We start from the raw sequence: 115,343 nt of genomic DNA, 5'->3' as shown, positions 1-115,343 counted from the left end.
TTTTCAATTAAACTATCGGACATATGCTCTTGAAATAATTGCAAAGTATTAATATAGGTTTGAGCTGTTGCTTTGGAATGAGATTCCGCTGAAATTAAAAATCCGTAAAAAGCCCGAAGCTGTATCTTTGTCAGTTTATTTCCCTCCCTTACCTTAAAACATTTTGATTTCTGTAATATGCAGGAGTTTCCAAATCACTTTCCATAGGCGGAACAATAGAGCTAAAAGAAGGCTTTCTTTCTGCAACATAGATATCTTCATAATGTTTTTCGGAAGATGCCTCACTCCTATTTCTTAATCCAAGCCCGGAAAGAGTAGGAGGCGTTGTTTTATTAACCTTAGTCCACTCTCTTGAGGTCATAAAAGAATCATCTGTAAATACCAAGTTTTCTGCATTATCACGAACAGGCTTCCTGTTAGAGGCTGCATCATCAATAGGAAACTTATCGTTTGATCTAAAACCCGTAGCAATAAGTGTAACAACAACTTTGTTTTCTACGGAAGGATCGATGGTTGCACCGAAAAAAGTAGCCACATCAGGATCTGCTCCGGCATTAATGATATCCATAATCTCAGAAAGCTCATGCATGGTTAGTTTTTCGCTTCCGCAAATATTTACCAAAAGATTTTTAGCCCCTTCAACTCTAGCTTCTTCAAGTAAAGGATTGTTAAGTGCATTTGTTGCAGCATCCACGGCCCTATTTTGTCCTTCGCCTACACCTACACCCATATGAGCATTACCCTGTGCTTTCATTACGGCTTTAACATCGGCTAGATCGACATTAATTTCTCCATGTTGGTAAATTAAATCAGATATACCTTGAACAGCCTGACGCAAAACATCATCAGCCTTTTTAAAAGCTTCCACAACAGGCGTTGAAGGATCTACCATATTCAATAAGTGTTGATTCGGAATAGTAATTACTGTGTCTACGGATTCTCTTAATTTCTTTATTCCTTCTTCTGCAAGGCTCATTCTTTTACGGCCTTCAAATGCAAACGGCTTTGTAACTACGGCAACGGTTAAAATCCCCTGTTCCTTAGCAATTTCGGCAATAATCGGAGCTGAGCCGGTACCTGTGCCCCCGCCCATGCCTGCCGTTATAAAAAGCATATCTGCATCTTTTATTGCATTTGCAATTATTTCTCGATCTTCGATTGCAGCCTGCTCTCCTATTTCAGGGTCTCCTCCTGAACCCAAGCCCTTGGTAATCTTTGTTCCTATAGGTAATTTTAAAGGAGCATTTGAATGACGTAAAGCCTGTAAATCGGTATTTGCAACTATAAAGTCAACATACCTCATATTGCTGGACATCATCCTATTTACGGCATTTGAACCGCCTCCTCCGGCGCCTATAACTTTTATTATAGCCGGAGTACCTGCATCGACAACCTCGTTATTTACCTTGTCTTCCATTACTTCATATAACATACCAATAACCCTCCCGTATGCAATTTTAAAATAATTCTTTTATAAAATTTTTTATTTTTGAAACAACAAGCCCCGAATTTTCTTTTCTGGAACTTGAAACCTTACCTATTTTATTTTGATCATCCAATTTATGCAATATTAATCCCAACACCGTAGCGAACTCCGGGCTTCGATATCGCCCTACAACTCCTCCTATAGTTGAAGGAATTCCCAGTCTGGCAGATTGCATATCGAATATTTCATCAGCTAATTCCGTTGTACCGTTTAGCAAGGCTCCGCCTCCGCATATTATAACGGAACCGCCAAGGCGGGAACCTTGCGTAAGGTCATCCACCTTATTTTTTACCATTACAAAAATTTCAGCCATGCGGGCTTGCAATATTTCGCAAATCTCACTTCTATAAATTTCTTCAGGTCCTCTTCCTCCAAAAGCCGGAATTAAAACCTGCTCATCTCTTTCAACAAAAGGCATCCAGCAGCATCCGCTTGATATTTTTATTTTTTCCGCCGTATCAAACGGAATACTTTTTACTATTGCAAGATCATTGGTAACCTGTATTCCGCCTACAGGTAATGCGGCCGTAATTATAGGTCCTCCGTTTTGCATAACAACTATATCGGTAGTGCCCGCTCCGATATCTATTAAAATTGAACCAAGCTCTTGTTCATCATTTGTCATAACAGCTCTTACATCCGCCAAACCGTTATGCATTAAGCCGTCTATATTTAAATCGGCTCTTTGGACACAGTTGGGAATATTTTTCATAGAGGTTGCTACACCCGTTATTAAATGAACCTCGGCTTCAAGTCTTGTACCTATCATATTTAGCGGATCTTTGATTCCACGCTGCCTATCTACCGTATAAGACTGAGGCACAACATGAATTATTTCTCTATCTCCTGTAAACTCAACAGCCTGTGCAGAATTAATTACTGCATCTATATCGGAGCGGTCGATTTCCTTATTATTTTTACCCTTGTCTCTTATAGGAAAAACACCCTTAGAGTTGACTCCCTCTATATGAACTCCGCCCAAGCCGACAGTACAATGGGAAATATCTACACCGGACATAACCTCAGCCTCATCAACAGCCTTATTTATACCCTGAACGGTATTCTCAATATTAGTGACAATACCCCGATGTATGCCCGTCGATTCACTCATACCGATACCCGTTATCTGTAAATGCCCTTCGTCATTTTTTTCGGCAACAACAACTCGAATATTTTTACTTCCTATATCCAAACCTACGATTATATCATCACTCATCTTTAGCCTCTCTTTTTATATAAACGGCATTAGCACCACGTAGATCAATTCCAATAATATTTTTTTCTAAATTTATATCCTTAACTACATCCAGAATAAGGATCATATATTGTAAAGATTCTTCCGTCAAAAATTTATTGGTTATAACCGATAACCTGCTCTTTACAGGATAGAGAATCAAATCATAACCTCCGTATTTTTTAGGTTGAATTTTTATTTCCGATATTTCATTTAATAAAACGGGATGTTTTTTTTGTAAAATATCCAACTGAACAAAAAGCTGAGAAAGTTTTTCGTTAACCTGCATACCTTCACGAGGACTTTTAAATGTAAGCCCTGTAATAATAGGCAAATTTGATTTAATAATAGGAGAACCTATCCTAAAAACCACGCCGTAACCGTCAATTTCCATTGGAACGGTTCTTCCTTCAACTTCGGTAAAAGCCAAAGCAACAGCCTTTCTTTCAACTATTTTAATTGAAACCTTATCGGGAAATTTCTTTTCTACGGTAACGGATGCAATTCCGGGATATGATACAAGTTTTTTAGAAATCTCGGAAGAATCTATAGAAAGCCATTTAGTATTACTTTCGATTCCTGCGAGTTTTTTTACTTCTATCGAACTTAAATCGGAACAACCCGAAATACTTACTGCTGCTATAGAACTATACGGTAAAATTATTGCATAATAAATAATCTCTCCCAATAAGAGCAAGACAAAACTAATAATAAGAAATCTAACTACTGCCGATTTAAGCTTTGATGATTTATTATCATTAATAACTTTTTCTTTAACATATGCATCATTCAAATATTCATTTTTTTTCCAAGTATACAAAATATCAGCCATCTATTTCTCCTTTTTATTCACATATCCTGATGCATTTAAAATTAGACCGCATAAAGAAAACGTAACTACCAATGATGATCCTCCTGATGAAAAAAAAGGAAGAGGTATTCCTGTGGCCGGAATCATTTTTGAAACAACAGCACAATTTACCAGTGACTGAGATACAATACAACTGACAGCCCCAAAAGCAACATAAGCGCCGAATCTGCTCTTACAGCCAAAAGCTATCCTATATCCGAAAAATGCAAAAAAAGCAAGTAATGCAATATAAAACACAACACCTATAAATCCCATTTCCTCAGCCCATACAACAAATATAAAATCGGAATATATTTCAGGCACACTTGCTACTTTACGTAAACCGTTTCCTAATCCTTGTCCCCAAACTCCACCGCTTGTCAATGCATTAAGAGCAGCCTGTATTTGAAAACCTGAATCCAAGGGGCTCCTTGAAGGATCCAAAAAAGATAGAACTCTTTCCATTCTATATTCTTTTGTTATAATCATTAAAATAAAGATTGGTGCAAAACTTACAAATCCTTTAATAAACCATAATATCGGAACACCTGCTATAAAGAACATCAAACCGGCTATAAAAAAGATAAACATCGAAGAAGAAAAGTCATTTTCCAAATATACCAAAAAAGCAAACAAAGATATTATAACAAAAGGCGTAATAATCGAAACTAAAGGCTGATCATAATTACCGTTCTTCTTGTCGAAAAAATTAGCTAAAAATAAAATTAAAGAAAGTTTTAAAAGCTCCGAAGGCTGAAACATAAAACCTGCAATATTTATCCATCGGGAAGCTCCGTTTCTTTCTTCTCCGATTCCGGGAATAAACGGAAGCAGACAAAAAATAAAAGTCGCAAGCATAATAAAAGGCAGCATTTTTCTTATTGTAGAAAAATCTACAAAGAGAAAAAACGTCATTGCAATGATACCTGCAATAAAATGTTTTATTTGCTTACCGACAAAATAAAGGTGATTGTCAAAAAAACGTTGAGCGTAATGAATAGAACCGGAATACAGGGTCGCAAAGCCGACGCCGAAAAGGAGAAGAACCGACATTGCAAAAACAAAGTCATACTTTTCAGAGTGAATATTTTTCTTTGCAATAATATGTTTCACCATTTAAATCTCCCCTTCTTTTAAAACGGATTCCAATCTTTCAAGTTCCATTGATCTTGAACCTTTTAATAAAACAAAATCATCTTTAGACAAATTTTCTTTAAGCTGTTCTTTTAATGCATCGAATTGATTTGTTTTAAACTTATATATTTTCTTTGAAGAAGAAACGTTCAAACCTTCAAAAGCGGAACAAATATCATCTCCAAAAAAGTATAAATTATCGGCATTTGATTTTAATGCATCTTCAATTATTTTTTTATGCTCATAGTCGGATTCAGCCCCCAGCTCAAGCATAGATGCCAAAACATAATGTTTTGCACATTCGGTATTTATAGAATCACAAAACTCTATTGCACTTTTCATCGAGTCGGGATTTGCATTATAGCAATCCAAAAAATAGGTTACAAAGCCGTACAAAACCTGCGATCTACCAAACAGAGGCCGCACGGCTTCTAAACCCGATTTAATTTCCTTAGCCGAAAAACCTTTTTTTTCCGCCAAGGCTATACATAAAAGAGCATTTTTTACATTATATACTCCGGGTAATGGGAATAAAATTTCTTCTCCTTTATAAAAAATTTTAGAACCTAATACACCGGCATCTTCAACCTTTTGTACCAATGAAGAATCATTATCTGAAACCGTAAAAACAGAACCATGAGGAATATCTTTTAAGAAATCCGTAAATTCACATTCAGGAATAAAGCCTAAAGAATCATTTTTAAAAAATGAAAAAATTTCTTTTTTTTCCTCAGCTATTGCCTGCTTTGTGCCGAGAATACCGATATGGGCAGTTCCTATGTTTGTAATTATAGCGGCGTTTGGTAAAAGAACGCTTGCTATTTCGGCTATCTCCCCCTTACGGTTCATGCCAAGCTCAAATATTCCGGCTTCATGTTCGGGCCTTACTTCAAAAACGGAAAGAGGTAAACCCGTTTCGGAATTTAAATTACCCTTTGTCGATACGGTATTATATTTTTTAGAATATATCGAAGTCAAAATTTCTTTTGTAGTTGTTTTACCGCTCGATCCCGTAATACCTATCTTATAAAGATTGGGAAATTTCGACAAATAATATCTTGCAGCATCCTGCAAAGCCTTTAAATTATTTTTTACGGCAACACATGAAGCATCGTACTTTTTGCACAAGGACAACAATGTAGTTTCATTTTCATCAAGATGATCAAAGTCAACAACAAAAAATTTAGTTCCATTCTTTAAGGCAGGCTCTATATAAATATGTCCATCCTGCTTTTCACCGCGCAAAGGAATAAAAAGAGAATTATTTTTTACATTACGGCTGTCTATGGCGACTGACGAAAAAAACCTCGATGTATCGGATTTATAAACAAGCCTTCCATCGGTACTTGTAAGCAATTCATCAAGAGTCATAAGAGAATAGTCTAAATTGTTGCTTAACTTTTCTCTAACCATCCTTATTCTCCTTTGAAATTGAAACCCTCAAAATCTCGGCCGACAAAGCTTTTCTCATTTTTAATTCTTCAACGGCAATTCTTTCGATACGCTCGGGCTTCGATAAAATAGAAATACCGGAAATTTTCTTTTTATTTTCCTCAATAATTTTAGACTGTTCCTTATTATAATCAGCCAAATCTCTTTCAACACTTGTATAACGCGAAGACTGCAAAACCACCGCAAACAAAAAAAGAGGAATAAACAATGTGAAAAGCACTGCAAGTATTTTTTTCATTTTAACTCTCCCGATAATCAATTTTACGCACAACCCTAAGGCGTGCACTCCTCGACGGAGGATTAAGCCTTATTTCCTCATCCGAAGCCTTAACGGCTTTTTTTGTTAAAACCTCAGCCCTAGGCCTGCCCCCGCACTTACATATCGGCATATTTTCGGGACAGGTACAGCTTTTCCCTAATTCTTTAAAATAGAACTTTACAATTCTATCCTCAAGAGAATGAAAAGTAATAAGCCCAAGCCGTCCGTTAGGAGCCAAAACCGAAAAAGCCGCTTCCAAAAGACGGGGCAGTCTATCAAGCTCTCCGTTCACTGCAATTCTAAGAGCTTGGAAAGTTTTTGTTGCAGGATGAATTTTTCCATGCCTGTAATTTTGAGGGACAGCCTTGTAAATACAATCAGCCAATTCTTTTGCAGTACTAAAAGCGGCCGCGGCCCTTTGCTCAACTATACGGGACGCTATCTTTCTTGAGTAACGCTCCTCACCATAATTAAAAATTAAATCCGCCAAATCTTTTTCGTTATAAGAATTGACAATATCGGCAGCACTCAACCTAAGCTCAGGATTCAGTCTCATATCCAATGGTTCGTCAGAAGAAAAAGAAAATCCCCTACCCGATTTTACATAGTGAAACATGGATATTCCCAAATCCAAAAGAATTAAATTTGGAGGAGCAGAGTCTTTCGGGTAATTTTTAAAAAACTCATCGGACCAGCCTAAGTGAAACCGGATGCGTTCACCGAAGGGCTTTAACCTTTCTTTTGCCCGTTCTTGAATAGAAACATCGGCATCAACGCCTATCGCATTCAGTTGAGGATATCTTTTTAAAAAAGCTTCAGTATGTCCGCCTTCTCCCAATGTTCCGTCTACAAAAATATTATCGGAAGCATCGGGTTTTAAGAATTCGAGACATTCCTCAAGCAAGACCGATGTATGAACTGGCTGCATAAGACCTAAAAACCTATATCACCCAAAGCTTCGGCAGCTTCAGAAAAATCCGGCTCACTCTCCTTTAAATATTTTTCATATTGCTTTAGGTCCCACAATTCAAAGTGTTTACCGAGACCTAAAATAATGCAGTCTTTTTCGAGCCCTGCACACTCGCGGAGGCTCTGGGGAATAGATATACGGCCGTTTTTATCAACCTCAATTTCTTGTGCCGGAGCAATTAAGCGTCTCATAACCAACAAGGATTGAGCTTTAAATAGGGAAGTTTTCTTCATGATCTCATCAGAAAACTTTTTCCATTTATCCGCAGTAAAAATCCAAAGACAGTTACCTACACCTCTTGTAATAACCAAATTTGAGTCGGGTAATTCTGCACGAATCCTAGCCGGAAACATAATTCTTCCTTTTTCATCAAGAGTATTCTTATATTCTCCGGTCATTGCAAAATTACCCACTTTTTACTACTTTCTCCCACTTAAACCCATTTTATCATAAAAATTTAGAATGTCAAGCGGTTTATATCGGAAAAGTGCATTTTTTTTAGTATTTTTAGTATTTTTTTAAACTACTTGAAAAAAAACATACTTTCTTCTATTATTTATCAAGATTTTAAAGTTTTTATAGGAGAAGATTATGCAATATAAAAAATCGGATGTTTCCGACAATTATTTTGGAACCATCGTGCCTGACCCGTACAGATGGCTTGAAGACGATAATGCACCCGAAGTCATAGCTTGGGTTAAAGACGAGAATAAAAAAACCGAAGAATTTTTATCCAAAATCTCGTTCAGAGGAGAGCTAAAAAAACGGCTTGAAGAAATTTGGGATTATGAAAAACGCTCAGGTCTTTTTAAGGCAGGAAATTTCTATTATTTTTTTAGAACGGAAGGCTTACAAAATCAAAGCATTATGTACCGCCAAAGCGGAAACATAAAGGCAGAAAGCTCTCCTGAAGTCTTTTTTGATCCGAACAAGCTAAGCTCGGACGGAACTACGGCCTTAAAAAATCTTGCCTTTTCCAAGGATGGAAGATACATGGCCTACTCCGTATCGGGAAGCGGCTCCGACTGGGAAGAAATCTTTGTCTTTGATGCCGAAAAAAAAGCCGATACGGGAGAACACATCCACTGGGTAAAATTTTCAAATATTGCATGGTATAAGGACGGCTTTTTTTACAGCTCATACGATGCTCCCGATAAAGGAAAATCTTTAACCGAAAAAAATGAGTTTCAAAAGCTCAAGTATCATAAACTTGGAACAAAAGAAAGCGATGACCTTCTCATTTTTGAGGACAAGGATCATCCCCTGCGCTCTTTTTCCGCAAGTACAACTGAAGACGAGAAAACCCTTCTTCTTACAGCTTTTGAAGTCGGAAGCGAGGGCAATATGCTCTTTGTTGCGGATCTAAGCGAAGGCCTTCCTAAATGTTCAGGCTGCTTTAAACAATACAACACTCATTTTAATGACAGTGTCTGGCCCCTTGAAACGGAAAGCGGCTTTTTATATTTATTAACCAATAAACAAGCTCCATTTTACCGAGTTGTAAAGACCTCTTTACACAATATCAGTGAAGAGTCCATCGATGAAGTGATTCCCCAAAAAGACTGCCTTTTATCAAGCGCGGCCCTTTGCGGAGGAAAACTTCTTACGGTTTACTTGAGGGATGTTCAGGATGAGGCCTTTATCTGCGGCCTTGATGGAAAAAACGGCACAAAAATAAATCTGCCTGCAAATGGAAGTATTTCTTTTTCAGGAACACGAAAAAATGAAGACTCTTTATTTTTCAATTTTACCTCTTATACAACTCCCAACAAAATCATACGCTATGATATAAAAACAAACAGTTTAACAGACTTTTTTGTTCCTGCCATTCCAATCAACACTGAAGACTTTAAATGCGAACAGGTCTTTTTTAAGAGCAAGGACGGAACAAAGATTCCTATGCACATTGTTTCAAAAAAAGATATTAAACTCGACGGAAATAACCCGACGATTCTGTATGGGTACGGAGGCTTTGCTATTTCTCTTCCGCCCGCCTTCTCTGCAGCCAGAATGGCCTTTTTGGAAAAAGGAGGCATCTTTGCCTGCGTAAATTTACGCGGCGGCCTTGAATACGGAGAAGCATGGCACTCAGCCGGAAAAAAGATGAAAAAACAAAACGTCTTCGACGATTTTATTGCAGCCGGCGAATATTTGATAGAACACAAATATACTTCAACCAAAAAACTTGCAATTCAAGGAGGCTCAAACGGAGGCCTTTTAATAGGAGCCGTAACAAACCAACGCCCCGATCTTTTTGCCGTTGCAATCCCTCAGGTTGGAGTCTTGGACATGCTCCGCTACCAGCATTTTACCATAGGCTGGGCTTGGGTCGATGAATACGGAAGCAGCGAGGACAGTAAGGAGATGTTTGAATATCTTTATGCTTACTCTCCCCTCCATAACGTAAAAGCAGGCATCAATTATCCTTCCATTATGGTATGTACAGGCGACCATGACGACAGGGTTGTTCCTGCACACTCCTTTAAGTATGCCCAAGCTCTGCATGACACTTACAAGGGAGAAAACCCTATCCTCATCCGTATAACCGAAAAAGCGGGCCACGGAGCCGGCAAACCCACTGCAAAGATAATAGAAGAAACGGCGGATATCTACGCCTTTATCTTTAAGCAAACCGGTCATATAATCTAAACCGATCAAGAGAGCCTTAAAAAAAGTTTTTTTTAAGGCTCTCTAACTTTTTTCGGTTTTTTCAATTTCAGTTTTCCCAAACTTTTTTAACATGGGTTGAATTGCATAACTCAGCAAAAGAAGGGCGACGCCAAAAACCAAGGAAGTGATAACCTTCGATAAAATATTCAAAGTATTTAAGTCAAGAATAATCAGCTTTGCCGCAACAAAGATTATCAGCCCAAGCGAAATATAAACCATCCTAGCCCTTCCCTTCCGCAAATAATAAACAAAGGAAGCTATAGAATAAAAAGCCCAAAGAAGGGTTAAAATACCGCCGTTTTTTACTGGGAGATAAATATCCACAAAACTCAAAAAAACAAAGATAAGACTGATAACTGCAAAGTAAAGAATTTGAGGCAGTTTTAGTATCCTAAAAAAAGCAATCAATATAATGGCATTTAAAATATTTATTACAACCGAAAGAACATCGATATTCAAAATTTTAATGAGGATTGCATCACGGTGCGGCATATGGCTGTAAATAAACCCATAATAAAGAAATGCAACGGTAATCAAAAATATCCGGCCGACATTTAAACTTACCTTATCTTTATTAATCTTATTTTTATAAAATTTATCCAAGGCTAAAATAAAAAGACCCGAAAGTAAAATTCCGTATCTAAATTGATCTGCTGCAATAGAAAAATCGAAGAGCATAATTTTCAACATTAAAATAAAAAAGCAAAGTCTGTAAAAAAATCGGGCATTTTCAGTTTTTTCTTTTATTAGAGAAAGGCCGTAAACTGCAAAACTTAGAGCCGCTTCAATTCCAAGAAAAAGATATACATAAGAGCGGTTCCATTTAAAAAAACAATTTAAAGTGTCTGCAAGCGAAAATAAAAATAAAATAAAAATTCCCGCATCTACAGCCCGCTCATAGAACCATTCTTTTTTAAGTTTATGATGCATAAGGTTATAAACAACTATGAGGACGAGCACAAGGCCTTGAGCAAAAATTTCCGTCCTCTTTATATCGAGTTTATACAAACTTAAAATCAAAAATATAAAAATATAGGCTTGAAAAACAAACCCTTGATAAGCCTTTTTAAATTTTTCTTTTTGTACAAAAACCGATAAGCCCATCGGAACAAGATAAAAAGCTCCTTGAAGGAAAAAGAAGAGCGGCGTAAAACTTTCGAAATCCCGTCCAAGTGAAATTATCGCCATTATATAAGCTACGGCAAAAAGAAGGTGAAGCAAAACAAAAACTTTTAATTCTTCTTTTTTGCGGAAAAGCCAAAATCCTAAAAAGGCCATACTTAATATAAGGACGGGCTGAATATCGTATGTAAACCTGTCCACTACCGTTACATAAAGAGAAACCAATGCCCCCGCAAGGTAAATAAGACCCAAATTATCCATTCTTTTTTTTCGGAAAGCAAGATAGGCTAAAACTATGTAAAAAAATGAAAAAATAAGATAGGTACTGCTTTGAGGTGCAAATTTATAAACCGAAAGTTTATATGTTAAAAATAAGGAAAAGCCTAAATTTAAAACGGCAAAAGCAGGAGACAGAATTTTATCTCTTTTCTTTTCATCATCTTTTAAATAAAAATAAAGATCCGGAATGGTATGAACGGTCATCAATAAAAGAACAAGGCCGAAAAACAGAACCGCATCATCGACATTCAAAGCCGTGGTAAGTAAGAGACGGGTTAAAATTCCTAAAAATGCAATCAGCGAGATAAACTGCAAAAGTCTCCATCGCTTAAAAAAATAAACCGCCGATGAAAGGGCAGAAACGGCGAAAACATAGAGCCCAAAGCCTGTCAAACCTAAAAAACCTAGATCCACGGCAAAGGGGATTATAAGGGAACCAAGCAAGCCGATTATTGATATTGATGAAGATGTGGTCATAATTGAAAGGGTGTAAGAAAAAGCCGTAATCAAGCTTAAAAATATAAAGGCGGAAAAACCCCCTAAAATACCGTACCTTAAATAGGCTGCATAGGCAGTAATATAAAAAACGGCTATACCTCCCCCAAATAAAACCTGACTTAACACAAGCCTCGATTTTGCCGAGCTCCTAAATCCGAAAAAGCAAAGAGCAGCACCAATCAAACCGCCTATAATCAAGGCTACCTCTTGCGTTATATATCCCTTGTCATAGCTTAACTTAAAGATAAAGCCCACCCCTATCAAAAGAAGGATAATCCCCAGCTTGCTTATAATGGATTCTATTGAAAATAATTTCTTAAAATACGGAGAAAAAGCAGCATGTTTTTCTTTAATTCCTTCTTGCTTTAAATCCTCTTTTACCTCATCATTAACAGATTCCTTAACAAACGAATTATTTGTATTATCTTCATTTCTAGAACCTTCTCCGGCCTTAATCCATACTTGAGCCTCAGTTTCGGTATTTAAAGCTTCTGCCTCTTCAGTGACAGTGCTCGGAGTCTCAGTCTGAGAGAAAACACTAGAATTGACTTGAAATTTAAATTCCAAATCTGAAAGTTTACTTTTTAAACGAATAATTTCTTCTTCTTGCTTTTTTATTTTAAAAGCATTTTTGATAGGAAATATAAGAATATATAATATAAGAGCAATTACAATAACAAGAACTAATACCATAACCTAACTCCGGTCTTAAAAACATAAGAGTTAGATAATATCATTTTTTAAAAAATAAAGCAAGGAATCAACAACCCCGACACGAAGCATTGGGGTATGTTGTTCTCATAAGGTGGTTACAGTCGGCTTTAATACCCTTTGTTACGACGCAGAGCATCGGGGTATTAAAGCCTCCGCACGAATAAAAAAAGCCAGGCAGCATCCTACTTTCCCACTTGATCAGCAGTATCATCGGCGTAAGAGAGCTTGACTTCCGTGTTCGGGATGGGAACGGGTATTACCTCTCCACTATGGCCACCTGGCAATAATAAACAAATTAAGGACTTAAAACTTAAGATAAGTTTTAAGTGTACTAAAAAAGAGAACGAAGAAAAAAAGTTAATTTTTTTATTTACCAGAAAAAAGAAACAATAATATGGTCAAGCCTCACGACTTATTAGTATTGGTCGGCTGAACACATTACTGTGCTTAGACCTCCAACCTATCAACCTTGTAGTGTGCAAGGAGTCTTTAGGAGGGTTAAACCCTCAGGGATACGTAGTCTTGAGGCGGGCTTCCCACTTAGATGCCTTCAGCGGTTATCCCTTCCGAACTTAGCTACCCGGCAATTACCCTTGGCAGGATAACCGGTACACCAGAGGTTCGTCCATTTCGGTCCTCTCGTACTAAAAACAGCTCCTCTCACGTATCCAACGCCCATAGCAGATAGGGACCGAACTGTCTCGCGACGTTCTGAACCCAGCTCACGTACCGCTTTAATTGGCGAACAGCCAAACCCTTGGGACCTGCTTCAGCCCCAGGATGCGATGAGCCGACATCGAGGTGCCAAACATTCCCGTCGATGTGAACTCTTGGGGAATATCAGCCTGTTATCCCCGGAGTACCTTTTATCCGTTAAGTGACGGCGCTTCCACTCGCTACCGCCAGATCATTAAGACCTACTTTCGTATCTGCTTGAGCTGTCACTCTCGCAGTTAAGCCTCCTTGTGCCTTTACACTCGCTGCGCCGATTTCCAACCGGCGTGAGGAGACCTTCGCGCACCTCCGTTACTCTTTAGGAGGCGACCGCCCCAGTCAAACCGCCTGCCTATCACTGTCCCGCTTCCGGTTTCACGGACAGCGGTTAGAAACCTGATTTATCAAGGGTGGTATTTCACTTTTCGGCTCCACCCAACCTAACGGTCAAGCTTCATAGCCTCCCACCTATTCTACACATGATAAACCAAGTCCCAATAATAAGTTGCGGTGAAGGTTCACGGGGTCTTTCCGTCTAACTATGGGTAACCGGCTTCTTTACCGGTATATAAATTTCACCGAGTCTCGCGTTGAGACAGTGCCCAGAATCGTTACACCATTCGTGCGGGTCGGAACTTACCCGACAAGGAATTTCGCTACCTTAGGACCGTTATAGTTACGGCCGCCGTTTACCGGGGCTTCAATTCAAAGCTTCACATTGCTGTTAACCTCTCCTCTTAACCTTCCGGCACCGGGCAGGTGTCACCACCTATACGTCCCATTGCTGGTTCGCAGATGGCTGTGTTTTTGATAAACAGTCGCCTGGGCCTGCTTTCTGCCACCCCCTCATCTTTAAAAAAAAGGAGGTCACACTTTTTCCGAAGTTACGTGTGCATTTTGCCGAATTCCTTAACGCGAGTTCTCTCGAGCGCCTTAGATTTCTCATCCCATCTACCTGTGTCGGTTTACGGTACGGTCTTTTATAACCTAACCTTAGACAGTATTTCCCGGCACCTTGATTACGCCCGCTTCGTTCCACCGTAGTTTCACTCGCTGTCGCAGCTTACCTTGGACGACGGATTTACCTATCATCCTTTATAACGGCTCGCTTACTTTGACCGGCATCCGTTAGCCGGCCGGGTTTCACCTCATGCGTCCTGCCATCGAAATTATAAAAGGTATCGGAATATGAACCGATTTCCCATCGACTACGACCTTCGTCCTCGCCTTAGGGGCCGACTTACCCTGGGGAGATTACCTTTACCCAGGAAACCTTAGATTTTCGGCGGGGAGGGATCTCACCTCCCTTTTCGTTACTTATACCTGCATTCTCTCTTCCATCTCCTCCAGAATCCCTCGCGGGTATTCCTTCATCAGTTAATGGAATGCTCCCCTACCGCCTTATGCTCAAAAATGCATAAGACCCGTAGCTTCGGTATACTGCTTAGCCCCGTTACATTATCTGCGCATGGACACTCGACCAGTGAGCTGTTACGCACTCTTTAAAGGAATTGCTGCTTCTAAGCCAACCTCCTGGCTGTCTTTGTATCCACACTTCATTTCACACTCAAGCAGTATTTGGGGACCTTAGCTGACGGTCTGGGCTGTTTCCCTTTTGACTACGAACCTTAGCGCACGCAGTCTCACTCCCATACGTTGATTATCGGCATTCAGAGTTTAACTGGGTTTGGTAGGCTTTGACGCCCCCTAGTCCAACTAGTGCTTTACCTCCGATAATTTTGTATGAGGCTGTCCCTAAAGGCATTTCGGGGAGAACCAGCTATTTCCGGGTTTGATTAGCCTTTCACTCCTAGTCACAAGTCATCCATACCTTTTTTAACAGATTATAGTTCGGTCCTCCACAAGGTTTTACCCTTGCTTCAACCTGCTCATGACTAGATCACTCCGGCTTCGGGTCTACGACATGCAACTATTCGCCCTATTCAGACTCGGTTTCCCTTAGGCTCCGGAACTTCTATTCCTTAACCTCGCTGCATATCGTAACTCGCAGGCTCATTCTACAAAAGGCACGCTACCACCCTTAAAAGGGCTGTAACATCTTGTTGGTTTACGGTTTCAGGTTCTATTTCACTCCCCTTACTGGGGTTCTTTTCACCTTTCCCTCACGGTACTTGTTCACTATCGGTAGCTAAGTAGTATTTAGCCTTGGATCGTGGTCGACCCGGCTTCCGACAGGGTTTCTCGTGCCCCGCCGTACTCAGGTACTGCATCAACAAGTCCGATTTATTTCGCTTACGGGGGTTTCACCCTCTGCGCCAGGCTTTCCCAAAACCTTTCTGCTATAAATCGAATTTGTAACTTGTCGGTCCTACGCCGATGCAGCCCTTCAACTCCCTTTAAAGGGTTTAGGCTCCTCCAATTTCGCTCGCCGCTACTTTCGGAATCTCACTTGATTTCTTTTCCTTGAGTTACTTAGATGGTTCAGTTCACTCAGTATCGCTTTACCTCTCTATTTTATTCAAGAGCGTAATGTCAGTATCACTACTAACGGGTTACCCCATTCGGCTATTTCCGTATCACAGGATGTGTGCTCCTACACGGAACTTTTCGCAGCTTACCACGGCCTTCTTCGCCTCTTAGCTCCATAGGCATTCGCCATAAACCTATTCTTCGCTTGACCATATTATTGTCCCTTCTTTCTTTACACTTTTCGCTTAAAAAAGAAGTTTTGTATTTTTTTAGTTTTCTTTTACACTGTTATGTTTCAAACATTCCAGCGTCTTCATTCCCTTCCCTAGTTATGTCAAATATCTGTTCGCTCAGCTTTTTAAAAAAGCCAAGTTATTGAGCCGATTTTTCAATCGGTATGGGCCTGATTAGAGTTGAACTAATGACCCCTTCCTTATCAGAGAAGTGCTCTAACCGACTGAGCTACAGGCCCTATAAAAAAAGAGTTTCAGGAAAGAACAGAAGGAAGTATCGATTTGTCTTGTGTACTTCAAGACTAATACACATTGTATATTTTTTAGAAGGTTAAAACAACCTTCAAATTACCCTTTCTCTTAGAAAGGAGGTGATCCAGCCGCACCTTCCGGTACGGCTACCTTGTTACGACTTCACCCTCCTTACCAAACGTACCTTCGGCACCGTCCTCCCTTACGGGTTAGACTAGCGACTTCGGGTACCCTCGACTCGGATGGTGTGACGGGCGGTGTGTACAAGGCCCAGGAACGTATTCACCGCACCGTGCTGATGTGCGATTACTAGCGATTCCAACTTCATGAAGTCGAGTTTCAGACTTCAATCCGGACTACGATTGCTTTTTTGCGTTTTGCTTGACCTCGCGGTGTCGCTTCGATTTGTAGCAACCATTGTAGCACGTGTGTAGCCCTGGACGTAAGGGCCATGATGACTTGACGTCATCCCCACCTTCCTCCGATTTGTCATCGGCAGTTCCGCCAGAGTCCTCAGCTTTACCTGTTAGTAACTGGCAGTAGGGGTTGCGCTCGTTGCGGGACTTAACCCAACACCTCACGGCACGAGCTGACGACAGCCATGCAGCACCTGTCAAGAGCCGTATTGCTACGCTGCCATATCTCTATGTCATTGCTCTTGATGTCAAACCCAGGTAAGGTTTCTCGCGTATCATCGAATTAAACCACATGCTCCACCGCTTGTGTGGGCCCCCGTCAATTCCTTTGAGTTTCACCCTTGCGGGCATACTTCCCAGGCGGTACACTTAATGCGTTTGCGTCGGCACCGAAGCTCTTGCCCCGACACCTAGTGTACATCGTTTACTGTGCGGACTACCAGGGTATCTAATCCTGTTTGCTCCCCGCACCTTCGTATATCAGCGTCAATCATCGGCCAGAAACCCGCCTTCGCCACCGGTGTTCTTCCAAATATCTACAGATTCCACCCCTACACTTGGAATTCCGGTTTCCCCTCCGTGATTCAAGTCAAGCAGTACCCAATGCAGTTTACGAGTTGAGCTCGTAGATTTCACACCAGGCTTACCTAACCGCCTACATACCCTTTACGCCCAATAATTCCGAACAACGCTCGCCCCTTACGTGTTACCGCGGCTGCTGGCACGTAATTAGCCGGGGCTTATTCGCATGACTACCGTCATCAAAGAAGCATTCCCTCTTCTTCTTATTCTTCATCTGCAAAAGAATTTTACAACCTTTCGGCCTTCTTCATTCACACGGCGTCGCTCCGTCAGACTTTCGTCCATTGCGGAAGATTCTTAGCTGCTGCCTCCCGTAGGAGTTTGGGCCGTATCTCAGTCCCAATGTGTCCGTTCACCCTCTCAGGCCGGATACCCATCGTTGCCTTGGTGGGCCTTTACCTCACCAACCAGCTAATGGGACGCGGGCCCATCCTGAAGCGGAGCCGTAGCTCCTTTCCTCATTTACCTTTATGTAAATGAGCACATTCGGTATTATCTAATATTTCTACTAGCTATCCCCATCTTCAGGGCAGGTCACCCACGCGTTACTCACCAGTCCGCCACTCTAGGGGAGAGCAAGCTCTCCCTTACCGTTCGACTTGCATGCTTAAGACGCGCCGCCAGCGTTCGTTCTGAGCCAGGATCAAACTCTCCATCATTATTATTTCAAGCCGCCCTTAAAGAGCGGTTGATTTCTAATTTCAGTTTGTCCCTTACTTATTATTGTTAAGGAATTTGGTAAAGGCCAATCAGCTAACCCTTACCGGTTTTTGATACTTTCCTTACCAAAAGCTTTACGCTTTGGCTATTTTTGTTCTTTCCCTTCCCTCTTAATTTCAAATATCATCCGCTAAAAACTCGTAAAAGTTATGTAGCGAGCAAAAAGGAGTATACAGTATTTTCTCACTTTTTGTCAAGTACTTTTTAAAAGTTTTTTTTATTTTTTTAACCTTTTTGCAGCTTTTAAACTGCCAAACTTAAGAAGCCTTGCCTTCATTAAAACTGCAAGACTTTCAAAACTTTTCCAGTATTTTCTTTGCTTTTCTAAGCTCACCGTCTTAGCTGACGGTGAGAGCGAATATACCCCTTTCTCAAACTTTTGTCAAGTACTTTTGGTAAGATTCTTGCTAAAAAAATACTTTTTTAGATTTTTTTTAAGATTACTATTAAGATTACCATATAAAAAGGGCTTAACTCTATTTTTAGTACTCTCCGCTATTGAGCACAATAGTAAAAAGATGCTCTTTATCTTTATCCTTGTAAACAAAACTCATATTAAGCTTATCCTTTCTAAATTGTTCAATATTAGTCTGGGACTTAAATTCAGTGATAAGAGCTTCTCTGGTAGCAGCCTCAATTATATTCCACACCTCAGGCGTATTATTTTCCTTAACCATTTCGGTAAAAGAATAAACATATTGAAGGGTATGCGAGCTTTCAATATATTCAACTGCATCAAGCTGAATATTCTCATCTATCTTTGTCGGACACTGTTTGTTTAAAGCATCGGCTATAATTTTGTAGTTAGTTTTATATCCGCCTTTATCGCTATCTTTAGAACAAGCAAAACAAAATACAAAACAGATCATTATTGCCGTTAAAAAACTTAATTTTTTGATTATTTTCATCTTAATTTCCTATCTAAGTTTCCTAAATTTTAAGTTAATTGTTTTTTAACTAATATTCCGTATGCTTAAAATCAAATACAAAAAGATCTTTACCTTCCATATCTTTAAAAACATAAACAATCTTTACCTTGTCTTTTCTAAACATGTCCAGCGCAGCCTGACCTTTTAAGCCGGATAACATAGTATCCCTCATCATTCCGGCTGCAAGATCAGCAGTATTAGCGGGAAGATCGGATTTTTTTACGTTTATTATGCTGTAATTATAAATTAGAGCATTTTCTTTCACTTTGTATTGAACGGAATCAAGCCTTGTTATTTCATCAAGCATTACAGGACACTGTTTTGATGCGGCATCTGCTACCAGCTCATATTTACTTAAATCGCCATTTGCTTGTGCTGCACTGTTTTTTTTCTCATTTGTTTTACATGAAAAAACAAACAAAACAGAGATGGTTAAAACCAAAAGAATAATCTTTCTACATATTTTCATTTTTTTCTCCTATGAACGTCATTTTATCACAATTAAAAAAAATATATAAGAGCTTAAAATAAATTAGATTTAAACAAATTTCCGGAAACTACAACACTAAAACCGAACCTTGACGGCAATATATTACTATGATATAATCGATTGAAATTAAGAGTTCAGTATGGCTATATAAAAGCTGTGCTTTATAGGAGGATTTTATGATTATTGGTATTCCTAAGGAAATCATGCATGGAGAAGACCGTGTTGCCGCTACCCCGGAAACATGTGAGCTTTTGGTTAAGGACGGACACAAGGTTTTAGTGGAAAAAGGGGCCGGAGAAGGCGCCTATTTCCATGATCCGGAATATGAAAAGGCCGGAGCGGAAATAGTTTCCGATGTTAAAAAACTTTTTTCCGATTCGGAAATAATTTTAAAGGTAAAAGAACCCCTTTACAATGATGCAATGGGCTGCCACGAAATCGATATGATGCACAAAGGACAGTATCTTATCACTTTTATTCACCCTGCAGCTCCGGTTAACCACGAAATGGTTAAAAATATGGCAAAAAAAGGCGTTATTTCTTTAACCCTCGACGGAGTTCCTCGAATTTCAAGAGCACAAAACATGGATGCTCTTACTTCGATGAGTACCTGTGCAGGTTATAAAGGAATATTAATTGCTGCAAATCTCTTGCCGCGATTTATTCCTCAAATTTTCTGTGCTGTCGGTATGATTAAACCTATGAATGTTTTAGTAGTCGGAACAGGTGTAGGAGGATTACAGGCTCTCGCAACTGCCAAAAGACTTGGAGCAGTAACCTATGCAGCCGATATCCGGCCTGCAGCCCGTGAACAGGCTCAGTCCCTCGGTGCAAAGATTATCGACTTAGGCGTTCCCGAAAATGAAGCCATCGGAGAAGGAGGCTACGCCCTTCATCTTAAAAAAGAAACCCTCGAAAACGAAAGAAAGCTGCTTGCTCCTCATATTAAGGATATGGACATAATCTTCCTTTCGGCCCTTGTTCCGGGAAAACTCGCTCCGGTTATAATCACCGAAGAAATGGTAAAGACCATGAAACCCGGCTCGGTAATCGTTGATATTTCAATCGACCAAGGCGGAAACTGTGAGTTGACTCCTCCGGGCGAAGTTGTCAAAAAGCACAATGTTCACCTTGTAGGTATTAAAAACATCCCCGGACTTCTTCCCTCAAGCTCTACATGGATGTTTGCTCAAAATATTTGCAACCTCACCCGCTATCTTATCAAGGACGGAAAAATCGAGCTTGACCGAAACGATGACATTGTCAAAGGTATTCTTACTACTATTGACGGTGAAATCGTTCATAAGGGAGCCAGGGAGGCAATGGGAATATGAGTTTGGAATTGATACTGGTTCTTGTCTTTGTTGTAACGACCCTTATAGGCTACAAACTGATCAAGAACGTACCAAGCCTTTTACATACCCCCCTTATGTCGGGTATGAATGCCTTATCCGGCATTACCATTTTGGCTACAATGACCGCTACGGCAGCTGCAGTTACGACAGGCAGCAAGATTTTCGGCTGTATAGGCATCATTTGTGCAACAATAAACGTAGTTGCCGGCTTCGGTCTTACGGATAGAATGCTTAAAATGTTTAAAACGGGCAATGAATCTAAAGAGGATACAAAATGACGGATACGGTTTATTATATTATTTGCGGAGTACTCAGCATTGGGGTTCTTTTAGGAATCAATATGATGAGTAAGGTTAAATCGGCAGTTAAGGGAAACCGTTTAAGTGCCCTTTGTATGCTTGCAGCCGTATGCGTAACCCTGTATAAATATCAAATTTTTTCTGCAGGAATGATGTGGGCAGGGCTTGCAATAGGAGCGGCAATCGGTATTTACCTCACAATAAAGGTAGAAATGATTACCATGCCCCAAACGGTTGCCTTACTTAACGGTTTAGGCGGAGCAGCTTCGGCTGTTGCAGCCCTCTTAACTCTCGCAGCGGTTAATACTCAAGCAGGAATCTTTGCTATCGTTACGGGAGGAATAGCCTTAGCAGTAGGAGCTTTAACCTTTTCAGGCAGCTTAATAGCCGCAGGAAAGCTTCACAAGCTTCTTCCTCAAAAACCAACGGTTCTGCCTGCTCATCAGGCTTTGACCACTGTCAGCTTTTTAGGAATGATAGCCTTCATCGTTCTTCTTCCTATTAAGCCGGAACTAATGATAATCATTTCGGTTGCAGGGCTTGTAATAAGCCTTCTTTTCGGTATCTTCTTTGCTATACGCGTAGGCGGAGCGGATATGCCGATTACGATTTCTCTTTTAAACTCAACATCGGGTGTTGCGGCCTCAATTGCAGGTATGGCGATAGGAGATATTCTCTTGGTATCGGTCGGAGGCATAGTCGGAGCTTCAGGGCTCCTTCTTACCCAGATTATGTGCAGGGCAATGAATAGAAGCCTTGCTTCAATTCTTTTCAGCAAGGCGGCTTCTCCGGCTAAACCGGCAAAGCCGGCACAGCCGGCAAAACCTGCGGGCCCTTCAGCATCTTCATCAAAAGAAGCGTCAGGAGCAAAAGCTCAGCAAACGGGAGAAGCAAAACCTGCTCAACAAGAGCTTACGGCAACAGGACATGCCGATAAATCGCAGCTTCCCTCATGGTTTAGAGATGCTAAAGAGATAATCGTTATCCCCGGCTACGGCATGGCCCTTTCGCAGGCACAAGGCTTGGTAAAACAGCTTGCAGATAAACTTGAATCTATGGGAAAAAATGTGCGTTTTGCCATTCACCCCGTTGCAGGAAGAATGCCCGGCCACATGAATGTACTCTTGTGTGAAGTCGACATTCCCTATGACAAGCTCTACGAAATGGAAACGATAAACCCGGACTTTGATAAAACGGATTTAGCCATAATCATCGGGGCAAGCGATGTTGTAAACCCCGCTGCAAACACGGCAGAAGGTACACCCATCTACGGAATGCCGGTCTTGGCTGCAGAAAAAGCTAAAAAGCTCATCATCTGTAACTTCGACCTCCAGCCCGGATATGCGGGAGTTCCCAACCCCTTGTATGAACCTAATCCCAACACCATGATGCTTTTAGGCGATGCAAAGGAAAGCATAAACATCATGCTCGACTCTCTTAGAACGAAGGGAGGCACCGCAGGAAGCGCTTCAGGCGGAATATCCGCCAGCGCAGGAGCGGAAGCAAGCCAAAAACAAGCCGGAACGGAAGCTCAAATAGGCCCTTGGTTTAAGGAAGCAAAGGAAATAATCGTTATACCCGGCTACGGCATGGCTCTTTCACAAGCTCAAGGCTTGGTAAAACAGCTTGCAGATAAACTTGAAGCTATGGGAAAAAATGTGCGTTTTGCCATTCACCCCGTTGCAGGAAGAATGCCCGGCCACATGAACGTACTCTTGTGTGAAGTTGACATTCCCTATGATAAGCTCTATGAAATGGAAGCTATAAACCCCGACTTTGATAAGACGGATTTGGCTATAATCATAGGAGCAAGCGATGTTGTAAACCCCGCTGCAAACACGGCAGAAGGTACGCCCATCTACGGAATGCCGGTCTTAGCTGCAGAAAAAGCTAAAAAGCTCATTATCTGTAACTATGACCTCCAGCCCGGATATGCGGGAGTTCCCAACCCCTTGTATGAGCCTAATCCCAACACCATGATGCTTTTAGGCGATGCAAAGGATAGTTTAAACAAGATATTGGAAAATCTATAACTTTTAAGGGGCTTTTAAAAGCCCCTTTTTTTTGCAGCTTGACTATCTATTTCTTCCCATAAAACATTATTTTCATGCGGTACACAGTCTTGCACCCAATACCACCAAAAATAACCGCCTATAAAATTCTTTGTATATTTAGGCATACCGTAATAATGGCGTATCATGCTAAGTTTTGTTTTTTCGTCGGCGTTTTCATCAGTGCTTCCGCATTCCCCTATCCCCAGTTTTGAGTTTGGAAAGATACTTTCCAACACTGCAAAAATTTTCCACCAGTCAGGCTGAAAACCTTCATTATCGTCTTCGTAATAGCTTACCAAAAGATAATCTACATTATTTTTTATGCGGGGAGGAAGATAGGTTTTAAGCCAATCAATCATCTCAATTTTTTGCATTCCGGGAGCAAAAGCGTAAGCAGTTAAAACCGTAATTCCCCCCTTTGATTTGATAAAGTCATAGGCTGCCGCTACCTTATCCGCAATCAGTTTAGGATTTTTGCCGAGCCAATCCTCTCCGTTAATTTCGTTTCCGATCTCCCACATATCGGTGTATTTTCCAAGGACCTCATATGCCGTTTTAAAACGCTTTTTATACGAATAAACCGTTTTGTAATATTTCATGTCATAAGAATCCACGGGACAAGCCAATATGTAAGCAACCTTGCCGATTTCTTCAAAAATAGGAATATACATGGAAACGGGTTCATCCTTAGACATAACGATACGAACTGTGGGTTTTGTTTTCATGTTTTTTAGGGCATTTACCACAGCTTCAAGCTTAACGGTTTCATACCACGAGTCATCTATCGTAATACCTAAAATAAAGTCTTGGTCTTGAAACCGGACTCTTAAACCTTGTTGTTGAGAAAACAGCATACCTGCAAAAATACAGCTTAAAAAAAGCAGGCAAAGTTTTTTATATTTAAACTTCATATCTTTTACCATCCGACAGCGTATTGTAAATTCTTCCATAACAAACCTGCCTTACATTATATTACTTATTTCAAATTTTTTCACCTGCGTCGGCTTTTTTAAATTCTCTTAATCTTTTTTTTGGAATGCCGATAATCTATCACGAGGACTATTATGTTAAAAAAATACATAAGCTGTATATTATTTTTTATTTTTTTCGGGTTAGCTTTTGCGGATACGGCAGCCTTCGCTTGCTTTCAAAATAAAGATGCACACGAAAAATGCAGAAATATTACCGAAATTTTTGAAGACAACCTTTTTGACAAGTTTTTTGATGAGGGTTTTATTGCTACCAGTATTCCTATCAGCGAAGTAAAATCGGAAGGAGAAATTTCGCTTACATCAATAAAGGCTTTTTTTGAGGAAGGCCCGAATTACCTGATTATCTTTTATATGCAATATGGCACCGAACTCCTATTTAACAAAAAAAACCAATTAAAAGAAGCGGATTGGCAAAAAATGACTGTCCGTATGTTAGATTGTGCAAGTGAAAAAGAAATATATAAAAAAACTATAGATATAACTAAGGTAAAAGAAAAAGACGTACAAAAAAAGGCCGAAAAAATGGCTGATCAAATATCAAAAGAAATATTCGAGGCAATCAGCAGGAGATAAGGAGAGGGATTATGAACAAAAAAATTTTATTTTCATTTATATTTATTATATCGTTTTCATGCATATGGGCGGTTTGGGAAGGAAATGGAGGCATCGGGTCTTCTACAGATTTTCCGGCTGAAGGCTTATTTGTCAGAAGCGATATGTTTCCTAAACACACCCTTTTGGAAATAACAAACCTTGAAAAAAACATTAAGGCAAGGGCCATTGTTATAGGGCCGTCAGGAATTCCCGGTCTTCTTGCCAGTCTGTCACCCGAATTGGGAGAAAAGCTCGGAGTTCAGCGGGGAAAGGTTATCAGAATAAGAGTCCTTACGCCTAGTCCGGTAAATGAAGAAGGCGATGACGGTAAAAGTATTTCGGCCGCCGGCCCTGAATCTCAAGACTTAGATAACAACCCGGCCCTCTTTGTAGCATCTCATTCGGATTTACCGAATGCAAATGTTAAAAAAGAAGAAGCCGAACCCGTATCCGAAAATACAGGCTCAGATACAATTCTCTACGATGATCTTAAAAGTCCAGTCGAAGATACTCCCTCGGAAACGGTTGAAGATGTTCCTGTAGTAGAAGAAGTTCCTGATATAGATGCTATACTTGCTCCTGTAGTTGAAGAACCGGCCGAACCCATTGTAGAGGAAACAGTTCTACCTGAAGAAGTTGAACCCATAACCGAAACCTATATGGAGCCGGCAAATGAAAATCCTCCTATAACGGTAGATCCTATAAATGAACCTGCCGCAAAACCGGAAGCGGCCCCGGCTCCTGTAACCGAGGTATCGGAACCGCAAAAACCCGAACAAACTCAAGAGGAAGTGGAAGATGTTGAAGTTGTAGATCCCGTGGTAGAACCTGTTAATGAAACTCCGGCTGAAGAAAAAAAGGTTGACGTTATTGCTGAGATTAGTCCCAAAAACGAACCCATCACCGAGAAACCCGTTGATGATAAGAAGGAAGAAAACCCTACTCCGGTCGAAGATATTCCGGCAGAAGAAGAAACAGATTTATACGATGAAGCAGATTCGGATATATACAGTGTTACAAGTGAAGAAAAGGCCGAAGAAAGCTCTATAGCTATCCTCAATGAGCCCGCAACTGTTTCAAGCAAACTGGAAAAAGGCAAAACCTATGTTCAAGTTGTTGTTTACAACGATAAATATAACCGTGATGAGGTCTTAAAAAAATATGGGAAAAAATATCCTATGGTAGTGGAAGAAAGCTTTGTAAAAAACAACACAAGATATACCATATTTGTAGGCCCCTTAAAACCGCAAGAAACAGGAGCTGTCCTTGAGCGCTTTAAACAGCTGGGCTTTAAGGATGCCTTTCTCAAGAAAGGAAAATAAATTCCGGTAATTGTTAATACCCTGTCATTAGAGTGTGTAATTGGAATTAAACCGATTACACACTCTCAATTCCCCTACCCCCTTGCCGTTTTGCCGTTTTTTTTGTATCTTATACCCACGATAATTAGTAAATTAATATAGATTCTTAAGGAGAGCTAAAATGGCTAAACAATTATTGTTTAATGAAGAGGCTAGAAAAAGCCTGCTTGCCGGTGTTGAACAAATTTCAAATGCAGTAAAGGTTACACTCGGACCCAAGGGACGAAACGTTCTTATCGATAAAAGTTTCGGTGCCCCTACAGTTACAAAGGACGGCGTATCCGTAGCACGCGAAGTCGAACTTGAAAACAAATTTGAAAATATGGGTGCCCAGCTTTTAAAAGAAGTTGCAACAAAAACAAATGACGTTGCAGGTGACGGAACCACAACAGCTACCGTTCTTGCATACTCCATGGTAAAAGAAGGCTTAAAGGCCGTAGCTGCCGGAATGACTCCGCTTGAATTAAAACGCGGTATCGACAAGGCTGTAGCTATTGCCGTTGAAGATATTCAAAAAAATTCGAAAGAAATTAAGGGCTCGGAAGAAGTTGCCCACGTTGCCTCCGTTTCTGCAAACAATGATGCGGAAATCGGTAAAATCATCGCCGATGCTATCGCCAAGGTAGGAAAGGACGGCGTTATCGATGTAGGCGAAGCCCAGACAATGGAAACCGTTACAGACTATGTAGAAGGTATGCAGTTCGACAGAGGATATATTTCTTCTTACTTTGTAACCGACAGAGACAGAATGGAAACCGTTTTTGAAAATCCCTACATCCTCATCTATGATAAATCAATTTCAACAATGAAGGATCTTCTTCCCCTCTTGGAGCAGGTAGCCCAGTCAGGCCGCCCTCTTTTAATCATCGCAGAAGATGTTGAAGGAGAAGCCCTTGCAACATTGGTTGTAAACAGCCTCAGAGGTGCATTAAAGACCTGTGCAGTTAAGGCACCCGGTTTCGGCGACAGAAGAAAGGAAATGCTTGAAGACATTGCCGTTTTAACGGGCGGACAGGTCGTTTCAGAAGAATTAGGCTTTAAGCTTGAAGCAGCTCAAATTTCAATGTTGGGACAGGCAAAGAGCATAAAAATCGATAAAGACAACACAATGATTATCGACGGAGCCGGAAAATCCAAGGATATTAAAGACAGAGTTTCCCAGATCAAGGCTCAGCTTGATGCTACCGATTCGGAGTACGACAGCGAAAAACTAAGAGAAAGATTGGCTAAGCTTTCAGGCGGCGTTGCCGTTATCAAGATCGGTGCCGTAACCGAAGTTGAAATGAAAGAGAAAAAGCACAGAGTTGAAGATGCTCTTTCGGCAACAAGAGCCGCTATCGAAGAAGGTATCGTTGCAGGAGGCGGTCTTGCAATGATTCAGGCCATTGCAGCCCTCGAAAAGGCCGATATGAGCTCTCTTACAGAGGATGAAAAAGTAGGCTTTAAGATTGTAAAACGAGCCCTCGAAGAACCTATCCGCCAAATTGCAGAAAATGCCGGTTTGGACGGAGCCGTTATTGCGGAAAAGGCTAAGGAGAAGAAAGGCATAGGCTTCGATGCCGCTAAAATGGAATGGACAGATATGGTAAAAGCAGGTATCATCGACCCTGCCAAGGTTACCCGCTCCGCCTTACAAAACGCAGCTTCAATTGCAAGCCTGTTGCTGACAACAGAATGTGCAATTACCGATGCTCCCGAAAAAGCAGCCGGACCTGCAATGCCTTCACCCGATATGGGCGGCATGGGAATGTATTAAAAGCTTAAGTAAACCGTATGCGGGAATGTACTAAAAGGCTTAAGCCTACTCTATGCGGGCATGTATTAAAAGCTTAAGTTTACCGTATGCGCGGGTATGTACTAAACTTTTAGATTACCGTATATAGGAAAATGAAGACCGTTATGATGTTAAACATAATGGTCTTTTTTTTATATCCTTTTAAAAATTTATATTCTTTTAAAATCATAAAAATTACCTTGCTATTTTTTTAAATATATATTACAATGCTTCTATGAGTGATGATATAATTTCAGAGTTAGGGATAAATGCATCAAGCAAAGATACAGTTGAACTTGATTCTCTTACATTGGAAGCCTTAAAGAAAGGCCCTATAGATATATTTGATAATGTATACCTCGGTGAAACAAGACCGCATTCTCTTATCCTTTGTATAGATGTACGCGGCTTTAGCGATTTTATGTGTAATAATGACGAAACAGTTGTTTTCGGTCTAATTAAATCTTTTACATCCAACTTCCTTTCCTGCCTTAATCAGTTTGGTTATAATTGTTCTTATTATAAACTGCTTGGAGATGGAGCCTTAGTTATATGGGATAAGTTGGATGGGGTTGCAATAAAAGAAGCCGTTACGGTTTTTACTACATATGTAGAATTTACAAGAGAAGAACTATTTAAACCCTACGGAAATCTGGCAATAGGAGGTGCTTTAGTCCTAGATAAGGTATACAAATATGAAATTTCGGCAGAAGCATCTCAATTAAAATATCGAGATTATGTAGGTTACGGCATCAATCTTGCATGCCGCCTTCAAAACCTTGCAGCAGGCGGGGAACTCATAGTAAGTAAAAGATTGGTTGATATCGGTGCAATATATGCTACAAAAAATACTGACCCTGACCTAATGAAAAAACTAAGAGCCCTTAAAGGAGTTAAGACAGAGGACAGGGAAGCAATCTTTTTGTATAAAGATATAAATCCTAAAATTATTTCGATATTTAAAGTTTTAAGCTTAGATTTCTAAATTAGGACTTGACATAAATGTATATTTTTTATATACTCAAAGCTCTTACGGCGGTATAGCTCAGTTGGCAGAGCAAACGGCTCATATCCGTTAGGTCATAGGTTCAAACCCTATTGCCGCTAGCTAAATTTAAAGGCACTCAAATGAGTGCCTTTTTTTATTTTCTAATTTTTAAAGACGCTAAAATCTTTCTATTTTTGAGACCAGAAAAGCATCTGCAAGAACCAAATAACACATTGCTTCCACAACCGGGACTATGCGAGGGAAAAGGCAGATGTCGTGATTTCCTCCGACAGAAAGCATACATTTCTCCCCTCTTTTGTTAAAGGAGGCTTGTTTCATTTTTATTGAAGGAACGGGCTTTACGGCAATTCTAAAATCTATTTGACAAGTGTTCTCATCTTTTCTTCCATTCTCATGGTTTAAATTTAAGGGATAGTCCATATTACAGGAAATACCGCCCAAAATACCGCCAGAATAATTTTTTGAAATGTCATTATTCTCGCTGCCTGTAATAGAAGCCGAGTAAAAGCCGCCCCCGATTTCTATGCCTTTAACGGCACCAATCGACATTAAGGCTTGGGACAAAACCGCATCAAGTTTGCCGAAAACAGGAGAGCCTAGCCCTTCGGGAACATTTAAAACAGAACAGGATAAAATACAGCCGGCCGAATCTCCATTAGAAGCTAGAGATGACAGTTTTTCAAAAATAGGCTCAGGCAGAGCGTCATCTTCTTTAAGAGGAAGACCTGTTTTAAGTCCTGCAATTTCTTCGGCTCTTACCCTTATCTCAATGGGTTTTTTATCTTCTTTTAGGGCAAAGGTCTCAAGCATTTTTTTTGCAACAGCTCCGCCTATAAGCCTGCCTATCGTCTCCCGTCCGGAAGAGCGGCCTCCGCCTCTGTAATCCCTATGCCCATATTTTACATCATAAGCATAATCGGCATGCCCCGGACGGTAAACATTTTTTAAGTTTTCATAATCCTTGGAGGAAGTTTCTTTGTTTCTAACAAGAACGGCAATAGGGGTTCCCAGGGTCCTGCCTTCAAAAACACCGGATAGAATTTCGCAAATGTCATCTTCATTCCGTTTTGTAGAAAAAGGACCTGAGGAGCCGGGTTTTCTGCGGTTAAGCTCTTTTTGAATATCATCGGCACAAAGGGGAATACCGGCAGGGCATCCGTCAATTACAGCCCCTACCCCTGCGCTCCTGCTTTCTCCAAAAGTTGTCAAGGTAAAAAAACGCCCAAAAGAATTTGCCCCCATATCATACCTCCAAGTTTCAAAACGGCTTAATCTTTTTCGAACATAAGCTCATTTATCACGTGCTCTTTTTTTAAGCCCTTTTTTTCAAACTTTGTTGTGGGACGCCAGCTTTGGCTTGGAGCGAATTTTTCGTATTTGGATTTTAGATTAGGAGTTTCGCTCAACTGCTCAAAGGCATCCTCTGCATAATTTTCCCAATCCGTGACCATGTAAATATAGCCGCCATCTTTTAATTTTTTTGAAAGCAAATCGGTTCGAGGCCTTCTTACAAGCCGTCTTTTGTGATTCCGTTTTTTTTGCCACGGGTCAGGAAAAAAAATATGAAAGCCGTCAACGCTTTCATCATTTATCATATTTTCTAAAACTTCAATTGCATCATGTTCGATAATCCGTAAATTATTCAATTTTTTTTCTTCTATTTCGCCTAAAAGTTTTCCCACACCGGCCTTAAAAACTTCTATGCCAAGATAGTTTTTATCGGGATTATCCTCGGCAATTTGGGCAGTTGCAGTTCCCATGCCGAACCCAATTTCTATGATTACGGGATTATCGTTTTGAAAAAGAGTTTGAAAGCCGATTGGGCTTTCAGAATATGGAATACACCACTTTTGATAAAAAGCTTCGTAACTTCTTTTTTGGCCCTCGGTCATCCGCCCCGTCCTTAGAACAAAAGTTTTTATAGATCGAAAATGAGGCTGTACATCGGTATTTTGAGTAATTTCAGTATTATTCATCCTTTGATACTAATACAAACTATGGTACTTTGTCAAATAGGCTGTATCGCCTTGGGCATTTTGGGCCATACATTGAATATAACGGGAGTCGGGATATTTTTCGAGCAGGGAAGCAATAGAGTCTTCGAGTTTAGAACTTTCTGGCAAACCTTGAACAAAAAGCGGCTGCTTATCGGCTCCTGAAAGAATAAGAAAAAACGTTTTAAATGTAGAATTCTCGGAAGCTTCAATCCGCCATCGACCGTCCTGAATCCGGAATACAAAAGGAATAGATAAAAGCATTTCAGGCTCTTTTAAGGTAATTTTTTTTATAACTCTATTTCCCGACAAATCTTCCAGCACAACGGAATATTCTCCTATAGGAATTTGTCCGAACGGCGACGCTATCTTATTGGAACCGGCCCATAGAGTTTTCTCGGAATTCGAAGCTCTAAGCCGGGAAGAAGAAAAAAAGGAAGTATTTTCCCTGTTCAAAACCCATGTAAGTCCCGACTCCAAATGTACCAGCTGTATGGAAGAATAATCATTCCGTCCGTTTTCATCCCTGTACATTAAAAATACGGAAAGCCTTTCTTCAATTGTTCCGGCATCAGTTTCTATCTTTAAAATTTTTACGGAAAGTTCGGGTATCTCGGGCTTATCAAAAGAACATGAAAGCAAAAAAGTACCAATTAAAAAAAACAAAGTTTTTTTTAGCCATTCTTTTTTTTTGCTTCTGTTCATTGAACCATCCGAATCTTCTTTATGTTAAAACATAAAGGACATATTCATTACGGTAAGATCCGTATCCTCAAAGCGGTTTGCACTCGATTCAAAGCGGACATTAACCTTTTCGCAAGCGTCATTTAAATAAGAAATATAATACATTCCCAAATTTAAATCTTCTGAACCTTCAGGAAGGGCTCGATAAAAGTCAATCAAAGAATTTTTGTCGACATCTGCCATCTTTAAGTCATTTAAGTTTGCTCTGACGGCATCCGACTGTTCATTTTTACTGTAAAGGGTAACCTGAAGCTTGCCCTGCGTACCTATCGAGGCAACACCTCCGCTTCCAAGTTTCCAAGAAACAAATACCAGCTCTTGTTTTTTTTCAAGTTCGGCAACAAGACGGCGGCGTATTTCGGGATCAAAGAGAGCTTCTTGAGGGTCATCCAATTCAGGAAAAAGAATTAAGGCTTCTTTACGCAAATTCATGTTTTCCGCACTTAGAATCAACTCCATAAGCATCAAGGCTATGTACTCGGCTATCTTCGTTTTATCCATGTATTCGGTAAGGGAAGTCCGTATTGTTTTTAGAATCAGGTCAAAGTCTTTGTGCATCCTAAATTTGGTTATGATAAACCAAGTAAACGGACGCATCATGTTTAGAAATTTTTCGGCCAAAAAAAGCTGAATATTTTTTTCTTCGGGAGATAGAGCATTATTCTTTGTTATAAAAGAAAAAAGAGGTTTAACAATTTCCTGTTTTGCTTCATAAATCATTTCTTCGTTTTGCTGCAATACATTTGCCAAATACTTTTCGTTTATGCGGGTTTTTTCGTCAATTATACTTGCAGGGTTTTGCCTGTTCCATTTTTTTATAACGGGAGAGTTTAAGATTTGCTTAAAAATAAAATCGTCATATTGCTTATACAAAACCGAATATACTATAAGCTTTGAAAGATCCATAACCTCCTGCCGCGAAGAAACGAATTCGGGTTTCGATATTTCAATCTTTGAGATATAATCCGCCAAAAGAAGGCGTTGAATGGTTTCGGGAATAAATTTTTCGAGAGAAATGCCGTATTCTTCGATATTTCCGGCAAGCTTAAATTTAAGTAGTTTTTTATTTCTTTTTATAAAGAATGTAGAACCTTCCTGAGTCAAAATAAGCTTTAATGGAAGGTCCAAAATTCTTTTTTTTTCACTTGCAGCCATAAATATTCTCTCCCTATACTACATACGATCAACCACATCTTTAATTCTAATATAACTTTATGAAAAATTCTATAGGTTAATTAAAGGGATGAAAGTATCGATCGAATTTCCGCGGCTTTTGAATAATTAGGATTTTTATTCAATACGCCTTCCAAAATAAGCTTTGCATCGGCCTTTTTATTCAGGCTTATGTAAAGTTTACCAAGTTCATAATAAGCATCCCAGTTTTTAGTATCGATCTTTATAATCTGTTCATAAACACTTACGGCATTTTCTTTTAGATCAGCAGAAATATAGGCCGCAGCCAAATTCTGCTTTGCCGTAATATTACGAGGCTGATTTTTTACTGCATTGGAGTAATGATTAACCGACTTTGTGTAGTCTCCTTTTAAGCCGTATAACTTGCCCAAATTTGTGTTTACTTCAAAATTATTGGGTTCAAGCCTATAGGCTGCCAAAAGGTTTTCTTCGGCTTCACCGAATTTTCCCTCATCCAAATACATACGGCCCAGATTTATTCTAGGCTTAGCATAGTTTTTATTTGTCGACGCAGCCTGTGTGTAATAATCATAGGCTTCAGATTTTCTTCCGTTTTTTTCTAAAGTTAAACCGTATGTATATAAAACTCTTGCATCAGAAGGCTTGAGCCTATAAGCTTTTTCGGCATTAGACAGGGCTTCGCCGTATTTTTCTAAATCAACCTGTACCGTTGCCAAGTTATAATAGGTTATGGCATCATCCTCTCCCAGAGTGATAGACTCCTTAAAGTGACGCTCGGCTAAATTATTTTGTCCCAAATCCGCATAAACTTGGGCCATTTCCCGTAAGGCCGGAAGATTGGTCGGTTCATACGAAACAGCCTTCTTATAGTTTTCTATAGCTTGATCAAATTTCCGTTGAGCTTTGCGTATACGGGCCATTTCCAAAAAGGCTTTTACGTAGTCGGGCTTTATCTTTACGGCTGAAGAAAAAGCGGAAAAAGCTTCATTTTCCAAACCTAATTTTCTGCAAGACATTCCCAAATTAAAAAAAGCATTATCGAATTTGGGATTGGATTTTACGCTTCTTTCAAAGGAAGTCTTTGCTTTTTGATAATGACCTCTTGCGTAATATTTTTTACCGAGTTCATAATTGTATAAATAATTATCGGGATCCAAACTTTGAGCCTTTTCCAACTCTACAAAGGCAACCTGAGGCTGTTTTTGTGCGTCTGCAATCTGAGAATAAACATAATGAGCCCTTGCATTTTGCCCGTCGGCATTTACGGATTTTTTTATGTATGAATCGGCATCCGAAAGAGCTTTCTCTGCATCTCCGGTTCCTTCACGAGCCGAAGCATAGTCGTTTAAAGCAGAAGCCATATCCAAATATTTTTTTGCAGTAAATGAAGCTTCAGAATCGGGCATTTTAGATGAAGCCTTCGAGAAGGTACTAAGAGCAGAATTTAGATTTCCGTTTTTTAAGAAATTTACACCTTCTGAAACCAGGCGGTCCACCTCTTCCATTTGAGCTCCGGTCTTTGCATCGGCATTTTGCTTTGCAAGTCTTTCAGCTTCTTGAACTTTTTGCGCATCTAAAGCAGCCTTCTTTTTGGCTTCTTCTTCGAGCCGCTTTTTTTCTATTTCTGCATCGGATGTCTTTTTTGCAGCTTCATCTTTTGCCTTTTGTTCGGCTGCTAATTTTGCCTTACGCTCCTGTTCGGCCTTAGCCTGACGCTCTGCTTCTTCTTTGGCTTTACGCTCCTGTTCGGCCTTTGCCTTGCGGTCTTCTTCAGCCTTGGCAGCAGCGATTTTTTTTGCTTCGTCTATCGATGCTTTTTTCTTTGCTTCAGCTTCTTTTAAGGCCTGTTGCTGCTTAATCAATTCTTCTTGCCGCTTTCTTGCCTCTTCCGCCCTTTTTAAAGCCTCTTCAGTCTTTCTTTTTTTTTCTTCTTCGGCAGCCTTTTTTTCCTTTTCGGAAGCAGCGGCAAGATTTTTGTTAATTTCTTCGGCTTTCTTAATACTTTCCGCCTCTAAAAGCTCTCTCTCTTTTTCGGCTTCTTTTTTGGCCTGTTCAAGCTCAGCTTCTTTTTTAGCTATTTTTTCTTGAAGACGGGCAAGTTCTTCTTTTTCAGCCTCAATTTTAGCAAGTATCTGCGTATCGGCACCAGCGGAATCAGAGGTCTTGCTCTTTGTAAAAAATAAGATGCCTACAACAACTAAAACGGCTATAAAAATACCCGCTAAAATACCTATTAAGAATTTTTGAAAATCAGTCAAGTTCGTTTTCCTCCGAATAATCTATTGTATCGTCAGCTCCTGCCGATACGGCATCTGCATTGTCAACCGAAGAAAGGTTGGCGTTCACATCTTCCATAAGTTTTTTATACCTCGCCTCAGCAGCCAAACGCTCGGCCTCTTCGGCTGCCTTTTTGGCTTCAGCCAAGGCCTTCGCTCTTTCCGCTTCTTCGGCAAGGCCTTCCAAAAGCGATATCATTTTTTCTATTGAAGATCTTTGAAGCGCATCAGGTTTTAAGTTTAAATAAATTTTATAATCTTGTAAAGCACCCTCAAGTTTTTCCAGTTTGATACGCGTATTAGCCCTGTTTAAAAAAGCCGGAGCATAGAGACCGTTTGAAGAAATAGCCTCATTATAAGCCAACTCGGAGGCTTCAAACTGATTTTGTAAAAAATATACATTACCTATATTGTAGTAATACAAATGCCCATTGAGGATATCATTATCCTTACCTTGAGAAAGATAGGTTAAGGCCTCGCTGTACTTTCCCATCCTAAAATAAGCAACGCCAAGATAAAGATAAACCGATTTAGGGGTTCCGGCTTCCTGACTAGCCTTAAAAAGAGCCGAAACAGCCTCTTGAGGCTTATCGGCATACAAAAGTTTTTTACCCTCTTCAAAATAATCTACGGCAAAAAGCAATGAAAAAAAAGATAAAAAAACAGCAAAAAAAATGCTTTTTTTAAATTTTAATCGATAAAAATGCGTTTTCATATTTGACATTCCCCCCCAAAAGCTATACCATATAGGTATGTCTTCATTAACGATTATTTTGATTGCAGCGATAAGTGCAATTCTCATTTTTCTCATTATTTTTTTGTTAAAGTCGGTTCTTTTTCCAAAAAAAATAGCAAGAATTGAAAAGAACTTAAAATCCGGAAAATACGGAGCCGCAATCAAGGATGCAAAATCAATACTCTCAAAAAATCCCAGAGATTCGGAAGCCCGATATCTCTTGGGCAAGGCCTACCTTGCAGACAAAAAAGTTGACCTTGCCTTTATCGAGTTTAAAACTCTAAACAAGACAGCAGTATTTAACAATCCGGCAACCGAAATCGAATTCAGAGCTATTATAGCAGATTTATATTTAAAATTCCAGCAGCCGGACGAAGCTTTAAAGGAATTTATGCTTTTAAATAAAAGAGATCCGAAAAACCCCAAGCCCTATTTTCAGGCCGGACAAATTTATGAAAATAAAAACATGTCGGATCAGGCAATAGCTTATTTTCAAAAAGCTATAGAAGTTGATTCACGCTTTGCAGAAGCCTATGCTTCATTAGGTCTTTTACTTTTTAAAGCAAATCAGATACCTGAGGCCGAAAAGGCTATAGCCACAGCCTTAAAATTAGCACCGGATAACAGTGAAACCCTTTATTATCACGGAAGAATCTTAAAAAGCAAAAAAAACTATGCACAAGCTCTTTCAGCCCTCGAAAAAGCGGCAAGAAAGCAGGAGATAAGAACAAAATGCTTTTTTGAAAGAGGATGCTGCTATTTGGAAACAAACAGCCTTGAAAAGGCCGAATTCGAATTCACTAGGGCGATAAAATCTTCAAAGCAGCCGTCAGCCCCGGAAGTTCTTTATTCGAGATATCTTTTAGCCGATTGCTACGAAAAACAAAGAGACATCGATAAGGCAATAGAGCAATGGGAAGCCATAAGTGCAGTCAATCCTAAATTCAGGAACACGGCTCAAAAACTTGCCGAATATTCAGACCTTCGTACCAACGACCATATGAAAGAATATTTAACCCTCATCAAGGAAGATTTTTTCAAAATGTGCAGGGATATTACCGAGCAGTACTTTGACTATCCGGTTCAAGCCTTAAAAGAGACAAAGATGGGTTGTACAATACTTGCAGTCGAAAAAGGCTCGGAACAATGGCTTAATACAAGAAAAAAGCCCCAACTTTTAATCTTTTCGAGGGATGGGCACACGATAACGGAATCCTTTTTACGATCCGTACATGAAGAGATGAAAAAACAAGCCGTTGTAACCTCTCACATTATAACCTCGGGTGCTTTTTCGCCTGATGCGATAAAGTTTGCAGAAAACAGACCCTTTAACCTTATTGACAGACAAAAGCTTGAAAGAATAGTTGAAAAAGTAAAATTTACATTTTAGGAAACGGATAATGAAAAAAATTCTATGTATTTCGGATCAGATAGACCCTGTGATTTACAGTAAAGACATAAAAGAAAAATATGGAGATGTAGATTTTATAATATCGGCGGGAGACCTCCCGATAGACTACCTTGACTTTGTACAAACCTCCTTAAATAAACCGCTTTATTTTGTTTTCGGAAGCCACCACTTAAAAGCTCTTACTCACTATCATCCCGAAATGGCTGAAAAAACAAAGGATGGAGAGGTAAATATATTTAAAAAGGGAAATACAAAGAAAAGCAATCAGGGAACCTATATAGGGTTTAAAAGCCTTAAGCATGAAAACATTATAATAGCCGGCGTTTCAGGTGCTAAAAAACACAATGACGGTAAAAATCAGTTTACAGAAAAACAAATGAAGCGGAAGCTTTCAAAAATGATTCCGGCATTGTTTTTAAATAAGCTGAGATACGGGCGCTATTTGGATATCTTAGTAACTCACTGTCCTCCATTGATTGAAGGTGAAAAAGAAGAAAACAAACAAGAAGCTTTTGAGTGTTTTACCAAATTTATAAATTTTTTTAAACCTAAATATCTTATACACGGACAAGTCCACATATATGACCCGCAACAATCCCGCAGCACAAGGCATGGAGAAACCGAAATAATTAACGCATACAGCAGACATATTTTGGAGTTACACTAAAATTTACAAATTGTTACCATTATTTTCAAAATAAATCTTGACGATATTCCCTTTAGATGATAGAATTACTACAATGAAAGAAATTGATTCTCTTGACTTTTATGCATTGATTACTCTTTCGGTATTGACTATTTTATTATTATTATTTCTCATAAGAATTACGGCTATAAACAAAAAGAAAGCTAGAGAGGTATCAAGGCCCTTTGTTTTGTTGACATATTCGACCTTAGCCTCTGCGTTTATAATAAGCATAAGTGCTGCAGCCTCGGTATTTTTTAAAAGCTATATGATTTTAAATATAGGATTATCGGTTGTCCTCGTTGTTTTTACTATCTATATAACCTTATCCGAAAAGATATACCTGAAAGATCAAGTAGAAAAACTAAAAAGAGACAAGGCAAATGCAGATTATATTAAAAAATTACAAAATCTCCCCTCTGAAGAATCTTTACGGGCACGTAAACTTATAAACACAACCCGCCTTTTACTCCAAAAGACAAACGGATTAATCTCAGGAAAAAAAGATATCTCATCCGAAATGTTTCCATACATCGCAGAGTCTTTTTTAACGGAGTTATCTGCTGACGGGGCTGTAGTCCTTGCAGTACAAAGTTTTGAAGAGGTCTTGGCTGTAAAGGCCTTGATAGGCACCTTTCCTCCGCCTTATAAATTACCCGATGACCTTGTGCGCAAAGAAGATTATGTATTATCCAATTTTAAATATGCGCGTTTTGAGATGGGTGAATCGATATTTACGGAAGTTGCCTCCAAAGGCAAAACCCTATTTATTAAAAATTGTAAAGACAACCCATTACTTCCTAACAATGGAAACGAAAAATTTTTACAGCACGGAAGCCTAATATTCTTCCCCCTAATGGTCAGCACTGTTGTAGTTGGAGTGGCGGCTGTATCCCGTAATCCGGATAAGCTTCCTTTTTCTGAAAATGAAGTCAAGATAGGAGAATACTTATCGGATTTTACGGCAGAAATGATTAACCTTACTCTAAGTATATCCGAGGCTTCCGAACATGCCGAAATTGAAAATATAACCGATACGGTTGCGAAAATTCAAAGGATTCTTTTGCCCAAAAACTTAAAAAAGATTCCCGGCCTTGAAATAGGAGAATACTTTTTACAGGAAAGAGGTATCTGCAGTGACTATTATGACGTAATCGTTCAACAAAAAAGAGTCTTTATCGTCCTTGCAGATGTTGCAGGTAAAAGTATTCAATCTGCAATTATTATGATTATGATTCGGGCCATCCTCTACCTTATAACAAACACCGATCAAAACACGGAATCCATTTTGGACTGGCTCAATAAGGGTATTACCGGAAAAATAGATATAGACCACTTTGCAAGTATTTCTCTTTTATCCTATGAACAGAAAACAAATACAATAGAATTCATAGGAGCGGGTCATCAGGCAATGATGATATGGAACAATGAAAAAAATAAAATCGAATTATTCCAGCAAAAAACGGACCCCATAGGAATAGATGTCCGTTCAACATATAAAAGTATAAAGGTTCCTTTGAAAAAAGGTGATGTAGCAGCACTTTATACGGACGGTATTATCGAAACGCTTAATGCCGCAGGCGAGCAGTATGGAACTACCAGACTCGCACAACTAATGGCCGATAATCATTCCGAGCATTCAAAGGATATAGTAAACAAAATAAAAAACGACATGACTTCGTTTATAGGAAAAGCCCAGACTCATGATGATCGCACTTTGCTGATTATTAAGGCTAGGTAATAAAGAGGTTGTTAAGGAGATTGTTATGGAACTAAAAATCCGAAAAAACAAAGAGGTTTACATTATTGACGTAAGCGGCGAAATGGACCTATACAATTCATACAGACTAAAAGAACTTGTTATGAAGATGATCGAACGTCAAATAAAATGTATGATTATAAATCTTGAAGATGTGGACTACATAGATTCTTCAGGAATAGGAGCATTGATTTATATCTGCTCTACCGTAAAAAAGATGAATCTGCGGTTGTTTATAACCAATATTCACGGTTCCGTGAAAAAAGTTATAGAGCTGACAAAGCTGATGGGCTACTTTCCCATAACAAACAGCTTGGAAGAAGCATTACAAAAAATGGAAAGCTAAAGCGGAGGACAGAAATATGACAGCTATAAAAGAACTTAAAGTCGATGAAAAAAGCCCCTTATTCGATAAAACAGGGATGTTATATAAAGAATTTCCTTCTGATTTCAGGCAAATCAGATATTTTACACTCTTGATAGTACAATCAGCCCCCTTAGAAATAAAGGGAATCAACCTCTTGGAACAGCAAATCAGCGAAATTATTAAAAATGCGGTAAAACACGGAAACAGATGTAATCCGTCCAAAAAAGTCAAGGTATGGTACGAATTCAGCTCTACCCACGCACATTTAATAGTTGAGGATGAAGGAGAAGGCTTTAAAGAAATCGACAAGTGGAACGAATTCAATAGAAAACGCTTGGAGTGTCTGCATAAGCAGGACTTTGCAAACCTTGGAGCCTATGTTTCTTTTAGAACAGCCCGAAGCGATGAATATGACGGAGGAAATGCCCTATTTGCGGCCCTCGAATATTGGGACGGAGGTTTTATTTTTAACAAGAAGAAAAACGGCGTTGCGATGTTAAAAAAATATCCTCAAAAAAAACACGGTATTTCGCTGTAAGATTAGATTAAGACTCAATTATTCGGATATCCGTATTTTCTCGCGTGAGCTTTTTCGTGTAAAAAACGTTTATCTTCTTCGTGGATGTTTTTTATTGTAAGGCAAAGAGCTCCGCAGCTTTCCCCTGTAGAGTTTATATTAAGATTGGGAAGAAAAAAAGAAAATATTGACGAGCATTTAACTTTTCGGCGGCCGAAGCCTACTTCCATTTGGGCCGAAATTTGAGCCGCAATTTCTTTAGCCTTTTCCTCGATACAAAAAATAAGCATAAATTCCGCATCAATATATAAGAGGCAGGGGCTAAAATCCGGAGCCCTATGTTTTATTACTATATCGTAAAGGCGGTAAAAAAAAGCTTCAGGGATTTTATCCGCATCTAGCTTCATTAAACCGGAAATCTTGGAGCAAAGGCCAAAAAAAACTTCACTATCTTCATCGTCTACAGCCGGAGGATAGGGAAAGCTGAGAGGAAAATCGCTCGAAATGCCGGCTTTTAGTTTAAAACCTCCGGAATTCCACAATGAAATTTGACAGTTTTTAAGCTCATCATCATGTTTATAAAATTTATCGGAAAGCTGAAAAACGGTAATCCCCTCTTTTTGTTCGACCCGGCTAAAAAAATAAAGAGGGCGTTTTTTATGATTAAAAAAAACCTTTATATCATCGTTTACTTCCACCCCATCCGATTTAAAGAAAATATAATCATCTATAAGTTTATAAGAAGAAGAATCTATTTTTACAAAGGTATTTTTGCATAAAAGGCTTAAAGAAGGCTTTTCTCTGATAAAGGTATCGACAATATATTCATATTCGATTCTATTGAGAGCTTTGTTCATTTTTGTCTCCGATAACGTCAAAAGAGTCCAAGTACCATTTTCCCTCAATAAAAATAATGTTGACCTCAATAATAATATAAAATATTTTATCGTCTCCCCTGATATTGCATTTAAACAGGGCCTTTACTTTTTGATCCGCCTTATTTTCAGGTCTGCCGTAAAAGACAGAAACTATGGGCTTAAAAGAATCCAGCCTGTAATTTATAAGATAAGGTAAAAAAGGTTTTGCTTTTGAACAAAGGCTGATATCCACCTTATTTTCTTTAAATTGTAAACTTAATTTATTCAAAAAATTTAACACGGATTTTTCAATACCGGTATAGTCCAATACTCCCAGCCCGTCCAAAGAAGGAAACAAACTTTCCCGTAAATCGGTGTCTCCATAGGAGCTCAAATTTTCCGTTTTTATCTCATCTAAGGTAAAGGGTTCGGCCATAGGAGACGCTGAGATTGTTTCGGATACTGTCCAGCCGATATCCGAAAAATATTTTTTAGCCTCTTCCAATATTGTGGAAAAGGAGTTTTCTTCCGCTCCGCTTTCGTTATAAAGACTAAAAAGAAATACAAAACTAAAGATAATCCGGTATTTTTTTAACTTCATATAATATTTATATCACATCTTATACTAACTAGACAATACCTTATCTTTATGTTATAGTGAGGAGGGAATTTTCCCTCATATCATTTTCTGTATAAATAACAGATGGAGGACTTTTATGGATATTAAAAATTATCCTGCGGAACCTTTTAGAATTAAGGTTGTAGAAACTGTTAAGATGATCGATAAGGATCAAAGAGCAAAGGTTGCCAAAGAAGCCGGTTATAACACCTTCCTTATTAACTCGGAAGATGTTTATATCGACCTTCTTACCGACTCCGGAACAAACGCAATGAGCGACAAACAATGGGCCGGAATGATGATAGGAGATGAAGCCTATGCCGGAAGCCGCAACTTTCATCACTTGGAAGAAACGGTTCAAGATATTTTCGGCTTTAAGCATCTTGTACCGACCCATCAAGGCCGTGGTGCCGAAAACCTTCTTTCAAGGATAGCCATTAAACCGGGTCAATATGTACCCGGAAACATGTATTTTACCACTACCAGATACCATCAGGAAGCAAACGGCGGTATCTTCGTGGATATCATAAACGATGATGCCCATGATGCAGGCAAAAGAGTTCCTTTTAAAGGCGACATCGACTTGAACAAGCTTGAAAAGCTTATAAAAGAAAAGGGAGCCGAAAATATTGCATACGTTTGTTTGGCGGTTACGGTAAACCTTGCAGGCGGTCAGCCCGTTTCTATGAAGAACATGAAGGCCGTCCGTGAGCTTACAAAGAAGCACGGCATCAAGGTATTCTATGATGCAACCCGCTGTGTAGAAAACGCCTACTTTATCAAAGAACAAGAAGCCGGTTATGCCGACAAGTCTATCAAAGAAATCGTAAGAGAAATGTTCAGCTATGCAGACGGATGTACCATGAGCGGTAAAAAAGACTGTATCGTCAATATCGGAGGATTCCTCTGTATGAACGATGAGGAGCTTTTCCAAGCTGCAAAAGAATTTGTTGTTGTATTTGAAGGTATGCCTTCATACGGCGGTATGGCAGGACGCGATATGGAAGCTATGGCTATCGGGCTAAAAGAAGCTCTCCAGTTTGAATATATCGAACACCGAATCAAGCAGGTCCGCTATTTAGGCGACAAACTCTTGGAAGCCGGAGTTCCTATTATCGAACCCGTAGGAGGACACGCAGTATTCCTCGATGCAAGACGCTTCTGCCCTCATCTTAAGCAAACCGAATTCCCTGCACAGGCCCTAGCCGCAGAGCTTTATATAGAATCGGGAGTTAGAAGTATGGAACGAGGTATCGTTTCTGCAGGACGAGATCCTAAGACAAGGGAAAACCACGTACCGAAACTTGAAACAGTCCGCTTAACCATTCCGCGCCGTGTTTATACATATAAACACATGGACATTGTAGCAGATGCCGTTATTAAATTGTACAAACACAAGGAAGTTATAAAAGGATTAAAGTTCGTTTACGAACCTAAACAGCTCCGCTTCTTTACGGCACGCTTTGAGCATATCTAAGCTCTCAAGGGAAACGAATTACGGTTTTACCTCTACAAAAACTAGGCTGTCCATCCTGCCTTTCGGCAAGAAAGGTATTCACAGCCTAGTTTTTTTATATTTTATTGTTTCAGAGAGGTTCTTAGGGGCAGCACCCCTAAGCAGCCGTTGAAGGGTGAGGGGGTTAGAGGGGGAGAGGGAAACTTGCGTCTGAACAAGTTGTCCTCTCCCCCTCTAATGCGGAAATTTTACTTTAAAAGAAGCCAATACCTTCTCCGATGCCGGGCGGGCATCTATATTTACTATCAGATCTTTTTTTGTATAATAGTCGATTAACGGAGCTGTTTGGTTTCTGTAAGTTTCAAGGCGTTTTTGGATTGCTTCAATTTTATCATCGGGACGGATCATCAGATCTCCGGAACATGAATCGCAAATACCTTCTTTTTTCGGTTTTACGAATTCGATATGAAAACTTTGACCGCATGAGGAGCAAACCCTCCTTCCTGAAAGGCGTTTGATAACCTCATCATCGCTTATATCGAAGTTGACAACGGAATCTATTTTTACGATGTTCTCTAGGGCATCGGCCTGAGCGATTGTACGGGGAAAGCCGTCGAGGATAAAACCTTTTTTGGTGTCATCCTTTTCCAACCTTTCCTTTACAAGGGCGATTGTGAGGTCATCGCTTACCAATGCCCCGGAATCAATGACAGCCTTAACTTTTTTCCCCAAGTCGGTTTGCTCCTTGATTGCAGCTCTAAAAAGATCTCCGGTCGAAATATGCGGAATCTTATACGATTTTGAAACCTCAAAAGCAAGGGTTCCCTTTCCTGCGCCCGGCGGGCCCAAAAAAATACAGTTCATTTTTCTCTTCCTTTTTTTAACAATATTCAATCAAAGCTCTTACATAAAGAAAAGCTCTTATATAAAGAACCTTAAAGTGCGTGTATTAGTCATCTTAGACAAGTGACCGATTATATATGTTCCAACCATTGCGGTTAAAGCATCAATGGCGGCAGCTACCGAGCCTATAAAAAAGGCTGCCGGCCGCAAAATTAAAAAGCCCGATTCAAAGCCCCGTCCGTATATAGCACAAACGGCAACAAGGGAAACATAAGTTCCCGTTATGGGGAAACGGCCTAAAAAGAACGAAAAAAGGGTAGAAATACCGACAAGCCAAAATCTATCCTCAAAACTTATACCCAGACTGGAATAAGAGTTTAAAATTACAATAAAGCTTATGGTAACAACCATCGCGCTTCCTGCCCTGCCGAAAACCGAAAAAACAGGCAAGGATACCGAAGAAATTCTCCTTCTGACACCCAAACTCTCGTTTGAATGGCGCAATAAGACAGGCAAGGTTAAATTTGTATCGCCCGAAAAGAAGGCTGCACAAACAGGAGCGATTGAAGCATATAGCACCTTGTAAGGATTTATATCTCTGCATATTATTTTTAAGATTATAGGGTATATGATTAAGGCTATTATAAAAAAATCTACCAATAAGAGCACAACCAAGCCGGTAAAAAATTTGGTTGAAAGCATGGCTTGGAACTTGATAAACCAATTTACGGATACTGCGATAAGCCCTATTGAAAACATGTCTACGAAAAAGGCCATAACGGCATAAGAAACTCTTGATAAGGAATCAAAGAGGGTTAAAGCAGGCTTCGAAATATTTTTATCGACAGCACAAGCTGCTCCTGCAAAGCCGGCAAATATACAAAGCGGAAGGATATAAAGACCATCCATAAAGGCTTCAAATGCACTTGAAGGGAAGAGCCGTAAAAAGGACTCCATAACACCCAAATTCTCGACAGAACTTGTCTCTTCAACAAAGATAGGAATTCTCGGCGGAGAGCTGATAGAGATAGAAATCAAACCTAAAAGGGCTGCCAAAAGGGATGAAAGAATAATAAAAACGGCAATATATATCGAAAGTTTTAATAAGGAACGGCTTTCACGTAATTTAGATATACTTACTGTAAACCCAAAAAATAAAACGGGATATAAGGAATAACGGCCGAATTGAATGGCAATATTAGCGGCAAAATCAACAGCCGCATTAAGGAATGCACTATCGGAAGAAGAAATAGCCGCAATTATAATACCTAGAACAGAACCTATAAGATATTTTATCCAAATTTTCATGATTCATTTTACAAAAAGAAAAAGATTCAGTCAATAGACTAAAAAGCTTCTCCCGTTTTTTGAACAAGGGAGTCGATTATACTGCCCATATCTTCAAGACCGTAAAGAGTAAAATAAACTTTCCAGAATTTAAAGGAGGAAGAATTAAGCATTTCTTCGGTAGGCACAAAATTATGGTCAAAGTATTTATCCGACTTGTATGTTAGATTGGGATTTTTTTCGGCATAAACCACAAGGGTTTTAACATCATATCCGTCACCCGCTATCAAAGAATCAAAGAGCTGCTTCATTGATTTTTCATCAATCTTATTTTCAAAGCAAAAAAGATTTTTTAACTTACGATTTGAACCTACAACAAGATTCTCTATCTTGTTGCGGTAACAATAAAGCTCTTCAAGTTCCTTTAACGAAGAAAGATCCAAATCCTTTATTTCATTGGAGTCACAATAAAGTTTTTGAAGTTTTGTGTTAAGAGCTATTAAAAGTTTATCAAGATTATTCTTTCCGCAATCCAAAAACTTGAGCTCCTTGTTTTGAAAAAGCGCCAAGTCGGTAAGTTTGTTAGCCCTGCAATTAAGCCGTTGTAATTTTATATTTTTAGTTAAATCAAGAGTATTTAAACCGGAATTTTCACAATCCAGCTCTTTAAGCTCAATGTTTTTTGTAAGATCAAGATCTTCTAGGCTTATCGAACTTATATCAAGGCATTCAAGCCGCGGAAAAACAGAAAAATCCATCTCCTGGATTGTTGTTTTGGCCAAATTGAGCTTGTTTAAGCCTTTTAACGAAGAAAAATCAGGCTTATTCATTTTCTTGTTCCCTTCAAGAATCAGATTTTCAAGAGCCTTACAATCTAAAAATTCGATATTCTTTAAGCCCGAAAAAGAGATATCCAAGGACTTCAAAGCGGGCGCTTTAATTATTTTAACTCCGCTTAAAATTTCGGCATTATGAATTGTAAGCTCTTTTACATCTCCCAAAAGGGCAAGAGAATTTTTTGCTATAAATATTTCGTTTACGGAACCGTCGGCAGGAATTTCCGAAGGAACGGCACCTTCAATTTTGATATTTTTATCGGCTTTAAGGCTTAAATTGATTTTTTTATTTACAGCCTCAAATTCAAAAATAACGGAAGCCTCATTTAAGGCTTTTTGATATTGGGCATCAGCCGTTTTTGTCTTATCCTGCCCCGATTGAAGCCCATTATCTTTTTTTTCGGAATTAAGTCCGGCCTGAGAGGCGACCTCAGATTGTTCTTCCTTATTTTCAGCCCCTATTTTTTCTTCCTTTGCGGAACACGAAAAAACAAAAAAACTAAAAATAACCAAAGCAGCAAATCTACAAAAGGTCTTTAACATAGCCGGACTCTTTTCAATAATGTTTACTTCATTATGTAGGTTTTAATCGGCGGGAAGCCGTTAAATTCTACAGAAGCATAACTGGATGTATAGGCACCGGTTGTAAGGAAGTATACCCTATCTCCGGGCTTAAGATTGGTAGGAAGATTGTATTTATAATCTTCATACATAATATCCATACTGTCGCATGTAGGACCGGCCAAAACAACTTCTCCCCATTTTTTGCAGCCTTCATCCTTATCGGTAATAATCGGGTATTTTAAGGATTCGTTTAGGGTTTCGATAAGACCGTTAAAAAGACCCGTATCAAGATATACCCATCTAAAGAGGGCTGTGTTGTTTTTGCGCGAAATCATAACAACCTCGGTTACCAAGATACCGCTGTCGCCTACAAGGGAGCGGCCCGGTTCCAAAATAATGCGCGGACGCTCTTCACCGAAATCATCTTCCAAGTAGCGGCTAATTTCGGAAGCATACTCGCTTAGGTCGTTTGCAGGTGTAACATAAGAAGCGGGGAAACCTCCGCCCATGTTGACCATTTCGAGCTTAATTTCTTCTTCTTCTTCCAAAGAGTCCATCAGGTACTTTGTCTTTGCAATTGCATCGTTCCACTGACCGATATCCCTCTGCTGGCTTCCTACGTGGAAAGAAATACCGTAAGGAATGAGTCCCGAATCTCTGGCCTGAATGCAAAGGTCATAGGCCATATCGGGGTGGCAGCCGAATTTTCTTGATAGAGGCCAGTCGGCACTGGTAGTATTTTCAACCAGAATTCTTACATAAACTCTTGAACCGGGAGCAAATTGAGCTATATTTTTAAGGTCGTCCTTACTGTCTGTAGCGAACATTCTAACGCCTTTTTCATAAAAATAAGCAATATCCTTTGCCTTTTTTATGGTGTTTCCATAGCTGAGTCTTTCAGGGCTTACACCTAATTTTAGAACCTTGTCAAGTTCATAGCGTGAAGCTATGTCAAAGCATGAGCCCATTTCATTTAACATTGTGATAATCTCTTCATGCGGGTTTGCCTTAATCGCATAAAAAATATCCGCATAGGGAAAATTTTCTCTTAACTTTTGATAATTTTTCTTGATTGTTTTTAGGTTGATAACAACACAGGGCGTTTCCAGATTTTCTGAAAAACTCATAAAGTGTTTCCACTCAGAATCGCTAATGTAATCCTTTCTTTCCATTAGGCCGACCTCCCAAAAATAGTAATAATAGATTACCTTATAAAGCTATTTTGCATAACTGTCAATAGTATCAAGGCATAAAAAGAGCTTTTTTTTAATATTTTCAATCCAAAAACAAAAAAACTTAATATTTTTCTATGATATATGTATTGAATATATTTCAATTTTATGGTACTATAACTGTTAGAACATATATTATCCTTGTGTATTCGGAGTCGTTCAAGCGGCTCCTTTTTTGTATGCAAAAGGTATCTTGAGAGGAGGTTGAAGTGGAATTTATTCAAAAAAAAGATATTCCGTACTTTACCGAATGTGAACCTCTTGTCGAAGGGCTCGGCTTTAAGCTGGTCGATCTGAATGTCCTTCACAAAAAAGATGTTTGGCAGGTTAAGGCGGTAATAAAATCGGAAAAAGGGGTCGGCATCAAAGACTGTACCTCCGTACACAGGACTCTTCAGCCCCGTATTGAAGCCCTCATAGGCTCGCAAGATGTAACTATGGAAGTAAGCTCTCCGGGCATCAATCGGCTTGTAAAGCGGGCGGTTGAGTTTTATGCCTTCGTGGGAGAAGAAGCCCAAATTTGGGATAACAGCATTACTGATTGGCGGCACGGAATTATAAAAGAAGTAAATTCCGAAGGCCTTGTTTTAAATTCTGATAATCAAGACATTCAAATTCCGTATCAGGATATAAAAAAAGCCAGATGTAATCTTTAAGAATAATTTTAGCTTTGTTAAGGAGATTTAATGAAATGTCTGAAGGAATAATTGAGGCAATTCGGGAATTTGCACAAGAAAAAGGAATTGATGACGATTTTGTTTTACACATTGTAGAGCAGGCTTTAAAAGCCTCTTATAAAAAACAATTCGGAACGGATGCAAATGCCGTATTCAATGAAGAAACAGGAAAAATATACTCAAAGAAAATAATAACGGAAAATGCAAAAAATCCGGTTTTTGATATAAGTTTAGAAGAAGCAAAAAAATTGGCCCCATCTTGCGAGACAGGTGATGAACTTCTAGTTGAAGTCGATCCGAAAAGCTTAGGTATTAATTCTGTCAAGGTCGGAATGCAAAGAGCAATCCAATGTATCAGAGAAATGCAAAAAGATACTCTTTATGCAGAATACAGTACAAAGGTAGGAGAAATCATAATCGGTTACTACCATCGGGAACGAAACGGAAACATCTATGTCGACTTAGGAAAGGTTGAGGGCTTATTACCTAAAAAATATCAGTGTCCGGGAGATCACTTCGGAAGAAATGCGGCAGCCGGAGAAGAATCAAGAATAAAGGCCCTTGTACGGGAAGTAAAAAAACACCGCCAATCAAACGTAGTACAGCTGATCCTTTCAAGAACCGATGCGGAATTTGTAAGGCAGATACTGGAAGTGGAAGTGCCGGAAATTGAAAGCGGAATAGTAAAGATTCATAACATTGTGCGGGAACCCGGTTATAGAACAAAGATAGCGGTTTCAACTGACAGAGATGATATAGATCCTGTAGGAGCCTGTGTCGGAGCAAAAGGAGCAAGAATTCAAGCAGTTATCGCAGAGTTGGATGATGAAAAGATAGATATTCTGCCCTACTCCGACGATCCTAAGGCCTATATAAAGAGCGCCCTTTCTCCTGCAGAAGTCATGGATGTTATGATATTGGATGCAGAAAAAAGAAAGGCCCTTGCAATCGTTTCGGACTCTCAATTATCGCTGGCTATAGGAAAACACGGTTTAAACGTACGCCTTGCAAACCGCCTTGTAGACTGGAATATAGATGTAAAAACCGAAGAACAGTTTAAACAAATGGATATTTACACAGACGCCAGAAAGGCTGTCGAAAACTTATTCACTGATGAAACAAGTAATGAAGATGAAGAATATGAGGAAATTTCCAATGTTGCCGAACTTCCGGGAATTACCGAAGACATTCTGGCAGTATTACGTAATAACGAAATTGAAGATATACAAGACTTGATTAACATGGAAGATGATGAAATCAGGGCATTGGAAGGTCTTACTATAGAGATGGCTGATACTCTTCTTGACATTATAGCTAATGCCGTTGAAGTTGTAGAAGACGATGGAGATGAAAGCAATGAAGAAAGCGAGCCTGTTTCGGATGATGAGGGTGAAGTTGAAGAATTTGAATGCCCTGAATGCGGTCATAAAATAACAACAGATATGACAAAATGCCCCAATTGCGGAGTAGATCTTGCTTTTGAATATGAGGACGAAGAGTAGGAGTAATATGGATATAGAAAACACAAATAAGCCTGATGTAATTCTCAACAAAAAAAGCAGTAAAGCTGCAGATTCTAAACCTGAATCCGGCAAAACTGACTCTAAAAGGAAAGTCGTTGTAAAGGTTTCAAAAACTTCGGCAGGAAAATCCAAGAAGCCTGAATCATCTTCGGAAGAATCTTCCGGCGGAAGAACATCCGGGAAACAGGTTATTTCCGTTAAAAAAGCTTCGTCTCAAAGCTCAAAACCTGCAGAAGCCTCCGTAAAAGAAAAAAAGCCGGATGAAAGGCTTGAAGAAACAAAGAAGACGGCACCTCGCTTTGAAGATAAAAAGAGCGATACGTCTTCCGCACAAAATGAAAAGCGGGGCTTCGATTCGGCAAAATTCGATTCTGCAAAAAAAGAAGAAAAACAGACTGAAAGGAAAAAGCAGGCTCCTTCTTCAATAGATTCAATAGACTTTGCAAGTAAGAGGCCCAATGTAAAGGCAGGTAACTTGGCGGACTCGGGCCGAAGAAATAACCGCGGTCAGGGAAACCGTCCGCAAAGACCCGGAGCCCAAGGACAAGGTCAAACCGGAGGACAAGGACGCCGGCGCGAAAGCAATTTTTCCGGAGCCCAAGCACGAGCTTATTCCGACGGAAAAAAGCAGGGCTTTAGGACAGGACAAGGCGGACAACAGGGCAGACCTCAAGGCAGGCCAGGCGACAGACCTCAAAACAGACCCGGTTTCGGCGGTCCCAGACCGGGAGCCGCTCCGGCACCGATTCCTGTCGAAAAAAATAAGGCTCAAACAAATAAAAAAGCCCACAAGGCAAAAAAAGAAATATACAACAAGAAAAATAAGGAAGACGAATTTTTTGAAGAGCGCCTCTTAAATCAAAAGAAAAAGCAAAAGGAAAAAATTCATAATATTCCTAAACAGATCGAGATAATGGAATCCATTTCGGTTTCCGAACTGGCCAAGAAGATGAACCTAAAAGCCTCGGAGCTTATCGGTAAACTCATGGGAATGGGAATGATGGTTACGATGAACCAGTCCATCGATGCCGATACGGCTACCATCCTCGCTTCCGAATATGAATGCGATGTCAAAATTGTAAGCCTATACGATGAAACGGTTATCGAAAGCAAAGAAGACAATTTATCCGAACTGCAACCGAGGCCTCCCGTTGTAACCATAATGGGACATGTTGACCATGGTAAGACCAAAACCCTTGATGCCATAAGAAGCTCTAATGTTATAGCGGGAGAATTCGGAGGAATTACCCAGCACATAGGTGCTTATACGGTAAACACACACGGAGGAAAAATTACCTTCCTCGATACTCCCGGACACGAAGCCTTTACCATGATGCGTGCACGAGGAGCCGAAATTACGGACATCGTTGTTTTGGTAGTTGCAGCCGATGACGGCGTTATGCCTCAAACCATTGAAGCTATCAACCATGCACGGGATGCCAAGGTTCCCATAATAGTTGCAGTAAACAAGGTCGATAAGCCCGAAGCAAATGTTGACAAGGTAAAGACCCGCCTTTCGGAATTAGGCCTCATGCCTGAAGAATGGGGCGGAGACACCATGTTTGTCGAAATCTCGGCTCTAAAAAAATTGGGACTGGACAACCTCTTGGATACAATCCTTCTTCAAGCTGAAGTACTTGAGCTAAAGGCCAATTATACATGCAATGCTGAAGGAAAAGTTATAGAATCCCGTATTGACCACGGAAGAGGCGTTGTTGCAACCATTATCGTTCAGCGCGGAACCTTGAGAACCGGAGACCCCTATGTTGCAGGTATTTATTCCGGCCGCGTGAGAGCCATCTTCAATGACAGGGGCGAAAAAATCGATGAAGCTACTCCGAGTATGCCCGTCGAAATCCTAGGTCTTGAAGGCATGCCGAATGCGGGTGATCCATTCCAAGTTACGGATTCCGAGCGCATAGCACGCCAGATTTCGGACAAAAGGCAGGAGCTCAAAAGATTTGAAGATTCACGGAATGTTAAGAAGGTTACCCTCGATAACCTCTATGAAACCATTCATGACGGAGAAATATTGGAGCTTAAAGTTATCATAAAGGGAGACGTTCAAGGTTCCGTAGAAGCCTTAAAGCAGTCTTTGGAAAAACTTTCCACACCCGAAATAAGGCTTAACGTAATACATGCTTCGGCAGGTGCTATCAACGATTCCGATGTTATGCTTGCAGCCGCAGACTCGAACGCCTTAATCATAGGTTTTAACGTACGCCCCACTCCTCAAGCCAAACTCTTGGCCGATCAGGAGAAGGTCGATATACGAAAATACACGGTTATCTACAAGGCTGTTGAAGAAATTCAGCTTGCCATGGAAGGAATGCTTTCCCCCGATATTAAGGAACAAGTCATCGGTATGGTTGAAGTCAGAAATACCTTTAAGGTTCCCAAAATCGGAAAAATTGCCGGCTGTTATGTTCTTGAAGGCGTCGTAAAGAGAAACTGTGCAGTACACGTTATCCGTGAAGGCATAGTCGTTCACTCAGGAAAATTATCTTCATTAAAGAGATTCAAAGACGATGCAAAAGAAGTTGCAGCAGGCTTTGAATGCGGTATCGGTATCGAAGACTTTAACGATATACAGGTCGATGACCAGTTAGAAATTATCGAAATGATTCAGGTTGCCCGAAAATTGAGCGACAGCGAAAAATACAAGGCTCCCGAAATCAAAGAAGAAGGAACCGAAGCCAATGAGTGAGTTTAGGCTTGCAAGATTGGGCGAGCAGATAAGGGAAGAAATTTCGGCCCTTATTTGCTCGGGCAAAATAAAGGACCCGAGAGTTTCTTCTCTTCTTTCAATAAACAGGGTAATTGTTTCAGGAGATCTTGCCTATGCAAAGGTATATGTTTCAAGCTTTTTAGATGAACATAAGACAAAGCAGGGAGTAAGAGGCTTGGAAAATGCTTCAGGCTTTATAAGAACCAGCCTTGCAAAAAAGCTTCACGTAAGGCAGTGTCCCGAACTCACCTTTATATTCGATAAGAGTATAAAGGAAGGAATAGACATGGTAAACAAACTTGAAAGCCTTGAGTACTTTACCGATCCCGATGAAGATGAAGAAAGCGCCGGCAATTCGGAAGCCGATTAAACCCTGCCTTAAAAATGGAATTAAATAAAAACCTTATCGTCCCGTTTGCAAAACAGGCGGGACTTACAAGCTTTGCTTCAATGTCGGCGGTAAAAAAAGCTCTTTCGACAAAAAAGGTAGGCCACACAGGAACTCTGGACCTTTTTGCCGACGGCCTTTTAGTTCTTCTTACAGGACAATTAACCCGACTTGCCGACATAATTTCAGTCGAAAAAAAAACTTATGAAGCATGGATGGAATTCGGAACGGAAACGGATACCCTCGACCCTGAAGGCGAGCCCATTTTGACAGCCCCCCTTCCCTCTTATAAAAATTTAACGGAATCCATTCCCTCTTTTTTAGGGAAAATACTCCAAAGACCGCCCGAATTTTCTGCAATAAAAATAAACGGAAAAAGAGCTTCCGACAGAATACGCCACGGCGAAAAAATAGAAATTGCAGAGAGAAAAATAGAAATTTTTAAAATCGGACTTAGAGGGATAATTACCGATAGCGGTTTGGAATTTACAGAAAAGGATTTTCTCAATACAAACACCGAGCTAAAAATAAAATATGTCCACATAAGCGTGGAATGTTCAAAGGGAACCTACATCCGCTCCCTTGTAAGAGACCTAGCAAGGAAGGCATCTTCTTGTGCCTATGTTAGGGCCTTGCGGAGGACTACAGTCGGAAACTTTAAGCTTGAAGATGCAGCAGGCTTTTCTCTTTTAAATGATTTTTCTGCAGCACCGGAAGATTTATTTTTAAAAGAAAGAAAAAGTCCGGACACCTCGAACGGTAAAAAATCCTATGAACAAAAAGAAATTGCTTCTTCTGAGATAACTGCAAAGGCGTTTTCTTTTTCTCCAAAGACGGCAGAAAACTTAAAATTGCCTCAAATTTTCTTGAATCAAAAATATCTAAACGATTTTTATAACGGAAAGAAGATTAAATTCAATTGGTTTTTAAATACTGATGAAGTTTTAGAAAATATCACAGGCTTAGACTTAGAAAACAAAAAAACATGCGTCTTTTGCGGTGACTTGTGGATCGGAATTATAGGACTAAATAAAAACCGTCCGAAATATGAAACGGTAATAAAAAATTAAAGGTTTAAATTAAAATGAGCGTCTAAAATATCGCCGCTCATTTTAACTTGAGTTTTGCTATTGGTACTTCAACTTACTGTATTGCATGTCTTCCTGAAGGAGAAGCCGAACAACGTATACCGTAGCTGGTTACAACCCTGTCTCCCAAAATCTTTGTCTCACGGCCGCAATGAATACAATGCGAACCATCGGGTATAATAGCATGTTTTTTTGATACGCTTGCAGGACAATTATATCCGTTATCGTCACTTTCCAAGTTAGGGCCTACAGGCCTGACATCTTTTCCGCAATATTTACATTTCATAAAAATAGCTCCTGAATTTGTTTTAGTTATATTATTTTCGGCATTATAACAGCATTACATTAAAGACAGAATTTAGTATTTAGTTACAAAATACCACAATATCCGTAAATTAAGGCACGAATTAGAATTTACTCAATTTTATAGGTATCGTCAATAGGATAAACAAAATACTATTGACCGATCATAAAACCAATGTTACAATATAACTATAGTTATTATGAGGAGGAAAAATATATGAAAAAACGTATTATATTATTTTTAATTTTGTTGGTGTCATTCCGGATTTTTGCAGATTACAAATCCGAATATGACAATCTGCTTTCGGCAAGAAATGTAAAAGGGATTGCAGCCCTCCTGCCCAAATGGGAAAAGGCAGAGCCCAAAAATCCTGAACTCTACATTGCCTATTTTAATTATTACCTGCTTAAAGGTCAAAGGTCTACACAGTCACTTGACACCTATAAGAAGGACAATACCAATTCATTGGCATTAGTGGATCAAAAAACAAATAAAATCGCAGGATATTTAAACAATAATATCTGGTATGAAAAAGAAGATGTCGATAAAGCCTTGTCATATTTAGAAAAAGGATTAAAATTCGGTAAAAACCGCTTGGATATGTATTTTGGAAGAATTCATATTTTAGGCGAAATAGGAGAATATGAAAAGCAATCACAGAAGATTATCGAGGTTTTAAAACTGGGAAAAGAGATAAATCATAAATGGCTTTGGAGCATGAATGAGGTAATTCCAGCATCAGAAAGTGAACACTTTTTTCTAATTTCGATAAACGAGTATTATAAAGCTTGGCTTCAAAAAAGTCTCCCTCAAACCTTAAATGCTGCAGAGAAAACAGGTGAAGCCCAATTAAAGCTATATCCTAACAACATCGAAGTACATAACTATTTATCTTTAGCATATATCGGCCAAGGAAAATTTAAAGAAGCTTTAAATGTGCTATTAAAAGCCGATAAACTCGCAAATGAAGATTATGTAATTATCTTTAATATGGGAAGATGCTATGAAGCCCTAAAACAATACGATAAGGCAAAAGAATGTTATCTCCGTATGAAAAAAAATCCCAACAAACAAGTTCAAGATATGGCAGACCAAAAACTTTCAGAGCTAAAAAAATTGACCAAATAGTTATAAAAAAACGTGTAATCGGTACTAAGCAAAAACACCGATTACACAATATCTAAACCCTCCGCACGAATAAAAAACATAAAGAGTATTTTTAATTATGAAAGAAAACATTAAACCCGATACAATAAAAACCCTTCTCGATTCACATCTTAAAAACGATAAGTTTAAAACCCTTGAACCTATTCAACTGGAAGATCATACTTACACGGATTTATTTAAGGGAATAACCGGCAGCAATGAAACTTTTGCGGTAAAATTACGGCAGAAAACGGAGAGTATTAAAAATTCAATTAAATATTTAAATGCTTTAAATGACAGTGAAGACTTTATTTTAAAATATAAAAACCTCATTGAGACTGAAGATTACTATATCTTTATAAGCGAATGGCTTGAAGGTTGTCAACCTACCAAAACCGATAGACATCTGATAAAAGATTTTTTTAAAAAACTTGCACATTTAAATTTAAATAACACATCTTCGAGCTCTTTTTCTTCAATGTATTTGGACGGGAAAAGCTATCCTTCAATTGAAGAGATGATAAATGCAGAAGCCATCCCCTATCTTGAAATATACAGGGGCAAACATGATAAAAAAATTATTAAAAAAAATATTGAAAATTTAAACCTAGGCTTAGGCTGTATTATCCTTGAAGACATGAATACAGGGAATATGCTTAAAACAGAAGATTGCCGACTAAAAATAATTGATGCCGAACATCTTACTTCCGGTTTAAATTTATATCAATTTGAACATATAAATATTTTAGGCTTAAATAAAAAAGAATGGTATAATATTACCGATGAAGCAAAAGAAGTTTTAAATGCATATTTTTCCGAAATAGGTGAAAGTAAAAACAAAGCTTTTTTACAAATAAAAGCCTTTGCTGTTTTAAACTTTTTACGAGAGCTTTATTTTCAAGTTTGGCAAAAACAAAAAATAGACTATTCAGAAAAAGATAGAATTTTTGATATAATATTAAACTGTGGGGTTGAAGAGGTTCTTTAAATCATGAGCATACTTATATCCTTGATTAAGATTTATCCCTCAAGTAATTTTTTTTCTACCTCATCGATTATAAAATCGGGAGTTGAAGCTCCGGCAGTTAAACCGACTACGGAATAAGAAAAAATCTCTTTCGGTATTTCAGAAGCATCTTCAATTAACCATGAAGGCTTTTTTGTGTCAACAGCGGTTTGAAAGAGTCTTTTTGTATTTGCCGAATTTTTTCCGCCTATAACTAAAAGCGCATCAACTTCATAAGCTAATTTTTTTAGGGCAGCCTGCCTATCGTAGGTTGCAGGACAAATCGTATTAAAGACCTTTAAATCGGAAATCCTTTTCTTCAAAGCCGAAGCTATTGCTTCATACTCCGATTCCTTAATCGTCGTTTGAGCAATTAAAACGGCACTCCCGTTTGTACTTAAAGAAGAAGGTAAATCTATTAAAGCGGCTTCTTCGGCATTTTGAACGATTAAACATTTTCCTTCCGCATAACCTGCAATGCTTATAAGTTCTCCGTGGTTTTTATCTCCGGCTAAAATAACAAAAGCTTCTTCAGAATGTTTTTTTGCAAGGGCCTGACTTGCCTTTACTCTGGAGCATGTTGCATCTATTACCTTAGCCCCACTTTTTTCCAATTCGCTTTTTTTTGACGGAGGAATACCGTGAGCCCTTATTACGATAACGGAATCTTTATAGTCTTCATCTCCGGTAAAATTTTCAGTGTCGATAGTTTTTACACCCATTTGTTTTAAGCGTAACATTGTAGAAGGATTATGAATCAAAGGGCCGAAGGTATAAAGGCCGGATTTATTTTCAGTATTTTCTTTAGCTATTTTAAGAACCGTATCAACAGCTCTGCGTACTCCGGAACAATAACCTAAAACTTCCGCACGTTTTACAACCATAAAAACCGCCTGCACAAAATTATTGTATGGTTTCATCAATAAAAATACGCGGAACTCTTTTGTTTATATCGCATGTCAGTTCATAAGGAATAGTTCCGGCAATCTTTGCAAGATCTTGGGCCGTATTATTTTTAGGATGTTCTTTTGAAACAGGACCGAAGATACAAACCTCATCCCATCTTTGAACCCATGGAGAAGCACCTATATCTATCATACATTGATCCATACAAATGCGTCCGATGATCGGAAAAAAATCTTTTCCTATTCTCACTTTTAATCCGCTAAGGGAACGCATGAGCCCGTCCGCATAGCCTATAGGAAGGGTTGCAACAAATGTTTCTTTTTCGGCTGTCCAACATCTATCATAAGAAACGCTTGTATCCTTTTCAATTTTTTTGATAAGCACTACCTGTGTAACAAGCTCCATTACAGGCTTTAAATCTATTAAAGAATTTAGGGATGGAGAGGGTGCATAACCGTAGACCAAGATTCCCGGACGCACCATATCGAATTGGGCTTCGGGATATTGAAGAACAGCTCCTGAGTTTGCGGCATGAATTAATCCGGGATTAATCCCCGCTTTTTTTATTTCTTTTATTGAGTCCTTAAAAACAGAAATCTGTTTTTTTGTAAATTTAATATTTTTTTCATCGGTAGAATCGGAAACGGCGAAATGCGTACACACTCCTTTTAGCTCAAGATTTTCTGCACGGTCTATCTGTACCGCAAGTTTAACGGCTTCCATAGGAGAGCAGCCTATCCTCCGCATTCCGGTATCTATTTTAAGATGAACTCCGGCTTTTTTATTCAGTTTTTTTGCAAAACGGTTTAAATCGTTTATAAACTCCTCATCTATAACCAAAGGCTCAATATCGTATTTTAAAAGCTCAGGAATTTCTTCAAGCACGGGAAGACTTAAAGAAATAATCGGAGCTACAATACCGGCCTCTCTTAATTCGACAGCTTCCTGAATGGAGGCAACAGCCAAATAAGAAACCCCTGCCCTTATTGCTGCAACAGCGACCCTCACAGCCCCATGCCCGTAAGCATCGGCCTTGACCGGAAGACAAATCTTTACATTCTTGTTAAGCCGTTTTTTTATTTCTTTAATGTTATATTGTAAGTTATCCAAATGGATAATAGCCTTTGTCGCTCTCATAAGAATATTTTATACATTTATAAAGTTTTATGCAAGACCGATGAAAAATGTACATCCGTGTACATTTTTCATCTTAGAGTTTTGCCTGCTGCATTATTTTTTGCGGCTAAAAATACGGTAATTTATATCTTTAAAAACGGGATACTTACTTTCGCGTTCTGAAAGCCACTTTGCATCAGGCGAATCGGCTCCAAGGGCCTCATAGGCTGCCGTAAAAGAATTGACATGCTCTACAAAACGCCTTTCTGCAAAATCTTTAAGCTGCGGATCATTTATATAAAGAGGCCAATAAACGGACTGTAAAAGAAGCACCTCTCTCGCCGCAGCATTTAAAACGCGCTCTTTTAAGCTGCCGTCTGCAGGAAACATTTCGACAAGATCTATCATCCTCTCGGTAATCTTAACGATATATCTATACATCCAGTCGTTTTCTTTTGTTAAAAGTTCATCCGCATAACCCGACTTTAAAAAGGAAGAAAAAAACGGTTTAACGGTATAAAGCTGCTTGGACAAATTAGCGGCACCTGAAGGTAACATAGTTTCCAAGTCTTCACTATCATTTATCAGACTAAAAACCTTCTCAAGCCAGATAAGACCTTCACACCATTTTTTACCGAAAAAATCGGATGAGATAATCAAAAGGGAAAACGGTGATTCACACCCCCCCGTTTCTTTAACAGCTCTTAGAGCCTCTGCACGAGAGTTTACATAGGATTCGGCATCTGCCAAAATTTGAGCATGAGCTTTTTGTATGTCATAAGGAGTTTCTTCTTCATCCCTTGACCAATACCTGAACCCTATTGCCCGCCTGCCCTTTGAAGTATCAAATACGGAAGCTAAATATTCTTCGGATTGTCTAAAGCCGACATCATTTTCCACATCAATATAAACCTTATTTTGAGGAAACCCGTTGAGCTCATCATAAATAGAATTACAAGCGGAAAGATCACAGGCTAAAAATTTTAACCCGTTTTTTGAAGCTGCTGCCGAAAAAACACCGGCAGGCGGAACCTTATCCGAAAGCAAAAAACCTTCAGAAGAAACAACCGTATAATCATAACCGTAACTTCTTATAATATCATCCAAACCGTCAAAATAAGCCATAGAAGGAATCCAAAAACCTGAGGGAACAGAGCTGAAATGCTTGCGGTAATTTATCTGCCCCATTTCTATCTGTGCAGCAATAGCTTCCGGCATACTCAAAAAAAACGGTAAAAAAGAATTGGTTGCAGTCGTTGCCAACAGCTCCACATAACCTTGACGGGCAAGATAATCAAACTGCTTTAAAACATTTCCTCCGCAATCTTCAAAGATACGCTTATCATCATTAAAACGCTTTAGGTTGTATTGAATAAGTTTTTTTGTCTCTGCACATTCTGCAAAGCATTCGAGTTCTTTTTTTGCAAACTCTATTTTGCGCTGAACATGTTGACGGTATCTATCCTGCAAAACCTTGTCGGCAAGCATATCGCATAGTGCCGGTTCAAAAACAACACCTATTTTAAACGGAATATTTTCTTTTTGTAAGTTAGAACACATTTTCAAGACAGGCAGATAAAGATAAGATAAAGCATCAAAAAGCCAATCCTCTTCTATAAGGCCCTGCTCAACTTCATTGCATACATACGGCAAATGAGCATCCAAAATAAAAATTAATTTATAATCTTTCAATTTTCGGCTCCTCTTTTCCCCTAAATGCCTGACGATAATTTTTAAAATGCTGTTTTTTTAACTCGGAAATTCCTGAAAGATATACCGACGAACTTACATCATTGTCAAGAACACATAAATTATTAGGAATATTTTTTCGTCTAAGCCTTATAAGATTAGACTTTGCTAAAACGGAAACCTCTCCTTCAATTTTACGGGAGCATAATTCAACCCTTGTTACCGAATCTTCAAAAGAAAGATAAAAATATCTATTTCTATCTGCCTCTGCCACATCAATATCAAAATAATCGTATGATTCGGACAGATTATTTTCAGACAGCAAAAGAACCCTTAAAAAGAAAGAGTCAAAATCAGGATCATCCACTAAATTTAGAAATTCGGGCTTATAAAAATCCCAAAAAGCAAAGGCCCACATCGGATCCCTGAGCAGCACATGAATTTCAGTCTTGTTATAGGAAAGAGCCAAGCCTGCATTTCCTTTACCATCCATTTCATCATCTAAAAACAAGTCATCATTGCTGATCTTTAAAAGCTTGTTATCAGATAAATTAGAATCTTCGTCTATTTCAAGCAGCTCTTCAATTATTAGATTTCTGCATAGCCCTTTCGGTACAAATATGCCGTAATCATCGGCAATTTGTAAAAGCTCATCCGTAGAAACGGATTGTAAATAACTTTTTGATAAATTCACACATTTCCCCTAAATCAGCGGATTCCGCCGCCAACTACACTATTAAACTAGTCCATAATAATGCAAAAAAAAAGCCGTTATGTCAAGAGAAGTAAACTATAAAACAGCTTTTTAGCGGCATGATAGTAAGATTATCGGCATTTATATTTGGTTTCTGAATATGTCAGAACTCATTGAAAAAAAACTCCTTTTATGGTATAAAATAATATATCAAGTTGAACCAAAATAAGCCGAAAATAAGGGGGGAGGCCCGCTCAATATGCCCGGTATAAAAGAGCTTGAAAAATTTAAAAATCAACTTCTCGCAATAGCAAACGAACCCGAAATTACGGCAAAATGGGGGGAAAGACGTGAAGATATTCCTTTACCCAAAGAAATGCCTCTTCCTGATGTAAATCTGGATGACTTATTAGGTTTTAAAGAAGAAGATAAAATTCCTCCTAACCAAGAACAGGATGATCTTTCAGAATTTGATGCGGCAGATATCTTCCCTGCAGAAAAAGATGAAAACGATGGCGCTTCCCAAGACTTTGACAACATGCTTTCCGGTTTGGACCTTGAAGGACCTGATTCATTGGATGACATAGGCGGCTTAGATGATGACGGCTTTGATGTACCCGAAGCTCTGCTCTCCGGACTGGGGGATATGGTTGAAGATGCCAGAAGTGAAGATGCCGTAAATACGGATGATGGAACAGATGATATTTTCCCGGATTTTGATACGGACTTTGCAGTACAGGAGCCGGATTTAGGTAAAGCAAACAAACCCGACATAGAAAATATAGCCGATTTAAATGATTTTGATTTAGATGATTTTACTGATGAAATAAACCCCTTAGAAGATGCCGGCACGTCTTTTGAACCTGCCGACTTAGGTATAACCGCATCGAGCGATACCGATAATGATGTAGACGAACTTGAAAGTATAGATTTTTCACCCGCGAATGAAGGTCTTGCGAGCATGGATTTTGCTCCTCTGTCCAATAATCCCGACAGCATAGATATGTCTCCGGAAATAGATGAGCTTGAGGGCCTGGACATATCACCTGAGAAGGACTCTCCGAAAACTTTCGATCTATCGCCTAAAGCTGATGAGCTTGAAGACCTTGACCTATCGCCTGAAACCGACGAGCTTGACGACCTTGACCTATCGCCTGAGACTGAGGAGTTCGAAGACCTTGACCTATCGCCCGAAGCTGATGATCTTGAAGATCTTAACCTATCACCCGAAGACGAAGGCCTTGAAAGTATGGATATTTCTCCCTTCACAGATAGCCCTGACAGTATAGACCTGTCTTCTCCACAATCTGATAAAGGAGATTTTTCAAGCTTTTCAAAATCATCAGATCCGCAGGAACCCTCCTTTGACGAATCTTTGACGGGAGAAGACTTGCTCAGTTCGGAAGAACCTAGCCCTGCTCAAGAAAATGTCTCACCGCCGGGAAGCGGATTTACAGACATAGATATTCCCGAAATAGACGAGCACACAGCCTTTGCTATAGATGACAATGTTTTAAATACTGAAATGGGCGGAGGAATGGATGATTTTTCCGTTCCTGAAAGTTTTATCCAATTTTCTCCCGAGAAGAATTTTAAATTTTTTGAATCAAAAAAGCCCATAGACGAAGAAGAATATGAGGGAAAAATACCTCTTTCAATTTCTGAAGATGATTATGACTACCTGATAGAAAGAGTTTCTTCATTTCCTCTCAATTTAAGAATAGAACTTGAAGACTATCTTGTAAATGTGAACGATTCCGAATTAAACAAGATGGAAATCGTTCATTTAATTGTAAACGATGTTTCTCTAAAAAAGATAGTAAGCAAATTAGAAAAAATCTTAGATAAATCCATTCCTATTCCGAGGGGATTCGATAAAAAATCCTATGAAGACTACGAAAAAGAAAAACGCAGCTTTAAGTACCGCTTTGTACATAAGATATTACCTGCTGCAATTTTAACTACAGTAGCTCTGGGATTTATCCTTTCTATTTTTGTTCTTGTATGGCAATTTATATACAAACCGGTTGTAGCCGAAGGCTTATATAAAGAAGGAATGACCGGTATAGAATCGGGCCAATATGAAAGAGCTATCAAGCGCTTTGATGATGCAGTAACTTATAAGAAAAAACGAAAATGGTATTTTAAATTTGCAAATGCCTTCCGTGAAAAAAAGCAGTTTCTATCAGCAGAAACAATTTATGAGAGGCTTTTATCCGACTTTAACCATGACCGCCAAGGCGGTATCGAATATGCAGATATGCTCAGTACCGATTTACGCAACTATGAAAAGGCCGAAAAGGTTCTTAAAAGAGGAGTACTAGACTATCACATAAATGACCAAGGTACTCTTCTAGCTTTAGGAGACGTTTACTTGGACTGGGCAGATGAAGATTCTACAAAATATGAAGAGGCCAGAAAAACCTATGCAAGCCTTATAAACCTTTACGGATCCAAGGACGTATTTTCAGAAAGAATGATGCGTTACTTTATCCGCACGGACAATTTGGCCGAAGTTTTACCTTTAAAAAACTATTTTTTAAACAAAAAGCTGCCCGATGACGACCTCATCGAACTCAGCGGCTATCTTCTTGAAAAACGGTATGAGCCCAAACCTGCCGATTCTGAAAATCTGATAGGCAAAATAGATGATTTGCGGGAACTATTGGAAAAATCCATAAAAAAACGGCCTGAAAGCCCTGAAGCCAATTATAATATGGGACGCTTCTTTTTACACAATCAAAAAAATGAAGCAGCAAATGATTATCTTGTAAACGCAATAAACCTCTACGAAGACAGCATAAAAATGACTCCGAAACGTACTATCAGACAGATAGATGCAATGCGTCTTTACGGAGAGCTCATAGCAGGCGATAAGCTGTATAACGAAGCTCAAGAAATCTATGCAAAAGCCTTAGCCAAATACGAAGCTTACACAGCTCAAAAGGGCATTTATCCGTCCCCTGTTATCGGAAAACTTTATGCAAACTATGGAGATATTTCTTATTTTATAGCCGGAGATTATGATGAAGCCTTGGATGCTTACGAACATGCAGTCCGTGAATTAAATAACAGTCCCTCAATTCAATACAAGATGGGCTATATCTATTATCAAAAAGAAAATTATTCGGATGCAATGAAGGCTATGACTCTGGCTTACAGCGAAAAACCTAACGATAAGAACCTTTTATACGGATTTGGAAATGTCCTATTTAAATATACCAATTATTTTGCGGCCCAAGCTTACTATGAAAGACTGATGGAATTACTGGAAGCCGAAAAAATAAGAAAGGGAATTATTTTTCCGCAAACACGCGTTGACCATGCGGAATTTGTAGAAGACTATATGCACACTTCAAATAATCTTGCCGTAGTGCTTAACAGGATAGCCGTTCAAAACGGAGATTCCAACAAAAACGGAAGAGCCTTATCCTTGTTCGGAGAATCAACAAGGGCTTGGGATGCTTTAAACAGAAATCCGGAAACTATGATTCGGGCAAAAACAATAAACCTTGCTTATGCAAATATTCAAAACATGGTAAAGCCGCGTTCTGCATTTGTACCGGAAATCTACAGCGATATACCTAAGACCCTTGAAAACGAAAAGGTTCTACAACAAACGGAAGACAGATAGGCGGGAGCGAAAATAAAACGGAGAGAAATTATGATCAAAAAAACAAACTTATTTTTTTCCATCTTGCTTTTAATTTTTTTAAGTTTTAATATCCATACTCAAGAAGCGGCATCAAAACAAGAAATTGAAAAAAAAACCGAAGAAACAAATGAGGCGAATCAAACAGAAGTTTTAACAAAGGTTCCATCAGACTTCGGTTTTTACATAGGTACGGAAATGGTATTTTCCAGTCTGAAAAAACACGCTGCTCCGCCCTTTGGCGTTGCCTTAAATCTAGGGGCCGAATACGAATATAAGGGAATAACAATGTTAAGTATAGTTCCCTCCTTGGATTTTTCTCTTTTTCACTATGGTTTTTACAAAAAAAGGGCCTATATTTGCGAAATAGAAAATAGAACGGCACTTACAATGAGCTTTTTACTTGATGTTCCTTTTTTAGCAAGACTTGACTTAAAAAGATGGACAATCAGCATGGGCGGAGGCCTTGCTTTTTTTCTTCGATTCGGCTTGCTTGAACCCGGAATAAAACCCGAAGAAACCGGAGCTGAGGGATTAAGTGCGGTAAAAGAAGTACAGGAAATAAACCGGTATTTTTGGCAAAACGGACGCTTTATTTATCCATCGCTGCGCATTAAGGCCGAATATACCCTACCCTCGGGCTGGAAGGCAGGCGTACAGCTAAAAACCTACCTGCCATTATCAAACCTTTGGGATAAACTCGTCAACAAGAGTTCAGACGGCTTAATAGTTCAGGCAGGTATTGTCTTACATCCTGCGGTCAAAAAATAGGTATTCGCAAAAAGAAACAAATTAAAATCTTTTAATTTCGCCCTATTCCGAATCAATAGCAAAAGAATCAACCTTGTCTTTTAAGAATGAGATAAATTCATCAAGACTCATAACCTTTTGACCGCCCTTTCTCATTCGGACAGCAACCGAATTATTGTCCATTTCGCTTTGGCCTACAATCAGCTGATAGATGACCTTTTCTTCTTGGTGTTTTCTGATTTTAGCATTCATTCTATCGGTTCCGATGTCGGCTATAACCCTAAAGCCTTTTTCGTCCAAGATTTTTTGAACCTTTTGAGCGTAGTCGTTAAAGGCGGGAGCTACGGGAACGATAACTGCCTGAACAGGGGCCAGCCATGGAGGCAAAATACCTGCACAGTTTTCTATCAAGATTCCTATAAACCTTTCCAGTGAGCCTAAAACTGCTCTATGAAGCATTACAGGATGATGCTTATTGTTGTCATCGCCTATGTACTCGGCATTTAGTCTTTCGGCAGACGGAAGCTGATAATCTACCTGTATGGTACCGCACTGCCATTCACGGCCGAGGGCATCGATTAAAGTAAACTCCAGCTTAGGCCCGTAAAAAGCCCCCTCGCCCTCTGCAATTTCATATTCGAGTCCTGCATCTGCACAGGCATCGGCCAAGGCCTTTTCTGCCCTGTCCCATGTAGCATCGTCCCCTACCCTCTTTTCGGGGCGCGTAGAAAATTTAACAAGAATTTTATCTTCAGCAAAACCGAAGTCGGCATACATGCGCTTTAACAAGGCACAAAATTTTGAAACTTCAGAAGAAATTTGCTCTTCGGTACAAAAAATATGGGCATCATCTTGAACAAAACCGCGGACACGCATAATACCGTGTAAAGAACCGGACGGCTCATTTCGGGTACAGGAACCGAATTCGGCTAAGCGCAGGGGTAAGTCCTTGTAACTCTTAATACCCTGTTTAAATATTTCCACATGGCCCGGACAGTTCATCGGCTTTAAAGCAAAGAGTCGCTTTTCGCTTTCGGTTATAAACATATTTTCTTTATACTTAGCCCAATGGCCCGACCTTTCCCACAAGGAACGGGGCATAACAAAGGGGGTATGAACCTCAAAGTAGCCGTCTTCTTTTATGCGTTGTCTTACATAATTTTGTATGGTCAAATAAAGAGTCCAGCCCTTGGGATGCCAAAACACTTGCCCCGGATTTTCTTCATCTATATGAAATAGATTCATAGCCTTGCCTACTTTTCGGTGATCCCGCTTTTCGGCTTCTTCAAGCATAGCCAAGTACTCTTTTAAATCGTTGGGCTTTTCCCAAGCCGTACCGTAAATTCGGGTAAGCATGGGCCTTGTTTCATCTCCCCGCCAATATGCTCCGGCTATTTTCATAAGTTTAAAACCTTGAGCATTTATGTCGGCCATCGAACATACATGGGGACCTCTGCAAAGATCGGTAAACTCACCGGACTTATAAATACTTATCTCTTCGTCTGCGGGCAAACCCTTTATAAGTTCAATCTTAAAAGGCTGATCCTTAAACATTTCAAGAGCTTTTTCGCGGCTTATCACTTCCTTTTCAAAATTTGAACGGGTAGTTAGAATTTTACGCATTTCTTTTTCGATTGCGGGTAAGTCATCATTGTTTATGGGTCGAGGCAGCTCAAAATCATAATAAAATCCGTAATCGATAGCCGGCCCGATCGCAACCTTTGTTCCCGGAAATAGATTAACTACAGCTTCAGCCATAACATGGGCAGTACTATGCCTCAGAGTACTTAATTTTTTTGATTTTTCTTGTAAAGTTGACATATTTTCCTCTATTTTGTATGATATGTATTGTTAATTTTAAAAAAAAACTATATACTATCCTAAAGATTTTAAAACCTAAAACAAACATTAGTATGTTTTATTTATTATACCTTATTGATTATACCATAGTCAAGTAGAATATGTGTATAAGCTAATGAAAAAAGAAAAAACAGCCGATAATGAATAGAGGTTTTCTTAACTTAAAAATGGAGGAAATTTACGTGAAAAAACATTTTATAATTGTCCTTTGCATTATTCAATCTTTATTTATATTTGCTCAAAACATGACCGAGTCTGTTTCAAAGGCCGATGTTTCTATAAGATTTTATGACAGGCGTGTTTATTATCCCGGATCGGGAGCTTCCGAACCTATTTTTGTACAAATTTCAATTACAAACAATAAGTCGGAAACCCTTCGATTTAAACTTGCGGATGACAGGTCATTTAGCATAGATTTCGGAATTATAAACAGTAAAAACAGACAATTACAGCACACAGCAGAATGGATGAGGAAAAGAAATACTAACCGCCAAATTTATTTCCGCGAAATAACCTTGGAACCCGGAGAAACATATTCTTTTATCGAAAACATAAAAGATTATATCGAAATTAACGAGCCCGGAATATTCCTTGTAAATTCTTTGTTTTTTCCAGAATTAAAACGGTATTCGGACAATTCGGAAACACACGTAATTTCAAATAAGTTAAGCCTTGAAATAAAACCGGCACCTTCAGCCGCAGCCTTGGGGTCATTACCTGTTTCTCCGCTTTCAGGCGAGATATTACAGGCAAAACCCATTCCGCCGGATCAGGTAATAAGTTATCTTTTAACTGCCCGCCAAAAATCTCTATGGGAGCAATTTTTTCTCTATATGGATTTAGAAAAGATGATATCCAGAGATCCTTCACGCAACCGAAGATTTAAAGCAGAATCAGAAGCCGGCAGAATGGAAATGGTTGAAGTGTACAAACACGAATTAAGTCAAGAAAGAGTCGACAAGGATATTGCCGTCATTCCGGTAGAATTTAAAATAGAACATACGGGCTACACAGACACAAAGGCAGAAGTCAAGGTAATAGAATGGTTTGAATACTCCAATTTTAGAGAAAAGAAACGCTTTACATATTTTCTAGCCTCAAAAGACGGTATATGGACCGTATATGATTATATAGTCGAGAACTTAGGAACGGAATAAGGATAAATTTTAAAATGAAAGCATTATTGATTTCGGATTTACCGCGTTCAACTGATGATTTACAGCCTCTTTTTTCGGAGTATAAATTTGACCTTATACATTACCGCTCTCCGCTAAAAGCTTTGGATAATATTGAAGAGATTAGTCCCAATATTGTACTTATCAATACCCGAGACTTCCCGCGCCATTGGAAGCCTATTACACAGCATATCCGATGGGATACTTCAAGGGAAGAAATACCGGTAATACTTTTAACTCCGCCCGATTTTTCGGCAGATGAAGCAGACAAAGCAATGTTTTTAGGAGTCCAAGGTATTATAAACTTAAAAGAAAACTATAGTTTTAACGATGTTCTTAAAGAATTACGTACGATTTTTAACCGGTATAATTATAAGCATATCAAAAATCTTGAAAAGAGTGTTCAGTTTTTATTTACAAATCCTATAAATGAAACAATAATAACGGGAACGGTAAAAAACTTAACCGAGAGCGATATAACGTTCTTACCGGATATGCCTGCGAATGTAGGTAATTTAAATGCAGACATGGTTCTTGATCAATGCTCCTTAAAAATAGAGCACAACTTTATAGTTCCAACTTGTAAAATAGTTTCAAATGACAGTGTTTTAAATTTAAAATTTGTGGATTTATCCGATGAGGATAAAAAAACTATTACGGACTTCTTAAATTAAAAGGCCTCTGGAATAAAGCTCGTCTAATATTTTTTCCACAATTTTTTCAGGCGCAAGGTTGTCCGTGTCTATAATAAGATCGGCCTTTTCGTATTTTGTGTTATCTATACCGTATAGCTCTTTGTATCTCCGAGTATCTTCAAGATCCCGCAAATCGGTGTCGGCCTTTATTTTTTCTATATCGCCGCCTTCTCTTTTTTGAATTCTTTTTGCGCGTACTTCTATAGAGGCTCTTAGATAAACCTTCAAATCAGCCTGCTTTAAAAGCCAAATTGCCAATCTTGAACCCAAGACACAGGAACCGGCTTCTGCAAGCTCAATCTGTTTTTTATCTACCGTTTTATCAAAAGAAAAATCTTCTTGGGCTCTTTTTAAAACCTCTTCAAAAGAGATATTAAGCTCCTTAGCAATATTTTTAAAAGTATAATTGATACATGGTAAATTTAAGGTCTTTGCAGTTAAGGTAGAAACCGTAGTATTTCCGCAGCCGGAAGGACCGGAAATTGCAATTCTCAGTTCTCTTCCTTCAGGGATTTTAAAAGCCGTCTTTTTCATATTTTCTCCGATAAAACCTACTCGACATTCCTGCTTTGTTCTCTTATGTTTTCAAGAGCATCTTTTACTTCGATAATAGACTGAGTCATTTCAATCATCTGATTTTTTGAACCTATAGTATTTATCTCCCTGTTTATTTCCTGACAGATAAAGTCGAGTTTTTTACCTATGGGCTCATTCTTTTTAAGCTCATGAGATAGAGAATTACAATGGGCTTCAAGCCTGACAATTTCTTCGTTGATTGTGTATTTAACAAGCATTACGGCAACTTCCTGCATAATGCGTTGTTCATTTATTTCGCTGCCTAAAAGTTCGGTAAATTTTTCTTTAATATTTTGACAAAAAATTTCTTCCATTTGAGGCGCATATTTTTTTATTACCTTCAACGAAGCGTAGATCCTGTCCAGATTGCTTAAAATATCTTTTTTTAAGACAGATCCTTCATCAAGCCTTGTCTTATCGTATTTTATAAAGGTCTCTTCAAATATGGGAAGCAGGGTGTTTTCCCAAGCGGGAATATCTATATTTCTTTCTATAATGATTACACCGTCCTTTTCGGAAAATCGGTTTATATCTATTTCGGGGTTTATTCCGGCAGCCTCGGACACCTCCCTCATAGCCTTTGCGTAGGCCTTTGCAACCTTAGTATTGGTAAGGATATCTACATCTATATCCGCATCCTTCACATGAAGGGAAACTTCAACCTTTCCGCGGGCTATTTTTTCAGAAAAGTAAGCTCTAAAAACAGGCTCAAGGGCAGAAAGCCAAAAGGGAAAATTTAAATTTAAATCCAAATATCTTGAATTATAGCTTTTTATCTCCAAACTTATAAAGGAATTAGGTTCGGTCTTTTCGGTAAGGGCATAGCCCGTCATACTTTTCATATATTTTTCCTTATTTTAACTAAGCTCTTTTAAAATCTCGGTACCTAGAACATAATTATCCCCCGCACCAATCGTAATAAAAATATCTCCCGGCTTTAATTTTTCTAAAACAAAGTTTTTTGCGTCCAATACTTCATTAAAGAAAAAGACGTTTTTATGATACTTCTTTGTGCGGTTAAAAAGGAGCTCTGCATCTACCTGCCCCTGATATTTTTCACGTGCCGAACTGAAAATCTTGTGCAAAATTACCATATCTGCATCTCCAAAACAAGAAGCAAATTCTTCCAAAAGAGCCTCCGTCCGAGTGTACGTATGGGACATAAAGTCTGCAATTATCCTTCGTTTCGGATAGAATTGGCGTAAGCCGCTTAAAAGAGACTTAATGGCTGTAGGATGATGGGCATAGTCATCATAAATCAAAATATCCTTAGATTCTATCTTACCTATTAATTCGGTACGCCTCTTTGCTCCGGCATAGGAAGATACGGCCTTTTTGATGGCAGAAACGTTGGCCATCGAGATTTCGCCGTATTCTTCTTTTAAAAGACTCACCGAAAGGGCTATTGCAGCAGCGGCATTTAAAGCATTGTGTTTTCCCGGGATTTGCAGATAAAACTCTCCCGAAAAACCGGCAAGAGAAAAATAAAGCTTTTCATCCCGTACACCTGAAACAGTCAGCTTATAATCGCCCGAAGCTTTTTCCCCATAGGGAATAAAAATAAGATCAGGTCTGCTCGAAAAACTTAAACGGGCAGCCTCGCAAGCCCCATCATCATCTGCACAATAAAAGAGTTCGCTGAATTGTGGAAGCCTGTCGATGTACTGCAAAAAAGCTGTCAAAATAGACTCATAGGTCGGATAATAATCTTGATGATCCGGTTCAATTCCCGTTAAAATTATCTTTTTAGGATAAAAGTTTAAAAAATGCCTTTTATATTCGCATGTTTCGGCAACAAAGTATTTTGAACCGCCGAGCATTGTGCATGAATCGCCGAAACTCTTTATTACGCTTCCTGCCAATACCGAAACGGGAAGTTTTAATTCTTTTAATATAGAACCCGTAATCCCCGTTGTGCTGGTCTTTCCTTGGACACCTGCAATACCGCAAGAATAGGAATGACGGGACAAGGCGCCTATAGCCTCGGGATAAGACATCTTAGGGAGGTCTTTTTGTTCTATAGCATACATTTCTTCGTTATTATCGGGAGAATAGGCTGCCGAATAGATAACAAGCCCTACATCATCAGGAATATTATCGGGAGAAAAGGGAGAAAAAATATCTATATTAAGTTTTTTTAAAGCATCATCAGTATAAAAATTTTCAGGTACATCACTTCCTGAAACCACGGCTCCACGCGAAACCAAAATTTCTGCCAAAGCCGTCATTCCCGTACCCTTAATACCGATCATATAAATCTTAAAACCTTTTAAATTATCGGGTAGAATAACTTGACACATGCGTATATAATATTCTATATTCTGTTTTTTAGCAATAGGGCATAGCTTGGAACGCGTCATTGGTGCGGAACCCAAGGCCCGGAGGTCTTATATGAATACCGAAGAATTCAGTAAATGGCTTGATGCCTTTATAAATTATGAAAGAAATGCGCACAAAGACGAAAACAATCTTAAAAAAATGCGGAAATTTGCCGATTTTTTCGGCAATCCTCAAGACGATTTTCTATCGATTCATATTGCAGGCTCAAAGGGAAAGGGTTCCGTTTCTACCATGATTGCATCAATTTTAAAAGAAGCCGGAAAAAAAACGGGCCTTTATACTTCTCCCCATGTATCGGGCTTCAGAGAGAGGATGACCCAAGCAGGAAGTTTTTTTGATGATGAGGCCTACTCTGCCTCTTATAAAAAAATCGTTGAAGGCTTTAAGGCGATACTCAAAAAGGAGCCCGAAATAGATCCCGGGTGGTTTGAAATAGTTACGCTTACGGCCTTTTTGCTTTTTAGTATGCAAAAAACGGATTGGGCGGTTATCGAAACGGGGATGGGCGGAAGGCTTGATATGACAAATATCCTCAAACCGGCGGCCTGCGTTTTAACCCCTATTGAGCTTGAGCACACCCGGTACTTGGGAAATACTCTCGAAAAAATAGCTTTTGAAAAAGCCGGCATTATAAAACAAAACACTCCGGTCTTTTGCTGTAAACAGCCTGATGAGGTGCTGGCGGTCTTTAAAAAAAGAGCGGCTGAGCTGAATGCGGAATTTTTTTATATCCCCGAAATCGTAAAAGAACCTGTAAATTACAATCTGTCAAAAGAAGGCTTAAAAATAGATATGGAATTCAAAAATTCGCATTATTTAAGCAAGCTATTTAAAAGACCCATAAGCTCAAACCTAAAACTCCTTGACCTGATTCAGGCGGAAAACGCAGCCCTCGCAGCCTGTACGGTAAAATATCTTTTTCCTGAAATAGATGAAGCGATTATAGAAAGGGGGCTTGCATCGGCTTGGCTCCCTGCCCGCTTTGAGCTTCTTTCGGATAATCCTGAAATTATAATAGATGGAGCCCATACAAAAAACAGCATTGCCCTGTGTATGAGCACCTATACCGAGCTTGTAAAAGAAAAAGGAACTCTCATCTTTGCATGTGCCGAAGACAAAAACGTAAAGGACATGGTTCCTTTTTTTAAGGATAATTTTACAAAAATAATCGTTACAATTCCGGGTTCTTCAAAAAAGAGTAATCCCGATTTAAGCTATACAATTTTCCAAGAAGGGCTCAAAGGTTCTTCCTGTATGGTAGAAAAAAATGCGGACTATGAAGCCGTAATAAAAAACGAAATAATCGAATGCAGAGAAAAAAAGCAGCCCCTTTTGATTACAGGATCATTTTATCTGGCGGCTGAAGCAAAAAGGATACATAGTTTTTTGAGTCCTCAAGCTTAAAATTTTTTTTAGGTTCCGGAAAGGAAAGGCCTACGGCGTAAAGCTGCAAGGGATAAGAATGATCTTCTATTTTTTCCTGCGGAAAATCTTTGAATTTTCCGTTGTATAAAGGGTCGCCGTAAATAGGCAGCCCTATGGAAGCAAGGTGAGCCCTTACCTGATGCCTAAAGCCTTGAGTTAAGGTGCAGGTTACCCTCGGTACCGAATCATCTAAATTATTTATATCGATAATATTGGTTGTATAAATTTTAGCTGTAGAAGAAAAATCTCTCATACCGTAAAAAACGGGAAGAACCTTTTTTCCCTTAGGGCCGTAAGTTCTAAATTGGCTTGAAATTCTGTACGGAAGGTTCAACCGTGAAAAATCGGCATTTAAATCCGTCTCGTTATCAATATCCGTAAAGGCGACATAGGTTTTCTTTATTAAATCGTTTCCTTGCATTAAATTTAAGGCATCATAGCTTTCTTGATTTTTTGCTATTAAAACCAAACCGCTTGTTGCCGTATCAAGCCTGTGGACAAGGCCCGCTTCAATATCCTTTTTTCCTTTTACCGACGCTGCTTCGGGGCATCTTTTTAAAAACCAAGAAACCAGAGTACCTTCTTCATCTTCTGAAAGAGGAGCCGTAGGCATTCCGCGAGGCTTATATAGAACGGCATAAGCCTCATTTTCAAAAATAACTTCTGCTTGAGAAGAGAATTTACAATCAATTAACATAGAGCCTCCCGTGTCAGTATTTGTTTAAAATCATTAGGTATAGGTGCCTTAAATTCTTTTTTTGAATTTACGGTATCAGGAATTATCAGCTTATAAGCATGAAGCATAAGCGGCATACCGGTCTTGTCAAAACCTGTCTTCTTTTCAAGCCCTGTCTTTTTTTTGCCGTAAACCTTATCGCCTGCAACCTGGCATCCCATAAACTTGGCATGTAAGCGGATTTGATGAGTTCTTCCTGTGTAAATTCTAAAAAGAACCAAGGACATTTGTCCGTTGGATTTCAAAACCTTATAGGCTGAAAGAGCTTTTTTTCCTTTTGACAAATCGGCAGAGACGCTAAATTTTTTTCTGTCTGAACTTGATCGAAAAACAGAAGTCTTTATCCTGCCCTTATTTTTAGGCGGAACACCATCGAGGACTGCAATATAATATTTTTTTACCGCCCTTTTTTTAAAAAAAGATTTTAAAAGCTTTTCGGTTTTTAAATTCCTTGCAGTAATAATAAGCCCCGAAGTTTCCTTATCCAGACGATGAACAATACCCATGCGGTAGGGCTCCAAAGAAAGTTTTTCAATATTTTTTACTTCGTCACTTAAAAGACTATTAAGTTCTACGGCAAACTCATCCTTAATCCTAGAATCATAAAGCCTGTAATAATTTAAAGCATTTACAAGGGTGCCGTCCCAATTTCCGCCTGCCGGATGCGTTACCATGCCCCTTTCCTTGTTTACAACAATTATATTCTCGTCTTCATAAATTATATTAAGCGGAAGTTTTTGAGGATGAGCATATTCGGGGATCGGATTATCCCAAACAAGCTCAATAAGGTCTCCGTTTTGAACATTGCGGGAAAGCTTGGCTTTTTGCGAATTTACATAAAGAGACTTTAAGCCCGTCTTTAATTGAGAGCGGCTTAAGTTTTTCAAGGTTTCGGTACAATAAACATCAATCCTGCAAGGAGATACAAGACCTTCAACCTTAAATTTTTCGGATATAGATCTACAAGGAACACTCTTATTGAGCGTCATCGGATTCCTCTGTTTTTGAAGTTTCGGTTTCTTCACTTTTATTTTCTTCAATTGGAATCAACAAAATTGCGGGCTCCTCATTTTTTTCCTCAAGTTTTTTTGCGTTAGCCCTTTTAATTGAACGGTAGGTTAAATCTATTATTGCAACCCCCAATGAAATACCAACAGCCGTTAAAAAAACACCCAGCTGTTCCTTTTCGGTAAGCTTTACCGCAATCTTGGCATCTTTAAGAGGCCATGGATTATAGGCAGGGTCCCCCTTATGCGCTATTGAGCGGCCTATGTCATAGGCCCAAAACGATAAAAGCGAAACAAAGGGCAGGGCACCAAAAGTTATAATTTCAAAACGGCGTAAATCCTTTTGCCATTGCTTAAACTCCTCGGCCCCATAGGGATCGGGGGTTCTTGAAACCTTGGTGTCTTCAGCATAAACCGGAAAAACGGAAAAAAGAGAAACAAATAAAATCAAAGAGGCAATTTTTTTTGTATGCTTCATTTATTTTTGTCCAAGTTTTTTTACAGATGCCCTATTATATCAGAAAGAAACAAAAAGTCATATAGGGCAAGGGATTCGGCTCTTAAATTTCCGCTTAAGCCTGACCTTTCTAAAACAAAATCGATCTTATCGCCGTACCCGTTTGATTTCATCCACGAACCCAAATTGTTTTTTATATTTTTTCGGCGTGAAGAAAAAAGAGCTTTGACTATTTTGATAAAAAGCTTAAAGTTTTTATACTCTGCAAATTCTTTTTTTGCCTTAAACAAGACGGCGGCGGATTCTACATTGGGCTGAGGCCAAAAAGCTGAAGCCGGAATAGTCTTTACTATCTTACACTCATAAAACAAGGAGCAGAGTACCGAAAATGCCGTATAGTTTTTATTGTCAGGCCTTGCAGTAATTCTTTCGGCAGCTTCTTTTTGCACGGTAAAGAGCATTGTATCAAAAACGACGCCGGCTTCTACCGTAGAAGCAATCAACTCGGAAGCAATGTTATACGGAAGATTGCCGAAAAAAACATCGGGCTTTCCATGCTCTATTAAATAAGGATGCCAGTTTTTTTGAACATCACCCTCAACCAATCTAAAATTTTGTTTTGAGCTTTCTAAAAAGAATTTCTTTAAAAGAGAGATAAAGCCCTTGTCAATTTCAAAAGCGGTAAGATTAACTCCCTTTTCTAAAAGAAGATAGGTCATAGCCCCAAGCCCGGGGCCTACTTCCCAAACCCTTGTTCCCTTATCAAGAGTCAAAAAGGAAATCAAGTTCTCGCGTGTCTTTTTATCGATTAAAAAATTTTGACCGAATTTTTTTTGCATGGCAAAACCCAGAGTCTCTAAAAGAGATTTGAGTTCCGCCGGAGAGTCATAATTCGGGAGACTTAAAAAAAAACCGGAGTTCATCGAACCCGTACCCTATTCGCACAAAAGAGCATAAACCTCCGAGGGGTCGGTTGAATTTAATAGGCTGCTTTTAAGTTCTTCATTACGCAGCTTTGCACTAAAATGGGAGATTGTCTGCAAATAATAATCATGCTGGTTGTTTGCAGCGGCAATCATAAAGACCAAACGCACGGGATTTCCGTCAACAGCGTCAAAGTCTAAAATATCCCTTTTAGAAATACCTACAGCCATGACAAGATCGGTAACTGAAGACAATCTTACATGGGGAATAGCAATTCCTCTTCCTACAGCTGTAGACATGAGAGCTTCTCTTTTTAAAATTGCATCTAAAAGCTCTGCCGAATTTTTTACCTGAGGAGCCTTAGCCAGAACCTCGGACATCATAACCAAAACATCATGCTTTGAAGCATAATCCAAAAGGACAACCCTGTCAGGCGACAAAAAATTTTCGGTTACTATTCTATGCTGCTTAGAAGCCGAAGTTTTTGAAGAGGTTAACCTTTCATCAACCCAGCTTTCAATGTCATCTTTTTTAAAACGCCAGACCGTCCCAATCTTTCCGGCAGGTATTTCACCTTTTTGCGCCCACTCGTAGACCGTCCTCTCGGAAACACGCAAATAGCGGGCCACTTCTTCAATAGTTAAAATTTCGCTTACCAATAACTTTACCTCACTAAATATTTAAGCTAGCTCGACTAAATATATAAACAAAAAATGAGCTCAAGTATTTTGCATAAAATGTTTGGATATGTCAAGATATAGTAAAGATTTATAGAACATTACCGCGAAAAAACTCAAAATGCCTCAAAGCCCTTTGGGTATCTCTAAAAAACTTGTCAGACTTTTAGAAATACCCCGCTTCAAGGCATTTCGATTCAAATTACAATCTTAAAATCCTATTTAAGTATTGTAAAGCTTACCGAATTTGCTGAGGGCGGCTCATCGGAAATTGAGGTTAATACAACCATTATGTATTCTGCACCCTTTTCAAGTCCGGCTAAGTCCGATGCAGGTACGGTAATAGTGAATTTACCGTCACCTATTGCTTTAGCAGTATAAGTCTTCTCTCCGCCTGAAGGAAGCTGGAGACGTCCTTCAACCTTTCCCTTATCGAGAGGAACTCTTTCTACCTCAGGATATGCATACTTGGAAACGGTTACCTCAAATACGGCATCCTTGTCGGCTGAAGGCGCTACGGGAGCCTTGATATATTGAATCTCGGTAAGGTCCGTTCTAAACATATTCGGGAAGTAGTCGCTCTTATAAGGATACTTATCGAAGTTGGTTAATACAACGGAACTTGTAACAGGATCTATTTTTTCGAACATCAAGGGACCTGTCGTGATATAAGCATTTCCGTATTTTTCGATAAAGGCTATAGAAGCCTTGTATCTTTTAACGGCATAATCTTCATTTACAAAGCCTTTCAACGGATCAGGAATATGCTTTGAAGCAGCAAATTCTTCCAATTTGGCCTTGAGGTCTGCAAGACAATCGGGGTTTTTAACGTTTGCTTCTACACCGCGCTCTCCGCCGTCTTTCGCAAAGTTATAAACCGTTCCGCTCTTTGAGCCGTGTACTACCATTTCTGCCAAGGCTTCATAAATTTCCCAAGGTACGTTTGTTCTTCGGCCCGGGTTGGCAGCCTTTACGCTTAAACCGCCTACACTTATGGCTGTATCTCTCGGAATAGGAGCATGGAAGTAGTTACTGTATGTAGTGATGGATCCGTCCTTATTAAATACTATACCCTTTGTGTTTTTAAGGCTGGGAAGAGTTACGCCGCTTAAAGGAGCATCATAATAGAGGTCTCCATCTCCGTCCTTGATGGCCCACTCATAGGCAAAGGCAAAAGCATAGCGGACATCGTTAAGGTCTACAGGTTCACCGTGATGCCAGTAATAACCGTCTACCAGCTTACCCGTTGCAACAGTTGCAACACTTTGACCGCTCTCGGCAGGAACCCATTTTTTTGAAGCAGTGTCATACATAACGGCTTCTGCAGGAACGGGAATATCACCGCCCATTACAAGTTCATCATCGCCTTCTTCAGTCTTTTTACCTGTGGCTACGAATTTGGGTGCAAATTTTGCATTTGCAACATCAACAGTTGACATGGCAAATTCGGATTGCCCTACGGCAGGGTTATCAAAGGAAGCTCTATCGGTAACGGTATTTGTAAATGCAGAACTGTAGGTATCGCTAAAGCCTTGTCCGCCTATGGGGTCCCATTCAGACATAAACAAAGAACCTTGTGCCGAGAACTGCAATACACGTAAAACCCTCTTTCCCTTATAGGGGCCGTCAGCATCCGGCTTAACATCGGCACATCTTACGGTCCAGCCGTTAAAGCCGTCAGAGGTTCCATAGAAAAGACGGGAATTAAATCTTCCCTTGTTGGCTACATATAAATCGTTTTGAGAAACAACATAAACACGGACAGCCTCTTCCATTCCGATAGCACACATATCGGTTGTTTCGCTAAAGAATTCTTCGGCAGTCAAATACTGTCCGTATGCGGCCTTTTTACCCAGAACATCGAGTTTTTCGTTCGAATAATTCCAGAATTCGGCCTCTCCGCCTCCGGGCATATAGCCGTAGAAAGGGCTGTACATCTGGCAAAGGGGAGTTTCCCATGTTACATAGAAACCGCCTGAACCCCAGCCTTCAAGGTACATTGTCCAATCATAGTTGGCAGGGTTTCCTCCGTAAACAAGGCTTCCGGCTGTTTTTCGGTCTCGCTCAAAACCTTCAACCGTAATGCCGGCTTTTTCGATCTGAGCATGAATATATCGGGCTGCAGGAAGACGGCCTGTAGGATCGTCAACACGCATTATGGACTTGATTGTAACGGGCTTGCCCTTGTACATCCACTTTCCGTTTTCTTTTACAAGTTTTCCTTTGTTTTCGGCAAGTTTAGAAGCCTTTTGCATAGCGTCTTCAATCATGTTGATAGCTTTTTGCTCATCTCCCGTTTCGGTGATACCGAATTTGGATGCCAAGATGTTATAGCGGTATGCTCCGGGAAGACCTACGGTACAGGGTGTGTACATAGGAGAACCTTCACCTAAAAGAAGTTCATCTACCAATTTTTTTCGGTTGATTAACCAGTTAAAGGCATAGCGGACTTCTTTGATGGCAACGGGGTTAAACATTTCCTCTCCGGCTTCCGTCTTCCAAACATAGGGGGCCTTGTTGGGAATGGGGTTAAAGAGAAGAGACCAATAACCTGTAGGAACAGGATAAACATCTATCTTATCTCTGTCAGCATCGCTTAAACCCGACAAAAGTACGGGCGGAACAGAGGTAAACATAAGGTCTGCCTTTCCCTCAATAACATCTTTTAAGGCAACCGTCTGGTCGGTACTTACGGAGTAGATAACTTTATCCACATAGGTACCGTTCTTTACGGGGCTTTTGCCTCCGGCAGCAGTTCCGCTACCGCCTCCGCATGCAGTAAATACCAAAGCCACTGCAAGCATACATGATAAAAACTTAACAAAACTTTTCATTAAATTCCTCCTGTTGTTTTTATGTGTTAAAAACACTGCATATATTAAAACATACTATTTTGGATTTGTCAAATATTTTTTATCATAATAGCTATAGCAAAGATTTTTATCCGTTTTTTACGGCTTTTGCCAATTCCCTGCCTCTTTCTTTTAATATCCGCTTATCCTCATCGCTGATCTTACCCTGCCATTCATGGGATTCGATATTGGTCCACTTAAATTTTTCTATTCTTTCCTCGTATTCTTTTTTGGCTCCTCCTACCCAGCCCCAGCTTCCTATTCGGAATACCTTTTTATTGATAAAGTGTTTTCTTTCAAAGAGGTCAAGGATATGGGCCATGGGCGGGAACATCTTGTACTCATAGGTAGGCATTGCCAATAAAAGACCTGCAGAGCGGTAGGCCTCGCCCAAAATAAAAGTAGCATCCGTGTCGGGAATTCTATAGATAGAATAAGGTATGCCTTCTTCTTCTATGCCTTCAATAACCGCATCAAGACCGTCCTTGGTATAGCCGTACATTGAGCCCCAAATAATACAGATAGTCTTTTCCAACCCGCTTCCGGTACCGGTATTATAATCCGCAAATTTTTTATAAAGCTCTACGATTCGTGAAGGATTTCCCCGCCAAAGCAGACCGTGACTCGGACAAATAAATTTAAGCTCGAGAGCGGCGAGTTTTTCGATTCCTTTGTTTACAAAGGTACTAAAGCTGGCCACAATATTTGCATAGTACCTAAGGGCCTCATTTTCAAAAAATTTAAGCTCATCTTCCGTGTGCTGATCATCGAAGATTTTTTCGCCTATACAACCGTACGAGCCGAAGGCATCGCAAGAAAATAAAATTTTATCGTCAGGGTCATAGGTCATCATTGTTTCGGGCCAGTGGATATTGGGAGTCTCATAAAATACAAGTTTTTTTCCTCCGCCTAGGTCCAAAACCTCTCCGTCTTTTACAGCCCTTACCCCCTCGTTTATCTTAAAAAAGTTTTTGACAAGGGCAGCCCCTTTTGCAGAAGCCAAGATTTCGGCCTTAGGATTTTCTTCCCGTACAAGGTTTATAAGGTCTGCGTGGTCAGGTTCAAGATGGTTTAAAATTACATAATCAAAAGAAGAAAATGAAAGCCCTATGGATTCAAGCTGCTTTCTGTAAGAGTCTACCGAGCCGTCCCAGTCTTTTACTATATCTATAAGAGCGGTTTTTTCTCCCTTTACAACATAAGAATTTATAGAAACGCCGTGGGGCAATAACCATATACCTTCAAAGCGTGCAGTTCTGTCATGTATATCTGCATGAATACAATAAACGCTTTCCGTAAGTTTTTTTGCTTCCATAAAATTGATACCTCCATAAAATAAAAGCTGAGGGTTACAATAGTAACCCTCAGCTTAAATATTACCATAAGAAACGCATTTGCTCAAGAGAACCAAGTCAAGTTTTTAATTTTGCTTTTTCTTAATCTCTTCGGCCTTTCGGCAGGCATGAAAGTGTCCATTTCCTATGTCCATCAACGAAGGTTCTTCCATAGAAGAACATGACTCGTCCGCATAGGGACATCTCGTATGGAAGCGGCAGCCCGAAGGCACATTTGCAGGAGAAGGAATTTCTCCCGAAATGGGGAGTTTTTTAATTACCTCAAGCATTCCCGGTTTGGGTTCGGGAACGGCTTCAATCAGGGCCTGAGTATAAGGATGCATGGGATTATCTATAACATCATCGGCATCCCCCATTTCTACAATACGGCCGAGATACATAACCGCTATTCTGTCGGTAAAATACCTTGCCGTTGAAAGGTCGTGGGTAATATACAGATAGGTTAAACCTAACTTCCTTTGAACCTCCCTCATCATGTGAAGAATTTCCGCACGGGTTGAAAGGTCGATCATCGAAACAGGTTCATCCGCAACTATAACCTCCGGGTTTAGGATAAGGGTTCTGGCCGTAGCTATACGCTGCCTTTGACCGCCCGAAAGCATGTGAGGATAGCGTGTCATAAATTCCTCAGGCGGGTTGAGCTTTACCTCCGAAATAGCCTTGATGATTTTTTCATCATTTTCGGCCCTTGTTCCCTTAATTTTATGGATAATCAGGGGCTCTTCCATTACATCCCGAATTTTAAAACGGGGATTCATAGAAGCATAAGGGTCTTGGAAAATCATCTGAACACGGCGGCGGTAAAAGGCAGTCTTTTCCTTATCGCTGTTCGTAACATCTTCTCCATTGTATAGGATTGTTCCCTCGGTAGGGGTATGAAGCTTCATCGCTATCTTCCCTATCGTAGTTTTACCTGAACCCGATTCCCCTATGAGGCCGAAGATTTCTCCCCTCCTCAGTCGCAAGGTAACATCATCTACAGCCTTTATCTTTTTGGCTGTTCCCTTTGAAAGACTTTGGACTAAACCTTGATGGGGCTCAAAATATTTTTTTATATTAATCAGTTCAAGAACATGGTCATTAGGATCTATCTTTTTTTCGTTATCGCTCATTTTACACACCTCCAGCATGCTACTTGATGTCCCGGTTCAACCTCTATAAGAGGAGGTTCAAGTTCAAAGCATTTATCCATTGTACAATGACACCTCGGATTAAAACGGCAGCCCTTGGGCGGAGAAATAAGGTCGGGCGGTGTTCCCGGAATATAGGAAAGCTCGCTTACCCTCTTCCTTAAAAGAGGTGTTGCCTGTAAAAGTTTTTGGGTATATGGGTGCATGGGCTCCTTACCGTATATCTGATCATTGGTTCCGAGCTCGGCAATTTTTCCCGCATACATAACACAAATCCTATCCGAAATCTCGGCTTCAAGCGACAGATCGTGGGTAATAAATATAAAGGAAAGCTTAAATTTCTTTTTTAGTTCCTTTAAAAGGTTTATAATCTGAGCTTGAACAATAACGTCGAGGGCAGTGGTGGGTTCATCCAAGATAACGAGTTTAGGCTTTAAGAATAGGCCGCTCGCTATTACAACCCTCTGCTTCATTCCTCCGGAAAGCTCGTGGGGATAGCGGTTTAAAACTTCGGGCGGAAGGCCGACATAGCCCAGATACTCTTCCATGAGGTCTTGAGCTTCTTTATCACTCATTTCTTTGTGCTCCCGCAAGGTTTCAAGCATCTGTTTTCCGATTGTGTAAACCGGAGTTAAACTGTTCATGGCTCCTTGGAAGACCATCGAAATTTCCTGCCAGCGTACATTTTTTCTTATCTCTGAATCGGAGAGGGGAACAATATCCCTTCCATTAATTATAATCTGAGAATTCTCCTCTACTCTTCCGGGAGGAGAGGGCATTTTAAGCAGAGCCATACCTGTAGTCGTTTTACCGCAGCCGGATTCTCCTACAAGTCCCAGCGTTTCGCCGGCATGAAGAGTAAAACTCACATCATCCAAGGCTTTTACAATACCTGCGGAGGTGTGATAGTACAATCTCAAGTTTTTTACATCAAGAACTACTTCTTTATTTTCCATATTAAAACCTCCTTACCTTGTCCTGAGTTTAGGATGCAGTATCTTATCCATTGCAAAACCTAGGAATGCAAATATCATACCCAAAAGGGCTATAAAAAGACCGGGAGGAATAATCCACCACCATAAGCCGTTTAAGGTTGCGCCTGAGCTTTGTGCATCATGGAGAATTTGTCCCCAAGTTACAATAGAAGGATCTCCCAAACCTAAAAGTGAAAGAGAGGATTCAAAAATAATGGCTCCCGGAACCGAACTTGCCATAATAGCAAAAGAATACGGCAAAAGAAGAGGAGCGATGTGTTTTAGAATGATTCTCCATTTTCCGGCACCGAGGGCCTTTGCAGCTTCAATATAGGTTTCTTCCTTTATTTGTAAGGCCATTGAGCGGACGGTCTTTACCGAACCTGTCCAACCGAAAATAATAAGGGCAAGGATTATCATCCATATACTCGGTTTAAAAACTGCGGCCGCTACAATCAATATAGGAATAATAGGAACGGACACGACTATTTCAAAGATAAACATCATAATCGTATCAACCGTTCCGCCGAAGTAGGCACTTATAATTCCGTACATAACGCCGACCAAAACGGAAATAATACTTGCAACAAGACCTATTAAAAGAGCCCATTTTAAACCGGCCATAACACCTGAAAATAAATCTCTCTTGTTTAGGTCAGTGCCTAAAAGCCCCGAAACAGCACCTGGAATTATAACGCGAGGATTTTCAATCTTATTGGCAGAGTTGGATGCAACATCTTTGGGTATAACGAATTTAAAAACATATTCGCCCTTTAAAGGCTTTTTATCCCTGTACATAGTCTTTGAAACTTCAGAGAACAACAACTGAACAGGATTTGCGTTTCCCGATGTAGAAGATGCGCCATACGTAGCCGTAAATTGCTGCATTGTGGATTTTGCATCGGTTAAAACCGTAAAGCGGCTGTGATAATCTTTTAAATTTCCTTTTTGAAAAACTCCGAGCTCGATACGCTTTCCATCAGGGCGGATAACATCCATACTCATTATTACATCTCCCGTAAGTTCGGCTCTAAAAATAATGTTATTGGGGTTTCTATCATAATTATAGTTATACTTAAAACTATAAACCTTAGCCTTGCCGAAATGCTCCGATTCTTCTTCCGTAATCTCGGGCTCGGTAAACCGAACCGTCCTAGCCGATTTTTTTGGGCTTAACAATTCCGACCATACCGGAGGAGCGGAAGCAGGGTTATCTTCCCAATAAGAAATGTTATGCCAATTATCGTTTGTTCCCTTAAAGGGCAAGACAATAGGCTCAAGTATAATCAAAAGTACAAGTAAACCTAAAAGAACTATGGCAACAATGCCTATCTTTTCTTTTTTAAAATCATTCCAAAATTCTTTAAATCTATCAACAAAATTTTCCATTATTCCTTGCCTCCGACTTTTATACGCGGGTCTAAGAAACCGTAGACCAGATCAAGGATTATAAGACCTGCTTGATAAAGACCTGTTGTAATGGCCAAATCTCCCATTAAAACAGGTATATCGTTTTGCTGAACGGCAATCCAATAAAGCTGACCTAAACCGGGCCACGAAAAAATACCCTCAAATATTATGCTTCCCGACATTGAGGCCAAAAAGGAGAGCAAAATCATCGTTACCAATGGAGGTGCCGATGTCCTTAAAGTGTGGCCGTGAAGTACCTTCTTTTCGGGGATACCGCGTGCCCTTGCACTCATTATAAAATCTTCCTGCAAGGTACCCAAAACAAGGTTTCGGATAACGTAAGCCGTACTCCAAAAGCCCAAAAATACCAAGGTAAGAATCGGAAGAGCAAGGTGCTGCAGTCTATCAAATACAAACCATATACCTTCCGGCACAGGAATAGAGTTTACTCCTCCCGAAGGAAACAGGGGAATTTTATAAACAAACACAAATATTAAAAGCATGGCTAACCACCAACTGGGCATACCGTAAATGATAAGAGTAATCAAACTTGTTGTCTTATCCAACCGGCTTCCCGGCTTTTGGGCTTTTTTTAAGCCCAAGGCTAAACCAATCAGCGTATTAATCACAAAGGCTGTTGTAAAAAGCAAGAGGGTCCTGGGAATTGCTTCACCAAGTATTTTGATAACCTCTTGAGAACCCGTCAAGGATTTTATCGTTGTCGATTTACCGAAATCAAAGGTTAGAACCCTCTTTGCGTTATGTAAAACACGTTCAACTAAGGGCCTGTCTAATTTATATTGTCTGATAAGGGTCAATTCTTGATCTTTACGCCATGCCATTATCTGTTCGGCAGTCATATTTTTTAGACCCTTTGCTTCAGCACGGACCATTTCCATTATCTGGCTGCGCTGAACCTTTTCATTTATTTGATTAAACAAAAAAGAAAAGATAAAAATAAGAATAGAATATATTACTACACCACGTAAAATACGTTTAAGTGCATACCACTTGTACATAAAAGTCTCCTACAAAATTTAGGCTTTGAGCTCAAGGCACATTACCGCTAAAAACTCAAAATGCCTCAAAGCCCTTTGGGTATCTCTAAAAAACTTGTCAGACTTTTAGAAATACCCCGCTTCAAGGCATTTCGATTCAAATTACAATCTTAAAATCCTATTTAAGTATTGTAAAGCTTACCGAATTTGCTGAGGGCGGCTCATCGGAAATTGAGGTTAATACAACCATTATGTATTCTGCACCCTTTTCAAGTCCGGCTAAGTCCGATGCAGGTACGGTAATAGTGAATTTACCGTCACCTATTGCTTTAGCAGTATAAGTCTTCTCTCCGCCTGAAGGAAGCTGGAGACGTCCTTCAACCTTTCCCTTATCGAGAGGAACTCTTTCTACCTCAGGATATGCATACTTGGAAACGGTTACCTCAAATACGGCATCCTTGTCGGCTGAAGGCGCTACGGGAGCCTTGATATATTGAATCTCGGTAAGGTCCGTTCTAAACATATTCGGGAAGTAGTCGCTCTTATAAGGATACTTATCGAAGTTGGTTAATACAACGGAACTTGTAACAGGATCTATTTTTTCGAACATCAAGGGACCTGTCGTGATATAAGCATTTCCGTATTTTTCGATAAAGGCTATAGAAGCCTTGTATCTTTTAACGGCATAATCTTCATTTACAAAGCCTTTCAACGGATCAGGAATATGCTTTGAAGCAGCAAATTCTTCCAATTTGGCCTTGAGGTCTGCAAGACAATCGGGGTTTTTAACGTTTGCTTCTACACCGCGCTCTCCGCCGTCTTTCGCAAAGTTATAAACCGTTCCGCTCTTTGAGCCGTGTACTACCATTTCTGCCAAGGCTTCATAAATTTCCCAAGGTACGTTTGTTCTTCGGCCCGGGTTGGCAGCCTTTACGCTTAAACCGCCTACACTTATGGCTGTATCTCTCGGAATAGGAGCATGGAAGTAGTTACTGTATGTAGTGATGGATCCGTCCTTATTAAATACTATACCCTTTGTGTTTTTAAGGCTGGGAAGAGTTACGCCGCTTAAAGGAGCATCATAATAGAGGTCTCCATCTCCGTCCTTGATGGCCCACTCATAGGCAAAGGCAAAAGCATAGCGGACATCGTTAAGGTCTACAGGTTCACCGTGATGCCAGTAATAACCGTCTACCAGCTTACCCGTTGCAACAGTTGCAACACTTTGACCGCTCTCGGCAGGAACCCATTTTTTTGAAGCAGTGTCATACATAACGGCTTCTGCAGGAACGGGAATATCACCGCCCATTGCAAGTTCATCATCGCCTTCTTCAGTCTTTTTACCTGTGGCTACGAATTTGGGTGCAAATTTTGCATTTGCAACATCAACAGTTGACATGGCAAATTCGGATTGCCCTACGGCAGGGTTATCAAAGGAAGCTCTATCGGTAACGGTATTTGTAAATGCAGAACTGTAGGTATCGCTAAAGCCTTGTCCGCCTATGGGGTCCCATTCAGACATAAACAAAGAACCTTGTGCCGAGAACTGCAATACACGTAAAACCCTCTTTCCTTTGTAGGGGCCGTCAGCATCCGGCTTAACATCGGCACATCTTATAGTCCAGCCGTTAAAGCCGTCAGAGGTTCCATAGAAAAGGCGGGAATTAAATCTTCCCTTGTTGGCTACATATAAGTCGTTTTGAGAAACAACATAAACACGGACAGCCTCTCCCATTCCGATAGCACACATATCGGTTGTTTCGCTAAAGAATTCTTCGGCAGTCAAATACTGTCCGTATGCGGCTTTTTTACCTAAAACGTCGAGTTTTTCGTTCGAATAATTCCAGAATTCGGCCTCTCCGCCTCCGGGCATATAGCCGTAGAAGGGGCTGTACATCTGGCAAAGGGGAGTTTCCCATGTTACATAGAAACCGCCTGAACCCCAGCCTTCAAGATACATTGTCCAATCATAGTTGGCAGGGTTTCCTCCGTAAACAAGGCTTCCGGCTGTTTTTCGGTCTCGCTCAAAACCTTCAACCGTAATGCCGGCTTTTTCGATCTGAGCATGAATATATCGGGCTGCAGGAAGACGGCCTGTAGGATCGTCAACACGCATTATGGATTTGATTGTAACGGGCTTTCCCTTGTACATCCACTTTCCGTTTTCTTTTACAAGTTTTCCTTTGTTTTCGGCAAGTTTAGAAGCTTTTTGCATAGCATCTTCAATCATGTTGATAGCTTTTTGCTCATCTCCCGTTTCGGTGATACCGAACTTGGATGCCAAGATGTTATAGCGGTATGCTCCGGGAAGACCTACGGTACAGGGTGTGTACATAGGAGAACCTTCACCCAAAAGAAGTTCATCTACCAATTTCTTTCGGTTGATTAACCAGTTAAAGGCATAGCGGACTTCTTTGATGGCAACGGGGTTAAACATTTCCTCTCCCGCTTCCGTCTTCCAAACATAGGGAGCCTTGTTGGGAATGGGGTTAAAGAGAAGAGACCAATAACCTGTAGGAACAGGGTAAACATCTATCTTATCTCTGTCAGCATCGCTTAAACCCGACAAAAGTACGGGCGGAACAGAGGTAAACATAAGGTCTGCCTTTCCCTCAATAACATCTTTTAAGGCAACCGTCTGGTCGGTACTTACGGAGTAGATAACTTTATCCACATAGGTACCGTTCTTTATGGGGCTTTTGCCTCCGGCAGCAGTTCCGCTACCGCCTCCGCATGCAGTAAATACCAAAGCCACTGCAAGCATACATGATAAAAACTTAACAAAACTTTTCATTAAATTCCTCCTGTTGTTTTTATGTGTTAAAAACACTGCATATATTAAAACATACTATTGTGAATTTGTCAAATATTTTTTTTATTTTTTGTATTTTTTTTATTGACATTTTTTTGCCTTAATCTTTACATTTTTATCATTTTATGATATACTGCCCTCCGGTAATTTATCTTACCGACTAAAATATTTGGAGGACACTATGAAAAAACTTATAGTGCTGATTGTAACTTTGTTACTCGCTTTTTCCTTAATCGCATGCGGAGGAAACGGTGCAGCAACAACTAAGACAAACGAAAGACCCTTCGTTGTAGCTTCTGCTGACTTTAATGGAGATTTCCATGCAGGCTGGACAAATTCGTCTTATGATGCAGCTATTAGGGACCTTGTTTGGGCTTTTGGTCTTGTGGTAGACACACCCAAAGGTCAACTCGTCGATTCACCCTTGGTTGCAGAAAAGAAGGTAAGCGATGACCTTAAAACATGGACATTTAAGCTTGTAAAAGGCGCAAAATTCCACAACGGTGAAACTTTAACTGCAAGCGATGTAAAGTTTACTTACGAATTCTACATGGACACAAAGGCTCTCGGAGACACCGGAGCATCTTCAACTATCAACGATTATATTGATACTATTGAAGTTGACGAGGCTTCAAACACTGTAATTTTCCACCTCAAAAAGGCCAACTACACTGTAGACCAAGACGTTTTCGGATACTTCCTGTTTGCCGAAGACACAATCAAGAAGGGAGCAAAGGAAGAAGGACTTACCGTTCAGCAATATGTTAAAAAGAACATCTCAAAGCCCATCGGCTACGGCCCATACAAGATCGCCGAATACAAAGAAGGCGAATATGTTAAATTGGAAGCTTACAAAGATTATCTTGGCAAAGCACCTGCCATCAAAGAGGTAATCGTTAAGGTTGTTCCCAGCGAAACAGAAGTTGATCAGCTCATTCAGGGTGAAGTCGATATGCTTACATATCAGGGACAGGCTGAAAAGATAGATGCCGTAAAGGACAAGCCCGGTTTTGCTTATAACAACTACTATAGACACGGAGGCGGAACAATCGCTCTCCACTGTAACTTTGGTCCTACAGCTCTTACGGAAGTAAGACAGGCCTTTGCCTATGTTCTTAACAGACCGAAAATCATCGAGCTTTTCTTAGGTAAATACGGCATAGCCTCTAACGGTCCATATTCTAAAAACAACTGGTCCTTGTGGGATGATGATGAAGAAAACCTTATCGGTACGGCAGCAGTAGGCAGATTTGAAAGCACATTGATAAACTACGATATCTTGGATAAAGACGGAAAATTCGATGAAGCTGCAAACATTGCAAAAGCTCAAGAACTACTTGATAAAGCAGCTGCACGAACCGACGGAGATTATGCAAAACTTACAGGTAATGCAAAGACAGGTTACCTCTGGGAAGGCAAACCTCTCGATATCAAAATTACTTACTCACCTCAATGGGCAGATACATATAACCTAATCTTTAATGATACTTATGTTTCAAAATTCGGTTTCAAGGTATCGTTAACAGGTCTTGACTGGCCCGTACTGTACGGCCACTGGTCAGGAAATACTCAGGAAGAAAGAACCTATCACGCATTTGTAGGCGGTTTAAGCTATGCTCTAAAATCAAATCCCAAGAGCAGCTACTCAACATCCCTTATCAAGCCGTGGGGTCAGCCCTCAACCAACAACATAATGTTCTCGGGCGGTTCTACCTACACTCCTGCAGAATGGGATCAGCTACTTGACAGCATCGAAAATGCTCACCCTGTAACAGGCAAAAACGAATATAGAACAAATTGGAGAAAATACATAACGGTAATGAACAAAGAAGTTCCCATAATACCTGTTTATTCCAACAATTACTTCGATTTATTCACAGACAAACTCGAAAACTTCCATACAAATGCTTTGTGGAAATGGCAGAGAGCCTTACCTGAAGCAAACTGGAAAAAATAAGCTTTGAGTTAATCTTTTAACTTGTAAGACCTCTGATTTTTTTAACCGGAGGTCTTATTTTTTACTTAAAGGAGATTTTATGGCAAACAATACTGTAAACGGTTCAAAATCATTAGCCGAAATTATCGCTCCGTATATCAAGTATATCTTCAAAAGACTCTTATCTATAATACCTGTCTTGATTGTTATGTCCGTTGTTATTTTTATTTTGATAAATATGATGCCGGGAGATCCAATTATGGCTATGCTTGATCCCGAAAAAACAAAAGTTATGACCAACGAAGAACGGGAATTATATGTAGAAACAATGAGAAAATTTTTAGGCTATGATAAGGGGCCTGTAGAAAGATATTTTTTATGGATTGGTAATACTTTTCGAGGCGAATTCGGTTATTCCGTAAAATACAATAAACCGGTAAACGAATTTATAGGAACATACATTGGAAGATCTTTTAAAATAAATATTTGGGGCTTTCTTTTAGCCTTTTTAATTTCGATTCCGGTAGGAATCACGGCAGCAGTAAAAAAGAACAGTTTTTTTGATAAAACCATAACGGTTCTAACAATAGTAGGTATATCCCTGCCCTCTTTCTTTTTGGCACTGCTTTTAATAATGGTATTCGTTATATTTATGCAAATTTTACCCTTTTCAGGTATGTCGGACCCTCGAGGCATCCTACCTGACTGGCATTATATCATATTACCGGTTACCGTAGTAGTTCTTACCTCCCTTGTAGGACTTATACGCTATGTCCGATCTGCAATGATTGAAATATTAAAATCAGACTATATCAGGACGGCAAGAGCAAAGGGGCTTTCAGAAAAGGTAGTTATATACCGCCATGCCTTTCAAAATGCTTTGATACCGGTTGTTACCCTCATCGGTTTATACATACCCAGCCTTTTCGGCGGTTCTATAGTTGTCGAAAAGATATTTGCTTATCCCGGAATGGGATTACTGATGAATTATGCATACGGCTTTAAGGACAGGGCAGTATTACAGACTGTTCTCTTATTCTTTGGACTTCTTACCCTATTGGGTAATATCTTCATAGATGTAGGATATATGATCGTAGATCCGAGGATTCGGGAAGGAAAGGTTTAAATGGCTCAAGAAGAAAACAAAAATTTCAGCGAAAAAGACGAAGTTATTCTATCCCCGGCACAACAGATAAGAATTAAATTTAGAAACAACAGACTGGCTATGATGGGCTTTTATATGTTCGTTACAATTGTCATCCTTGTTGTAGTAACGCATTTCTATACCAAATTCATAGGCTACGATTTTGCAAAAACCGATCCGGCATTAAGAAATAATCCGCCCTCTTGGGCACACCCATTCGGAACGGACAAGTACGGACGGGACACCTTCATGAGGGTTCTCGAAGGAGGATGGATTTCTTTACAGGTAGGCTTTTTATCTACATTTATGGCCGTAACCATAGGTTTAACTATGGGTTCGATTGCAGGATTTTTCGGTGGCAGGGTTGATAATATTATTATGAGGTTAATAGAAATACTTTCCTCATTCCCCTTCTTGGCCATAGCTTATACACTATCAGCCATATTCAGGGAAAGGCCGCCCGAATTCAGGCTCTATGTAATAGTTATAATACTGGGACTTTTAAGCTGGACAGGCTTAGCCCGATTGATACGTGGGCAAATTCTAGCTTTAAGGGAACAGGAATTTATTGTGGCAACGAGGGCCTTAGGGATAAAAAGGCGTAACCAGATTTTCAGACATTTGGTACCCAACGTATTAGCGACTGTTGTAGTATCTGCAACCCTCACCTTTGCATCATCTATTTTGAGTGAAGCATTCTTGTCATTCTTAAACTTGTCGGTAACCGAACCGATTCCGACCTGGGGTGCCCTTTTATCGAAGGCAGCAGAAAACAGTACAAGCCTTAGAACCTTTTGGTGGATTTGGATATTCCCCGGTGCAATGCTCTTTTTGTTTATTATGAGTATCAACCTCATCGGTGAAGGTCTTAGAGATTCTATTGACCCGAAGGCCGAATATACCACAAAGGCACAACGAAAAGAGGCCAGAGCCCGACGAAAAGAAGAAAAAAAGCTTGCAAAACAGGCTAAGCAAACAGTAAAGGAGGCGGCTGTATGAAAAATTCTCTACTTGAAGTTAAAAATTTACATACATACTTTTTTACAAACAAGGGAACAATAAAAGCCGTTCAAGGTGTAGATTTTACGATAGAAGCCGGTAAAACTTTGGGAATAGTAGGAGAGTCAGGCTCAGGTAAATCCATCACAGCCTTTAGTATTCTCAACCTTCTCGAATATCCGGGCAAAATTGTCCAAGGAGAAATAAATTTCGGCGGAGTAAACCTTGTAAATTTAGGCAAAAAGGACATAAGAAAGATAAGGGGTAACGATATATCGATGATATTCCAAGAGCCCATGACCTCTCTTAACCCCGTTCACAGAATAGGAAGACAGCTAAGCGAGCCCTTAATTCTTCATCAGCACATGTCAAAAAAAGAAGCATGGGCTGCCGCCATCGACCTTTTACGCGAAGTAAAAATCCCTAATCCTGAAAACGTAGTTTATAATTACCCCTTCCAGCTTTCGGGAGGAATGAGACAGCGCGTAATGATAGCCATGGCCTTGGCTTGTGAACCCCGCCTTTTGATAGCCGATGAGCCTACAACGGCCCTTGATGTTACAATACAGGCACAGATCTTTAAGTTGATGAATGATTTAAAGAAAAAGCACAACACGGCGATTATGTTTATCACCCATGACTTGGGTGCCATTGCAGAATTGGCCGATGATGTTGCCGTAATGTACACGGGAGAAATCGTTGAAAGAGCTCCGGTAGACGTTATCTTTGACCGGCAGACTCAATTTTCTCATCCTTATAAGGAAGGCTTGCTTGAATCAATCCCCCTCTTGGATGAAGAAGTAGAATATCTCGCTCAAATTCAAGGAAGTGTACCTCATCCTCTTAAACTTCCCAAGGGCTGCAGATTTTCGACAAGGTGCGAATATGCAACCGAAAAATGCCGAAACGAAAAGCCCGAATTGGTTGAAGTAGAAGAAGGACACTTAATCAGATGCTTTTATCCGAAATCAGGAGGTAGACATGAGTAAGATATTATTGGAAACTCGAGGCCTTAAACAGTATTTTCCTACCGGTAAAACACGGAATGAGAGAAAAACTCTTAAAAGAATAGCCGATGAAGCTCTTAAGGTTTGTGCCGGAATGTTTAATACTAAGGTTGACATGAATCAGCTGATGGACATGCATAAAAGCGGTAAGGAACTCGGCAAGGAGCTGACAGACCTAATTTTGGACTATGAAACCTATTCTGACCTGCACGGTCAAAACTTGTGCGTAATCGCCAATGACGGTATCGACCTCGTTATCCATGAAGGAGAAACCGTAGGCCTTGTAGGAGAATCGGGCTGCGGAAAATCAACCTTGGGACGCACAATCCTAAAACTTTACAAGCCCACAGCAGGCGAAATCTTTTTTGAGGGCGAAAACATTACAAATTATACTGTAACTCAAATGATGCCCCTACGAAAAAAAATGCAGATTATCTTCCAAGACCCCTACTCCTCTCTTAATCCTAAGATGACTGTAGGACAGATTATAGGCGAGGCCTTGCTTGAGCATGGAATGTTCAAAAAGAAAGACCCCGCATATGAAAAATATGTAAAAGAGATAATGAACACCTGCGGCTTGGCAGACTATATGATTTACAGATATCCTCATGAATTTTCAGGCGGTCAAAGGCAGAGAATCGGTATAGCACGGGCTCTTGCATTAAAACCCAAATTCATAGTATGCGATGAAGCCGTTTCGGCCTTGGACGTATCGATTCAGTCCCAGATCATAAACCTACTCAATGACCTGCAAAAGGAATTCCACCTGTCCTATTTGTTTATTTCGCATGACCTTTCGGTTGTAAAGCACATAAGCGATAGAATCGGTGTTATGTATTTGGGAAATATGGTCGAATTTACCGATAAACGCGAAATGTATGCCAATCCTCTTCATCCTTATACAAAAGTCCTTCTTTCAGCCATTCCTGAAACGGACTTAGAGAAGATGAGAACAAAGAGGAGAATCTTATTGGAAGGAGACATTCCGTCCAATATCATTACGCCCACAGGCTGTAAATTCCATACAAGATGCCCCATTGCAAAGGATATATGCAAACGCGAAGTTCCTCAATTTAAGGAAGAAAAGCCGGGACATTTTGTTGCATGCCACTTTAGCGGAGCGGAGCTGTAATGTTTTTTAGAGACCATGAACATAGTTTAAAGTCAAAAAGGCGTCAAGCTATGGAAGAAAATGAAGAATTGAATTATCTGCGGGAAGGAGCAAACCTTGAAAAAGGAGATGTTCCTGCCTTGATAATAGCGGCCCTTACAACCTTGCTGCCCATCGCAGCCGTCATTGTATTAGCCTACTATCTGATATCAAGATTCATTTTCGGCTAGAGACTTAAACAAAAGGGATGTTCCTTTAAGGAGCATCCCTTTTTTAATTTACTATTGAAAAATCGGCCTAGCCTGCTTCTCCGGTTTTTACCTTGTCAAGCTTCATTTCTTTTCCGGCAACCAAGAGTTTTTTACCCTCAATTTTAGGAATATAATCTTCTATCAATATGGGAGCGGCAAAGAAGGTATCTGCGTCTATCGCTGCCGGTTTTTGTTCGTAAAAGGCTTTTACAGCCTCAGGGTCGGAAGAATCGGCATCGCCTTCAAGAATTACAGGCGTTCCGGGAGCGGCCCACGGGGCTTGAAGAAGCTCTACATGTTCTTTTTCTTCTTCATCATACCAGCTTGCCGCCAAAAGCATACCCTTCGATTCGATACCGCGCATCTTCCGAGGTTTTAGGTTATCGGCAATTATGACGGTTTTTCCCAATATTTCATCTTCCTTCAAAAAGGGTACAAGACCTGAAAGGATTGTTCTTTCTTCGCCGGAGCCGTCATCAAGCTTTTCGATGTAAAGCTTGTCTGCATCGGGATGCCTTTCGACGGATATAATTTTGGCGGTTTTTAAGGCAATCTTTTTTGAAAAAAGCTCGGCCGGAGGGAGTTTAACTTCCGGCTTTGCAGAAGAAGCAGCATCGGACTTTGAAGAACCGCCGACCTTACAAGCTGAACAGTCTTTTTCCGATTTTTTTCTGTCCTTTTGACTACCCGAATAGCGTTCGCGATAGGCATCGATGACCTTGTTGTCGAGGGTCTTAAAGATGATTACGGGGTTTTCTACCGTTTTAAGCCCTTCTCTTTCGCCTAAATTTTTCCATGAAAGGAAGACTCCTTCCGGCTTATTAAATTGAGGGGCCTTACCATCAAAAACATTTCCTGACCAAATCTTTTGACCGAAAAAGCCTGCGGCCTGATCGGCGTATTGGGGCATATAGGGATGAATCAAAATTAAAATATCCTTTATAAGATAGCAAAGCTCGGACATAAGGGCTTCGGCATATTCAGGATCGGTTTCGCGCCTCTTCCAAGGCTCTCCATCTTGAAAGGCCTTGTTTGCAACTGAAGAGAGGGCAAAGACCTCATGGAAGGAATCTCTAAGCTCGGCCCAGTCGGAAAGCTCCGTTATTTTTTTGAAGCTTGCAGAGGCGGCATCTCTTAAAGATTTTACCATGCTCTTTATGTCTTCACGATCCGATTTTGCCCCGTCAACCTGGGGTATTTTGCCCTCATAATAGCGGTGAACAAAGGTAGCAGTCCTGTTTACAAGATTGCAGAGGTTTCCGATAAGCTCGCTGTTGACCCTCTCCTGAAAATCCTTCCATGTAAACTGGGTGTCGTTTTTTTCGGGGCGGTTATAAAAGATGTAGAACCTCCACATATCGGCAGGGATACCCGACTCTTTGGCATCGTTTCCGAAAACACCCACTCCTTTCGACTTTGAGAATTTTCCGTTCTCGTAATTAAGATACTCGGTGCCTGACATGTGAAAGAGTTTTGTCCAATTTTTTCCGGAACCTATGAGAGAACAGGGGAAGATTACCGTATGGAAAGGAATATTGTCTTTTCCGATAAACTGAAAAAGCTCTACATCATTTTGATCAAGCCACCATGCCTTCCAATCCTTTCCGGCAAGGTCTGCCCAGCACTTTGTTATCGAAATATAGCCGATTGGAGCATCGAACCATACATAAAAAACCTTGTCTTCAAAGCCTTTTTTGGGCACGGGGATTCCCCATTTAAGGTCCCTTGTTATAGCCCTTTCTTGAAGGCCGTCCCTAAGCCAGCTTTTTGACATTTGAAGGGCATTGTTTGACCATCTTCCCTCCTCTGCCGTTTTAGGCATCCACTTTTCGTACTCCGGTACGATTTTGGGAAGGTTTATATAAAGATGGGTTGTAGAGCGCACTTCGGGAGAGGCCCCGCAAGAAGAGCAACGGGGTTCTTTTAAATCGGTGGGATCTAAAAGTTTTCCGCAATGCTCGCACTGATCGCCCCTTGCTCCGTCATAGGAACATGAAGGGCAGGTACCCAATACATAGCGGTCGGCCAAAAAGCGCTTACAGGATGGGCAGTAAAGCTGTTCTATAGTGTGCTCCGTAATATAGCCGTTTTTATCGAGGTCATTAAAGATACCCTGAGTTATTTCGGTCTGCTGCGGTGTAGAAGTTCTTCCAAAATAGTCGAAAGCAATATTAAACCAATTGTATATTTCAGCATGAATTGCATGATAGAATGCACATAGATCTTGAGGTGTCTTTTTTTCTTCGAGAGCCTTTGTCTCGGTAGCGGTTCCGTATTCGTCGGTGCCGCAAATATAAAGGGTTTCATATTCTTTTAAGCGGCAAAAACGCGCAAATACGTCAGCGGATAATACTTGAATTAAATTTCCCAAATGGGGAAAATTGTTTACATAGGGCAAAGCCGAGGTTACTAATTTTCGTTTCATATAAATGATTATGGATTATTATTAAAAAAAAATCAACTACCCGCATTAGCCTGCGGTTAGTTAGTCTGCAAGAAAACGGAAGAGGCAGGAATCGAACCTGCCATTGCGAATTATGCAACCTACGGTTTTGAAGACCGCGGGAGCCACCAGACCCCATCTGCTTCCGCAAGGACTATACACAAAATCGGAGCTTTTGTCTAGGGGTGGTTTTGATTATAATAAACCATGCTTATACTAAATTCTCAATAAAACGGTACCTTCTGCATCCGAATATTTTGGATAGGTTATAATTTCCAGCCCCATTCCAAGGGAATCTAAATAATCGATTAATGTAGAAATCTTCAAATCTTTTCTTTTTTCAATTTTTGATACCGAAGATTGAGAAAAATTAGCCATCTCGGATTGTTTTATATTTTGCCCTTCTCGAAGCTGAGCCAGTCTTATCGCCATAATATCTTGTTCAGCTTTTATATAAGCTCTTTTTACTGATTCAGGATTCATTTTACTTTCCATTATTTTAATAGCATCTTTCATTTTCAAATTTCCCTCTCATGTGTTTCAATAATTTTTTCGGATTCCGCAATTAAATCCTTATAAAATTTATTTTGATTTTTCCCTTTTTTATCTCCTCCTATAAGAAGATAAGCATTTCTTTTTTTATCAAAATAATAAGCTACTCTTAAAATATGAGCTTCCGTCTTATTTCGTAATTCTTTAAGATTTTTGTATTTTTTTGATCCATGTAAAGTATCAGAATAGGGACGCGGTAGATTCGGTCCAAATTCTCTCAGCAGAATTACTCTTTCCAACACAGCTTCTTTACTTTCGTCATCCAAAGTATCAAACCAAGTTTCATATTCCGGAGACATATCTATTTCCCACATAATTTAATTATATTCACTTAAGTGAATATTGTCAAGATTTATCTTGATAATACTGTGCTTGGGCGTTCCACAATTTGCTGTAAAGGCCGTCTTCCGCTAAAAGTTCTTCGTGGCTGCCTTCTTGAACTATGAGACCAGCGTCAAAGACCAAAATATGGGAACAAAACTTACAGGAAGAAAGGCGGTGCGAAATATACAGGGAGGTTTTGTTTTTTACAAGACCGTCGAATTTGGAATAAATTTCGGCTTCGGCAATGGGGTCGAGGGCGGCGGTAGGTTCATCCAAGATTATAAGGGGAGCATCTTTATAAAGGGCTCGGGCTATTGCAATCTTCTGCCCCTCCCCGCCTGAAATGTTTACGCCTTCATCATCGAAGTTTTTATAAAGATAAGTTTCCTCCGCATTTTTAAACTTAGAAAGATCGAGACCGGTATTTTTTAAAACTTCCAAGACCTTGAGTTTATCGTAGGCCTCTCCGCCCGAAATGTTTTGGGCAAGAGGGAGGGCAAGTAGTTTAAAATCCTGAAAAACTACGGAAAAAAGATTTAGGTATTCTTTATAGTCATATTCTTTTATGTTTTTTCCGTTAAAAAGGATTTCGCCTTCAACAGGGTCATATAAGCGGCAGAGGAGTTTTACAAATGTAGTCTTACCGCTCCCGTTTTTACCGACTACAGCAAGCCTCTCGCCCTGCCTTAAAGTAAGGTTTAAATTCTTTAAAACGCTCTTTTCGGAATCGGGATAAGCAAAGGAAACGTTTTTAAATTCTATAAGAGGCTTATCAAGCGCTTGATAATTGACCGGAGCATTGTTCATACACATTCCGTTTTTTATATCCAAGAACTCAAACACATCCTTTAAAAATTCCCTATTGTTTTTTGCCTCTCCCGCAACCGTAAAGATTTCGGTGAGGGCGGAAGAAAGGGCCGTGATGCTTGCCGCATATTGCATGAGGTTTCCGGCAGGGAAAGCTCCTCCTAAAGCCTTTAGCCCCACAAAGCCGTAAATGATTATTAAAAGAGAAGTAGAAATAAAGGCCGATAAAAAGGCAAAAAAGCCCATCTCTTTTTTAGCATATTTCGAAACCCTTCCACCCGGCATAAAAATATTACTGGAAGCTCTTATTATGTTACCCTCTTTTTGCTGGCCGTACATACGCACATCCATTGCTCGGTTTTTTTCGTTAAAGAGCCTAAAGAAAAAACTAAACACCCTGTTTCCTTCTGTAGCATCATCCGAAACAATTGCCCAGTAAGAGTCGGACATTGTTTGAAGCTTTGCAGGAATGAGGATTAAAAGTACGATACTAAAAAGAATTACAAAGATAAACAAAGGATTGTTTAAAAAGGTTAATTCGGGACTTTGAACCTTAAAGCTAAAAAGGCTTATACTCAATGCGGCCGAAGTAATAACGGAAGTAATATGAGTAGAACATTTAGGATAGATCCAAAGAATTTTTTCTAAACCCCAGCCTGCGTAATTTGTATTTTGCCATATCCTTGTATAAATCTCATTTGTTTTTGCGGATTCAACATCTTGAAAGTCCATGCTTAAAAACTTTTGAACATAGATATCTTGCAGTTTATAATCCACGCTCCGGCCTTCATAGTTTGCCCATCTTTTAAATAAGGAAGAAACGAGCATACAGACGGCCGTTAAAATAAGGGAGAGTAAAACCAAACTTTTGATTTTTGATAAATCTCCATTTCCCGAATAAATTAAAACAAGCTCGTTTATAATTCTTGCCGAAAAGAAAATACCTATAAAGGGTAGGAAACTTGTAAAAACTTTTTCTCCAAGCACGGAAATAAAAAACAAAGGCGCCTTTTTAAAGAGAAGCAAAAAAGCCCGCCGATTCAAGCCCTTGTTATGTCTTTTTTTATTATATCCTTTTTCAGTTTTCATCAGATTTCCCCTAAACTTTCAGGCAATTCTTTATCCTGTTCTTCCTTATAATACTTGCTTTGTACTTCAAAAAGATGAGCGTACTCCCCGCCCTTTTTTAAAAGGGAATCATGAGTGCCTTCTTCGATTATTTTTCCGTCTTTTATAAAAATAATCCTGTCACAAAAGCGGGTGGAAGCAAGTCTGTGCGAAATAAAAATAGAAGTTTTGTCCTTCGATAAATCGTTATACTTAGTATAAAGCTCATGTTCAGCGATAGGGTCCAAGGCTGCCGTCGGTTCATCCAATATTAAAAAGGGTCTGTCATTGTAAAGAGCCCTTGCAAGTAAGAGCCTTTGAGTTTCGCCGCCTGAAAGTTCTACGGCATCAAAGAAGATATCCTTACAAAGACGGGTTTCTTCTTTTTGGGGAATAGTTTGAACCTTATCGTAAAGTCCCGAAAGCTTTAGCACCTCTTCAATCCTCTCCTTGTTAATGTCTTCTCGGCTTTGTGCAATGTTTACAGCAATACTGGTAGGCAAAATAGAAAACTCCTGAAAGACCGCACTAAAGCACTTATAGTATTCGCTTCGGTTAAATTCTTTTATACTTTTTCCGTTAAACAAAACCTCTCCTTGGCTAGGATCGTAAAGCCCTGTAATCAATTTTACAAGGCTTGTTTTTCCTGCCCCGTTTAAGCCGACAATGGCAAGCTTTTCTTTGGGCTTCAAAGTCAAATTGAACCTATCCAAAACAGGAGTTCCGCCTTCCGAATATAAAAGGCTTACATCTTTTAGCTCGATGAGGTTTTCTTTTTGTAGAGGAACTTCTTCACCTTTTTCAAATAGATAATCTTCTTTAAATTCAAAAAATTCTCTAAGGCGGGAAATATCAAGACTTTGCTTATGCAGAACGGAAAACCGATTTAAAATACCGCTTACCCATTGAGTAAAAGTTCCTGCTGCGGCAAAATAAAGAATAAATTGGGGAACGCTTATATTTTTTTGTAAAACAAGACTTATCAGCCAATAATAAATAAGACCGTTCCGCAAAAAGGTTAAAACAAGGTCTGCAAGGTCGGCAAAAAAATAACGCTTTTCTCCTTTGAGGTGAAAATTGCTGTAAAGCCTTAAATGCTTTTTATATAATTCTTTAAGCCAAGCCTCCATTCCGAAAAGACGGATATCCTTTGCAAGCTGCTTATTTTTTCCGGTTTGAGTTATGTAGCGTAAATGATTTACATGTTTATTTTCTTCATCACGCCTCTTATACATCCAAGAGCTTACACTGTTGGTGATAAAAAAGCTTACGCTGGTTGTTAAAATGGTAATTAAAATTATATTAAGGTTTAAGGAAGCAAGGATAACAAGATAGATGATAAAGCAAAGAAGATATTGGAGAAGTTCCTGCAAGGTAGTCCAAATAGCTTCGGTTGATTCCCAGTTAGCATCGGTAACATCCATCGCCTTATTTTTCTTTGCTTCAAAATCCTTATTATCCAAGTTATTATAGGAAGTGTTCATCGCCTTACTGCCTATCATAAAAATAAGCTCACTCCTAACTCCAATCCGCCCGAATAGATGGTTCGTTCGCAGATAAGAAAGGAGACCGCGTAAAAGCATTAAAGAAAAAGCAAAGGCAAAAATAGTTATTAAAAGATTTTTAATGGAAGCATTGCTTTGAATAAGGCTCAAAACCGCAGGTGCAAAAAATATCGAAATTAAATTATCTCCAACATATAAAAGAGATTCCAGCAAAATCAAAACAGGCACCGACTTATATGTCCTAAAAGATGTTTTAAGCATAAACCAAACATTGCTTAAAATGCCGTATTTTATAGGTTCTTCTTTCTTTTCCTCTTTTTCCATAAGGGAAGATAATAACATAAATACTGGGAAGTGTCAAAGGCAGTATCTGTAATTGACAAGCTCTAATTTTATCTCTATTATATAACCCAAGATTTAGCAGTAAATCCCAAAACGGAAAAAGGCTATGTACAAAAAAGACTTGGATCTGACCGAAGGCGTAATTTGGAAAACTTTGATAATATTTACTCTTCCCATTTTGGCAGGAAACTTTTTTCAGCATTTATATACGGCAGCCGATGCCGTCATTGTGGGGAAGTTTACAGGCAAGGAAGGTCTTGCAGCAATCGATTCCGTTTTAAGTTTATTAAAACTTCCGATAAATCTTTTTAGCGGACTTTCGGCAGGGGCTACAATTATTATCTCCCAATTATTCGGTGCAAAAAAAATCAAGGAACTCTTTACTGCAATCCACACTTCAATAGGCCTAACCCTTATTGCGGGCATAGGCCTTTTGATAATCGGAGTTCTTATTTCGCCCCTGCTTCTTTTTATGATGGGCGTTCCTCAAGAGATTTTTGAGATGACATTGAGCTATGTCAGAATTTATTTTGCGGGAATGGGAGTTTCCCTTTTTTATAATATAGGTTCGGGAATTTTGCGAGCAATGGGAAATTCCAAAACGCCCTTCTATGCCCTGATAGTTTCTTCAATATTAAACGTAATCTTAGACTTAATCTTTATAGGAATCTTTAAGTGGGGAATCGGAGGAGCAGCCCTTGCGACCGTGCTTTCTCAGCTTATAAGCGCAGTAATAATTCTTTTCGCTCTCACCAAAAAAACGGGATACTGCCCATTGCTCCTTAGCAAAATAAAAATTGACAGCTTCTCTTCTATCAAGATTGCAAGACTCGGACTTCCCATAGGCATACAGTCGGCCTTCTTCCCCATAGCCAACATGATAATCCAAGCGACTGTAAACGGTACGGGAACAGACAACATTGCGGCTTGGGCACTTTGCGGCAAGCTGGACTTTTTAATTTGGATCTTACTCGAAGCCATGACCACATCGATTGCAACCTTTGTTGCTCAAAATTACGGTGCAAGAAAATATGAGCGCATTACCGGAGTTGTGCGGATAGGGCTTATCATGTCCGGCATTATAATAGGAAGCATTTGTGTAATGCTTTATTTTTGGAATGTACCCTTGGGAAAACTTTTTATCAACTCAAAAGATTACGAGGTTCTTATAATAAGCGAAAAACTTATGCATATCCTTGCACCCTTTTATACGGTCTTCATATTCACCGAAGTTTTTTCGGCGGCCATCCATGCAACGGGAGAAACTTTTAAGCCCATGCTTATAACCCTCCTCGGTGTTTGTGCCTCCCGCATTGTATGGATATTTTTATTTGTCCCGATAAATCCTGTAATCGAAATGATTGTACTAGCCTTCCCTATCTCGTGGACTTTGACAAGCATTATATTTACGGTCTATTATTTTATCTACAGAAAAAAATTATATCAAGTTCGATAATAGCTTATTTTAATCACACCTTAAACTTTGCGATTTCCGAAGCAACCCCGGCAGCAGTTTCTTTATTTAGGCTTGCAATATCGGTTACATCTTGAACAGTCTTGTTTACCTGCCCTACCCCAACCGACATCTCTGTCATACTTTGAGTTATATTTTCCGAAAGAGAAGAAAGAGTTTTAAGCTCATGTGAAATTTTTTCTATCTTTAAAAGCATTTCATCGGAACCCTCTTTTACAGCTTGGCTTACCTCTTCCATTCCGTGTATTTCATGTAAGACGACCTCCGCATCTTTGAGCTGCTCATTCATGGTTCTTATCATTCCGTCTTCATGGCGGTAAATAAAATCCATCATAGAACTTATCTTTTCGAACTGCTCGGAAACACGGGGTCCGACACCGTTTAGATTTTCGATCTTGCTTTTTAATTCTTCCAAAACCTTTGTAATATTTTTACCCTGCTCGCCGGATTCTTCGGCAAGTTTTCTGATTTCATCGGCAACAACGGCAAAGCCCTTTCCGGCTTCTCCGGCATGAGCAGCTTCAATTGCAGCATTCATTGCAAGAAGGTTTGTCTGACTTGCCGTATTTTGTATAACGGAAATTGCATCCAAAAGTCCATCAGATTGCTCGGTTACGATTCTGGTAATATCTACAACGGATTTTACGGTTTCTTTTCCTTGGTGGGTTGTCTGCTCAAGCTCTTTAATGGCTTTTAAATTATCTTGCGCCTTTCCTCTTACACCCTCAATATTTGAAACTATTTCTACTACAGCCTTTGTAGAAGACATAAAACTTTCAGTTTGATTGTCAATATGAACATCAAGCTCTGAAATACCTTTAGATATTTCATCTACCTTGCTGACCGCATTTTCTACACTGGAGTTTTGAGTGAGAACCTGCCCTCTAACCCCCTCAATATTTGCCGTAATCTCATTTAAGGCGGCGGCGGATTCTACCATATTGGCAGATAAATTTTCGCATATCCCCTGCATCTTATCCGTATGCTTCCCAATATTTGCCAAGGAAGCACTAACCTTCTCTATTGCGTTATTTAAAACCGAGGTTATACTTCCAACTTCATCATTTGAAACATCAGCCCTTATGCTAAAATCTCCTTCAGCTATTTTATTAAATACGGAATTCATTTTGGCAAAACGGGCAAAAGAAAGTCTTAATAAAAAGGAGCTGAGCAATAGCACAATAAGAAAAATACCAAATGACCAAATAATAGGCAGGCGTAAAATTAAAAGTATAGAGGGAACAAAATCACCCATAGGAGCAAAAAGCATAATTGAATAGGGTAAATTTTTTAATTGTTTTTTTGCAATAATGGCCTTACCTAAATCTTTATCCGTGCAATAATAAAGCCCGGCAACACCTTCCACAGGAATGAGTTTACCCGTAATAAGTTCTATCTTTTTTCCTATTAACTCGGAATTTGAGGATATTATAACATCATCATCCTTTCCAATAAAACTCAGCCAAGAATTATCACTGGGTATGGATTTTTTCATTTTTTCTACAGCCTTATCCAAATTAACGGCCACGCCTGCAAGCCCTAAGACTTTGCCTCTATTATCAGCAACTTTATAATCGAACCAAAAATTTACGGTTCCTAAAGTTTTATTGTAGTCAATGCTATAAAAGATCTCGTCTTTTTTATTTAAAATATTATAAAACCATGAATCTGCAGCATTATTTTCAGATAATTTATCCCGCACAATCTTTTTATCTTTAACTACATAATAAGAACCGGTCAATCCGGAAGCGGCAAAACAGGTACTGAACTTTTCATCACTTGCCAAGCTTAACATCATGGCTTTTATATCTTCCCCATCTGTTCCATCCTCTTCATAAGATTCGAACCATCTTATTAAATTGTCCTGCCCTGCAAAATTTTTTGAAATAGTTAAACCGCTTTCAATATCTCTTTGCAGTTCCGAAAAGGAAGAGTCCAAAATATAATGAATATTTTTATAAAAAATACTCTCTATAAATGATCTTGTATAATAGATGGTTGAAGTTAAAGCTCCAAATACAACAATAACCAAGCTAAGCGTCAAAAATAAATTTAGCGATGTCCTAATTTTCATTATAGCCTCAAAATAATTTTGTTGCCCATTTTAATATATTTTATCAAAATTATCTAGTGATAAAAGAAAAAATTGCAATGAAAATTCTTAATTAAGATCTCAAAAAGATATTGGCAACATTATTAAAATATATTATAATATAAAAGTGAGTTTTTACGTAAAAAATTTTGCAGTCAAACATCGTTCTATCCTCATTTTTGCAGTTATAATGTGCTGTCTGTCTTTTTTTTCTTGTGTAAGCACAAAAAAAGCAGTTGCAGAAGATAAGTCCGTAGGTTCCATAGAGCAAAATGGGGCAGGTTTAAAACCGATAGGGGAAGGCACCATTCTATCTCTCCCCGGAAAAAATGAACTTGCCGAAAAAAAGCTCGATTCAACCCTTGCAGCCCTCATCGAAAAAGGCTCCCCTGCAAGCCTAAAAGAGGCAGTTCTTTTTATTCAAAATGACAGCAAGGGGCTCACAAACGAAAATAAACTTTACCTAAAAATAATTGCAGATATAATGTATCTTGCATATCCTTTAGAAACAAATGGAGTCAAACCGCCCGTCTATACCGAAGATGAACCTTATTTACAGGCTCTAAAAGAGGTAAAATCCGGATTATATCCTGTTTCAACAAAAAAAGACGGTTTTTTAGGCCTTATAATTCCTACATTGGTTTTAGCCAATGATGATTTTTCCAGTACAACGCTCGCACAATATTCCGAGGATATAGAATCAAGACTTACGGAGGCTCAAAAACTAAGACCTCAGTCCGTCCTTACCTATTATCTTTTAGGTCTTTATAAAGAAAAAACCAATAAATTGACTGAAGCCGTTGCCCTATACCAAAAAGCTTGGCAGCTTGATTCCTCTTGCTATCCTGCCGGTTTTAAATACGGGCACTTTGCTGCAGAATCGGGTAACGGAACAGAAGCCTTAAAAATAGCCGATGCACTAAACAGCCTCTACAATGACAATACTGAAGTTAAACTCTTATATGCTCAAGCTCATATAGCAAAAAACGATTTAAACAAGGCTTCGGAGAATATTGTATCGGTTCTAAAAAAAGAGCCTGAAAACATTTCGGCCCTTCTTTTACGGATAAGAATATTAATAGAACAAAAAGAGTACCTAAAGGCAAACTCTCTTTTGGATGCTTATTCAACCAAAAACAAAACTGCAAAAAACTATCTTCTATATCGAGCCCGTGTAACAAAAGAATGGAATAAAAATCTAATTCGGGCATCCGAATTTTTAACCGAAGCTTATAAATACTACCCTGAAGATTTTAATGTTCTTTTAGCATGTGCAGAGATTTGCTTTGAAGCTTCAACCAAAATAGACAATAAACCCGCCGACTTTTTTATCCGCAAGGTCTTGGAAGCTTACCCGAAAAATACGGCAGCCTTAGCCCTATTGGTAAAAAACGATATTAATAACGGAAAATGGGCACAGGCAGTGGAATCGGCTGAAGACTTAGCAGCGAAATACCCCAGCGAGGCAAACAAAGAACTTCTATTAACCGCATACCTTGGTTCAGGTCAAACATCAAAAGCTCTCAGCCTTGCAAAGCAGCTTTATGCAAATACAAAAAATCCTTCAAATTCCTTTATAAATCTCTATATGGAAGCTTTATATGCCGGAAAGGATTATCAAACCGTAAAGCAGGTAATAACTCAAAAAATGAAAGGAGCCGATTCTCAGCTTAAATCGATTTTGTATTACTATAATGCAAAACTGGAACAGGGGAATTCGGGTGAATATTTAAATTTTCTACAATCAAGTCTCCTGTCAAACCCGCGAAACAAAGACTCTCTTTTTGCTATGTATGAATGGTATTTAAAAACTAAAGATTATAAAAAGGCAAAATATTATCTCGGTCAAGTATTGGCCTTAGATCCTTCAAATAAAAACCTTGTTAATTTATCGGAAAACCTGGATAAATTACTTGCCGATTAACAAAAAAAAGTGTATTATAGAAACATAGAGTGATCTTATCATCATTTATAAGGAGTATAAAATGGATAAATATGTATGCGATTTATGCGGATATGTGTATGATCCGGCTTTAGGCGATCCCGACGGCGGAATTGCTCCCGGAACAGCATTTGAAGATATACCTGATGATTGGGTATGCCCCCTTTGCGGAGTAGGAAAAGAAAGCTTTACAAAGGTGTAATGCTTTAAGCTATCAAAAACTGAGCCGGCTTTTAAAACAGGGGCCGGCTTTATTTATAAAAAGTTAAATTTGGGAGAAGTTATGGAAATCAAAGATTTTATAAACACAATAGGTTATGACGGAAATTCCGCCATAGTAGATAAGGCAAGACTATCAAAAAATTCAAATAAAAATCTTGACCAACTTTTAGAATCCGGAGCTTTTAGGGCTGCGGCAGCCTATGCCGTTTATACCGAATCCGAAGAAGACCTTCAAAAGGTGGCTGATGAATATAATAAAATTTCCCATTCAAATTACAAAAAAGAACAACTCAAGAGGCTTTTCGGAGTCTCTAAGGTAGAAGTAAAAAAGAAATTAGTCTGGTAAGCAGCTTAACCTTTTAATTAATTTTATAATTAAACAGAAAATAAAAAAGCCGTGAAAGGTACAACCCTTCACGGCTTTTTTTATGATAGTTTTACGGATTATTTTTCGCTCAAAAGCATGGTTTTAGCATCAAAAGAAGATCCGGTATCGGAAGCTCCGTTTCCGTGTTCTTTTAAGGCCTTAATCTTTATAAAATCCCCGTCATTTTCAAGATAGAGAAGTACATCAATTTCATCAATGTACTTTTTCAAACTCTCATCGATTTCACACGAAGTAACATCTGCAGCAGCGGTATACCAAACGGCAACCCCCATTTCCTTGGCAAAGGCCTTCATGTCCTTCATTGCTTCAGGCAGGGCTTTTGCAAAGTTAAAATCGTCAATCATAACTACTGACGGCTTTGAGCCTCCTTCGGACAAGGCCCTGATTGTCTTTAAAATCTGAGTAGTTCTAACCGTATCTTGGTTAAAGTTTAAGACAATCCTCTTTGAAAAGGCCTGAGCCTTTATTTCCGGAGCATTGCCGAGGTTCTTTTTCTTTGCCAGCTCGTTAAACATATCGTTATACCAAGTTATGGCATAGTCTACATGCTGACTGAACGATATATGAACAACAGGCTTGTCCTGTAAGAGTTTATCCAAACCGAACTGAACCAAAATCGATGTTTTTCCTACACCTTTTTTTGATGTAACAACACCTACCTCACCTGCTGCCAAGCCGCCGCTGAGAGCTTTTTCAAGTTTCCTCATCGGGCTTTTTTCAATCAAATCTTCTTTAAGCATTACAGAGCCTCCTTATTTTTTTTCTGCAAGCCTTTTAGCTTCGTATTCTTTTATCAGTTCTTCCGAAATACTTGCCGGAGCCTTGCCGTACTTGGCAAATTCCATAGAGTATTCAGCCTTTCCCTGTGTTGAAGAACGCAGAATGGTAGAAAATCCAAACATTTCGCTTAACGGAACTTCGGCATCTACACGGGTAAAATTGTCGTCTTCCGTCGATGAAATAATAATTCCGCGTCTTTGATTTATAAGACCGAAGATATTACCTTGGAATTCCTGAGGTCCTTCGATAGAAACCTTCATAATGGGCTCAAGAATTGCAGGTTTTGCAGCCTTGTAAGCCTCACGGAAAGCACCGATTGCAGCAGCTTGGAAAGCCATATCCGAGGAGTCTACAGGGTGGGACTGTCCGTCATTTATAGTAACCTTAGTTCCGACAATCGGGAATCCGATGAGGGTTCCCCTCTTGATAGCTTCTTTAAAGCCCTTATCGCAAGAAGGAATAAATTCCGAAGGAATTGCTCCTCCCTTTATCTGATTGTCAAACTCATAATCTTGCTCGGTGCAAGGCTCGATAAAGCCTGCAACACGGCCGAACTGACCGGAACCGCCTGTCTGTTTTTTGTGAGTATAGTTAAAATCTGCCCTCTGGGTAATAGCTTCTCTGTAAGCAACCTGAGGCATACCTGTTTCAACATCACACTTATATTCTCTCTTCATTCGCTCAATATAAACTTCCAAGTGAAGCTCGCCCATACCCTGAATAATGGTCTGGTTCGATTCCTTGTCTACATAGCTTCTGAAAGTCGGATCTTCTTTTGTAAAGCGGTTAAGAGCCTTGGACATTTGATCGGCAGCCTGCTTATCTTTCGGTGTAAGCGAAAGAGAGATAACGGGATCCGGAACATACATGGAGCTCATTGCATAGTTTAAGTTTCCTCCGCAGAAGGTATCTCCCGAAGCACAGTCAATACCGAAAAGAGCTACAATGTCGCCAGGACCGCCCTCGTTAATATCTTCCATGGTTGCGGAGTTCATTCGAACCAAGCGGCCTACCTTAAATTTCTTTTTGGCACGGGTATTAAATAACTCCTCACCTTTCTTTAAAGTTCCCTGATAAACTCGGACATAGGTAAGCTGTCCGTATTTTCCGTCTTCAAGCTTAAAGCCTAGGGCAACTACCGGAGCATTTTCATCCGTACCTAACACAATAGGCTTTTCATTTTCATCGAGGTTTAAAGCCGTATTTTCGATTTCTGTCGGATCGGGGAGATAATAACCTACCGCATCCAAAAGGGGTTGGATACCCTTATTTTTATAAGCCGAGCCGAGGAAGACGGGAACAAACTGCTCTGCAAGGGTTCCCTTTCTGACGGCTGCTCTTATCATTTCTTCGGTTTCTGCACCTTCCAAAAAGGCTTCTGCCAATTCATCTGAGAACATGGTAGCGGCATCAATCATTTCTTCCCTATATTTTTGAGCATCGGCTAAAAGATGCTGGGGGATTTCGGCCATGCGGATTTGGGTACCGTTTTCGCCTTCAAAATACATAGCCTTCATAGTAACAAGGTCTACAACGCCTTCAAGCTTATCTTCCAAACCTATGGGAATCTGCATCATATAAGCATTGAGCCCTAGTTTCTCCCTAAGCTGCATCCTAACTTTAAACGGGTTAGCACCGGTTCTGTCGCACTTATTTACAAATGCAATTCGGGGAACGTGGTAGCGTTTTAACTGTCTGTCAACAGTGATAGACTGGGACTGAACACCTCCGACAGAACAAAGAACCAAGATAGCTCCGTCCAAAACGCGTAAAGAACGTTCAACCTCAATAGTGAAGTCTACGTGCCCGGGAGTGTCAATTACGTTTACCGTATAATCCTTCCATTTAACCTGAGTTGAAGCTGACTGAATCGTGATACCTCGTTCCTTTTCAAGCTCCATATTATCCATCGTAGCACCCACACCGTCTTTTCCGCGGACCTCGTGTAAAGCATGAATTCTATCACAATAAAAAAGAATTCGTTCAGAAAGAGTAGTTTTACCGGAGTCAATGTGAGCACTAATACCGATATTTCTCATCTTAGAAATATCATTACCCATAATCAATACCTCATCTTTATAGATTTTTAGGAGCAAACTGCCGAGTTTCTCCTAAATGATTTTATAAAACCGAAAAGTCATAATACTTTTCAAGATACAAGACGTTACAGTATAATAAAAAAAAGAATAATATACAAGGGGGTCGATGAAAAATGTACATCCTCAGTCCTTTTTTCATCTTAGAGTTTTGCTTACGCAAAACTCTCGAAGTTTGGAACCACCGCCGTCCATGGCGGATAAGATATTTACAAAAAAAGGGAGTCCGTATTCCGAACTCCCCTTTGAACTACCACCTGAAGTGTGCAAAAGCTTTGTTTGCTTCGGCCATTCTGTGAACTTCTTCCTTCTTTTTGAAGGCTGTTCCGGTGTTGTTGTATGCATCGATCAGCTCTGAAGCCAATCTTTCTGACATCTCGTGACCGCTTCTTTTTCGAGCAGCACCGATAATCCAGCGCATAGCCAAGGCTTCTCTCCTTCCCTCCGGAATGTCCATCGGAACCTGATAAGTGGCACCTCCGACTCGGCGGGATTTTACTTCAACAACGGGTTTTACGTTGTCCAAGGCCTTTGAAAAAACGGCCAATGGTTCTTCGCCGGTTTTTTCTTTAATTTTATCAAAAGAATCGTACATGATCTTTGTAGTAATGCTCTTTTTTCCTGAAAGCATCATTCTTCCGATAAAGCGGGTAACTACCACGCTATTGTACTTGCTGTCGGGAGCAACAGGGCGTCTTGCAGTAATTTTTCCTCTACCCATTTTTTACCCCCTAAGCCTTGGGCCTCTTGGCTCCGTACTTGGAGCGGCCTCGTTTTCTGTCTTCTACACCGAGAGCATCTTTAGTACCGCGTATAATGTGATAGCGTACACCCGGGAGGTCCTTAACACGTCCGCCTCTTACGAGAACAACGGAGTGTTCCTGCAAGTTGTGTCCGATACCGGGAATATAAGCAGTTACTTCGATGCCGTTACTTAAACGGATACGGGCAACCTTTCTTAAGGCCGAGTTCGGTTTTTTAGGCGTAATCGTCTTAACGCTGGTGCAAACACCGCGCTTTTGGGGGCAAGACTGCAAAGCAGGACTCTTTGTCTTAACTGCAGCAGATTTGCGTCCCTTTTTTATCAATTGATTAATTGTAGGCATAAGCCTTATCTCCTTAATTTATCCGCCAGCACTACGGAATATCAGAAAGTATAGTATAACATAAATTTTAAAAAAAAGTCAATGCCGTAAAAAGACGTATTTTAATTAAATCTCCCCGGAGGCTTCGGAGGATGTTTTTTTGCATAAATTGTCTTAAAAAGGTGCTTTAAACTTAAAATGGGACGTTTAAATAAAAGTCTCGGTCCTGCATACCTCATTACCTTTTTTATTTTTTCACGCATATCGCTTTTATAGCAATGCACAGGACAGACATTGCAAAAAGGCTTTTTTTCATCATTTTTTCGATAAATGCAGGTTTCAATCCTCTTTGATGCATATAAAAAAAGCTCATCAAGCTCATCATCACTCATTTCTCTTCCTTCAAAAGAGCGGTACATATCTATCATAATAGAAATGAGCTTTTTTTCTTGTTCTTTTTTATCTTTGTTCAACACAGCCCGCATCTGCTTTTATTGCCGATTTTTCATCATCCGGAAGAGTTTTTATCTTAAAGATAAATACGTAATATTTGGCCAAAAATACACAGGCTATTAAGATTCGGGCATAGGGTTTAGCCGAAAAATAAAAAGCGGCTGCGAGCATGATTGAGGCAAAGGAAAGTATGATAACCTTGTTTTTTAAAGTCATACCCTTTTTTTCGTAAAAGCTTTGAATGTATTTTTTATGAAAAGATGTGCTCATAAACCACCGTTTTAGTCTTTCCGAGCCCTTAGCAAAGCATACGACTGTTACCATAAAAAAGGGCGTTGTCGGTAAAATAGGCATGATGATACCTATAATTCCAAGCCCTAGGCAAATAAAGCCCAGCACAATCCAAAAAATATTTATTATCTTCATAATCCTCACCTCTAGTTAGTCATAATTTACATTATTTTTTAATTTTTATCAAGTAATCAGGTTTGGAAGTTTTTTCAAGATGCCCGACCCTAAGTCCGCGAGTTTTTTAGTAAAAAGATACTTAAAATCGAAAATATAAAAATCGGAGTCCAAGCTCCGGCAAGGGGCGAGATATATTCCCACTTTGCACTTAACATAGTAACCATTTCCGTAACGTAAAAAAGAGTTGCTATTCCTAAGCTGAATAAGATACTCATCAGCAGGATATTCTTTTTAAATTTACCGCCCAAAGAAATCGAAAAAAACAAGACTATAAAAATAGTAAACGGAAATGAAAAGCGCCTGTGATATTTTGAAAGAGCCTCATAATACGGAAGGCCGTTTTTTTTAAGGGCAGCTATAAATTCTTTTGCTTCCGAAATTCTCATTTCATCTACCGAGCTTAGATTTTTTTGAAAATTAGAAGGAGGCTCTGAAAGAATTATATTATCCGGAATATGGTTCAAACAGCTTACAATATTTTTTTCATCAAATCGGTAAACTTCAGCACTGTCAGTAGTCCAGCGGTCTTCATTCCAGACCATATGAGAGCTTTTAATAACCAACGATAAATTTCCATCCTCGTCACGGATTATTATGTAGGCATTTGCAAGAGTTTGATTTTCTGCATTAAAATAATCGGCCGTGTATACGATTTTTCCGAGTTCGGATAAAATTACCAAGTCCTGAGTATCCAAACTTTCTTCTTCTTGCAAAAGTTTTTTTGAAAGCTGCGTTTTTTCATAAAAATATTTTATAACCACATTGTCTTCAAAAAAAATCATCCCTACGGAAAAGAAAAATCCCAAAACCAAAAGGGGAAGAGTAAAACGGCCTAAAGATATTCCCGCTGAAAATATCGATGTAAGTTCATTTTGTGCATATAAATTTCCCATTGTATATGAGCCGGCAAAAAGAATTGCCAAGGGCACGGAATAAGCAATACATTTAGGAATGTAGAGCCACATAACTTTTACAATATCTTTAAACTGTGCTCCGTTTTGAAGATAGGCAACTATATTGGCAAATAAGTCTCCCAACTGCAAAAGCAAGACAAAAAAAAGCATTGCTACGACGAAGGTTGGTATAAAAAGTTTAAGCAAGTATCTTTGAAGCAGCCTCATTTTAACAACCTCTTTATTGCAATCACAGCCGTGCAGATTACCAACAAAACATTCGGAAACCACATTACAAGGGCTCCGTTTATATTTAGGCCCGATTCAAGGCAGAGCATTTGCCCACCTATCAAAAAGGCCCAATAAGCAACTGAAATTAAAAGCCCCACAATAAAGCCCGTACTCTGATCATAGGTCTTACCGGCACGGCTTATAGCAAAAGCCAACAATACAAAAAAGAAGGCACCGAAGGGAACAGAAAATTTACGGTGAAGCTCCATAATATAGATATTCAAAAGACGCGGACTTGTATCACCGGCTTCCTTTTTTTGCTTTATATCTTTTATTAGGTCATAAGAAGTCATCTTGTCGGGACCTGAACTTGAAATAAACTTAGGGGCAACATCCTTTGCAAGAACATTG

At 39.5% G+C, this 115,343-nt stretch carries 96 protein-coding genes, 3 tRNA genes and 3 rRNA genes (2 of these 102 only partly in view); 37 read left to right on the top strand and 65 right to left on the bottom strand.

From position 1 onward, the window contains the following. The 9 genes in view from HGJ18_RS02640 to mraZ are tightly spaced (at most 25 nt apart) and all read right to left on the bottom strand, a layout consistent with a single transcriptional unit that may run on beyond the window. Positions 1-134, bottom strand: partial view of a site-specific tyrosine recombinase gene (locus HGJ18_RS02640; RefSeq protein WP_187115764.1) — the beginning only. 781 nt of this gene lie to the left of the window's left edge; 134 of the gene's 915 nt are visible here — the first part of the coding sequence; the start codon lies at positions 132-134; its stop codon lies beyond the left edge, outside the window. A gap of 14 nt (positions 135-148) precedes the next feature. Next, positions 149-1,432, bottom strand: coding sequence for a cell division protein FtsZ (gene ftsZ / locus HGJ18_RS02635; RefSeq protein WP_010699172.1), 1,284 nt, complete (start codon positions 1,430-1,432; stop codon positions 149-151). 25 nt (positions 1,433-1,457) lie between these two features. After that, entirely contained in the window at positions 1,458-2,702 is a 1,245-nt protein-coding gene (gene ftsA, locus HGJ18_RS02630; RefSeq protein WP_253697541.1) for a cell division protein FtsA, read from the bottom strand. Further along, a complete protein-coding gene (locus HGJ18_RS02625) occupies positions 2,695-3,552 on the bottom strand; it encodes a cell division protein FtsQ/DivIB (protein WP_253697540.1) in 858 nt (285 codons plus the stop codon). Before HGJ18_RS02625 ends, ftsA begins: the two co-directional genes overlap by 8 nt. Next, the gene (gene ftsW / locus HGJ18_RS02620) at positions 3,553-4,686 is read right to left on the bottom strand and encodes a putative lipid II flippase FtsW (RefSeq protein ID WP_253697539.1); all 1,134 of its coding nucleotides are present in this window, start codon (positions 4,684-4,686) and stop codon (positions 3,553-3,555) included. It lies immediately after the preceding gene. Further along, on the bottom strand, positions 4,687-6,117 hold the full coding sequence (locus HGJ18_RS02615) for a UDP-N-acetylmuramoyl-tripeptide--D-alanyl-D-alanine ligase (protein ID WP_253697538.1): 1,431 nt from the start codon (positions 6,115-6,117) through the stop codon (positions 4,687-4,689). It abuts the gene before it with no gap. Further along, complete coding sequence (locus HGJ18_RS02610; protein ID WP_253697537.1) at positions 6,110-6,394, bottom strand: FtsB/FtsL family cell division protein; 285 nt, start codon at positions 6,392-6,394, stop codon at positions 6,110-6,112. The genes HGJ18_RS02615 and HGJ18_RS02610 overlap by 8 nt, the downstream gene beginning before the upstream one ends. A 1-nt stretch (position 6,395) precedes the next feature. Next, complete coding sequence (rsmH, locus tag HGJ18_RS02605) at positions 6,396-7,343, bottom strand: 16S rRNA (cytosine(1402)-N(4))-methyltransferase RsmH (protein ID WP_253697536.1); 948 nt, start codon at positions 7,341-7,343, stop codon at positions 6,396-6,398. Between the two features lie 5 nt (positions 7,344-7,348). Next, on the bottom strand, positions 7,349-7,783 hold the full coding sequence (gene mraZ / locus HGJ18_RS02600) for a division/cell wall cluster transcriptional repressor MraZ (RefSeq protein WP_253698307.1): 435 nt from the start codon (positions 7,781-7,783) through the stop codon (positions 7,349-7,351). Positions 7,784-7,976: 193 nt separating this feature from the next. Here mraZ and HGJ18_RS02595 point away from each other — a divergent pair, with 193 nt between their 5' ends. Beyond that, positions 7,977-10,034, top strand: a complete 2,058-nt coding sequence (locus HGJ18_RS02595; RefSeq protein ID WP_253697535.1) for a prolyl oligopeptidase family serine peptidase — start codon at positions 7,977-7,979, stop codon at positions 10,032-10,034. Positions 10,035-10,076: 42 nt separating this feature from the next. On the opposite strand, the gene HGJ18_RS02590 is transcribed toward HGJ18_RS02595, so the two are convergent. The 7 genes from HGJ18_RS02590 to HGJ18_RS02560 all read right to left on the bottom strand — a co-directional run bounded on the left by HGJ18_RS02590 (position 10,077) and on the right by HGJ18_RS02560 (position 19,413). Then, positions 10,077-12,647: a DUF2339 domain-containing protein gene (locus HGJ18_RS02590; RefSeq protein ID WP_253697534.1), complete on the bottom strand. Its 2,571-nt coding sequence runs from the start codon at positions 12,645-12,647 to the stop codon at positions 10,077-10,079. A 190-nt stretch (positions 12,648-12,837) separates the two neighbouring features. Then, a 5S ribosomal RNA gene (gene rrf / locus HGJ18_RS02585) occupies positions 12,838-12,949 on the bottom strand. Between the two features lie 113 nt (positions 12,950-13,062). Then, a 23S ribosomal RNA gene (locus HGJ18_RS02580) occupies positions 13,063-16,023 on the bottom strand. Between the two features lie 187 nt (positions 16,024-16,210). Next, positions 16,211-16,284: transfer RNA gene (locus tag HGJ18_RS02575), tRNA-Ile, on the bottom strand. Between the two features lie 125 nt (positions 16,285-16,409). Next, positions 16,410-17,954: ribosomal RNA gene (locus HGJ18_RS02570) — 16S ribosomal RNA — on the bottom strand. Together the 16S, 23S and 5S rRNA genes with 1 tRNA gene alongside form the textbook arrangement of a ribosomal RNA operon. 543 nt (positions 17,955-18,497) lie before the next feature. Beyond that, positions 18,498-18,923, bottom strand: coding sequence for a DUF8479 domain-containing protein (locus HGJ18_RS02565; RefSeq protein ID WP_253697533.1), 426 nt, complete (start codon positions 18,921-18,923; stop codon positions 18,498-18,500). Positions 18,924-18,972: 49 nt separating this feature from the next. Then, positions 18,973-19,413, bottom strand: a complete 441-nt coding sequence (locus tag HGJ18_RS02560; RefSeq protein ID WP_253697532.1) for a DUF8479 domain-containing protein — start codon at positions 19,411-19,413, stop codon at positions 18,973-18,975. 197 nt (positions 19,414-19,610) lie between these two features. Here HGJ18_RS02560 and HGJ18_RS02555 point away from each other — a divergent pair, with 197 nt between their 5' ends. The 3 genes from HGJ18_RS02555 to HGJ18_RS02545 are packed head-to-tail and all read left to right on the top strand — an operon-like array spanning position 19,611 to position 23,121. Then, positions 19,611-20,768 (top strand): NAD(P) transhydrogenase subunit alpha, encoded by a 1,158-nt coding sequence (locus HGJ18_RS02555; protein ID WP_002670740.1) that lies wholly within the window; start codon positions 19,611-19,613, stop codon positions 20,766-20,768. Next, a complete protein-coding gene (locus tag HGJ18_RS02550; protein WP_253680245.1) occupies positions 20,765-21,067 on the top strand; it encodes an NAD(P) transhydrogenase subunit alpha part 2 in 303 nt (100 codons plus the stop codon). The genes HGJ18_RS02555 and HGJ18_RS02550 overlap by 4 nt, the downstream gene beginning before the upstream one ends. Beyond that, positions 21,064-23,121, top strand: coding sequence for an NAD(P)(+) transhydrogenase (Re/Si-specific) subunit beta (locus HGJ18_RS02545; protein ID WP_253697531.1), 2,058 nt, complete (start codon positions 21,064-21,066; stop codon positions 23,119-23,121). The genes HGJ18_RS02550 and HGJ18_RS02545 overlap by 4 nt, the downstream gene beginning before the upstream one ends. A 14-nt stretch (positions 23,122-23,135) precedes the next feature. On the opposite strand, the gene HGJ18_RS02540 is transcribed toward HGJ18_RS02545, so the two are convergent. After that, on the bottom strand, positions 23,136-24,092 hold the full coding sequence (locus HGJ18_RS02540; protein ID WP_253697530.1) for a hypothetical protein: 957 nt from the start codon (positions 24,090-24,092) through the stop codon (positions 23,136-23,138). A gap of 114 nt (positions 24,093-24,206) precedes the next feature. Here HGJ18_RS02540 and HGJ18_RS02535 point away from each other — a divergent pair, with 114 nt between their 5' ends. The 5 genes from HGJ18_RS02535 (at position 24,207) to HGJ18_RS02515 (ending at position 28,970) form a co-directional block, all read left to right on the top strand. After that, complete coding sequence (locus HGJ18_RS02535; protein WP_253697529.1) at positions 24,207-24,707, top strand: hypothetical protein; 501 nt, start codon at positions 24,207-24,209, stop codon at positions 24,705-24,707. Positions 24,708-24,718: 11 nt separating this feature from the next. Continuing rightward, the gene (locus HGJ18_RS02530; protein ID WP_253697528.1) at positions 24,719-26,050 is read left to right on the top strand and encodes an SPOR domain-containing protein; all 1,332 of its coding nucleotides are present in this window, start codon (positions 24,719-24,721) and stop codon (positions 26,048-26,050) included. Positions 26,051-26,210: 160 nt separating this feature from the next. Beyond that, complete coding sequence (gene groL, locus HGJ18_RS02525; protein ID WP_253697527.1) at positions 26,211-27,845, top strand: chaperonin GroEL; 1,635 nt, start codon at positions 26,211-26,213, stop codon at positions 27,843-27,845. A gap of 253 nt (positions 27,846-28,098) precedes the next feature. After that, positions 28,099-28,848, top strand: coding sequence for a hypothetical protein (locus HGJ18_RS02520; protein WP_253697526.1), 750 nt, complete (start codon positions 28,099-28,101; stop codon positions 28,846-28,848). A 49-nt stretch (positions 28,849-28,897) separates the two neighbouring features. After that, positions 28,898-28,970: transfer RNA gene (locus HGJ18_RS02515), tRNA-Met, on the top strand. Between the two features lie 58 nt (positions 28,971-29,028). Here HGJ18_RS02515 and aroC read toward each other — a convergent pair. The 6 genes from aroC to HGJ18_RS02485 form a co-directional block, all read right to left on the bottom strand. Beyond that, complete coding sequence (gene aroC, locus HGJ18_RS02510) at positions 29,029-30,114, bottom strand: chorismate synthase (RefSeq protein WP_253697525.1); 1,086 nt, start codon at positions 30,112-30,114, stop codon at positions 29,029-29,031. A gap of 26 nt (positions 30,115-30,140) precedes the next feature. After that, complete coding sequence (trmB, locus tag HGJ18_RS02505; protein ID WP_253697524.1) at positions 30,141-30,848, bottom strand: tRNA (guanosine(46)-N7)-methyltransferase TrmB; 708 nt, start codon at positions 30,846-30,848, stop codon at positions 30,141-30,143. A gap of 9 nt (positions 30,849-30,857) precedes the next feature. After that, positions 30,858-31,571, bottom strand: coding sequence for a hypothetical protein (locus HGJ18_RS02500; RefSeq protein ID WP_253697523.1), 714 nt, complete (start codon positions 31,569-31,571; stop codon positions 30,858-30,860). Between the two features lie 24 nt (positions 31,572-31,595). After that, on the bottom strand, positions 31,596-32,765 hold the full coding sequence (locus HGJ18_RS02495) for a DUF8084 family protein (protein WP_253697522.1): 1,170 nt from the start codon (positions 32,763-32,765) through the stop codon (positions 31,596-31,598). 80 nt (positions 32,766-32,845) lie between these two features. Next, on the bottom strand, positions 32,846-35,023 hold the full coding sequence (locus HGJ18_RS02490) for a tetratricopeptide repeat protein (protein ID WP_253697521.1): 2,178 nt from the start codon (positions 35,021-35,023) through the stop codon (positions 32,846-32,848). Continuing rightward, positions 35,016-35,756 carry a tetratricopeptide repeat protein gene (locus tag HGJ18_RS02485; RefSeq protein ID WP_253697520.1) on the bottom strand — a complete coding sequence of 247 codons (741 nt, stop codon included), beginning with the start codon at positions 35,754-35,756 and terminating at the stop codon, positions 35,016-35,018. Before HGJ18_RS02485 ends, HGJ18_RS02490 begins: the two co-directional genes overlap by 8 nt. Before the next feature lie 37 nt (positions 35,757-35,793). Here HGJ18_RS02485 and HGJ18_RS02480 point away from each other — a divergent pair, with 37 nt between their 5' ends. From HGJ18_RS02480 to HGJ18_RS02460, 5 genes are all read left to right on the top strand, one after another. Next, a complete protein-coding gene (locus HGJ18_RS02480) occupies positions 35,794-37,167 on the top strand; it encodes a tetratricopeptide repeat protein (protein WP_253697519.1) in 1,374 nt (457 codons plus the stop codon). A gap of 10 nt (positions 37,168-37,177) precedes the next feature. Further along, entirely contained in the window at positions 37,178-37,855 is a 678-nt protein-coding gene (locus HGJ18_RS02475; protein WP_253697518.1) for a metallophosphoesterase, read from the top strand. Positions 37,856-37,928: 73 nt separating this feature from the next. After that, a complete protein-coding gene (locus HGJ18_RS02470; protein WP_253697517.1) occupies positions 37,929-39,614 on the top strand; it encodes a GAF domain-containing SpoIIE family protein phosphatase in 1,686 nt (561 codons plus the stop codon). Positions 39,615-39,639: 25 nt separating this feature from the next. After that, on the top strand, positions 39,640-39,978 hold the full coding sequence (locus tag HGJ18_RS02465) for an anti-sigma factor antagonist (protein ID WP_010696721.1): 339 nt from the start codon (positions 39,640-39,642) through the stop codon (positions 39,976-39,978). A gap of 16 nt (positions 39,979-39,994) precedes the next feature. Further along, positions 39,995-40,537, top strand: coding sequence for an ATP-binding protein (locus HGJ18_RS02460; protein WP_002670683.1), 543 nt, complete (start codon positions 39,995-39,997; stop codon positions 40,535-40,537). 14 nt (positions 40,538-40,551) lie between these two features. Here HGJ18_RS02460 and HGJ18_RS02455 read toward each other — a convergent pair whose 3' ends face one another. Both HGJ18_RS02455 and HGJ18_RS02450 read right to left on the bottom strand, forming a co-directional pair. Beyond that, on the bottom strand, positions 40,552-41,373 hold the full coding sequence (locus HGJ18_RS02455) for a hypothetical protein (RefSeq protein ID WP_253697516.1): 822 nt from the start codon (positions 41,371-41,373) through the stop codon (positions 40,552-40,554). Further along, positions 41,354-41,974, bottom strand: a complete 621-nt coding sequence (locus HGJ18_RS02450; protein ID WP_253697515.1) for a hypothetical protein — start codon at positions 41,972-41,974, stop codon at positions 41,354-41,356. Before HGJ18_RS02450 ends, HGJ18_RS02455 begins: the two co-directional genes overlap by 20 nt. Positions 41,975-42,089: 115 nt before the next feature. Between HGJ18_RS02450 and HGJ18_RS02445 the strand changes: the two genes are divergently transcribed. Next, a complete protein-coding gene (locus tag HGJ18_RS02445) occupies positions 42,090-43,469 on the top strand; it encodes a tyrosine phenol-lyase (protein WP_253697514.1) in 1,380 nt (459 codons plus the stop codon). 213 nt (positions 43,470-43,682) lie between these two features. Here the strand turns inward: HGJ18_RS02445 and HGJ18_RS02440 are convergent, their stop codons facing one another. The 4 genes from HGJ18_RS02440 to HGJ18_RS02425 are packed head-to-tail and all read right to left on the bottom strand — an operon-like array spanning position 43,683 to position 48,150. Then, positions 43,683-44,312 carry an adenylate kinase gene (locus HGJ18_RS02440; RefSeq protein WP_253697513.1) on the bottom strand — a complete coding sequence of 210 codons (630 nt, stop codon included), beginning with the start codon at positions 44,310-44,312 and terminating at the stop codon, positions 43,683-43,685. 57 nt (positions 44,313-44,369) lie between these two features. Next, positions 44,370-45,599 (bottom strand): dicarboxylate/amino acid:cation symporter, encoded by a 1,230-nt coding sequence (locus HGJ18_RS02435; protein ID WP_253697512.1) that lies wholly within the window; start codon positions 45,597-45,599, stop codon positions 44,370-44,372. Between the two features lie 38 nt (positions 45,600-45,637). Beyond that, entirely contained in the window at positions 45,638-46,957 is a 1,320-nt protein-coding gene (locus HGJ18_RS02430) for a leucine-rich repeat domain-containing protein (protein WP_253697511.1), read from the bottom strand. A 23-nt stretch (positions 46,958-46,980) separates the two neighbouring features. Further along, complete coding sequence (locus HGJ18_RS02425; protein WP_253697510.1) at positions 46,981-48,150, bottom strand: type III PLP-dependent enzyme; 1,170 nt, start codon at positions 48,148-48,150, stop codon at positions 46,981-46,983. 269 nt (positions 48,151-48,419) lie between these two features. Between HGJ18_RS02425 and rimP the strand changes: the two genes are divergently transcribed. From rimP to truB, 5 genes are read left to right on the top strand one after another with little or no spacing between them, the layout of a single operon-like run. Next, the gene (rimP, locus tag HGJ18_RS02420) at positions 48,420-48,866 is read left to right on the top strand and encodes a ribosome maturation factor RimP (RefSeq protein WP_002689590.1); all 447 of its coding nucleotides are present in this window, start codon (positions 48,420-48,422) and stop codon (positions 48,864-48,866) included. A gap of 35 nt (positions 48,867-48,901) precedes the next feature. Then, complete coding sequence (gene nusA, locus HGJ18_RS02415) at positions 48,902-50,389, top strand: transcription termination factor NusA (protein ID WP_253697509.1); 1,488 nt, start codon at positions 48,902-48,904, stop codon at positions 50,387-50,389. A gap of 7 nt (positions 50,390-50,396) precedes the next feature. Then, positions 50,397-53,117, top strand: a complete 2,721-nt coding sequence (infB, locus tag HGJ18_RS02410) for a translation initiation factor IF-2 (RefSeq protein WP_253697508.1) — start codon at positions 50,397-50,399, stop codon at positions 53,115-53,117. Further along, entirely contained in the window at positions 53,110-53,508 is a 399-nt protein-coding gene (gene rbfA, locus HGJ18_RS02405; protein WP_253697507.1) for a 30S ribosome-binding factor RbfA, read from the top strand. The genes infB and rbfA overlap by 8 nt, the downstream gene beginning before the upstream one ends. A gap of 14 nt (positions 53,509-53,522) precedes the next feature. Further along, the gene (gene truB / locus HGJ18_RS02400; RefSeq protein WP_253697506.1) at positions 53,523-54,596 is read left to right on the top strand and encodes a tRNA pseudouridine(55) synthase TruB; all 1,074 of its coding nucleotides are present in this window, start codon (positions 53,523-53,525) and stop codon (positions 54,594-54,596) included. A 73-nt stretch (positions 54,597-54,669) separates the two neighbouring features. Here truB and HGJ18_RS02395 read toward each other — a convergent pair whose 3' ends face one another. Next, positions 54,670-54,900 (bottom strand): hypothetical protein, encoded by a 231-nt coding sequence (locus tag HGJ18_RS02395; protein WP_002670653.1) that lies wholly within the window; start codon positions 54,898-54,900, stop codon positions 54,670-54,672. 234 nt (positions 54,901-55,134) lie between these two features. On the opposite strand from HGJ18_RS02395, the gene HGJ18_RS02390 reads away from it, so the two are divergent. Continuing rightward, complete coding sequence (locus tag HGJ18_RS02390) at positions 55,135-56,046, top strand: tetratricopeptide repeat protein (protein ID WP_253697505.1); 912 nt, start codon at positions 55,135-55,137, stop codon at positions 56,044-56,046. Positions 56,047-56,143: 97 nt separating this feature from the next. Beyond that, the gene (locus tag HGJ18_RS02385; protein ID WP_253697504.1) at positions 56,144-57,052 is read left to right on the top strand and encodes a hypothetical protein; all 909 of its coding nucleotides are present in this window, start codon (positions 56,144-56,146) and stop codon (positions 57,050-57,052) included. A 32-nt stretch (positions 57,053-57,084) separates the two neighbouring features. Here HGJ18_RS02385 and ispH read toward each other — a convergent pair whose 3' ends face one another. From ispH to HGJ18_RS02365, 4 genes are all read right to left on the bottom strand, one after another. After that, positions 57,085-57,954: a 4-hydroxy-3-methylbut-2-enyl diphosphate reductase gene (gene ispH / locus HGJ18_RS02380; RefSeq protein WP_253697503.1), complete on the bottom strand. Its 870-nt coding sequence runs from the start codon at positions 57,952-57,954 to the stop codon at positions 57,085-57,087. A 19-nt stretch (positions 57,955-57,973) separates the two neighbouring features. After that, positions 57,974-59,113, bottom strand: a complete 1,140-nt coding sequence (gene alr, locus HGJ18_RS02375) for an alanine racemase (protein ID WP_002670634.1) — start codon at positions 59,111-59,113, stop codon at positions 57,974-57,976. Between the two features lie 93 nt (positions 59,114-59,206). After that, entirely contained in the window at positions 59,207-60,784 is a 1,578-nt protein-coding gene (locus HGJ18_RS02370) for a glycoside hydrolase family 57 protein (RefSeq protein ID WP_253697502.1), read from the bottom strand. After that, entirely contained in the window at positions 60,771-61,475 is a 705-nt protein-coding gene (locus tag HGJ18_RS02365; RefSeq protein WP_253697501.1) for a DUF4912 domain-containing protein, read from the bottom strand. The genes HGJ18_RS02370 and HGJ18_RS02365 overlap by 14 nt, the downstream gene beginning before the upstream one ends. A gap of 259 nt (positions 61,476-61,734) precedes the next feature. Between HGJ18_RS02365 and flcA the strand changes: the two genes are divergently transcribed. Together flcA and HGJ18_RS02355 are read left to right on the top strand one after the other, a co-directional pair. Then, entirely contained in the window at positions 61,735-65,109 is a 3,375-nt protein-coding gene (gene flcA, locus HGJ18_RS02360) for a periplasmic flagellar collar protein FlcA (protein WP_253697500.1), read from the top strand. A 30-nt stretch (positions 65,110-65,139) separates the two neighbouring features. Beyond that, complete coding sequence (locus HGJ18_RS02355) at positions 65,140-65,898, top strand: hypothetical protein (RefSeq protein ID WP_253697499.1); 759 nt, start codon at positions 65,140-65,142, stop codon at positions 65,896-65,898. A gap of 42 nt (positions 65,899-65,940) precedes the next feature. On the opposite strand, the gene thrS is transcribed toward HGJ18_RS02355, so the two are convergent. Further along, the gene (gene thrS / locus HGJ18_RS02350; RefSeq protein WP_253697498.1) at positions 65,941-67,698 is read right to left on the bottom strand and encodes a threonine--tRNA ligase; all 1,758 of its coding nucleotides are present in this window, start codon (positions 67,696-67,698) and stop codon (positions 65,941-65,943) included. Between the two features lie 284 nt (positions 67,699-67,982). Here thrS and HGJ18_RS02345 point away from each other — a divergent pair, with 284 nt between their 5' ends. Then, positions 67,983-68,894: a hypothetical protein gene (locus HGJ18_RS02345; RefSeq protein ID WP_436411286.1), complete on the top strand. Its 912-nt coding sequence runs from the start codon at positions 67,983-67,985 to the stop codon at positions 68,892-68,894. A gap of 14 nt (positions 68,895-68,908) precedes the next feature. Next, the gene (locus tag HGJ18_RS02340; protein WP_253697496.1) at positions 68,909-69,586 is read left to right on the top strand and encodes a response regulator; all 678 of its coding nucleotides are present in this window, start codon (positions 68,909-68,911) and stop codon (positions 69,584-69,586) included. Here HGJ18_RS02340 and cmk read toward each other — a convergent pair. Genes cmk through murC form a run of 3 tightly spaced genes read right to left on the bottom strand, consistent with a single transcriptional unit; the run spans position 69,578 to position 72,483 of the window. Next, positions 69,578-70,141 (bottom strand): (d)CMP kinase, encoded by a 564-nt coding sequence (gene cmk, locus HGJ18_RS02335; RefSeq protein ID WP_253697495.1) that lies wholly within the window; start codon positions 70,139-70,141, stop codon positions 69,578-69,580. The two genes, HGJ18_RS02340 and cmk, sit on opposite strands and share 9 nt — an antisense overlap. A 17-nt stretch (positions 70,142-70,158) precedes the next feature. After that, a complete protein-coding gene (locus HGJ18_RS02330) occupies positions 70,159-71,025 on the bottom strand; it encodes a YicC/YloC family endoribonuclease (protein ID WP_253697494.1) in 867 nt (288 codons plus the stop codon). Between the two features lie 15 nt (positions 71,026-71,040). After that, positions 71,041-72,483: a UDP-N-acetylmuramate--L-alanine ligase gene (gene murC / locus HGJ18_RS02325; protein ID WP_253697493.1), complete on the bottom strand. Its 1,443-nt coding sequence runs from the start codon at positions 72,481-72,483 to the stop codon at positions 71,041-71,043. A gap of 91 nt (positions 72,484-72,574) precedes the next feature. Here murC and HGJ18_RS02320 point away from each other — a divergent pair, with 91 nt between their 5' ends. Continuing rightward, positions 72,575-73,927, top strand: a complete 1,353-nt coding sequence (locus HGJ18_RS02320) for a bifunctional folylpolyglutamate synthase/dihydrofolate synthase (RefSeq protein WP_253697492.1) — start codon at positions 72,575-72,577, stop codon at positions 73,925-73,927. Here HGJ18_RS02320 and HGJ18_RS02315 read toward each other — a convergent pair. From HGJ18_RS02315 to HGJ18_RS02260, 12 genes are all read right to left on the bottom strand, one after another. Beyond that, positions 73,860-74,645, bottom strand: a complete 786-nt coding sequence (locus HGJ18_RS02315; protein ID WP_253697491.1) for a pseudouridine synthase family protein — start codon at positions 74,643-74,645, stop codon at positions 73,860-73,862. The genes HGJ18_RS02320 and HGJ18_RS02315 overlap by 68 nt on opposite strands. After that, positions 74,639-75,673 (bottom strand): RluA family pseudouridine synthase, encoded by a 1,035-nt coding sequence (locus HGJ18_RS02310; protein WP_253697490.1) that lies wholly within the window; start codon positions 75,671-75,673, stop codon positions 74,639-74,641. The genes HGJ18_RS02315 and HGJ18_RS02310 overlap by 7 nt, the downstream gene beginning before the upstream one ends. After that, positions 75,660-76,169 carry a DUF8521 domain-containing protein gene (locus HGJ18_RS02305; protein ID WP_253697489.1) on the bottom strand — a complete coding sequence of 170 codons (510 nt, stop codon included), beginning with the start codon at positions 76,167-76,169 and terminating at the stop codon, positions 75,660-75,662. The genes HGJ18_RS02310 and HGJ18_RS02305 overlap by 14 nt, the downstream gene beginning before the upstream one ends. 20 nt (positions 76,170-76,189) lie before the next feature. After that, the gene (gene rsmA, locus HGJ18_RS02300) at positions 76,190-77,071 is read right to left on the bottom strand and encodes a 16S rRNA (adenine(1518)-N(6)/adenine(1519)-N(6))-dimethyltransferase RsmA (protein WP_253697488.1); all 882 of its coding nucleotides are present in this window, start codon (positions 77,069-77,071) and stop codon (positions 76,190-76,192) included. A 12-nt stretch (positions 77,072-77,083) separates the two neighbouring features. Beyond that, entirely contained in the window at positions 77,084-77,731 is a 648-nt protein-coding gene (locus tag HGJ18_RS02295; RefSeq protein WP_253697487.1) for a PTS sugar transporter subunit IIA, read from the bottom strand. 236 nt (positions 77,732-77,967) lie between these two features. Continuing rightward, entirely contained in the window at positions 77,968-80,583 is a 2,616-nt protein-coding gene (locus HGJ18_RS02290) for an ABC transporter substrate-binding protein (RefSeq protein WP_253697486.1), read from the bottom strand. Between the two features lie 106 nt (positions 80,584-80,689). Next, positions 80,690-81,916, bottom strand: coding sequence for an FprA family A-type flavoprotein (locus HGJ18_RS02285; protein WP_253697485.1), 1,227 nt, complete (start codon positions 81,914-81,916; stop codon positions 80,690-80,692). Positions 81,917-82,021: 105 nt separating this feature from the next. After that, complete coding sequence (locus HGJ18_RS02280; RefSeq protein ID WP_253697484.1) at positions 82,022-83,068, bottom strand: ABC transporter ATP-binding protein; 1,047 nt, start codon at positions 83,066-83,068, stop codon at positions 82,022-82,024. Continuing rightward, complete coding sequence (locus HGJ18_RS02275; protein WP_253697483.1) at positions 83,065-84,042, bottom strand: ABC transporter ATP-binding protein; 978 nt, start codon at positions 84,040-84,042, stop codon at positions 83,065-83,067. The genes HGJ18_RS02280 and HGJ18_RS02275 overlap by 4 nt, the downstream gene beginning before the upstream one ends. A 12-nt stretch (positions 84,043-84,054) precedes the next feature. Next, the gene (locus HGJ18_RS02270) at positions 84,055-85,449 is read right to left on the bottom strand and encodes an ABC transporter permease (protein WP_253697482.1); all 1,395 of its coding nucleotides are present in this window, start codon (positions 85,447-85,449) and stop codon (positions 84,055-84,057) included. Further along, positions 85,449-86,489, bottom strand: coding sequence for an ABC transporter permease (locus tag HGJ18_RS02265; RefSeq protein WP_253697481.1), 1,041 nt, complete (start codon positions 86,487-86,489; stop codon positions 85,449-85,451). The genes HGJ18_RS02270 and HGJ18_RS02265 overlap by 1 nt, the downstream gene beginning before the upstream one ends. A gap of 157 nt (positions 86,490-86,646) precedes the next feature. Beyond that, positions 86,647-89,262 (bottom strand): ABC transporter substrate-binding protein, encoded by a 2,616-nt coding sequence (locus HGJ18_RS02260; RefSeq protein WP_253697480.1) that lies wholly within the window; start codon positions 89,260-89,262, stop codon positions 86,647-86,649. 199 nt (positions 89,263-89,461) lie between these two features. Between HGJ18_RS02260 and HGJ18_RS02255 the strand changes: the two genes are divergently transcribed. The 6 genes from HGJ18_RS02255 (at position 89,462) to HGJ18_RS02230 (ending at position 95,707) form a co-directional block, all read left to right on the top strand. Further along, positions 89,462-91,237, top strand: a complete 1,776-nt coding sequence (locus tag HGJ18_RS02255) for an ABC transporter substrate-binding protein (protein ID WP_253697479.1) — start codon at positions 89,462-89,464, stop codon at positions 91,235-91,237. Positions 91,238-91,316: 79 nt separating this feature from the next. Beyond that, a complete protein-coding gene (locus HGJ18_RS02250) occupies positions 91,317-92,342 on the top strand; it encodes an ABC transporter permease (RefSeq protein ID WP_253697478.1) in 1,026 nt (341 codons plus the stop codon). Further along, complete coding sequence (locus tag HGJ18_RS02245; RefSeq protein ID WP_253697477.1) at positions 92,343-93,359, top strand: ABC transporter permease; 1,017 nt, start codon at positions 92,343-92,345, stop codon at positions 93,357-93,359. Then, positions 93,356-94,348, top strand: a complete 993-nt coding sequence (locus tag HGJ18_RS02240) for an ABC transporter ATP-binding protein (protein ID WP_253697476.1) — start codon at positions 93,356-93,358, stop codon at positions 94,346-94,348. Before HGJ18_RS02245 ends, HGJ18_RS02240 begins: the two co-directional genes overlap by 4 nt. Beyond that, on the top strand, positions 94,341-95,498 hold the full coding sequence (locus tag HGJ18_RS02235; RefSeq protein ID WP_253697475.1) for an ABC transporter ATP-binding protein: 1,158 nt from the start codon (positions 94,341-94,343) through the stop codon (positions 95,496-95,498). Before HGJ18_RS02240 ends, HGJ18_RS02235 begins: the two co-directional genes overlap by 8 nt. A gap of 50 nt (positions 95,499-95,548) precedes the next feature. Continuing rightward, on the top strand, positions 95,549-95,707 hold the full coding sequence (locus HGJ18_RS02230) for a hypothetical protein (protein WP_253697474.1): 159 nt from the start codon (positions 95,549-95,551) through the stop codon (positions 95,705-95,707). Positions 95,708-95,774: 67 nt separating this feature from the next. On the opposite strand, the gene metG is transcribed toward HGJ18_RS02230, so the two are convergent. The 6 genes from metG to HGJ18_RS02200 all read right to left on the bottom strand — a co-directional run bounded on the left by metG (position 95,775) and on the right by HGJ18_RS02200 (position 102,790). Continuing rightward, a complete protein-coding gene (gene metG / locus HGJ18_RS02225; RefSeq protein ID WP_253697473.1) occupies positions 95,775-98,153 on the bottom strand; it encodes a methionine--tRNA ligase in 2,379 nt (792 codons plus the stop codon). Positions 98,154-98,229: 76 nt separating this feature from the next. Then, positions 98,230-98,318, bottom strand: a tRNA-Sec gene (locus tag HGJ18_RS02220). A 69-nt stretch (positions 98,319-98,387) separates the two neighbouring features. Next, positions 98,388-98,687, bottom strand: coding sequence for a helix-turn-helix domain-containing protein (locus HGJ18_RS02215; protein ID WP_002693248.1), 300 nt, complete (start codon positions 98,685-98,687; stop codon positions 98,388-98,390). 2 nt (positions 98,688-98,689) lie between these two features. Continuing rightward, positions 98,690-99,022 carry a type II toxin-antitoxin system RelE/ParE family toxin gene (locus tag HGJ18_RS02210; protein ID WP_253697472.1) on the bottom strand — a complete coding sequence of 111 codons (333 nt, stop codon included), beginning with the start codon at positions 99,020-99,022 and terminating at the stop codon, positions 98,690-98,692. 46 nt (positions 99,023-99,068) lie between these two features. Then, a complete protein-coding gene (locus tag HGJ18_RS02205; RefSeq protein ID WP_253697471.1) occupies positions 99,069-100,943 on the bottom strand; it encodes an ABC transporter ATP-binding protein in 1,875 nt (624 codons plus the stop codon). Next, positions 100,943-102,790, bottom strand: coding sequence for an ABC transporter ATP-binding protein (locus tag HGJ18_RS02200; protein ID WP_253697470.1), 1,848 nt, complete (start codon positions 102,788-102,790; stop codon positions 100,943-100,945). The genes HGJ18_RS02205 and HGJ18_RS02200 overlap by 1 nt, the downstream gene beginning before the upstream one ends. 124 nt (positions 102,791-102,914) lie before the next feature. Here HGJ18_RS02200 and HGJ18_RS02195 point away from each other — a divergent pair, with 124 nt between their 5' ends. Next, positions 102,915-104,264 (top strand): MATE family efflux transporter, encoded by a 1,350-nt coding sequence (locus tag HGJ18_RS02195; protein WP_253697469.1) that lies wholly within the window; start codon positions 102,915-102,917, stop codon positions 104,262-104,264. 13 nt (positions 104,265-104,277) lie between these two features. Here HGJ18_RS02195 and HGJ18_RS02190 read toward each other — a convergent pair whose 3' ends face one another. After that, positions 104,278-106,356 carry a methyl-accepting chemotaxis protein gene (locus HGJ18_RS02190; RefSeq protein WP_253697468.1) on the bottom strand — a complete coding sequence of 693 codons (2,079 nt, stop codon included), beginning with the start codon at positions 106,354-106,356 and terminating at the stop codon, positions 104,278-104,280. 145 nt (positions 106,357-106,501) lie between these two features. Between HGJ18_RS02190 and HGJ18_RS02185 the strand changes: the two genes are divergently transcribed. From HGJ18_RS02185 to HGJ18_RS02175, 3 genes are all read left to right on the top strand, one after another. After that, positions 106,502-108,298: a tetratricopeptide repeat protein gene (locus tag HGJ18_RS02185; RefSeq protein ID WP_366793317.1), complete on the top strand. Its 1,797-nt coding sequence runs from the start codon at positions 106,502-106,504 to the stop codon at positions 108,296-108,298. A gap of 61 nt (positions 108,299-108,359) precedes the next feature. Further along, positions 108,360-108,518, top strand: a complete 159-nt coding sequence (rd, locus tag HGJ18_RS02180) for a rubredoxin (protein WP_002670545.1) — start codon at positions 108,360-108,362, stop codon at positions 108,516-108,518. 81 nt (positions 108,519-108,599) lie between these two features. Continuing rightward, positions 108,600-108,884, top strand: a complete 285-nt coding sequence (locus tag HGJ18_RS02175) for a hypothetical protein (RefSeq protein ID WP_253697466.1) — start codon at positions 108,600-108,602, stop codon at positions 108,882-108,884. Between the two features lie 98 nt (positions 108,885-108,982). Here HGJ18_RS02175 and HGJ18_RS02170 read toward each other — a convergent pair whose 3' ends face one another. The 8 genes from HGJ18_RS02170 to HGJ18_RS02135 form a co-directional block, all read right to left on the bottom strand. After that, positions 108,983-109,666 carry an AAA family ATPase gene (locus HGJ18_RS02170; protein WP_253697465.1) on the bottom strand — a complete coding sequence of 228 codons (684 nt, stop codon included), beginning with the start codon at positions 109,664-109,666 and terminating at the stop codon, positions 108,983-108,985. A gap of 12 nt (positions 109,667-109,678) precedes the next feature. Next, entirely contained in the window at positions 109,679-111,766 is a 2,088-nt protein-coding gene (gene fusA, locus HGJ18_RS02165) for an elongation factor G (RefSeq protein ID WP_253697464.1), read from the bottom strand. 286 nt (positions 111,767-112,052) lie between these two features. Then, entirely contained in the window at positions 112,053-112,523 is a 471-nt protein-coding gene (gene rpsG / locus HGJ18_RS02160) for a 30S ribosomal protein S7 (protein ID WP_002670537.1), read from the bottom strand. A 10-nt stretch (positions 112,524-112,533) separates the two neighbouring features. Next, entirely contained in the window at positions 112,534-112,908 is a 375-nt protein-coding gene (gene rpsL / locus HGJ18_RS02155) for a 30S ribosomal protein S12 (protein ID WP_002670535.1), read from the bottom strand. A gap of 101 nt (positions 112,909-113,009) precedes the next feature. Continuing rightward, positions 113,010-113,372, bottom strand: a complete 363-nt coding sequence (locus HGJ18_RS02150) for a nitrous oxide-stimulated promoter family protein (RefSeq protein ID WP_253697463.1) — start codon at positions 113,370-113,372, stop codon at positions 113,010-113,012. Continuing rightward, complete coding sequence (locus HGJ18_RS02145; protein ID WP_253697462.1) at positions 113,347-113,766, bottom strand: YbaN family protein; 420 nt, start codon at positions 113,764-113,766, stop codon at positions 113,347-113,349. Before HGJ18_RS02145 ends, HGJ18_RS02150 begins: the two co-directional genes overlap by 26 nt. An 89-nt stretch (positions 113,767-113,855) precedes the next feature. Then, positions 113,856-114,929: an LptF/LptG family permease gene (locus tag HGJ18_RS02140; protein ID WP_253697461.1), complete on the bottom strand. Its 1,074-nt coding sequence runs from the start codon at positions 114,927-114,929 to the stop codon at positions 113,856-113,858. Next, positions 114,926-115,343: the end of an LptF/LptG family permease gene (locus HGJ18_RS02135; protein WP_002670521.1), read on the bottom strand. 716 nt of this gene lie beyond the right edge of the window; only the last 418 of its 1,134 coding nucleotides appear in the window; its start codon lies beyond the right edge, outside the window; its stop codon occupies positions 114,926-114,928. Before HGJ18_RS02135 ends, HGJ18_RS02140 begins: the two co-directional genes overlap by 4 nt.

It is taken from the genome of Treponema denticola (genome assembly GCF_024181405.1).
GTDB classification, from domain to species: Bacteria; Spirochaetota; Spirochaetia; order Treponematales; family Treponemataceae; genus Treponema_B; species Treponema_B denticola_D.
This window is presented reverse-complemented; position numbering and strand designations above follow the sequence as displayed.

Coding starts and splice junctions, on each gene's coding strand:
- ftsZ (WP_010699172.1), bottom strand. CDS start 1,432: ATGTTATATGAAGTAATGGAAGACAAGGTAAATAACGAGGTTGTCGAT.
- ftsA (WP_253697541.1), bottom strand. CDS start 2,702: ATGAGTGATGATATAATCGTAGGTTTGGATATAGGAAGTAAAAATATT.
- HGJ18_RS02625 (WP_253697540.1), bottom strand. CDS start 3,552: ATGGCTGATATTTTGTATACTTGGAAAAAAAATGAATATTTGAATGAT.
- ftsW (WP_253697539.1), bottom strand. CDS start 4,686: ATGGTGAAACATATTATTGCAAAGAAAAATATTCACTCTGAAAAGTAT.
- HGJ18_RS02615 (WP_253697538.1), bottom strand. CDS start 6,117: ATGGTTAGAGAAAAGTTAAGCAACAATTTAGACTATTCTCTTATGACT.
- HGJ18_RS02610 (WP_253697537.1), bottom strand. CDS start 6,394: ATGAAAAAAATACTTGCAGTGCTTTTCACATTGTTTATTCCTCTTTTT.
- rsmH (WP_253697536.1), bottom strand. CDS start 7,343: ATGCAGCCAGTTCATACATCGGTCTTGCTTGAGGAATGTCTCGAATTC.
- mraZ (WP_253698307.1), bottom strand. CDS start 7,783: ATGACCGGAGAATATAAGAATACTCTTGATGAAAAAGGAAGAATTATG.
- HGJ18_RS02595 (WP_253697535.1), top strand. CDS start 7,977: ATGCAATATAAAAAATCGGATGTTTCCGACAATTATTTTGGAACCATC.
- HGJ18_RS02590 (WP_253697534.1), bottom strand. CDS start 12,647: ATGGTATTAGTTCTTGTTATTGTAATTGCTCTTATATTATATATTCTT.
- HGJ18_RS02565 (WP_253697533.1), bottom strand. CDS start 18,923: ATGAAAATAATCAAAAAATTAAGTTTTTTAACGGCAATAATGATCTGT.
- HGJ18_RS02560 (WP_253697532.1), bottom strand. CDS start 19,413: ATGAAAATATGTAGAAAGATTATTCTTTTGGTTTTAACCATCTCTGTT.
- HGJ18_RS02555 (WP_002670740.1), top strand. CDS start 19,611: ATGATTATTGGTATTCCTAAGGAAATCATGCATGGAGAAGACCGTGTT.
- HGJ18_RS02550 (WP_253680245.1), top strand. CDS start 20,765: ATGAGTTTGGAATTGATACTGGTTCTTGTCTTTGTTGTAACGACCCTT.
- HGJ18_RS02545 (WP_253697531.1), top strand. CDS start 21,064: ATGACGGATACGGTTTATTATATTATTTGCGGAGTACTCAGCATTGGG.
- HGJ18_RS02540 (WP_253697530.1), bottom strand. CDS start 24,092: ATGGAAGAATTTACAATACGCTGTCGGATGGTAAAAGATATGAAGTTT.
- HGJ18_RS02535 (WP_253697529.1), top strand. CDS start 24,207: ATGTTAAAAAAATACATAAGCTGTATATTATTTTTTATTTTTTTCGGG.
- HGJ18_RS02530 (WP_253697528.1), top strand. CDS start 24,719: ATGAACAAAAAAATTTTATTTTCATTTATATTTATTATATCGTTTTCA.
- groL (WP_253697527.1), top strand. CDS start 26,211: ATGGCTAAACAATTATTGTTTAATGAAGAGGCTAGAAAAAGCCTGCTT.
- HGJ18_RS02520 (WP_253697526.1), top strand. CDS start 28,099: ATGAGTGATGATATAATTTCAGAGTTAGGGATAAATGCATCAAGCAAA.
- aroC (WP_253697525.1), bottom strand. CDS start 30,114: ATGGGGGCAAATTCTTTTGGGCGTTTTTTTACCTTGACAACTTTTGGA.
- trmB (WP_253697524.1), bottom strand. CDS start 30,848: ATGAATAATACTGAAATTACTCAAAATACCGATGTACAGCCTCATTTT.
- HGJ18_RS02500 (WP_253697523.1), bottom strand. CDS start 31,571: ATGAACAGAAGCAAAAAAAAAGAATGGCTAAAAAAAACTTTGTTTTTT.
- HGJ18_RS02495 (WP_253697522.1), bottom strand. CDS start 32,765: ATGGCTGCAAGTGAAAAAAAAAGAATTTTGGACCTTCCATTAAAGCTT.
- HGJ18_RS02485 (WP_253697520.1), bottom strand. CDS start 35,756: ATGAAAACGCATTTTTATCGATTAAAATTTAAAAAAAGCATTTTTTTT.
- HGJ18_RS02480 (WP_253697519.1), top strand. CDS start 35,794: ATGTCTTCATTAACGATTATTTTGATTGCAGCGATAAGTGCAATTCTC.
- HGJ18_RS02475 (WP_253697518.1), top strand. CDS start 37,178: ATGAAAAAAATTCTATGTATTTCGGATCAGATAGACCCTGTGATTTAC.
- HGJ18_RS02470 (WP_253697517.1), top strand. CDS start 37,929: ATGAAAGAAATTGATTCTCTTGACTTTTATGCATTGATTACTCTTTCG.
- HGJ18_RS02465 (WP_010696721.1), top strand. CDS start 39,640: ATGGAACTAAAAATCCGAAAAAACAAAGAGGTTTACATTATTGACGTA.
- HGJ18_RS02460 (WP_002670683.1), top strand. CDS start 39,995: ATGACAGCTATAAAAGAACTTAAAGTCGATGAAAAAAGCCCCTTATTC.
- HGJ18_RS02455 (WP_253697516.1), bottom strand. CDS start 41,373: ATGAACAAAGCTCTCAATAGAATCGAATATGAATATATTGTCGATACC.
- HGJ18_RS02450 (WP_253697515.1), bottom strand. CDS start 41,974: ATGAAGTTAAAAAAATACCGGATTATCTTTAGTTTTGTATTTCTTTTT.
- HGJ18_RS02445 (WP_253697514.1), top strand. CDS start 42,090: ATGGATATTAAAAATTATCCTGCGGAACCTTTTAGAATTAAGGTTGTA.
- HGJ18_RS02440 (WP_253697513.1), bottom strand. CDS start 44,312: ATGAACTGTATTTTTTTGGGCCCGCCGGGCGCAGGAAAGGGAACCCTT.
- HGJ18_RS02435 (WP_253697512.1), bottom strand. CDS start 45,599: ATGAAAATTTGGATAAAATATCTTATAGGTTCTGTTCTAGGTATTATA.
- HGJ18_RS02430 (WP_253697511.1), bottom strand. CDS start 46,957: ATGTTAAAGACCTTTTGTAGATTTGCTGCTTTGGTTATTTTTAGTTTT.
- HGJ18_RS02425 (WP_253697510.1), bottom strand. CDS start 48,150: ATGGAAAGAAAGGATTACATTAGCGATTCTGAGTGGAAACACTTTATG.
- nusA (WP_253697509.1), top strand. CDS start 48,902: ATGTCTGAAGGAATAATTGAGGCAATTCGGGAATTTGCACAAGAAAAA.
- infB (WP_253697508.1), top strand. CDS start 50,397: ATGGATATAGAAAACACAAATAAGCCTGATGTAATTCTCAACAAAAAA.
- rbfA (WP_253697507.1), top strand. CDS start 53,110: ATGAGTGAGTTTAGGCTTGCAAGATTGGGCGAGCAGATAAGGGAAGAA.
- truB (WP_253697506.1), top strand. CDS start 53,523: ATGGAATTAAATAAAAACCTTATCGTCCCGTTTGCAAAACAGGCGGGA.
- HGJ18_RS02395 (WP_002670653.1), bottom strand. CDS start 54,900: ATGAAATGTAAATATTGCGGAAAAGATGTCAGGCCTGTAGGCCCTAAC.
- HGJ18_RS02390 (WP_253697505.1), top strand. CDS start 55,135: ATGAAAAAACGTATTATATTATTTTTAATTTTGTTGGTGTCATTCCGG.
- HGJ18_RS02385 (WP_253697504.1), top strand. CDS start 56,144: ATGAAAGAAAACATTAAACCCGATACAATAAAAACCCTTCTCGATTCA.
- ispH (WP_253697503.1), bottom strand. CDS start 57,954: ATGGTTGTAAAACGTGCGGAAGTTTTAGGTTATTGTTCCGGAGTACGC.
- alr (WP_002670634.1), bottom strand. CDS start 59,113: ATGAGAGCGACAAAGGCTATTATCCATTTGGATAACTTACAATATAAC.
- flcA (WP_253697500.1), top strand. CDS start 61,735: ATGCCCGGTATAAAAGAGCTTGAAAAATTTAAAAATCAACTTCTCGCA.
- HGJ18_RS02355 (WP_253697499.1), top strand. CDS start 65,140: ATGATCAAAAAAACAAACTTATTTTTTTCCATCTTGCTTTTAATTTTT.
- thrS (WP_253697498.1), bottom strand. CDS start 67,698: ATGTCAACTTTACAAGAAAAATCAAAAAAATTAAGTACTCTGAGGCAT.
- HGJ18_RS02345 (WP_436411286.1), top strand. CDS start 67,983: ATGACCGAGTCTGTTTCAAAGGCCGATGTTTCTATAAGATTTTATGAC.
- HGJ18_RS02340 (WP_253697496.1), top strand. CDS start 68,909: ATGAAAGCATTATTGATTTCGGATTTACCGCGTTCAACTGATGATTTA.
- cmk (WP_253697495.1), bottom strand. CDS start 70,141: ATGAAAAAGACGGCTTTTAAAATCCCTGAAGGAAGAGAACTGAGAATT.
- HGJ18_RS02330 (WP_253697494.1), bottom strand. CDS start 71,025: ATGAAAAGTATGACGGGCTATGCCCTTACCGAAAAGACCGAACCTAAT.
- murC (WP_253697493.1), bottom strand. CDS start 72,483: ATGTGTCAAGTTATTCTACCCGATAATTTAAAAGGTTTTAAGATTTAT.
- HGJ18_RS02320 (WP_253697492.1), top strand. CDS start 72,575: ATGAATACCGAAGAATTCAGTAAATGGCTTGATGCCTTTATAAATTAT.
- HGJ18_RS02315 (WP_253697491.1), bottom strand. CDS start 74,645: ATGTTAATTGATTGTAAATTCTCTTCTCAAGCAGAAGTTATTTTTGAA.
- HGJ18_RS02310 (WP_253697490.1), bottom strand. CDS start 75,673: ATGACGCTCAATAAGAGTGTTCCTTGTAGATCTATATCCGAAAAATTT.
- HGJ18_RS02305 (WP_253697489.1), bottom strand. CDS start 76,169: ATGAAGCATACAAAAAAAATTGCCTCTTTGATTTTATTTGTTTCTCTT.
- rsmA (WP_253697488.1), bottom strand. CDS start 77,071: ATGAACTCCGGTTTTTTTTTAAGTCTCCCGAATTATGACTCTCCGGCG.
- HGJ18_RS02290 (WP_253697486.1), bottom strand. CDS start 80,583: ATGAAAAGTTTTGTTAAGTTTTTATCATGTATGCTTGCAGTGGCTTTG.
- HGJ18_RS02285 (WP_253697485.1), bottom strand. CDS start 81,916: ATGGAAGCAAAAAAACTTACGGAAAGCGTTTATTGTATTCATGCAGAT.
- HGJ18_RS02280 (WP_253697484.1), bottom strand. CDS start 83,068: ATGAGCGATAACGAAAAAAAGATAGATCCTAATGACCATGTTCTTGAA.
- HGJ18_RS02275 (WP_253697483.1), bottom strand. CDS start 84,042: ATGGAAAATAAAGAAGTAGTTCTTGATGTAAAAAACTTGAGATTGTAC.
- HGJ18_RS02270 (WP_253697482.1), bottom strand. CDS start 85,449: ATGGAAAATTTTGTTGATAGATTTAAAGAATTTTGGAATGATTTTAAA.
- HGJ18_RS02265 (WP_253697481.1), bottom strand. CDS start 86,489: ATGTACAAGTGGTATGCACTTAAACGTATTTTACGTGGTGTAGTAATA.
- HGJ18_RS02260 (WP_253697480.1), bottom strand. CDS start 89,262: ATGAAAAGTTTTGTTAAGTTTTTATCATGTATGCTTGCAGTGGCTTTG.
- HGJ18_RS02255 (WP_253697479.1), top strand. CDS start 89,462: ATGAAAAAACTTATAGTGCTGATTGTAACTTTGTTACTCGCTTTTTCC.
- HGJ18_RS02250 (WP_253697478.1), top strand. CDS start 91,317: ATGGCAAACAATACTGTAAACGGTTCAAAATCATTAGCCGAAATTATC.
- HGJ18_RS02245 (WP_253697477.1), top strand. CDS start 92,343: ATGGCTCAAGAAGAAAACAAAAATTTCAGCGAAAAAGACGAAGTTATT.
- HGJ18_RS02240 (WP_253697476.1), top strand. CDS start 93,356: ATGAAAAATTCTCTACTTGAAGTTAAAAATTTACATACATACTTTTTT.
- HGJ18_RS02235 (WP_253697475.1), top strand. CDS start 94,341: ATGAGTAAGATATTATTGGAAACTCGAGGCCTTAAACAGTATTTTCCT.
- HGJ18_RS02230 (WP_253697474.1), top strand. CDS start 95,549: ATGGAAGAAAATGAAGAATTGAATTATCTGCGGGAAGGAGCAAACCTT.
- metG (WP_253697473.1), bottom strand. CDS start 98,153: ATGAAACGAAAATTAGTAACCTCGGCTTTGCCCTATGTAAACAATTTT.
- HGJ18_RS02215 (WP_002693248.1), bottom strand. CDS start 98,687: ATGAAAGATGCTATTAAAATAATGGAAAGTAAAATGAATCCTGAATCA.
- HGJ18_RS02210 (WP_253697472.1), bottom strand. CDS start 99,022: ATGTCTCCGGAATATGAAACTTGGTTTGATACTTTGGATGACGAAAGT.
- HGJ18_RS02205 (WP_253697471.1), bottom strand. CDS start 100,943: ATGAAAACTGAAAAAGGATATAATAAAAAAAGACATAACAAGGGCTTG.
- HGJ18_RS02200 (WP_253697470.1), bottom strand. CDS start 102,790: ATGGAAAAAGAGGAAAAGAAAGAAGAACCTATAAAATACGGCATTTTA.
- HGJ18_RS02195 (WP_253697469.1), top strand. CDS start 102,915: ATGTACAAAAAAGACTTGGATCTGACCGAAGGCGTAATTTGGAAAACT.
- HGJ18_RS02190 (WP_253697468.1), bottom strand. CDS start 106,356: ATGAAAATTAGGACATCGCTAAATTTATTTTTGACGCTTAGCTTGGTT.
- rd (WP_002670545.1), top strand. CDS start 108,360: ATGGATAAATATGTATGCGATTTATGCGGATATGTGTATGATCCGGCT.
- HGJ18_RS02175 (WP_253697466.1), top strand. CDS start 108,600: ATGGAAATCAAAGATTTTATAAACACAATAGGTTATGACGGAAATTCC.
- HGJ18_RS02170 (WP_253697465.1), bottom strand. CDS start 109,666: ATGCTTAAAGAAGATTTGATTGAAAAAAGCCCGATGAGGAAACTTGAA.
- fusA (WP_253697464.1), bottom strand. CDS start 111,766: ATGGGTAATGATATTTCTAAGATGAGAAATATCGGTATTAGTGCTCAC.
- rpsG (WP_002670537.1), bottom strand. CDS start 112,523: ATGGGTAGAGGAAAAATTACTGCAAGACGCCCTGTTGCTCCCGACAGC.
- rpsL (WP_002670535.1), bottom strand. CDS start 112,908: ATGCCTACAATTAATCAATTGATAAAAAAGGGACGCAAATCTGCTGCA.
- HGJ18_RS02150 (WP_253697463.1), bottom strand. CDS start 113,372: ATGCGGGCTGTGTTGAACAAAGATAAAAAAGAACAAGAAAAAAAGCTC.
- HGJ18_RS02145 (WP_253697462.1), bottom strand. CDS start 113,766: ATGAAGATAATAAATATTTTTTGGATTGTGCTGGGCTTTATTTGCCTA.
- HGJ18_RS02140 (WP_253697461.1), bottom strand. CDS start 114,929: ATGAGGCTGCTTCAAAGATACTTGCTTAAACTTTTTATACCAACCTTC.